Source organism: Brevibacillus parabrevis, from assembly GCF_003710905.1.
GTDB lineage: Bacteria > Bacillota > Bacilli > Brevibacillales > Brevibacillaceae > Brevibacillus > Brevibacillus parabrevis.
The window spans coordinates 230,687-320,942 of record NZ_RHHV01000014.1; the positions used below are offsets into that span (position 1 = coordinate 230,687).

The following is a 90,256-nucleotide window of genomic DNA, read 5'->3' on the forward strand; positions in this document are numbered from 1 at the left end:
CGTAGAACTGGTTGAAGTCGGCATCAACAGCGATGGCGTAACCGACACACAAGCTCTGGAAGCGCTGATTGACGAAAACACAGCGGCTGTGATCGTGCAATATCCTAACTTCTTCGGAAACGTGGAAGACTTGGCAGCAGTTGAGCCGATTGCTCATGGCAAAGGCGCTCTGTTCATCGTTTCTTCCAACCCGCTTGCACTGGGCGTATTGGAAGCGCCAGGCAAACTGGGCGCTGACATCGTAGTAGGCGACATGCAACCGTTCGGTATCCCGGCATCGTTTGGCGGACCGCACTGCGGATATTTTGCGACGACGAGCAAGCTGATGCGCAAAATGCCAGGACGCATCGTCGGGCAAACGAAAGACGAGAACGGCAAGCGCGGTTTCGTACTGACGCTGCAAGCTCGTGAACAGCATATCCGTCGTGAAAAAGCGACTTCGAACATTTGCTCCAACCAGGCGCTGTTGGCACTGGCGGCTGCGATCACCCTGACTGGACTCGGAAAACAAGGCGTACAGGAAATGGCGATGATGAACCTGCAAAAGGCGCATTACGCGAAGCAAGCCCTGCAAGCCAAAGGGCTGGAAGTCGTCTTTACTTCCCCGTTCTTCAACGAGTTCGTGGTCAAGCTGTCCAAGCCAGTAGCAGAAGCCAACAAGCAACTGCTCCAGGCGGGAATCATCGGCGGCTACGATCTGGGGCTGGATTACCCAGAATTTGCAGGCCACACCTTGCTCGCAGTAACCGAGCTTCGGACCAAGGAAGAAATCGACACATTGGCGGCTGAATTGGAGGCGATCACACGTGCGTAACGACCAGGAGAAAGCACTGATTTTTGAAATGAGCAAACCGGGCCGTGTGGGCTACAATCTGCCGGCATTGGATGTACCGGAAGTAGAGGTCGCAAGCCTTTTGCCAAAGCACCTCATTCGTGAAACCCCTGCTGAATTGCCAGAGGTATCCGAGCTGCAACTCGTTCGCCACTACACCGAGTTGTCCCGTCGCAACCACGGGGTAGACAACGGCTTCTACCCGCTCGGTTCTTGCACGATGAAATACAATCCGAAAATCAACGAAGACGTGGCTCGCTATGCCGGCTTCGCGCAAACTCACCCGTACCAGCCGGAAGAAACTGTACAAGGAGCACTGGAGCTTTTGTACAACCTGCAAGAAGAACTGGCTGAAATCACCGGAATGGACGCCGTTACCCTGCAACCGGCTGCCGGAGCGGCAGGCGAGTGGACGGGTCTGATGATGATCCGCGCTTACCATGAAAGCCGTGGAGAAGCTCACCGTACAAAAGTAATCGTGCCGAACTCCGCGCACGGTACAAACCCGGCGTCTGCGGCTGTAGCAGGTCTGGATACCGTTACGATTGCTTCTGACGAGCGCGGTCTGGTAGACATTCAAGCTCTGCGCGATGCGGTTGGCTCTGACACGGCAGCGCTCATGCTGACCAACCCGAACACACTCGGTCTGTTCGAGGAAGACATCGTCGAGATGGCGAAAATCGTCCACGAAGCAGGCGGCTTGCTGTACTACGATGGAGCCAATGCGAATGCGATCCTCGGCATTGCCCGTCCAGGCGACATGGGCTTTGACGTCGTGCATCTCAACTTGCACAAAACATTTACCGGACCACACGGCGGCGGCGGCCCAGGTGCTGGACCAGTCGGCGTGAAAAAGGTTCTCGAACCATTTTTGCCAACGCCAATCGTGGCGAAAAAAGAAGACGGCAGCTTCTACTGGGACAGCAACCGTCCGGAATCGATCGGCCGCGTAAAAGGCTACAACGGAAACTTCGGCATTCTCGTTCGCGCTTACAGCTACATCCGCACGATGGGTCCGGAAGGTTTGCTGCAAGTTTCGCAAAATGCGGTGCTCAGCGCCAACTACATGATGCGTCGTCTCGCTACGGCGTACAACCTGCCGTTTGACCGCGTCTGCAAGCACGAATTTGTCTTGTCTGGCGTGAACCAAAAGAAACTCGGCGTGCGCACGCTGGATATCGCAAAACGTTTGCTCGACTTCGGCTACCATCCGCCAACGATCTACTTCCCGCTGATTGTCGATGAGTGCCTGATGATCGAGCCGACTGAAACCGAGACAAAAGAAACGCTCGACGAGTTCATCGACGTCATGCTGCAAATTGCCCGCGAGTGTGAAGAAACACCTGAGCTTGTACAGGAAGCTCCGCACACGACCGTGGTAAAACGTCTGGATGAAGCGACTGCGGCACGCAAGCCGATCCTGCGCTATCAGCCACAAGCTTAATAACTCTCTTTGGGAAAAGCCGCCTTTTTACAGGGCGGTTTTTCTTTCCGAATGATGCTATCATGAACAGATGGGGTTGATCCGACTTTCGGGGAGAGAAGACAAACATGAGCAAACGGATAGTATTTACAGGCGGCGGGTCTGCCGGGCACGTCACGCTCAACCTCGCCCTCATCCCGCATTTTTTGCAGCGGGGCTGGGAGGTGGCCTACATCGGCTCGACAGAGGGGATTGAGCGGGAGCTGGTCGAGAAGCTGGACGGCGTGCGCTACATCGGGATTGCTACAGGCAAGCTGCGCCGATATTTTGCGTGGAAAAACTTCACTGACCCGCTGCGTGTGAGCAAAGGGGCTTGGCAGGCGTACCGCTTCCTCGCTGACTGGAAGCCGAACGTAATCTTTTCCAAGGGCGGCTTCGTCTCCGTCCCGGTTGTGTTCGGCGCCTGGCTGAATCGGCTGCCTGTCGTCCTGCACGAGTCTGATTTGACGCCAGGACTGGCCAATCGCCTGTCGCTGCCTTTTGCCGACAAAGTATGCGTGACTTTTCCTGATACATTGAAGCATCTGCCAGCAGGCAAGGGAACGCACGTGGGAGCCATCGTGCGCGAGGAACTGAAAAAAGGCCGAAAAGAGCAAGGGCTGGCCCTGTGTGATTTTTCTCCGGGGAAGCCTGTGCTGCTCGTCATGGGCGGGAGTCTCGGGGCAAAACGTTTGAACGAAGTGATCAGGGGAACGCTCGATGAGCTGCTCAAACAGTATTCCATCGTACATATTTGCGGCAAAAACCAACGGGACGAAAGCTTGCAAAGGAAAGGCTACAAGCAGTTCGAGTACGTCCAGGAGGAGCTTCCCGACCTTTTGGCGATCACGGATTTGGTCGTCTCGCGCGCGGGCTCCAATGCGATTTACGAGTTTCTCGAACTGCAAAAGCCGATGCTGCTTGTGCCGTTGTCTCTTGCAGCCAGCAGGGGAGATCAGTTGTTGAACGCACGCTCATTTGAGCAGCAAGGCTTTTGTGCCGTCTTGCAGGAAGAGGCGCTGAACGAGGCGAGCTTTTTGCAAGCGTTGAAAAGCCTTGCCGACAAGCGAAGCGCCATCGCGGAAAAGCAGCGCGCCGCGATCGGAAAACCAAAAGACGCCTTGGCGCAAGTCGTCGCGATCATCGAGGAAGCGGCTCATTGAAACAGCGCATCCAAGTCTTGCCGCCCTTTTGGGAGAAGCGTACAATGAAATCGTTGTGAGAAGGAGGTACATACATATGGAACAGTGGCGCTATGTCGTAACGGAGCCGATGTCTCCGGCGATGAATATGGCTGTAGACGAAGCGATTTTGCAACTGCACAGCGAAGGCAAGGTACCGCCGACCGTTCGTTTTTATACGTGGGACCCGGCTACTTTGTCGATTGGATATTTTCAAAAGGCGATCAAGGAAATCAACCTGGAGGAAGTACAGCGGCGCGGACTTGGCTTTGTGCGCCGGGCAACAGGCGGACGCGCCGTTCTCCACGATCAGGAGCTGACGTACAGTGTGATCGTGTCCGAAGATCATCCGCGGATGCCGTCTGGCGTGACAGAGGCTTACAAAATCATCAGCCTCGGATTGCTGCACGGCTTCCAGAACCTGGGGCTTGCCGCAGAGATGGTGTCGCTTGCCAGCGAGGAGGAAAAAGAAAAGTACAACTCGCCAGGCTCGTCTGCTTGCTTTGACTCGCCATCGTGGTATGAGCTGGTCGTCGAAGGCAAAAAGGTAGCGGGCAGTGCGCAAACGCGTCAAAAGGGAGTCATCCTCCAGCACGGTTCGATCTTGCTCGATATGGACGTCGATTTGCTGTTCTCGTTGCTGCATTTCCCGTCGGATCGCGTCAAACAGCGGATGATGGACAGCTTCCGCCAAAAAGCGGTGACGATTAACGAAGTAAGCCCGCGTCCTGTCAGCTTGCAGGAAGCGATCGAGGCATTTTCCAAAGGCTTTGCCTCCGGTCTCGACGTCGAACTGGTGCCGTCCGCACTGACAGACGAAGAGCGGGCGCTGGCAGAGGAACTCGCCGCCACCCGTTATGCGACAGACGAATGGAACTTGCGCCGATAGACGATAGCCGACAGGTGACAAACGTACAGAAAAAAGCTCGCCAGTGTGAACAATCGCTGGTGAGCTTTTTCGTTTTTCATCCGTTCCGTACGGTTAGACGAGTACGCTGTCGTGAATGTGCTGTTCAAACAAAGCTTGCAGCCTGGACGTAACCGAACCTGGCTGACCGTTGCCTACCGCTTCGCCATCGACGGAGATCAGCGGCATGATCTCTGCGGTCGTGCTGGTGAGGAACAACTCATCCGCTTGTTTGAGGAAGGCGATGTCAAACGGCTTTTCGTGAACAGCGATGCCGTTTGCCTGGGCCAGATCGATGACGACCTGACGGGTGATGCCGTGCAGGATCAGGTGATCAGCCGGATGCGTGTACAGCGCGCCGTCTTTTACCGCGAAAAGATTGGACGAACTGCATTCGGTAATGATCCCGTCGCGGTGCAAAATCGAGTCCTGTGCGCCTTTGTCCTTGGCGTACTGTTTGACGAGGACGGCTCCCAATAGATTGAGAGTCTTGATATCACAGCGCAGCCAGCGAATGTCTTCTACTAGGGAAGCGGTCCAACCCTTTTTCAAATCGTCGACTGGCCGAGCCTTGGGGCGCACGAAAGCCATGATGACCGGAGTGATGGCACTTGGGATGTCGTGGACGCGAGGAGCGGCGCCGCGAGAGATTTGCAAGTACAAGGTGGCATCGTCCTGGTCGGTAATGTTGTTTTTCGCCATCAGCTCTTGAGCCAAATCGGTCAGTGATTCCAGGCTCCACGGCAGCTCCAGCTTGATTTCCCGCGCGCTGCGGAACAGGCGGGTCAAGTGGGCGTCCCATTGATACATGCGCCCTTTATAGATTCGTACGACTTCATAGATGCCGTCCCCGAAGTTGTATCCGCGATCTTCCGGATGAACCGCTGCTTGCCCCTCTTCCACCCATTTGCCATCTACATAAAGCATGGTGAGTCCTCCTCTACTGATTCCAGCCGCTTTTTTCCAACGGTTTTTTATTTGATTCAACATTAGCAAATCGTACCTCTCAGGGTCAATTTGAAAAGCGGATTTCCGCTATCAATAATTTAGCAAGGAGAAGCGTTCATCTATTAACTTTTTAAATGGGCGTCTCCTTTCCGACAAATCGACGAGTTCCTCGTGTCGCTGTGCATGTCCAGGCAGATTTGGGCAGAAGGAGAACGAAAGCTGTCCGCCGCTGACGGCGCGTGCTGGTATTTGACTAACTATTCTGACTAGACGCTTATGGAGCAGTCTGTCCATAATAAAAGCAAAGAGCGCCAGGGAGAGGGGAGAACGTCATGCGATCCGTTGGTTATTGCGCACTAGGAGCACTGCTTGTTTGCGGGAGTTTGCTGTCCTTGCCCTTCTCTTCGCAACAGGCATATGCGAATCAGGTTCAGACAGATGCAGAGCTGTTGTACAGCCATGTAGAGCGCTTGGCGAAAGCAGCGAGACCGCCTGCGACCGAGTCGGAGTTCGCAGCAGGGGTATACGTGGAGAATCTGTGGCGCGCCTATGGCTATGAGACAGAACTCCAGCCTTTTTATTACCATACATACAAACGCCCAACGGTCTTGTCGCTTGCGATCGACGACTGGAAGCGCAGCTGGGCGATCAAAGGATTGACTTTTGCCCAGAACGGGACGGCAACAGCGGACATAGTCGATGTCGGCTACGGACGCGCCAATGATTTTGCCAATGGAGCGGCGAGAGGGAAAATCGCGCTGATCAAGCGGGGAGAAATTCCGTTTGGCGAAAAGGTCAGACAGGCAGCGGCAGCAGGAGTGGTAGCGGCGATCATCTGGAACGATCGCGAGGGGGAGTGGAAGGCGACACTGGGCGAGCCGCTGGACATGTCCGTTCCGGTCATCGGCTTGTCACAGGCGGACGGCAGCCTGCTGCAAGAGCGTTTGCGGAATCAGCAGCCGCTGCGCGCAACCGTGAAGGTAGACGGAAGCCAGACGAGCAGACATACGTCCTATAATTTCATCGCGACGAACAAAACGACAGCTGCAAACACGGAGCGGCAGGTACTCCTTCTGGCGAATCATGACTCGACCGCATCGTCCGCAGGAGCCAATGACAACGCATCCGGCGTAGCCGTCTTGCTTGAAGTGGCGCGTCAACTGGCCGAGAGCCGCTTGGATGCGCAGATAAAGCTGGTCAGTTTGGGAGCGGAGACAGCCGGGGAACGGGGCGGGCAGGCATTTTTTGATTCACTTGCGGCAAAAGACAAGGCGAAGATCGTGGCTGCCATATATGTGGATGCAGTGGGCAGGGACGGTCAACTGACCGCAGTGCCTGCACAATCGACCTCCACACAGACAGGCAGCGTGTTCACGCAAGCCGGAGTGCAAGCAAGCGCATTGGAGCAAGTGGGCGCGAGTCAGCGAAAACAGCTGCAATTGCTTGCCGGGACAGGGATTCCGGCGGTCTTGCTTACACGTCTGCCAGCGCAGGAGGAAGCGAAGGACGGGCTTGTCCAGATTCAAAAAGAGCAGCTTGCGCAAGCGGCGAAAGTCATTTCATCTGTGGTCGGCAGCCTGACCGACTCTACTGCTCCTGCCGAACCGCGTCAGTCCGTGCAAACGGGCAGACAGCAGGAAGCGGGAGAAGATCTTCAATAGGCTTGGTTGAGGCTTGGTTGCGAGCGCATCGTAAAAACGAAGGCAAACGCAGGGCGTCCAGGAAAAGACACGGGGCGCCTTTTGTGTGCAGACGATTCTCGCCATCGCCCTCGCAAAAACTCCCGGCAAACTTTTTTCGATCAGCGGGGGATTTTGCGAATTTGTCGAAAAATGTGGAATAACAAGTCATAGCCACCCATTGGAAAAAAGTTTATAATTTTTAAGAATCCTAAAAAATTTCGTCCATTGTATATTGTTGCAGTTACATATTTCTGAAAATTATATTCAATCCAATCCATGCTAGTTACGATGATCCATCCTACACAGCAAATATTCAGCAAAGAACAGCGGAGGTTGTGATGATACCAATAGGCTCAAGTCATTTCGCCCTTTCCTTAACTCTCATCATCGGTTGGATTCCACTCAGTGTCTTTTTGCTCTACCTGTACCCCAATAAAATCAATGTGTGGTCGTTCTGCTTGTTGAACCTGCTGTATGCGCTTATGCTTGTACTCCAGTTCTATCGCATGTACAGCCAGATGAGGGAAAAGGATAGCCGGAAGCAGGAAGAAATCACGCGAATGAGAATCGAGCTGGATGAGACGAAGGAGCTGCTTGATGCCTTGCTGCAACAAACTCCAGACGCTGTTTCGATCGTGGGTCGGGACGGGAAATTCATTCATGTGAACAAGGCGTCAGTCGAACAATTCGGCTACAGCGCGTCTGATTTGCTGGGCAATGCCATTCCTTGCGTGCCGCAGGAGCATATCGCAGAAATGGAGCGGTGCCACAGCGAAGTGCTGAACGGGAAGTCCATCGTCGGCTACGAGACGGTTCGCGTCCATCAAAGCGGCTCGCTGATGCACGTATCGCTGTCATACGGCCCTGTTTTGGACAAAGCAGGGAAGGTCAAAGGGATCATTTGTTGCTCCCGTGACATAACAGAGCGAAAGCGGATGGAGCAGGCTCTGCAAGACAGCCAGGCTCATTTCCGTCTGATCACCGAAAACATGACCGAAATGATATACCTCGTAAAGCGGGATGGGACGGTTGCGTATGTCTCTCATGCGCACACGACATTTTTGGGGTACTCCAGCGAGGACATGATCGGGATGGGGCCAGCCGTCATCGACAAGATCATTCATCCGGAAGACCAAAAAAAGGTCAGCGATTTGTTCCGGCTGAGCTGGCGAAAGGAAGAAGAGGCGAGCGGGATTTATCGGCTGCGGCATAGCCAGGGGCACTGGGTCAACGTCGAGTCGCGCTTCAAGCCGATCAGCAACAGCGATGGAGTGGTGGACAGCATGTTGATCGTTTCGCGTGATGTGTCCGAGATTACGAAAACGAAAGAGCTGTTGCGCCAATCGGACAAGCTGTCTGCGATCGGCCAGCTGGCGGCGGGAATCGCGCATGAAATTCGCAATCCGCTGACATCGCTGCGCGGGTTCATCCAGCTGTTGAATGCTTCCATAACAGGCGTGCAACGCAACTACTGCCAAATCATGCTGTCCGAGCTGGACCGGATCAATCTGATTGTCAGCGAGCTGCTGGTGTTGGCGAAGCCGCAAGCGGTGAGCTTTCAGCAAAAAGACTTGTCGGTGATGATCCACAACGTCCTGTCCCTTTTGGAAAGCCAGGCGAACTTAAAAAATATCCAGATGTACGCTTCGACTGAAAAAGCGATGCCGCCAATCGCTTGCGAAGAAAACCAGATCAAGCAAGTGCTGCTCAACATTTGCAAAAATGCGATGGAAGCGCTCCCCGATGGCGGCGAGATCTACGTTCAGAGTCGGCGGATCAGTGAGGAGCACATTCAGGTCAGCATCCAGAACAACGGCTGCGGGATTGATCCGGAGCGAATCCCGCGCCTGGGAGAGCCTTTTTATACGACGAAAGAAAACGGAACGGGCCTCGGCCTGATGGTCAGCCAGCGCATTTTGGAGGATCACGGCGGAAGCCTGCAGATCGAAAGCGAAAAGGGCAAGGGAACGACGGTGAACATTTTGCTTCCCGTATGTGTGCCAAGCGTCCATCAGGTCTGACGTTTCCAAATAAACCAGACAATCAAAAACAAGCCGCAGTAAGTAGCTCCGCTTGCCACGACAGAGACGCTCCAGGGCAAAAAAAGCGGCAGCAGGGCGAACACCCCGACCAAAAGCAGCATCACGAACAGAAGCGGTGGCATTTGCAGCTGATGGCGCAGGGTCACAGGCAAGGCGAGCGAGTGCAGGAACAAGGCGGAAAGCACGCCACCCTCAATCAGGGCCAAAATCGCGAAAAGCCAGTTGCCAGCGGGCAGCAATCGGGACGATATCAATTGCACAGGCGAGAGTGAAGTATGAATATCATGCCAGTGAGACAGGAAAATCGCTTGACCGAGCAGCAAAAATAACAAGGTGATCCCCGTTCCCATGCCGACGCCCAGACGAACGGCATTCGGCTGATCGGTTCGTCCCGCTACGGGCAGCAAGACGACAAGCGCAAGCAAGAGATGCAGCGCGAGGAAAAAAACGGCGTGAATCACCCAGCTTCCGTTCATTTGGTAGCCGAGGCCAGGGATAGGGACATGGGGTTGGCGGAGGAAAAGCAGGGCGAAAAACAGCAGACCTGCGCCTAAACAAATGCCTGACCCCGTTACAATCCATTGCCAGCGCTTGAAGAGGAAGCTGATCGTCACGATGAGAGACAATAAGACGAACCAGACAGACGACAGCCCTGGGATGAGCTGGGCCGACTGCTGACCGAGCATGACACCCACGTATGCCAGCAAAAAGAGATGGGTAATCATCGACAGGCTGGAAGCAAAAGCTTCTCCGAATAAGAACAGGTACAGCTCATAGAGCGAACCGACTTGATGGCGATGGCAATAATTCAGCAGCTGGAGGCAGATCCACCCGATTCCAATGCCTGCGAGGGCGATGCCGACCGTGCCCCAGGAGCCAAAATAGGTAAAGAAACGGAGCCACTCATAACCGCCCAGATAGTGTCCTCCCAGCGCGGACCCTGCAAACAGAATGGCGATTTGCCAAGCGACTTTGTCCATAGGCATCATCCTTATTCCCAACTTGCTACATGTGTATGTCCAAGCGAGGCTTGTTCAGAACCGGGAATATTAAACAGACTTATTCATTTACAAAGTATGACGATGTGGATTATAATGAAAAATAAACCAGTTAAGCAGATTGCATGAGGTGACTCCAAGATGAAAATTGTAGGAATAGCGGGAAGCATGAATAGCAACAACTCGACAACGAAGCAAGCGGTAGCGATTGTTCTCGATGCAGCGAAGGCTGCAGGTGCTGATATTGAAATGATTCATCTGGCAGACTGGAGCTTGCCGATTTACGACGACCGGGAAGACGCGACGACTTATCCGGAAATCGTCCATCGTTTCGTACAAAAAATTTCCGAGGCGGATGGACTTGTGATCGGTTCGCCTGAATACCACGGCACGATTACCGGAGCATTGAAAAATGCGATCGACTTTTTGGAAGGGCGCCATCTGCGCGATAAGCAAGTGGCTCTCATCGGTGTTGCCGGGGGCAGCATGGGAGCGACGAACACGGTCAATACGCTCCAGTTGATCATGCGCAATTTGCATGCGTGGCCGTTGCCAGCAAGTCCGAGCATTCCGAGCGCTTACAATGCGTTTACGCCAGAGGGCAAACTGAAAGATGAACGGTTGCAAGCCCGGATGGAAGCGCTCGGACAGCAACTGGTGCAATTTGTCCAAATGATGAACCGCGAAACAGAAAAACAGCCACAATAGACAGGTTTCTCTTGCTAATCGTTCTCATTTAAAGGTATTATATTTCTACGTGCCTTTTTTGGCCGGAAGAAATATGGTTTGAAATGAGGGGTTCACATGCCGACGCCGAGTATGGAAGACTATTTGGAACGTATTTACAGCTTAATTGAAGAAAAGGGCTATGCTCGTGTCTCCGATATTGCTGAAGCGTTGGAAGTACATCCCTCTTCGGTCACGAAAATGGTTCAGAAGCTGGACAAAGACAAATATCTCGTTTATGAAAAATACCGTGGCCTTGTGTTGACGCCAAAAGGGAAAAAGATCGGGAAGCGTTTGGTGGATCGCCACAGCCTGCTGGAAGAGTTCATGCGGGTCATCGGCGTTGACGAAGAACATATTTATCAAGATGTCGAGGGAATCGAACATCATTTGAGCTGGGAATCGATTACATGTTTGGAATATCTTGTTCAATATTTTCAACAAGAACCGAGCCGGATGGAGGATCTCCGTCGCATCCGGTTGGAAGATGAGCAAAAAGAAGAATAGGTATCCAAAGAGCGCAGGCTGACATGGCTTGCGCTTTTCTTTTTTGGTGAAAATGACGTTTTTTAATCGTATGGGAAAAGCTGTCGCCTTATATTTTAGTGAAGGGGGGCGACAGGGTGAAAGCGGACGCGGTTTTTGAAGGCGGTGGTGTGAAGGGAATCGCTTTTATCGGAGCCTTGCGGGTCATGGAGGAAAACGGCTATACGTGGGAAAAGCTGGCGGGCACTTCGGCAGGCTCGATCGTAGCCGCTCTGCTCAGCGCAGGGTATACGAGCCATGAGCTGAAGCCGATTTTTGACGAGCTGGACTATCTGCACTTTTTGCATCGGGCGGGGATTGGCAGACTGCCGCTCATCGGGTCGATCCACGAACTGATCGTGCGGGAAGGCGTCTATCGCGCAGACAGAATGGAGCTGTTCATTGAAGACTTGCTAAGGCGCAAAAATGTGCGTACATTTGGCGATTTGGCTCCGGGCAGGCTGAAAATCGTCGCTTCTGACGTGACCTCGGGGAAAATGACGGTGCTGCCTGACGACCTTACTCGCTACGGGATTGACCCGGACAGCTTTTCTGTGGCAAGAGCAGTCCGCATGTCTTCGTCGATTCCTTTTTTCTTTCAGCCTGCCCAACTGAAAAGCGGCAACGACACCCACTATATTGTCGACGGAGCTTTGCTGAGCAATTATCCGATCTGGCTGTTTGACGTCCCCGGGATACCGCAATGGCCGACCATCGGCTTTCGGCTTTCCGACGATCAGAGCAAGCGGGAGACGAAAAAAATTACCGGGCTGTTTTCGTTTTCGCGCGGCTTGCTTGCCACGATGCTCGACGCCCATGACAGGCTTTACGTCGAAAAAGCACAGGCGGTACGGACCGTTTTCATTCATACGCTCGGCGTTCGGACGACACAGTTTCAGCTTTCCAAGGAAATGCGGGAGAAGCTGTACGCGTCCGGGGAAGCCGCAGCCCAACAGTTTTTGCAGCGCTGGGACTTCGAAGAATATGTCAAAGTATTCCGCATTTCCTCTCCCAAGCATCTGGTGTAGCGAAGAGGAGCAAAACGAAAAAACAGGTTGCCAGCAGCGGCGACCTGTTTTTCTTTTAATGGGACATATTGTTTGGAGAGTTCTCGTTCTGCTTTTCTTTTGTTTTGCCTTTGTTGCCATCGATCACGCGGAACGGGTGATCTTTTCTGGAGGCCGTCGGTTGCTTTTTGTGCGCTTGTCGCATCACCGGAGGTTTTGGTTTCACCTTTTGTTGCTTTGGCTTGCCAGGTCCAGGACTTTTCGAAAAAAAGGAGCCCGTGCGCAAATAGTTGCGCACGATCAAAAACAGCGCCGCAGACAATCCCAAGATGATCAGCGTATTGATCGGATCACTGATGAGCGTCAATAAAAATCCGTAAATGGCGAGCAGCACAATAATCAAAATCACGGGTGGTATGCGACGTAACATAGGCCTCACCTCAATGGGAATAAGAATGCCTCACGTTATCCGGTCGTAGCCATTTTCCCTTGAACATGCTGAAGGTCCAGCTCCCGCATCTTCTGGAAAGAAGCGATGGCTACTTCGACCTGGCTGTCATCCGGTTCACGCGTTGTGATTTTTTGCAGCCAGAGACCTGGATAGCCAAGGTAGCGTAACACAGGAGTATCACGGAGCTTGTTTGTCCATTGCAAGACTTCATAGGAGACCCCGATGACCAGCGGCAACAGGACGATCCGCTGCACAACACGCTCGGTCAAGGAGTCGTAGCTGAACAGGGAGTAGATCACAACGCCGACAAACACGGTGAAAATGAGAAAACTGCTACCGCAACGATAATGCAAGGTGGAAAATTTTTGCACATTGGCTACTGTTAATTCTACCCCTGCTTCGAAGGCGTTAATCACTTTATGCTCCGCTCCGTGATATTGAAAGAGCCTTTTGATCAGGGGAGCCTTCGCGATGGCTGTGATGTAGCCGAGCAGCAAAATGATTTTGAAGCCGCCTTCCGCCAAAGTTTGGGGCACCCCATCCGGCACCCATTTTCCCAGGAGAAAATCGGCGAGAAATACGGGAACGAGGGTAAACACAAATTTACCGAACAAGAAAGAGAGTACACCGACCAGGGCGACCCCCAGAATCATCGTCAGCTTGGAAGGACCTTCACTGACTTCTTCGCCGGATTCCATGTTGAACCGCTCCGAGGCGAAGTTCAGATGTTTGGCCCCGTTGGCGCTGGCTTCGATCAGGCCGACCAGCCCGCGAATGAACGGAATTTTTTTCAGTGGGGTAATCCATTTATATTCCGTACGCGGTGCTTCAAAATACTCAATTTCATGATTTTTTTTGCGAACAGCTGTTACAGTCATCGATTTGCCGCCGAACATAACACCTTCGATGACGGCCTGACCGCCGTAGCTGGGTACGTTTTGTTGAGCCACACTATCACCTTCCTTACCCTCCATTTTAACGGAAAGCGAGCCTTGAAGCTACAAGGAGTTCATGCTGTGCCAAGAAATGTAAACAGTTAGTGAAAAACATGGGAACAGCACATACTATCTGTGAGGTGATAGGTATGGTAGCAGGCAAAGCCACGCGAAGAAACAAAGAGCTGTTGGGCAAGCCGAGAGAGCGGGGAACGGCGGAGCGAAAGGCGGCTTCCGTCAGCAAAATCGTCGAGCTTGCTTTTTGGGGCACGATTTTGTGGGGGGTGATCCGCATGCTCGCCCACTTTTTGAATTTGACTCCGTACGGACTGGGTGCTTTTGCCCGGCCTTTGCTCAGCGGATACGAGGAGAATAGCCTGATGGGCAACTCCTTGGGAGCGATTGTACTGTTCGTGGAGACGATCCTGGCAAGCTTTTTGTTCTCCCTCTTGTTCGGCCAGATGCGGGCATGGTGGATCGGCCTGCTCTACGGTGCGATTTTGCTTGCGATTGCAGGATTCTTCTTTCGCATCGGGAATTGGGAAGTAGGCACGCTCAGTACAGAAGGAGCCTGGTACTTGTCCTATGGATTGTTCATTGGCATGACGCTTGTCCTGGAACAATCCGACGAAGAGCAGTGGGGCGGCAAAGACAAAGAGCGATAGGGGACCGGGTTGTCCCCTCTGCATCTGCCGTTTGCAAGATTCGAAATGTTGGCCGATTTTTGTCGCCTACTGTTGTACAAGGAGAGGCTTGTGGTAAAATGTTTCATTAGTAAAAAAACTTTTTGCGAAAACAGACGGGGAGGGAAGACAATGGCTTCCGTTTTGCTTTTGAATGGCCCCAATCTCAACTTGCTGGGAACGAGGGAGCCTGACGTATACGGAAGGGAAACGCTGGAAGATCTCGTCGCGAAGCTGACTTCTGTCATGGATGAGCTTGGGGGCAAGCTTGAACATTTCCAGTCCAATCACGAGGGCGCTCTGATCGACGCGATTCATCAGGCGAGAGGCGTGCACGACGGCATTTTGATCAATCCCGGCGCTTTCACGCACTACAGCTATGCGATCCGCGATGCTCTGGCAGGCGTGGCAATCCCGACCATTGAAATACATATTTCCAACATTCATACGCGCGAGGAATTTCGTCACCATTCCGTGATTGCACCCGTTACGATAGGGCAAGTAGTCGGTCTGGGCATGGACGGATACGAATGGGCGCTGCGGGCGCTCGTCCGCAAAATCGAGAACAAATAACGGTTTGGCAAAGCGAAAGGGGAACTGGTTGTCATGAAACAACGTTTGGACAAATTGCGTGAAGCGCTCTCCCAAGTAGGGGCGAATGCTTTCATCACGGAAAAATCGGAAAATCGCTTTTATCTGAGCGGTTTCACTGGCTCCACCGGCTGGGTGATCGTCACGGAAACCGAAGCCTTTTTGGTTACGGATTTCCGCTATGTCGAACAGGCAGAGGAGCAGGCACCTGATTTCACTGTCGTCAACAACGAGCGAAAAGCGGTCGAAGCGATTGGCAAGCTGCTACAGGAAAAAGGCATCAAGCGTCTCGCTTTTGAAAGCAGCGTTTCCTTTGGTACATATCAGGAGTGGAGCAAAGGCTTTGCCGGGGTAGAGCTGGTTCCAACGAGCGGACTGCTGGAAAAAATTCGCATGTTCAAAGAAGAGTCGGAAATGGTCATCATCCGTGAAGCAGTGGGAATTGCGGAGGCGGCTTTTGCGCATATTCAAGGATATATCCGTCCTGGCGTACGCGAAGTAGACGTTGCTTTGGAATTGGAATATTTCATGCGCAAACAAGGGGCGACAGGGTCTGCGTTCGACATGATCGTTGCATCCGGCGTGCGCGGAGCATTGCCGCATGGACGAGCTTCGGAAAAAGTGATCGAGGCCGGAGAAATGGTTACGCTCGACTTCGGCGCAGCGTACAAAGGCTACAACTCCGACATTACCCGCACGCTTGCTGTCGGCGAACCTAGCGCCAAAATGAAAGAGATTTACGATATCGTCTTGCGCGCACAACTGGCCGGACTGGAAGCCCTGAAACCGGGAGTGACAGCAAAGGCGGCAGACGCCGCTACGCGTGACCTGATTGCAGCGGCTGGCTATGGCGATGCCTACGGACACAGCGCGGGTCACGGTCTGGGCATCGAGGTGCACGAACTGCCGGGCTTGTCTACCGTGAGCACCTTCGTTCTGGAGCCAGGCATGCTTGTCACGATGGAACCGGGTATTTATGTGACTGGACTCGGCGGAGTGCGAATCGAGGACGACGTTCTGATCACGGCGGATGGGCATGAGAACCTCAACAAGTCTACGAAAGAGTTGCTCATTTTGCCCGTGTAATTTATACTAATCTACGTTATTGATTGATTTGGGAGGACAACGATGATCTCTGTAAACGACTTTCGGACCGGTTTGACGATCGAAGTGGACGGCAACATTTACACCGTGCTTGAGTTCCAACACGTAAAACCAGGAAAAGGTGCGGCTTTCGTACGCTCCAAACTGCGCAACCTGCGCAATGGCAACACGACAGAAATGACTTTCCGCGGCGGCGAAAAAGTAAACCCTGCCCGCATCGAATCCAGCACCATGCAGTATCTGTATGCGAGCGGTGACGATTACACTTTCATGAACACCGAAACGTATGAGCAATTGACGTTCACTCGCAAACAAATCGAGCGCGAGCTGCGTTTCTTGAAGGAAAACATGAACGTGCAAATCATGCAGTACAACGGTGAAACAATCGGAATCCAACTGCCAAACACAGTTGAGCTGGTTGTTACTGAATGTGAGCCAGGCGTTAAAGGCGATACCGCTTCCAACGTTACGAAAAAAGCAACGCTGGAAACTGGCTTCGTGGTAAACGTTCCTCTCTTCGTAGAAGAAGGCGAGCGTTTGATCATCGATACGCGTTCGGAAGCTTACGTTTCCCGCGCGTAACTTGCAAGATCGTCATGGAAAAAGCTGTGCCCTCCCGGGTGCAGCTTTTTTTAGTTGCGCATGAGTCTCGGCGTTGCCACAAAAAAAATCCCGCTTTTCCGAAAGCGAAAAGGGGATTTCAGCGATCTGCTGTTTTTTGGCCTTGCTGCTCAGTGGGGCCAGCGCCCTCCGAACCACTCCCACAGCTTTAACACAAAGGCAGTAATCCCGGCAGCCATCAGCGGGCCGACGGGGATGCCGCGGAAAAACACAATACCAATGATCGACCCGATCACCAGTCCGACGATCATATGCGGCTCAGCCCGGAGCAAATCCAGTCCCTTGCCGTTCATCCACGTCGCAATCGCGCCGCCAGCCAGCGCTGTAAGGCCCACGACCGTAGTGAACAGCGGCGTGACGTCTTTCCACGATATTTTCTCACTGGCAAACGGCACCAGTACGGATATCGTCAAAAAAAGCAGGCCAAGCTCCAGACCTCGGCGTTCGACCGTGGGGAAAAAGCGTTCCAAGGCCGTCAGCTTCAGCACCAAAAGAATGCTGGCCGCCGTCGCGATTATCGGTGAACGGCCAATCAGTCCTATGACGATCAGGATGACGAGCATCACTTCTCCAGACATCATCATTGGCATCAAAACCCCTGTCCCTGTTCTCCTTTCACTCTATGAGACAAGGTGTGGGAGTATGCGTTTGTCCTTGACGTAGGGCACGAGCGTGTAGCGGTCAACCTGTGCGCAAAAACGCAAGTCGTCGGCAAAATGGTGCGAAACGAGGCGCTTGCCCGTGGTAGTTTGCAGCATTTGTTCGCCAAGCTTATCTGCATAGTATAAATAGCTTGCTTTCAACGCTTCGCCGAGATCGCAAATCTGCAGGTGGGCCAAAGCTTTTTGCGCCTGGACGATCATCAGCCCTGCCGCGAGTCCATCTTCCAGAGCAAATTCGGAACGCGTCCCTGCGCAGTAAAGTGTCACGTCGAGATGATACGTGAGCGCGTGGCGAATGCAGGCCGTCGCGTTCAAAAAGCAGCCGACGAGCAGCGCGGAGGCTCGCTCCGCCTTCTGAATGGCGCGAGTGCCGTTCGTCGTCGTGAGGATCAGTCGTTTGCCCGGATTTTTGGCCGCGGAGATTTCCGTCGGGGAGTTGTTGCAATCAAAGTCGGGTATTTTGCGGCAATGTCGCTCGCCAGCCAGGATGCAGTCAGCGGCTCTGAGCGAGTTCGCTTGCCCGATCGTTTCAACGGGAACGACGCAGACAAAGCCGTTGCCCAGCGCGGTGACAATCGTACTGGATGCGCGCAAAACATCGATCACAATCACAACATGATTGCTGATTTGGTCAAAGCGAATTTCCTCGACCGTGGGCACGACCTCTATTCGCACGGGGCAGACCTCCCTTCCGCAAGCATCAGGGCGGTGTCTCCGCGAAGTCCGCGGCGGAGTGTCTCGACCGACAAGACGTCCGTGCAGGCGATGTTGCCGAGATTGACATCGACACCGAGAGACTGAATCAGGCACACTTGCTGGTCTTTTTGCGGCGCTTCCCAAACGAGCCGCTCCGCGTTTGCTTTGGCGGCACGGACGACATCCAGAATGAATGACTGTTCGATCTTGCCGTTTCCGTCAAAGACGCCGACCGTTCCGCTTTCGCGTGCTTCGACGATGACGTGGCTGGCGCCTGCCTGCAAGTCAAAGGCGAGTGTCTCCAAAAGCTCATTGCGCTCGGCGCGATAGCCTGCCGACTTTTTTCCTACCTCCGTATACACGACAAGCCCTGCGTCCACGGCCCGTTCAATCGCTTCTCTGCGCTGCTCAAACGATAGCGGGAACGTCCCGTCTGAAATCTCAACCGCTGAAAATCCGAGCGAACGGATTTGTTGCATGTACGCCTTGATCGTGCTCTGCTGAATGGCAATCTCAAAAAAAGTTCCGCCTGGCATGATGTGCAAGCCCAAGGCGGTTGCCCTGGAAAGCTTTTGCTGCAACACGTTCGGCGGATACAAGGCCGTTGTGCCAAAGCCGAGTTTGTATATATCGATATAAGGAGAAGCCAGTTCCAGCAGATCGCAGTAAGCGGTCAGCCCCAGCCCTTTGTCAATTACCATGGTCAACCCCTTTTGGCGGGGCTTCGCTCGCTTGTGCCCGAACGGATTCGCCCAGCTCGCGGGCATAAACGGATGCTCACAGTCTACCATGCAAGTTCCTCATTTCTTCTAGGCGTATGGTTCAGTGTATGCCCACCGTGGAGGAGGAGTGAAGAAGAAAGGCAGTAGGCGATTGCCCACACGAGTGCTGAAATGAACGGGTACAGGCATAGAGTGAACGGAGGGGAGGACGAGACGGTATGTGGGAAAAAGCGATTATGGGGATGGCTGCGCTGCGGATCTTGTCAGGCAGCATCGAGATTGTGGCTGCCTTGCTCATTTTGAAGGTCAATCAGGTGGAAAAGGCACTGCTCATAAATTCGGGCTTGGCAATCGTAGGGCCTGTGATTTTGATTACCACGACGACGATCGGCCTGCTCGGCATGTCTGATCGGGTCAGCTTTGCAAAAATCGCCTGGATTTTGCTCGGCATCTCCTGCATTTTGATCGGAGTGCGCAAGTGATGTCCAATTCCTTCCATTGGTAATGAGCGCCTCATCTGGGAATGCTAGTGCAAGAGACGAATGGGAGGGATTGGCATGCTTGAAACGATGGCGAACCGAATCGCCTATTTGCGCGGGCTGGCAGATGGCCTGGATGTGGGCGAAAAGAGTGCAGAAGGCAAAATTATGACTGAAATGATCGAGATCATGGACGAGGTGTACGCCCAGTTTCGCGAGCTGCACGCCCGCGTGGAAGAGGCGGAGGATTATGTAGAAGCGCTGGACGAAGACCTCGAAGACGTGGAACTCTATCTTTTCGAGGATGACGAGGCGTTGTACGAAACGATAGAGGATGACGACGATGTCGACTACGCCACCTACTATGATCTCGACGATGATGAAGATGCTGCGTTGTACGAGTCGGATGACGATACGCACTTGGCGACGGGCTACGATTTTTCCTGCCCGCACTGCCAGAAAGAGATTCACTTGCGAGAAGGTACCGATGACGACGGCTACAGTCATTACGTCATCGAGTCGGCTTCGGCCCAGCGTGACTATCAGCCGGTCAATCCGACGTAATAGAGCAGGCTCACAGCTTGTCCCAGCGCGCCACGAAAGCGCAGGGGCAAGCTTTTTCTATCTCCGGCTACTTTTTAGCATAAACCTCGTCCAGCCGCGCATAGGATGGAGGTAAGTCAATGTGGACAAACGAGAGTCAGCCACAAAAAGGAGGGTACCAGATGTGAGAGAGATCATGGCGATTTTGCCAGAAGCCATTCGCGCGATTTTGACTGCTCTTCCCTCCGCGGTCAAAGAGCATCTGGAAGAGATACGGCTTCGGCAAAATCAGCCGCTGGAAGTACGATTCGGTCAGCAATCCAGCTACGTGACGCAAGCAGGTCAGCTTACCTCCACTGCGAGTAAAGGCTGGATTTTTTCCGCAGATCAGGCAGTCAAGCTGCTGAGTCAGGTAAGCCAGCATTCTTTGTACGCGCTGGAGGAGGAGCTGAAGCGAGGCTACATTACGGTGATGGGCGGTCATCGCATCGGCATCGCGGGCAAAGTGGTGCTGGAAAAAGGCGATGTCAAAGGCATCCGGGACATTACCAGCTTCAACATCCGGATCGCCCGGGAGAAAAAAGGGGCGGCGCAAAAAGTGATGCCCTACTTGTTTGAAGGCGGCAACGTACTGAGCACACTGGTGATTTCTCCGCCGCAATGCGGGAAAACGACTCTTTTGCGCGACATGGCCCGCTCCCTCAGCTACGGCAGCGAGTGGTCTTCCAGTCGCAAAGTCGGGATCGTGGACGAGCGTTCCGAGCTGGCAGGCTGCCTGGAGGGCGTGCCGCAAAGAGACGTCGGCCCGCGCACAGATGTACTGGATGCATGCCCGAAAGCAGCAGGAATGATGATGCTGATCCGCTCCATGTCTCCTGATGTGCTGATTGTGGACGAGGTGGGGCGTGCGGAGGACGGGGATGCCGTATGGGAAGCGATTCACGCAGGAGTCGCAGTCATCTGCTCGGCTCATGGCGCTGATCTCAATGAAGTCGCTCGTCGCCCGATGCTCGGCAACCTCGTCCGGCACGGCGTGTTTTCCCGCTATATCGTCCTCAGCCGAACGAAAGGCGTAGGCACGATCCAGGCGATCTACGACCGAAGCATGAAGCCGCTGGAAAAGGAGAAGGTTGCATGGTCAAGCTGATTGGCGCGGTGCTCATCCTGTTCTCGGCCTCCATGGTCGGCTGGCAGATCGGCAGGTATTACGCCTATCGTCCCGTGCAGCTTCGCGCGCTTTTGGTCGCCCTGCAAATGCTGGAGACCGAGATCGTATACGGCATGACGCCGCTGCATCGCGCTTTTGTCAAAGTCGGTCGCCGGGTTTCCGAGGAAGTGGGCAGGCTGTTTCTTTACGCAGCAGAGCTTCTGGTCAGCGAAAAGGCGCCATCGGCAGAAGATTCCTTGCAGCAGGCAATGGGGAAGTACTGGGCACAAACCGCATTGCGCAGACAAGAGCGAGAAGTGCTGGCGAGTCTGGGGCAGGTTCTCGGATCATCCGACCGGGAAGACCAGCAGAAGCATTTGCGCCTAGCAGTTACCCATCTTAGGGGGCTTGAGGAAGAAGCGCGCGCCGAGCAGGCAAAATACGAGCGCATGTACAAAAGTCTCGGTTTTCTGGGGGGTCTTCTGGTCGTCATCCTGATGTTCTAAAGGCGAGGTGTTCACAGTGGATTTTGATTTGACACCTGTTTTCCAGATCGGAGCGGTAGGGTTCATCACAGCGATCTTGCACACGGTCCTCAAACAGGCGGGAAAGGAAGATATTGCGCACTGGGCGACACTGGTCGGATTCATCATCGTCCTGTACATGGTGTCCCACTACCTCGGCGACCTGTTCTCTGAGGTGAAACGCGTCTTCCTGTTCAACTGAGGAGGGGCTTTTCGATGGAAATCGTACAAATCGTTGGACTCGGACTGGTCGCTACCATTCTTGCCTTGGTGATCAAAGAGCAAAAGCCGATGTTCGCTTTCTTGTTGGCGATTGCGAGCGGTGTCATCATCTTTTACTTTCTCGTAGGCAAAATTGCCGAAGTCATTCGCATTCTGGAAAAGCTGGCCGTTCAGGCAGATCTGAACCTGGTGTTTCTGGAAACGATATTAAAAATCATCGGAATTGCCTACATTGCCGAATTTGGGGCGCAAATGACCCGTGACGCTGGACAAGGGGCGATTGCCTCCAAGATCGAGCTGGCGGGAAAAGTGCTGATTCTGGTCATGGCGGTACCGATTATCCAAATCATTATCGAAACAGTGATCGACTTGCTGCCGGCGTGAGAGAGGAGGGGTGTCTGTGGCGCAAACTGGCAAACTGATCCTGTTGTGGCTCATCCTTTTCATCTATCTGTCGCCTGGCCCTGGCACGGTCCATGCCGCCGGAGCAACCACAGCCAACCCGATCAACCAGATTGTCGAGGAGCAAGTGGATCACTTGCAGCTGGAGCGTGTCGAGCAATATTGGCAACAGCTTCAGCGCGAGTATAAAGGCTATTTGCCCGATTTGAAATCGCAAGGCTTCATCCAGATTTTGATGCAGCAAGAGGAACTGACGCTGTCGAGTGTGTTAAAAGGGATGGGCAAATTCGTCTTTCACGAAATTTTGATGAACGGCAAGCTGCTCAGCTCGATCATTATCATCACGGTTTTTGCCATGATTTTGGAGACGATGCAAAACGCCTTCGAGCGCAACGCCGTATCCACCGTCGCCTATTCGATTGCTTACCTCGTCCTGATGGTGCTCGCGATCAACAGCTTTCACGTCGCGATCACATATGCCAAAGACGCGATCAACAGCATGTCTGATTTCATGCTCGCGATGATTCCGCTCGTGATTGCCTTGCTGGCTTCGGTCGGGAACCTGGCGACGGCCACCATGTTTCATCCGCTGATCATTTTCATGATCAACATCAGCGGCATGATGATCACGTACGTCGTCTTTCCGCTCCTGTTTCTGTCCGCGATGCTCTCGATCGTCAGCCTGTTTTCCGAACGGTACAAGGTCACCCAGCTTGCCACCTTGCTGCGAAACATCGCCATGGGGGTGCTCGGCTCCTTCCTGACGATTTTTCTGGCGGTCATCTCCATTCAGGGGGCGACCTCGGCTGTGGCTGACGGCGTCACGCTGCGGACGGCGAAGTACATTACAGGCAACTTCATCCCGATCGTCGGCCGAATGTTTTCCGATGCGGCCGATACGGTTCTGAACGCTTCGCTTCTGGTCAAAAACGCAGTCGGCTTGGCTGGAGTCGTCATCCTCATCATCTTGTGCGCTTTCCCGGCTCTCAAGATACTGGTTTTGGCCCTGATCTACAATTTGTCATCGGCTGTGCTGCAACCGCTGGGGAACAGTCCGATCATCAGTGCGCTCGGCACGATTGGCAAAAGCCTCCTGTTCGTCTTCGCCGCACTTGCGACAGTGGGATTGATGTTCTTTCTGGCGATTACCATCATTATTGCGGCAGGCAACATCTCCATGATGGTCCGGTAGGTGATGACATGACATGGTTAACACTCTGGCTCAAAAAAATCATCCTGCTCGTTCTTTTGGCCGCTTTTCTCGATCTGATCCTGCCCAATACGACCTTGCAGCGCTACGTCAAAATGGTGATGGGTCTGATCTTGCTTTTGACGATCATCTCCCCGGTGTTCAGCCTGTTCAGTCTGTCGCAGGACGATCTCGCCCTCAGACTTGATCGCTACCAGCAAAATTTGAACAAGCCAGCCGCTGTCGAATGGAAGAAAATGACTGACAAGCTGCTTGGTCAACAAAACGAACAGATGACAGCTTATGTGCAAGCACAGGTGGCATCTGCTGTAAAGGCGAGAATCAAAGCCGATTACGGCGTGGAAGTTGTCGATGTCGAGGTTGTGATCGACCAGAAGAAGCAAGGCGAGCCGACCTTGTCCCGGATGGAGTTGGTGATTGGCGAAGCTGACAGCGGCAAAAACAGCAACGACCCGCAGCAAGTCCAGCCGATCAAGCCGATTACACCGATTGCTCCGGTACAAGTCACAGTCGGGGAGCCGCCACAAGAACAGCAAGAAGTGGCTGTTTCAGCCCCGGAAGCGAACCCGCTGGCGAGCAAAATGGCCAGCGACCTCGCAGAACAGTGGGGGCTATCCAAAGAACAGGTGATCATCAAGGACGAGACCCGGGAAAACGAAAAGCAGTAATCACGCTGTCGACACAAGCGAGGTGAGCAACATGCTGGAAAAGCTGAAAAAATTGTGGGAAGGAAACGGCAGCAACAAAAAGCTCAAGCCATTGCACTATTTTATCGTCGTACTTGGAATCGGGATTGCTGTCATGATCTTGACAGATTTTCTGAAAGTCGAAAAAGATCAGCCTCTCGGGTTCTCGATCAACCCTGGCGAGACGTCGCCGCAGCCAACAGGCGACGGAACAGCTCCGGCGCTGGGCGGTTCACCCGCACCGGACATTATCGCCGAATATGAAAACATCTACGAAACCCAGCTTCGGGAAATCCTCGCGAATGTAGTCGGCGTGGGAGAGGTCGAAGTCATGGTCAATCTGGAATCGACGCCAGAGATTGTCGTGGAAAAAAACACCAATGTCCGCTCTTCCGTGAACCAGGAGATGGACAAGGAAAAGGCAACCCGGAATCAGAGTGACCAATCGCGCGATGCACAGGTCGTGATCGTCCAAGGCGGCAAGCAAGACCAGCCCGTCGTCGTCAAGACGTTGAAGCCTCGCGTCCGGGGAGTGCTCGTAGTGGCCAAAGGGGCCGACAACATCCAGGTGAAAGCATGGATCACCGAAGCTGTCCAAAAAGTTTTGGATGTTCCCGCTTACAAAATATCCATTTTGCCCAAAAAAGGGTAGGAGGTAATGACAAATGATTCTGCGCAAGCAAACAGTGTGGTTGTTGACAATGCTGGCTGTCATGGTTGTACTCTCCGGGTACTACCTGGTGAAGGGGCCGCAGGAACAGGTTCCGACCTCCGGACAAGAGCAGGCCGTCCAGAAGCAGGAGCAAATCTCCGGCGTGGAAGTAGAAACCAAGCAAGTCGAGCAAGCTCCTGGCGCTGCCGCCGTTGACGCTAAAAACGGCAAGCAGGAAACAACGACTGCTCCGGCCACTCCGACCGCACAAACACCGGCGCCTGAAGAAGCGAAGCAAACTTCCGGCAATGCCGTGCTCCCCGTAGCGGATACAGCAAGCGAAGTGTTCCAGGGCTTCAAGCTGAACCGGGAAGCGCAAACCGCGCAGCAAAAAGACGAGCAGCTGGCGATCATGAACAATTCCGAAGCAACGCCCCAGGCGGTAGCCGAAGCGAAAGCCAAGTACGATGAGCTGTCCACGCTGGAGACGGCCACGATGAACGTCGAAGAGATGCTCAAAGCGAGCGGCTACAAGGACGCGGTCGTCCTCGTCCAGAACGACAAAGCGACTGTCATCGTGCAAAAAGACAAACTGAGCGCAAACGAAGTGGTGGAAATCATTGCGCAAGTCAAGCAGCAATTGAATCTCCCGGCAACGAACATCCAGGTCCAGTTCCAGACGTCCTGAATGGCGAAGGCAAGCTGACCTTCGCGTTATAACGGGTGCCGTAAGTGGGCATGATGGTAAGGATTTTCTCGCTTCTTCTTGGCAGGAAGCGGGGAAATCCTTTCTTGACGTGATATGGGCAACAGGCTACCATGGATTTATGGTTTGCCAAAAAGGATACATATGGGACTCCCCGATCCTCTATTGAAACAAACGAAGGAGTGCTTTTTCGTCATGAAAATTCATGAAATCCGAGAAATTATTAAGCTGATTGATCAATCTTCCATTAATGAATTTAAGCTGGAGACAGAAGGGGCAAAAGTGACCCTGCGAAAATCCAGTGGTACAGAGACAGTAGTAGTGACTCAGCCTGTCGTACAAGCCCAGGTAGCGGCTCCTGCTGCGCCAGTGCAAGCGGCAGCCCCAGCAGCTGTACAAGCAGCTCCTGTTGCCGTGGAAGCGCCTAAGGCAGCTGCAAGCGCTCCGGCTCTTGACGATGCGAACCTGCACAAGATCGTTTCCCCGATGGTTGGAACGTTCTACAGCGCTCCGGAACCAGGCAAGCCTCCTTACGTCCAAGCGGGCGACAAAGTGAATGCGAGCAAAGTGGTCTGCATCGTGGAAGCGATGAAGCTGTTCAACGAAATCGAAGCAGAAGTAAGCGGCGAGATCGTCAAAGTGCTGGTGGAAGACGGCCAGCTCGTTGAGTACGGTCAAGCGCTGTTTTTGGTGAAGCCAGAATAAGGTGGGGGAGAGCGAAATGTTTCAAAAAGTATTGATTGCCAATCGCGGGGAGATTGCTGTACGGATCATCCGGGCATGCCGCGAGCTGGGCATTCGTACGGTCGCTGTCTACTCCGAAGCGGATCGTGAAGCGCTTCATGTGAAAATGGCCGACGAAGCTTACTGTATTGGTCCAAAAGCATCCAAGGAAAGCTACCTGAACATAGCAAACATCATGAGTGTCGCGACCAAGGTAGGGGCAGACGCCATCCATCCAGGCTATGGATTTTTGGCTGAGAACGCCGACTTTGCGGAGATTTGCACGGCATGCAACATCACGTTTATCGGTCCGGATCCGGAAGCCATCGTAAAAATGGGGGACAAGTCCACCGCAAAAGATACGATGAAAGCAGCTGGAGTACCGACTGTTCCGGGAACAGAAGGGCTGATCGAAGATGTGGAAAGCGCCGTCGTGACAGCGAATGAGATCGGCTATCCGGTAATGGTCAAGGCTACTGCGGGCGGCGGCGGACGCGGCATGCGCGTGGCAGTCGACGACGAAGATTTGGAAAAGGCGATCCGTCAGGCGCAAAACGAAGCGAAAACCGCTTTCGGCAACCCGGGCGTCTACCTGGAAAAATTCGTGGAAGGCCCGCGTCACGTGGAAATCCAGATCATGGCCGACAAGCATGGCAACGCGGTTTATTTGGGCGAGCGCGACTGCTCCATCCAACGCCGCCACCAAAAGCTGATCGAGGAAGCTCCATCGCCTGCCTTGAGCGAGGAAACACGCAAGCAAATGGGCGAGGCAGCCGTTGCTGCTGCCAAGGCGGTAGCTTACCACGGAGCGGGTACAGTCGAGTTTTTGCTGGACAAGCACGGACAATTTTACTTCATGGAAATGAACACGCGGATTCAGGTAGAGCATCCGGTGACCGAGCTGGTTACTGGCTATGATCTGATCAAGGAACAGCTGACGGTCGCAGCCGGTCAACCGCTGTCTTTCAGCCAGGAAGACATCAAGCTTGACGGCTGGGCGATCGAATGCCGGATCAACGCAGAGAACCCGGCGAAAAACTTCATGCCGTCACCTGGACGCATCACCGAGTACTTGCCACCAGGCGGCTTCGGTGTGCGTGTGGACAGTGCTGCGTACGCAGGCTATTCCATCCCGCCGTACTACGATTCCATGATCGCCAAGCTGATCGTTTGGGGCAAGGATCGCAACGAGGCAATCGAACGCATGAAGCGTGCGCTCGGCGAATTTGTCATCGATGGCATCACCACGACGATCCCGTTCCATCAAAAAGTGCTGGAGCATGAAGTGTTCGTAAGCGGTCATTTTGACACCAAGTTCCTGGAAACCTACGAATTGAACCTGGACGAAGAATAAACAGGGCTGATTTGTAAAAAAACGGTGCGCTTGGTATAATGAATTACAAATCTAAAGGGAGGTGCGAAGCATGGAAGAGTTTACTCCGGATTTAGATAGAACAGAGCTTGGTAAAGTCCAGATCGCTCCCGAGGTACTGGAAGTGATCGCCGGCATGGCTGCGTCCGAGGTTGAAGGCGTAGCGCAAATGAGCGGCGGTTTCGTAGGGGAGATTGCTGAAAGATTGGGCCGTAAAAATATAGCTCGCGGCGTTCGTGTGGAGGTTGGCTCCCGCGAAGCGGCAGTGGATGTTTCCATCATTGTCAAATACGGACACCGCATTCCAGACGTCGCTCGTAATATTCAAGATAGTGTGCGCAATGGAATCGAAGGAATGACCGGACTTTCTGTTGTGGAAGTAAACGTACATATCGTCGATGTAGAGCTGAAAGCCGAAGAAAAAGCACCGGCGGCGCCTGTAGTCGAAGATTACCAGCGTGTGCGCTAAGCAGCACCGGATGGATGCCCCCTTTTCACAGGGGGCATTTTCCTCATTCCAATCAGTTGTTTCGCCAAGCCTTGGCTCATGGCGAAGCGTTAGCCTTTGATTGAGCCATGTTTGTCTCCTTTCAAACATGGCGTAAAGGAGAGATGCATGTGAACTTGTTTGACCGCTTTATTTTGACGATTTACAGCTTTGCGCTGATCGTTTTGTCCTGCATCGCGATTGCGGCCACCAGCGGACTGGTCTCATCTGCTTATTTTGAGCCTTATGTGGATCAAATGCTTGAGGGTACGAACATTACGTATCTCATCGTCGCGATTATTTTCCTCATTGTGAGCCTTCGCTTCTTTTTCAGCTCGTTTCGTTCCAACAAGCCAAAAGTGGATCGCGGCATTCGCCAGCGCAGTGATTTGGGCGAAGTCAACATTACGATTCAGACGATCCAAACGATTGCGGAGCGCGCTGCCCGACGTGTAAAAGGCGTGCGCGACATGAAGACGACAGTCAAAGCGCTGGAAAGCGGGAACATCATTACCCTGCGTGTTTCTGTGGATGGCGAGACACCTTTGCCGGAGTTGACGCAAAAGCTGCAAGCGGATGTGAAAGAGCAGGTCGAAGGAATTGCTGGTGTCGTGATTTCCGAAGTAGCGGTTGTGGTGACGGAAGTGGCTCAGCAAGAAAACTACGCGGCTCGCAAGCGGGTAGAATAGAAGGTGAAGTCCATGAAATGGGAGTTAATGTGGGAACACAAGGGGAAGCTAATGGGGATTTCTGCCGGACTTTTTTTCGGCATCATCTACCTTCTCGTCGGATTTTGGGATACACTGGTCTTTGTTGTGTTTGTCGGAACCGGCTATTACATCGGTCGCAAGCTTGACCATAAGGAAGACTTGCGCGAAATACTGGATCGGATTCTGCCTGGCAAGTTTCGGTAACAAGAACGAGGGGAAAACTCCCCTGCTGACTTTAATTAGTAGGTGAATGGTATGAAGCGAAGAACAGCACGAGAAAAAGCAGTCCAATGCTTGTTTCAGATCGATATGGCCGAGGTGCCTGTAAAAGAAGCAATCGATCTGGTCATGGAAGAATCCGAGGAAAACGCGCAGTATTTGCGCTACTTGCTCGATGGAGTTTTGACCAACATGGCGGACATCGATGCAGAAATCAAAAAGTATTTGCGCGGCTGGCAGCTGGAGCGTATTGCCAACGTTGACCGCGCCATTTTGCGCCTTGCTTTTTATGAGATCATGTTTGAAGCGGATACGCCTGACAAGGTAGTCATGAACGAAGCGATCGAAATCGCGAAGCTGTTCAGTGACGATGCCTCCTATCGCTATATCAACGGTGTACTGGCGAGCTTCTTGCAATCCCGTGAAACGCAAAAAGCATAACAGGCAGGAGATACAAGCATGAGTAAGGTAATGTTGGGCATTGATACGAGCAATTACCGGACATCGCTGTGCTTGGCTCAGGAAGACGGCCGAATTGTTGCAGAAGCAAAACGCCTCCTCAAAGTGAAGGAAGGCAAACGCGGGCTGCAACAATCCGAAGCCGTCTTTCAGCATGTGATGAACTTGCCGGAATTAAGCGAGCAAATGAAGTGGAACGAGTATGAAATCGAAGCGATTTGCGTTAGTGAAAAGCCGCGGCCCGTCGATCAGTCGTACATGCCTGTGTTCAAGGTGGGAGAGGGCTTGGCCAAATCGCTGTCCACCTACTTGCGTGTTCCGCTGCATCTGACCACCCACCAGGAGGGGCATATCGCAGCGGGCGAGTACACAGCCGAGGAGCGGCCAGGACAAGATCGCTTTTTGGCTGTCCATCTGTCAGGGGGAACGAGTGAGTTGCTGTTGTGCGAGCGTCACAGTGCCGGATATGCGATTGAAAAAATCGGCGGCACGATTGACCTGCACGCAGGGCAGTTGGTCGATCGGATCGGAGTGGCGCTCGGGATGGCATTTCCGGCCGGGCCGTACTTGGAGCAGTTGGCAAAAGAATCGACAGGGGAATTTCGTATCTCCTCGGCCGTGGACGGTTTGACCTTCAGCTTTTCCGGGCCGGAAGCATCCTTGCTGCGCGCCATTGAGCGCGGCGAGACGAGCCATGCGGATATTGCGCGGGCAACCGAGCAGTGTATCGCCAACGCGCTGGAAAAAACATTGCGGCACGCTGTTGAGCTGGGGCATCCAAGGGACATACTGATTGTGGGCGGGGTAGCTGCCAATCAGTACATGCGCGAGCGCCTGATCAAGCGTCTGCAGCATCCGGCGGTAAAAGCCAAGCTGTATTTTTGCGACCCTGTTTACTCCGGCGATAACGCCTACGGAGTGGCAATGCTTGGGTGGATGAAGCAAAAGACGAACATTAAATAATGATAAACTTTTTATGATTCGGCTTTACAGTTGCAAACGAAATCGGTACACTAATGGTATCGACGTTTAAGAAGGAGGCTTTTTCTCCATGACTGCAACCATTCTCCAAGGAAAAGAAGTAGCAAAAAGCATTCGCGAAGAACTCGCGGTTGAAGTGGCGGAACTGAAAAAACAAGGACTTGTCCCTGGACTGACTGTTGTGCTTGTGGGTGATGATCCCGCATCGCATTCGTATGTACGCGGAAAATCGAAAGGCTGCGAGGAAGTCGGCATCCGTTCCGAGCTGATTCTCAAGGAAGCTTCGACAACAGAAGAAGAGCTGCTGGGCATTATTCGGGATTTGAACGAAAATCCGAACGTTCATGGGATTTTGGTTCAACTTCCTCTGCCAGCCCATATTTCGGAGAAAGCGGTCATCGCTGCGATTCATCCCGAAAAAGATGTCGACGGTTTCCATCCGATCAACGTGGGCAACATGGTGCTCGGCAACGAAACATTGCTGCCTTGCACTCCGCATGGCGTCATCGAGCTGATCAAGCGGACAGGCACGGAGATTTCCGGCAAGCACGCCGTCGTCATCGGCCGAAGCAACATCGTCGGCAAGCCGGTATCGCTTTTGCTGCAACAGGAAAACGCAACTGTGACCATGTGCCATTCCCGCACGCAAAACCTGGAAGAGTTCACGACGAAAGCGGACATCCTCGTGGTAGCGACAGGCCGGGCGCATATGATCGGAAAAGAGCATGTAAAGCCGGGCGCAGTTGTCATCGACGTAGGGGTAAACCGGATCGACTCCGGGAAGCTCGTCGGGGACGTCAAATTTGACGAAGTGCAAGAGATCGCAAGCTTTTTGACTCCGGTACCTGGCGGTGTTGGCCCAATGACCATCACCATGCTGTTGAAAAACACGGTTGTGGCAGCGAGAAAGCAAGCGCAACTTTAGAGGAACGACTGAGGGAATGGATAGGGCCTGCGCTTTATCCATTTCTTTTTGCATGCGTATACGAAAAGTCAATCAGACCAGGGCTTGAACAGAGGAGGGGCACATGGCTGCATCAAACATTTTGTCTGTCAGTGATCTGAACCGCTACATCAAGCTCGTCCTGGAAAAAGAGACGAACTTGCAAGACGTCTGGGTGAGGGGAGAAATCTCCAACTTCACGCATCACGCAAGCGGGCACATGTACTTTACCTTGAAGGACAACACATCGCGGATCAAGGTCGTGATGTTTGCCAGCTATAACCGCTTCTTGCGCTTTTTGCCCAAGGATGGAACGAAGGCGATCGTGCGCGGCTCCATCTCCGCTTTTGAGCGGGACGGAGCGTATCAGCTCTATGCAAAAGAAATGCAGCCGGACGGTCTTGGCTCCTTGTATCTCGCTTTTGAGCAGTTGAAAGAAAAGCTGACCAAAGAAGGCTTGTTTGCTGCTGAGCGCAAGCGGACACTGCCGCGCTTTCCGAAAAGGGTCGGGGTCGTGACATCCCCGACAGGAGCGGCGATTCGCGATATTTGCACCACCATCCGCAGACGGTATCCGCAGGCGGAGATTGTCCTGTCGCCTGCCGTCGTGCAAGGGAAAGATGCCCCGGCATCGATCGTTTCGGCGATTCGGATTATCAATCAGCACCCTGACATCGACGTCTTGATCGTCGGCAGAGGTGGAGGCTCGATTGAAGAATTGTGGGCTTTCAACGATGAAAACGTGGCGCGGGCGATCGCCGGGTCGCCGATTCCGGTCATTTCCGCAGTCGGACATGAGACGGATGTGACGATCGCGGATTTCGTGGCAGACGTGCGGGCGGCGACGCCAACCGCAGCGGCAGAGCTTGCTGTCCCGCATTATTTGGAGTGGGTGGAGCGCGTTCGCCAGCTTGAAATCCGGATGCACAGGGCGGTGCGCAATCAGCTCGCAGAAGAGCGTACGCGGCTGGATCGGTTGAGCGGTTCGTACGCGATGCGGCAGCCGCAGCGCAGGCTGGAGGAAGCGGCAGAGCGGCTCGATCGGACGTATATGCGAATGCGCCAGGCGATGAAGCATTTGATGGAAAGAAGGCGGGAGCGCTACACGCGGCTTTCCGAACAGATCAAAAAATATCGGCTGTCGGATCAGGTCGGGGAGAGAAGGAAAGCGGTTGCGTCGATTCGCGCGCGTCTGGATGAAAAAATGCTGGCGCGGCTGAACCAGAACCGGATGGCTTTTGCTTCAAGGGTAGCCACTCTGGAGGCGCTCAGTCCGCTGGCGGTTATGAAGCGCGGCTTTTCGCTGGTGTACACGAATGATCAGCTGGTGAAGTCCGTGGAACAATTTGCCCCTGGCGATCAGATCGTGGTACGATTAAGTGATGGCAGTGCTACGGCACGGGTGGAACAGTTGAATCGGGAGGAGAAGCGCAATGGCTCGCAAGAAAACGGACCAAGAGACTGACATGCAGTTCGAAGAAGCGATGAAGCGGCTGGAAGAAGTCGTCGGGAAGCTGGAAGAAGGAGACATCCCGCTGGAGGAAGCAATTACGCTGTATCAGGAGGGCGTCACTCTCTCGCGTATTTGCGGACAGAAGCTCGATGCGATTGAAGCCAAAATCATTCAGCTGGTAGAAGAAGACGGCCAACTGAAGCAGAAGGCTTTTCGTGTGGAAGGGGAATAACGACATCGTGGATACATTCCAATCGTATTTGGCGGAAAAAACAGCCTACATTGAACAACATCTCACGCCTGCCCTGGAGCAGGAAGGCGTCCCGACCCATTTGTACGAATCCATGAAGTATTCACTCATGGCAGGCGGCAAAAGGCTTCGTCCGATGCTCGTTCTCGCTGTGCTGGAAGCGCTGGACAAACCGATGGAGCGCGGCGTTCCTTTTGCCGTTGCCCTGGAGATGATTCATACATACTCGCTGATCCACGATGATCTGCCAGCGATGGACGACGATGACCTGCGCCGTGGAAAGCCGACCAACCACAAAGTGTACGGAGAGGCGACCGCGATTTTGGCGGGCGATGCCCTCTTGACGCGCGCCTTTTCTCACGTAGCGGAAGCCTACCAGGAGCGGACAGATGTGACATCTGCGACGATTGTCAAACTGATTGCCGAGCTGGGCAAGCGCGCAGGCGCGACAGGCATGGTGGGCGGACAGATGGCCGACATCGAAGGAGAGAGCAAGCAGCTCGATCTGGAGCAGTTGGAGTTCATCCATCGCCACAAGACAGGTGATCTGCTTGTGGCAGCGCTCAGGGGCGGAGGCTACTTGGCGGAAGCGAGCGAAGCGCAGATGGATGCTTTGACCCGCTACGGCGTCTGCATCGGACTGGCTTTTCAAATTCAGGACGACATCCTCAACGTGGAAGGGGACGCGGCAAAGCTGGGAAAAGCGGTTGGCAGCGACGCGGACCGGAACAAATCGACCTATCCTTCGCTGTTGGGACTTGCTGAGTCCAAAGAAAGGCTGTCTGCTTTGATCGCGGAGGCAAAAGCGGCTCTCGCCATTGCAGGCATCGAGCATTCCGCATTGAGCCCTTTGGCAGATTACGTTCAAAACCGCAACAAGTAAATGAAATGATAGGCAAAAAAGCTGGCATCCACGTGGGGTGCCAGCTTTTTTCTATGATAAGCGTCTCGCCTTTTTTCATGAAATTGGCTGTGAGCGTTTGCGGTAAATAAAGCGGCCATGACCGTTCTGTTTTCTTGCGATTACAATTGCTTGTCGTCTATACCGTTCAACCACGTCTCGATTTCACCGATGACCGACTGAATGCAACCGTCTTCAAACGGCGAGTACAGCTTCGCAACCTTCACCAGTTCCGTGAACGATTTGCTGCCGCCCTCTTTGCACAGTGTCAAGTAATCGGACCAAGCTTGTTCCGGGTTTTCCTGTGCCCGTTTCCAGAACTGGAAGGCACAAATTTGCGCCAATGTGTAATCGATGTAGTAGAACGGATCGCGGAAAATGTGTCCTTGCTGTTGCCAGAAGCCGCCTTCCTCCAAAAACTCGTTCTCGTCGTAATTGCGGTACGGCAAGTATTTGCGCTCGATTTCGCGCCAGGTGCGTTTGCGCTCGGCTGGAGTCATCTCCGGCTTTTCGTAGACGGCATGCTGGTATTCGTCGACCGCGACGCCATACGGAATGAACAGCAGCGAGCCGCTCAAATGCGAGAACTTGTACTTGGCGGTATCGTCCTCGAAGAACAGCTCCATCCAAGGCCAGGTCAAAAACTCCATGCTCATCGAATGAATTTCGCACGCTTCATACGTCGGGAAGTGGTACTCCGGTACTTCGTAACCGCGGCTGACGTACACCTGGAAGGCGTGGCCCGCTTCGTGGGTCAGCACGTCGATATCGCCGGAGGTGCCATTGAAATTGGCGAATATGTACGGCAGCTTGTACTTGCTCATGTAGGTGCAATATCCGCCTGTCGCTTTGCCTTTTTTGCTGAGCAAGTCCAGACATTCATTTTCCAGCATGAAGTTGTAGAAAGCATCCGTTTCTGGAGACAGCTGTTCGTACATCTTTTTCCCGTTTTCCACGATCCAGTCCGGGGAGCCTTTTGGCGTCGGATTGCCCGTAGCGAAGTCGAAGGCCAGATCGTAATACTTCATAACATCGACGCCAATCCGTTCGCGTTGACGTTCGACCAGCCGAGCGGCTACTGGCACGATTTGTTCCTCCACTTGACGGCGGAAGTTGGCCACCATTTCGGCGTTGTAGTCCGTCCGGTTCAAGCGTGCATAGGCCAGTTCCACGAAGGTGGTGAAACCGAGCTTTTTGGCGATCCGGTCGCGAACTTTTACCAGATTGTCGTAGATGCGGTCCAGTTCTTCGGTATGCTTGCTCAGAAACTCGTACTTCGCTTCGTTTGCTTTCTTGCGCATGTTTCTGTCCGTGGACGTCTGGAACGGAAGCAGCTGCGGAAGCGTGCGCTCTTCGCCTTCAAACATGATTTTCGCCGAGGCGATCAGGGCAACGTACTGGCTCGCCAGACGGTTCTCTTCCTGCAAATCGGCAACAACTTCAGGAGAGAAGGTGCGCAGAGTTGTCTCGGCAATGCGGAAAAGCTGGGCGCCCCATTTTTGTTCCAGCTCGGAGCGGAAAGCGGACTGGGTGATGGCGGCGTAGTAACGTGAAATGATCCCTTGATACACAGGGCCTGCTTCATCCCAATAGTCTTGCTCTTCTTTGTAAAAAGGGTCCTCCGTATTGATCGTATGGCGAATTTGCGCCACTTCTCGCGCAGATTCCACCTCTTGCCGCAGCTCGTTCAACTGTCCCATTACCTTGTCTTGCTCTTCAAAGCTGGCCGCTTGTTGAAACGCTTCCAACAGTCTGGAAAATCGTTCTTCGACATTTGCCATGTCGACGCGTGTGTACGGTATTTGCGAGAACTTCACGGGAGTCCACCTCGATTTCTTGAATTTGAATGATCCATTTTATTTTACCAGAATGTAGCAGGAAATTGCGTGCAAGATTGCGCTTGCTGATCAAAAGTGGTGTTTTTATGAAGAAACCGTTATAATGAATCAAGTTGAATTTCAGCGGAGTTTAGGCTTCGGGCAACACCGAAGAAGCCTAGTTTTCCATGGGGTGGATTGAAATGCAGCATGCACAATCGCCGGAGAACGAACAGTGGAAAGTGAGGAATACCAATGCTGCTTACTACCATAAATGATCCTCAAGACCTGAAAAAGTGCACTTCGCAGCAGTTACATACGCTGGCATCCGAAATCAGGCAATTTCTCGTCGAGACGCTCTCCCAGACAGGCGGCCATCTTGCGCCCAACCTCGGAGTAGTGGAGCTGACGCTTGCTTTGCACTACGTGTTCAACAGTCCCAAGGACAAGCTGATTTGGGATGTCGGGCATCAGGCATACGTACATAAAATGTTGACTGGCCGCCGGGAGATGTTTCCGACTTTGCGCCAGTACAAAGGGCTGTGCGGCTTCCCGAAAATGATCGAAAGCCCGCATGACGTCTGGGAAACCGGACACAGCAGCACCTCCTTGTCGGCAGCGATGGGGATGGCAACGGCCCGCGATTTGAAAAAAGAAAAAAACCATGTCGTGGCGGTTATCGGCGATGGCGCGCTGACGGGTGGAATGGCGCTGGAAGCGTTGAACCATATCGGTCACGAACGCAAAAATGTCATCGTCGTGCTGAACGACAACGAAATGTCGATTGCTCCGAACGTAGGCGCCCTGCACAACTACCTGGGCAAAATTCGCTCCACGGAAAACTACCAGTGGGCGAAGGACGAGGTTGAAGGGCTGTTGAAGTCCATTCCGGCTGTCGGCGGCAAACTGGCATCGATTGCCGAGCGCTTCAAAGACAGCATGAAGTATTTGCTCGTGTCCGGCGTTCTATTCGAGGAGCTTGGCTTCACGTACATCGGGCCGATCGACGGTCACAACATGGATCTTTTGGTCGATACGCTGAAAACGGCGAAGCAAACCAAAGGGCCGGTACTGATCCACGCGATCACGAAAAAAGGCAAAGGCTACGCGCCAGCCGAAGCGGATTCCGTGAAGTGGCACGGCATCGGCACGTACAAGATCGAGTCTGGAGACACGCCAAAATCCGCTCCGACGTACACCTCGGTGTTTGCCGATACGATGATCGAGCTTGCTGCCGAGTACAAGTCGCTGGTGGCGGTGACTCCTGCCATGCCAGCAGGCTCCGGCCTGATTCCGTTCGGACAAAAATACCCGGATCGCCTGTTTGACGTAGGGATCGCGGAGCAGCATGCTTGTACCTTTGCGGCTGGCCTTGCGACACAAGGCTTGAAGCCAGTGCTTGCGATCTACTCGACCTTTTTGCAAAGAGCGTACGACCAACTGATTCACGACGTTGCCCGGCAAAAGCTGAACGTGGTGTTTGCCGTCGACCGCGCAGGACTCGTTGGTGCAGACGGGGAGACGCATCAAGGGATGTACGACATTGCCTTCATGCGCATCATTCCGAACATGGTCATCATGGCACCAAAAGACGAAAACGAGCTGCGCCACATGATGAAAACAGCGATGGAGTACGACGGGCCGATTTCGTACCGTTATCCGCGTCTGCCGGCTCGCGGCGTGACGCTCGATAAAGAGTTGCAAGCTTTGCCGATCGGGAAGGCAGAAATCGTCCGCGAAGGGAAAAAGGTAGCGATTTTGTCCTTTGGCCATGTATTTGAGATCGCGGAGCAGGCGGTCAACCAGCTGAATGCGGAAGGAATCAGACCGATGCTGGTAAACGCCCGCTTTTGCAAGCCGCTGGATGAGGAGTTGCTGTTCAGGCTGGCGAAGGAAGGCTACGACATCGTGACTGTGGAGGAAGGCTCGGAGATGGGCGGATTCGGCAGCGCGGTTATCGAATGTTACAACCGGGCGGGCTACTATGGCATGAATGTGCAGATCGTAGCTGTCCCTGATTATTTTGTAGAACACGGCAGTGTAAAAGAACAGCGTCAAGAGGTTGGGCTGACAGCGGAGAACATCGCTTCCCGTGTACGCGCCTTGATGCCGATATCGAAGGGTGTACTGGAAGCATGAGCGTGAGAAAAGAACGAATCGACGTTTTGCTCGTCGAACGGGGTCATTACGAGACTCGGGAAAAAGCAAAAGCAGCCGTGATGGCGGGACTGGTTCAAGTGGCCGGGGAGCGATGTGACAAGCCCGGCACGAAATTCACCGAGGATGTCGCCATCACGGTCAAAGGCGAGGTTCATCCGTACGTCAGTCGCGGCGGACTGAAGCTGGAGAAGGCATTAAAAGTATTTGGCATCGACATGACGGACAAAGTCATGATGGACATCGGCGCTTCCACAGGCGGGTTTACGGACTGTGCCTTGCAAAATGGCGCACGCCTCGTCTATGCAATCGATGTCGGCTACGGACAGCTCGCCTGGACGTTGCGCCAGGATGAGCGGGTTGTCGTCATGGAGCGGACCAATTTCCGCCATATGGACCCGGACGCTTTCGAACAGGAACGTCCGGATGCCGCTTCGATTGACGTGTCGTTTATTTCGCTCCGGCTGATTTTGCCTGTCTTGTACCGTTTTTTGAAGCAGGATGGCGATGTCGTCGCGCTGGTCAAGCCGCAGTTTGAAGCGGGCAAGGACAAGGTCGGGAAAAACGGCATCGTCCGCGAACCGCAAGTGCATGAAGCGGTGCTGACAGACATCGGCCAGTTCGCCAGCGGCCTCGGATTTGCGCTGAAAGGGCTGGACTTTTCTCCGATCACAGGGGGAGAGGGCAATATTGAATTTGTTATGCATGTGACCAAAAGCGCTGGCGGCATGAACGCCGAAGAATGGCTGAAGCTCGTCAGCGATGTGGTCGCGCAGGCTCATGCCAAATTAAAATAGGGACAAAAAACAAAAGCCTCGGGAGTTTTGTTGCAAACGAGGCTTTTTATTTATGCATGAAAAGTTGTATACTTGTATAAGGATTTCCAACCAACCAGTTTGGGGTGGACCATGTGAAGAAGATAGGAATTATTGCAAACAAAGGAAAGCCCGAGGCCAGAATTGTGGCGCGGGAGCTTGTCTACCTCCTGGAGGTCAGGGGAGCGAATGTATTGCTGGACGAGACGATTGCATCTGATTTAGGGCGCGCGGAATTGGGCGCTGCGATCGATGACATCGGTAATCAAGCCGACCTGGTCTGTGTGCTTGGCGGTGACGGGACCTTGCTCGGCATCGCACGCAAGCTCGCCGGGAGATCGATCCCCATTTTCGGGATCAATCTCGGTACATTGGGCTTTTTGTCAGAAGCAGAGCCGGAGCACTTGCCGCTTGCCGTCGACAATTTGCTTTCAGGCAAGTACGACATTGAGGAACGGGCCATGCTGGAAGCAGCTCTCGTCCGCAAAGGCAGCACGCTTGGGACATACACAGCGATGAATGATATCGGGATCGCCAAAGGGTCTTTTTGCCGCATCATTCAATGTGCTGTTTACTTGGATGACGAATATGTCGCGACTTTCAGCGGCGATGGTGTCATCGTGTCGACTCCGACAGGGTCGACAGCGTATTCCTTGTCGGCTGGCGGGCCAATCGTCGCTCCAAATGTGGATATGCTATTATTGACTCCGGTAGCGCCGCATTCGCTGACAGCGCGGCCAATGGTGCTGTCTGGCAACCAGACGATTCGCGTGGAAGTCGACGCCATCCATCAGGAGATGGGGCTGTCGATTGACGGACAGTTCGGCTATCGGCTGGAGGGCGGCGATCATATTTACATTAAAAAGTCTCCGTACGTCACACCGCTGATCAAGTGGAAAAAGGGCGGCTTTTTTGAAGCAATACGCACGAAACTACAAGGTGAATGGGAGTAATCCATATGAACAAGGGGCAACGACATATCCGTATTCGGGATATCATCAGTAACCAAGAGGTAGAAACTCAAGACGAACTGGTGGAGCGTCTGCGCGCTGCTGGATTCAACGTCACGCAGGCGACCGTATCCCGAGACATCAAGGAATTGCATCTGGTGAAGGTGCCACTCCCTGATGGGCGATATAAATATTCCATGCCTGCTGAACAAAAGTTTAACCCGATGCAAAAGCTCAAACGGATGATGGTCGACTCTTTCGTCAGTATTGACCAGGCAGACCATTTTATCGTGCTGAAAACCCTTTCCGGTCATGCAAATGCGGTAGCCGAGCTGATCGACAACCTGCCGTGGGACGAGATCATGGGAACGATCAGTGGAGACAATACCATTTTGATCATTTGCCGTTCCAAGGAAAATACAGCGGAAGTCACAAAGCGTTTCATGGAAATGCTGTAGAAGGTGGTCGCAACAGATGCTAGTGGAACTCTCTATCCGAAATTTTGCCATCATTAAATCGGTTACGGTCTCGTTTCAACGCGGGTTGAACATCCTGACAGGGGAAACCGGCGCCGGAAAATCGATCATCATCGATGCGCTCGGACTGCTGCTCGGTGGCCGTGCGTCCGCAGATTTTGTGCGCTACGGCGAGCTGCGCGCAGAGGTGGAAGGGCTGTTTGAACTGCCTGCGGGCCATCCTGCGCTTGCGGTGTGCGCCAGCGTAGGTGTGCAAGTGGAGCAAGACGGCATGCTCGTCGTCCGCCGGGACATTTCCAACCAGGGAAAAAGCATTATTCGTCTGAACGGCCAACTGGTGACGCTTGCCATGCTGCGCGAGCTTGGACCTTGGCTGGTCACGGTTCACGGCCAGCACGACACGCACATGCTGATGCAGGCGGACAAGCATATCAACTGGCTGGATGCGTACGGCGAAGTTGCTTTGGGAGCGGCGAAGCAGGAATACGGCAAACTGTACTCCTCCTACCGGAAAACGCGACAGGATCTCGAACGGATGGCCCGCAACGAACGCGAGTTGGTACAGCGCATAGACCTTTTGCAATACCAGCTTGACGAAATCGAAAGCGCTTCGCTTACTCCGGGTGAGGACGAGAAGCTGCTGCAGCAGCGCAAAAAGTGGATGAACATTGAGAAGGTTTACGCGACGGTCCAGGACGCCTACCGCTCGCTGCACGGCGATCAGAAGGGCATGGATTGGCTCGGTCACGCCATGGGAGAGCTGGAGCGCGGCGTGATCTACGAGGAGCAGCTTGCGCCGATTTTGGAGACGGTGCAGTCTGCGTATTACCAGATTGAGGACGTGGTGCACAAGCTGCGCCAGCTTTCGTACCATCTGGACTTTGAACCGGAGCAGCTGGCAGAGGTGGAGCGCAGGCTCGACCAGATTCAGTCCTTGAAGCGCAAGTACGGAAAAAGCGTGGATGACATTTTGGAGTATGCAGCGACCATCTCCGACGAGCTGGACGAAATGCATCACTACGAGGATCGGTTGCAACAGGTGGAAAAACGGTTGCAGGAGCTGGCGGCTGATTTGGCTGTCGAGGCGCTGGAGCTGTCCGTCATTCGTCAGGAATGCGCCGCGAAGCTCGCGCAGGAAATCGAGCAGCAGCTGAAAGAGCTGCATATGGAACGGGCGCGTTTTGCCATCGACGTCAGACAAACCCCTGATGAAGAAGGCGTTGAAATCGAAGGCATCAAGCGGCTCGTGGATGCGAATGGCATGGACCAGATCGAGTTTTTGATTTCGCCAAACCCGGGGGAACCGCTGCGGCCGTTAGCGAAAATCGCTTCTGGCGGGGAGCTGTCCCGCGTCATGCTGGCGATCAAGACGATCCTGGCTGGAACCGATCAGGTCGAGACGCTGATTTTTGACGAGGTAGACACGGGAGTCAGCGGCAGAGCGGCCCAGGCGATTGCGGAAAAGCTCGCCCGCGTCGCGCAAAAACGGCAAGTGCTGTGCATTACGCATTTGCCGCAAGTAGCTTCCATGGCGGATGCCCATTTTCTGATCAAAAAGGAAATGAGCGAAAACGAGACGAAAACGATCGTGACGAAGCTGTCGGAAGAAGAGACCGTGACAGAGCTTGCCCGCATGCTGAGCGGGGCAGAAGTAACGGCAAAAACAGAAGAGCACGCGCGGGAAATGATTTTGCTCGGGCGGGAAAGAAAGGCTGTCACCTAAGCTTTGGTTGGCAGTCTTTTTTATGGGCAAAAAGATTGCAGTTGGCTAACAAACATGAGTCAATTTCCTGACATAATCCGCTTGGCTGGGGGCAACATTAAAGGTACACAAGGTGGAGGTGTCTCTTTGTAGGTGTAGGTAGGGAACGGTAGGAGTGATTGCTGGTGATCCGACAAAACAAAAGAAAATGGATGGGAAGTCTCCTTCTCCTCATCACGGCGCTTGTCGTGAGTTCCACCCCGTTTCGCGATCTGTCCTCCTTTCCCCGCGAATTGCGCTTGATGGAAGGGTCTCTGGAAGAACTCAAGGTCTCCGTGCCGGTGATGGGCACGCTAATCAACAGCAATCCCGACATTTTGCACGTCAACGGGACGGAAGCGCGCGAAGTATCCGTTGATCTGAGCCAGCCTATGTCCGTAGAGCCGCGCAGAGCTGGGGAAGCACAATTGCAAGTAAAATGGCGAAACATTCCGCTGACAGCTGTCAAAGTAAATGTGCTGCCGGATTTGCGTCTGTACCCTGGTGGACAGTCGATCGGGGTCAAGCTGCAAACGGCGGGGGTGTTGGTTGTCGGTCATCATCTCGTGGACAATGGCAAAAGCAAGTCTTCCCCTGGCGAGCAGGCAGGTATTCACGTCGGCGACATGATTGTCAAAATGAATGATCTGTACATCAATGACATGAATGAAGTCAAAAAGCTGATCAACGAAGCCGGAAAAAAGAATAGCACGGTACAGCTTTTGGTCGTGCGCGGAAAAGAAAAGCTGAATCTGACGCTCCAACCGGCAAAAGACCAAAAAGACGGGGAGTACCGGATGGGACTGTACATTCGCGATTCGGCTGCCGGAGTAGGCACCCTGACCTTCTACGATCCCAACTCCAAAGCGTACGGAGCACTGGGGCACGTCATTTCCGACGTCGATACAGGCCAGGCTATCGTAGTCGGGGATGGGCAAATCGTGCAGGCAAGCGTGACGTCCATCGAAAAAGGGCAGAGCGGCAATCCCGGAGAGAAATTCGCCCGCTTTTACAACGAAAGCGAAGTGCTGGGGAACATCACCAAAAATACACCGTTTGGCATTTTCGGCAAAATGAAGGACGAACCGAAGCGCAGCTATTACCGCGAGCCGCTCCCGGTAGCGCTTGCCGAGCAAGTCGTGGAAGGCCCGGCGAAAATCCTCACCGTCGTCGAAGGGCAGAAGGTGGAGGAGTTCGATATCGAGATCGCCAACGTCATCAAGCAGCATTTTCCGGCGACAAAAGGCATGATCATCAAGGTAACGGACAAACGCCTGCTGGAAAAAACGGGTGGCATTGTCCAGGGGATGAGCGGCAGCCCGATCATTCAAAATGGAAAAATCGTCGGAGCGGTCACGCACGTCTTCGTCAACGACCCGACATCCGGCTACGGCTGCTACATTGAGTGGATGCTGCAGGACGCAGGCGTGCAGGTGCGCAATGCGCCGCAATCGAACGCCAAAACCGGGCAGGCTGCCTGAGAATACGAAGAGACGAGCCGTCACGCCAATCAAGCGAGGCGGCTAATTTCATGCTGTCAAGTCTCTCTGCTCGACATGTATAACCTTCCACTGGAACAAAGCCAGCTTGCATGGTAAAGTCGTGGAGGCTCTTGACGAATGAAGGAAAAAGGAAGGTATTCTTTGTCGAAATATCAGTAAAATCATTCAATCTTTCGTCATAGGCAGGAATGAATATGCCTTTGTCGAATTATTTTTCTCAGAGAAAAAGATGGTATGGACTTATCGTTTGTAGAAATGAAAACCTCTAGAACGCCACCTTCTTTCCAAAAGACCGTCCATTGTTAGGAGGAACGACCTTGAGCAAGATTGAAGTGTTGTTGGCAGATGATAACCGAGAATTTGTAAGCCTGTTAGAAGAGTATATCAGCAGCCAGTATGACATGAACGTCATTGGCGTCGCGTACAACGGCAATGAAGTTGTGCGTTTGCTGCAGGAGCGAGTACCGGATGTACTGATTTTGGACATTATCATGCCCCACTTGGATGGCCTCGCCGTCCTGGAGCAAATCCAAGCTATGCGGTTAAGCCCGCAGCCCAAAATTATTATGCTGACAGCATTCGGACAGGAAGAGATTACGAAAAAAGCGGTTGAACTGGGAGCTGCCTACTACATCCTCAAGCCGTTTGACATGGAGGTTCTTGCGCAGCGCATTCGCCAGATCATCACAACGAAGCCAGCCTCCTCCTTCGTCACATCGGTGAAGCCACAGTCCACCCTGCAAGTGCGGGGCCGCAACCTGGACGCCAGCATTACGAGCATCATCCACGAAATCGGAGTGCCCGCACACATCAAAGGTTATTTGTATTTGCGCGAAGCGATCACGATGGTGTACAACGATGTCGAGCTGCTCGGTTCGATCACAAAAGTCCTGTACCCGGACATCGCCAAAAAATTCAACACAACGGCAAGCCGCGTAGAACGCGCCATCCGCCACGCAATCGAAGTCGCCTGGTCCCGCGGGAATCTTGACTCTATTTCCAGCCTGTTTGGATACACGATTTCGAACACGAAGGCGAAGCCGACCAACAGCGAGTTTATTGCGATGGTCGCGGATAAGTTAAGGATTGAGGCGAAGATTAGTTAGGGATAGAAATATCGCGGGTTTGAGTCACATGGAGTATTATCCCACCTTCTCGATTAGGTAGGTGTAATCAACGAATTTTTCAGATGTAGTCCATCGGCTCATTTGAACGAAATGTAAAATACAAAAAGGACACTAGCACATACCAGCTAGTGTCTTTTTGTATGGATTGGACGAAAATATATTTGGCCATTTTGTAATTCTTCAACAAGTCGAAGGTTGTGGAAATCTTTGGTATGATGAGAAGGGGGAGTTAATTCAAAGAGTTCTCAGATTATTTAACTTGCCTGACTCACTCAATACTTGCGCAAGCAAAAAGCAAGATAAAACGATGACTTGATTCAATTTGAAAATGAGGAGCCCAGCAAATGGAGCGCAAATTACTAGGTCAAGTAGGAGTAGACTCAGGTCAATTGGTTATTATCGATCCGCGTTACATTGAGAGTGAATGGAAAAGAACAGGGTCAATTCTTGGTGTTGATTATTGGGGCCAGGCACAAGAAAAAATTTATAGACTGTTAAAAGACGATGGAATTGAGTCAGAAAAGCTTGGTGGAAAATATCGGGTAATGACAGAAGAGGCTGAAACCCTTATTAAAAAAATCGAGTTTTTAGCAAAAGACATGAAACAGTTGAATAAGAATATTGACGGTTGGGGAAAGCGAATTGTCAAAGTGGAAATAGAGTTAGTGGATGATGAGTATCTTCAAAAAATAAATGAGCATTTCGGAATCAAATAAAAACAAATTTTCAATAGAAAAGGAAGAGAGTATCTATGTATGTCAATTCTGTAGAAGAGGCCATTTTCAAAGTGAAAACGGTAGGGGAATGCAAGATAAACGATAAGTTTTTACTCCCATCCGTGATTGATCAACTGAACCGACTAGGTATTAAGCATGATATCCAGCATACTTCTTTAGATTGGACAATTAAGGGCAAATGAAAAACATAAATAAGCCACAAAGCGAGGTGCCAAATGGAAAACCCAAAAGAACAGTGCCCAAAATGCGGGTGCAGTGAGATCGGAAAAGGGAAACCGTCCGGGGATGCGAGAATATTCCCCGTAGACAAGTTTTTTGTTCTCGGTTCTCTCATCACTTATCACATATGTACGGGCTGCGGCTATGTCATTGAAAGTTACGTTGAAAATCCGGCTAAATTTAAAAAGTAAAATGGTTCATGAAAAAATAAACGCCAAGCTGGCCGCACCAGAACTCGGCGTTTTTGTTCTTTTCAAAAAACAATTACAGCACCATGGATAATCCTGTAAAATATATACTAGAAATCAAACAAACCATCCCCAAAAACGTATCCCCAAAAAGGAGCAAACATGGCAACCTACTTCCCTACCATCGTCCTGCTGCTCGGTGTGATCGTCACGATCTTTACCGTGAAATTTCCCGCCTATCGCCAATTGACCCTGATCAGCGGAGGAGCATTGTCCTGCGTCGTTGTGATGATCAAGCCCGATTTTTGGCCGCTGGGCCTTGGACTGCTCATCGTCACCTACCTTGTGGAAGGTTGGAAGCTCTACCGGAACAGGAACAAAGGAAAATAATCCGCCGCGAACTGCCGCAGTCGCTTGAACGACACGAAGAAGTATGTACAATAGAAAACATACAACCCACTAAAAGCGAGGAAGGTGTTGCAACATGCGCAATTTAGATGAAATTCTCGCATTTAACCGTGATTTTGTAGCGAATCGTGAGTATGAAAAATACCAGACAACCAAGTTTCCCGACAAACGCTTGGTAGTTCTCTCCTGCATGGACACGCGTCTGGAGGAGTTGCTGCCGAAGGCCATGAACATGCGCAACGGCGACATCAAGCACGTAAAGAGCGCGGGGGCGATCGTATCGCATCCGTTTGGAAGTATTATGCGCAGTATTCTTGTGGCGATTTATGAACTGAATGCCGAGGAAGTGATCGTCGTCGGCCATTACGACTGTGGGATGAGCGCCATCGACAGCAAGCGCACCATGGCGAAGATGCTGGAAAAAGGCGTTTCTGAGCAGACTTTCTCTACGCTGCAACACGCAGGAATCAATCTGCACAAATGGCTCCACGGGTTCGACCGGGTGGAGGACAGCGTGAGAAACAGCGTGGAGACGATTAAAAAGCATCCGCTGCTGCCAGCCAATGTCGATGTCCACGGATTGCTGATCGATCCGGCGACAGGCCGCCTGGATGTTGTGGTGAATGGCTACGAGCGAACGGAAGCTAGTGAATGATCCCAAGCTTGTCACGGTCTCACGGCGGACCTTTTTACAACGATCGATGAAGTGGCTGGGTGGCTTGATTGGAGTCGGTCTGGCTGCTGGTACATACGGATATGCATGGGAGCGAACCTGGCTGCAAATCGAGCGGATGACACTCCGACTGCCCAGACTGCCAGACGCCTTTAGCGGCTGCAAGCTGATCCAGTTCAGCGACGCGCATCTGGGACACTATTTCAAGCCGGAGCAACTGCAAGGCATTGTCGACCTGATCATGCGCGAGCAGCCGGATATCATTTGCTTTACGGGCGATATTGTCGATGAAGAGACGCGCCCCTTTTTTGCCGCTATCCCCATCCTGGCGCAGCTTCAGGCGCCGATGGGGAAGTTTGCGGTATTGGGCAACCACGATTACCGGGCGGGTCAGCAGCACGGGATTCGCCAAGGGTGGATATCTGCCGGGTTTGCAGTGTTGGACAACCGCAATGTGGCTATTCGCCAAAAGGCAGACACCTTGTACATAGCGGGAATAGACGATGCTCTAAATGGCGTGCCGGATTTGCCGAAAGCGCTGATCGGGATTCCCGAGGGAAGCAGCGTAATTTTGCTCGCCCATGAGCCGGATGTAGCGGACGAAGCCGCGTTGTATCCGATTGATTTGCAATTGTCTGGACATAGCCACGGCGGGCAGGTGCGACTGCCTTTTGTCGGGCATGTCTTGACGCCCAAGCTTGCGAACAAATACGTCAACGGCTTGTATCTCGCGGGCGAAAGCGAAATGCAAGTCTATGTGAACAGAGGGCTGGGCACGACGATTTTGCCTGTCCGGTTTTTGTGCAGGCCCGAGCTGACCGTGTTGACTTTGCATCAATAAGCATCTTTGATCCATTGGACGAATTGCTGAAAAGCGTCGTCCTCTTTTTTTTGATGCAAATAGGCGATGAGCGTCGGGCGCTGCAAAGTTCCTTCTGCTATATCGTGGGCGACCAGTCTGCCTTCCTCTACCTCGCGCAAAATGGTTCGCTTCGGCAGCATCGTGATTCCGAGCTGGCGTTCGACCATTTTTTTGACGGCGCTGAAGCTGTCCAGCTCCATGATGACGTTTGGAAAAATGCTGTTGCGCGCCAGAAAATGGTCGATGCGCTGGCGATAGGGGGCGGTATGGTTGCCGAACAAAATCATCTCCTGCGACCCCCAGCCGGAAAAGCCGGGAAAATGATTGGCCCAAGGATGCTCGGGCGACATGACGAGCAAAATCCGGTCGCTGGGCAAAAACTCCTGGTGGATGTGCGGGTGATACATTTCGCTGCCGAGAAAGGCGATATCGGCTGTTCCGGTCAAGAGGGCGCTGAGTGATTCTTCGTACAGCGTAGAGCGCACGTAACAGGTGAAACCGGGATTGGCCTGGCGGTATTCGCCGATCAGGCGGGGAAGCTCGTAGGCGACAAATGCTTTTCCGGCGACGATCGTCATCGACTGGGCTTGCTCCTTTTGTTCGATGAAAGAACGCATCTGCTCGACGATCGAGGCGGCAACAGGCAGCAATCTGCGGCCTTCTCCGGTCAGACTTACGCCAGAGGCGGTTCGCACAAACAGCGGACTGCCGATTTGCCGTTCCAACTGCTTGAGCCGATGGGTCAAAGTAGATTGGGCCAGAAACAGCGCCTGTGCAGCCCGATTGATGGACCCGTGGTGGGCGATGGTCAAAAACACTTCCAAACTTTCTTTGTCCACGAATGCCCCTCCTATCTAAAAACTCGATAACTGGTTATCAGTATTCTATAACAAAACCGCCAACGATTGGAATAGAATACAAGCAGGAGGTGGAACGATGGATAGAAGCGATGAAGTAAAACACGCGGTACAAGAGCAATTCGGCAAAAATGCGCAGCAGTATGTAGAAAGCAAGACACACGCCCAAGGGGATGACTTGCAACTTTTGGTGCAATGGCTCACTCCGCAGACAAGCTGGAAGGTACTCGACATCGCCACAGGTGGCGGACATGTCGCCCGGACGCTTGCGCCGCACGTTGCGCAAGTAGTGGCAACGGATCTGACGCGCCCTATGCTTGCAGCGGCGGCACAAGCCAACCAGGCGGAAAAAAACATTTTGTACGTCCAGGCTGACGCGGAGTCGCTGCCGTTTCTGAACGAGTCGTTCGATCTGGTCACTTGCCGGATCGCGGCTCACCATTTCCCCGACCCGAACGCTTTTGTCCGGGAAGTCAGTCGCGTGCTGCGACCGGGCGGCTGGTTCCTTTTTATCGACAACGTTTCCCCGGAAGCAAACGAGCTGGCAAGCTTCGTGAACCTTGTCGAGCAAACACGCGATCCGAGCCACGTTCGCTGCCTTTCTGTCACGGAGTGGAGAGAGCTGCACAGCGCGCATGATTTTGTTGAGTGCAAGCAACGGCTACGCAAAAAGCCATTTGCCTTTTTGCCGTGGGTGCAAAGAACGTCCGAGTCGCCCGAGCAAGAAAAAGCCGTGGAGCAGATGCTGCTTGCTGCCCCGAAAGACATCCAAGCTTATGTAGGATTGCAGATCGAGCAAGGAAGAGTCATGACCTACCAGATTGACGAATGGATGGTCATGTGCCAAAAACAGGGAGGAACATAATATGACACAAACATTTGAATGGGTAGGATTGGATCACATTCAGCTCGCAGCGCCACCGGGAGCCGAGGAGGAGGCGCGGCGCTTTTTCACCGGATTGCTCGGGATGCCGGAAGTGCCCAAGCCGGAAAAGCTTCGGGCGCGGGGAGGAGCCTGGTTTCGCTGTGGAGCGCAGTTGATTCACCTCGGGATTGAACAAGGTTTTATTCCCGCGAAAAAGGCGCATCCTGCCTTTGTTGTGCAAAATATTGAAGCGCTGATCGCCCACTTGGAAAAAGCAGGCGTCCCGCTCCGGCTCGACGACGAGATTCCTGGACTGATCCGCTTTTTCACCGAAGATCCATTCGGCAACCGATTGGAGTTCATGGAGGCGAAGTAGCATGAAAATGGATTTCCACGCGAGAGAAAACAAAGAAAGCTATACAGGCAGAGCGGCAGACGACACATGGGCGAGCACGATGCTCTCCATCGTCGACCCTTTGCAAAAACGGGTGGTCGATCTTGGCTGCGGTGGCGGCATTTACAGCAAGGCATGGGCAAAGCTGGGGGCAGGCAGCGTCACAGGAGTCGACTTTTCGCAGGTCATGCTGGAAGCGGCGCAAAAAGAGTGCGCAGACGAACCGGGCATCTCGTTTGTCCATGGTGACGCCCTGCACACAGGACTGCCGGAGCGAAGCGCGGATATTGTTTTTGCCAGAGCGCTCATCCACCATCTTGACGATCTGAACGGATTTTTCGCCGAGGTGAAGCGCATCCTCGCACCTGACGGAATCTGCCTGATCCAAGATCGGACGCTGGAAGACTGTGCTGTTCCGGCTTCGCCTGAGCACTTGCGCGGCTATTTTTTCGAGCAATTCCCGCGCCTGCTGGAAGTGGAGGCACAACGGCGACCAAAAGAACAGCAAGTAAGGCAAGCCATGCAGCAGGCAGGGCTGGAGCAAATCCAGATGCGTTCGCTGTGGGAGGTCAGGCGTGTGTATGACGACATCGCTGTTTTGCAGGCCGATTTGCGCTCGCGCAAAGGCCGTTCCTTGCTGCATGAATTGACAGACGGCGAGCTGGAGCAACTGATTTCCGCTATTTCCGCGAAAATGGCAGGACAACAACCGATTTATGAACAAGACCGCTGGAGCATCTGGATAGGCAAAAACATTTGTGGCACAATAAAATAAAGGAATTGTGAATTTGTTTGTCACAAATTTGGATATGCTTGTCTCTTAATAGGCAAGGAGATATAATAATATTGCCATTGTATTATCGGTTAGCGTCATCATGGTGAAGGAGTTGTCGTACATGAAGATTGTGTTGTTTGATTTCCTGATGTTCGTCTTCACGTTCTTTATTGCTTGGGGCTGTCTTAACTCGATCAAGGCGAAGAACAAATTCGCGATCGGATTTGGCGTGGTTTCGCTGGTAGTATTCCTGTTTGCTGACGGCTTGATTATTTACTACATAACCAAGGGAGCCTAGTCGACCAGGCCAGCGTTTCCGCCAGAAGAGAGGTTGTGCGATACATGCACAACCTCTTTTTTGCATGCTCCGAGGAAATTTTTAGCATACTAATGGCTGGAGGTGGAAAAGATGGGCAAGCGAAAAAGCCGCGGTTTTCTTACCTATACGGGAGTGATTGCTGCGGATCGAAAAACGAAGCAGCTTTGCAAACGGCTCCACCCCCACCAGATCGCTGTCATCGATCATCCGGATGTGGATGAAATGGCGGCGCGATCGCTATTGGAAGCGGGAACGCGGGTGATTGTCAATCTTGCCCCTTTTATGACCGGGCAGTATCCAGCCGAAGGAGCGCGATTGTTGCTTGGCGCGGGCGTGGCTTTGTTTGAGGCAGAGTCCGATTCAGCCCAGCCGATCCCGACAGCCTGGGAAGCGTGGGACGGCCAGGATGCCGCGATCCGCGATGGCCGGCTGGAATTGCGGCGAGAAGCGCAATGGGAAATGGCGCTGCCGCTTCGCGAAGTAAGAATGGACGTCGTGGTCAGCAAATGGGCCGAGGCGCAAAGCAGACTGGACGACACCCTTTCTTTATTTATAGATAACACGCTGCTTTACGCGCAAAAAGAAAAAGACTTGTTTCTGAAGCCGCTGCACGCCACGCCGCTGAAAACGCCATTGGAAAAAAAGCATGTCGTGGTCGTTGTGCGCGGCAAGCACTACAGGGAAGACTTGCAGACGCTCTCGTCGTACATCCGCGAATACGATCCGGTTTTGATCGGAGTCGACGGTGGCGCGGACGCGCTGTTGCAATCGGGGTACAAGCCCGACCTGATCGTAGGCGATATGGACAGCATCTCTGATAAAGCTTTGCAATGCGGTGCAGAAATCGTTGTGCATGCCTATGTGGACGGCACTGCGCCGGGGAAAGCGCGAGTCGAGCGGCTGGGGATGGCTCACCACGTGCTACCTGCTCCGGGGACAAGCGAAGATGTCGCCATGCTTTTGGCCTACGAAAATCAGGCCGAGCTGATTGTGACGATCGGGGCGCATACGAACATGATTGATTTTCTGGAAAAGGGACGCAAAGGGATGGCGAGCACGCTTTTGGTGCGGACGAAAATCGGACCGAGGCTGATCGACGCCAAAGGGGTCAGTCAGCTGTACCAGCCTTCCGGGTCGTGGAAGCTGTGGGGCTGGTGTCTCGCTGCGATGCTTTTGCCCGTTACGGCAGCCTTGATGGTCAATCCGATTGCCCGCCACGCTGCCCAAATGCTCTGGACGCAATGGCGGACATGGGCTTTCTAAGGAGGCGCTATGATTTCTTTCCGGCATCACCTGATTACACTGGCTGCTGTATTCATCGCTCTCGGAGTCGGTATCCTGCTGGGCGGAACAGCGGGACATCCCTGGTTTTCCCAGGGCGCTCAGGAAATTTTGCTGAAAATGGAGGCGAAGTACGACCGGGCACTCAAAAGCAACCAGGACTTGAAACAGCAAATCAATCGGCTGCTTCAGGAAGTCGAGCAACGCAACGAGGAAGCCGTCCACATGATGGCGATGCGCTACGGCAATGAATTGGGAGGAAAAAAGGTATACGTCTGGCAGGAGGGCGACAAGGAAGCCCGGCCTATTACCCGCTTGATGCGCGCCATGGGGGTTGAGGTTGTTCCTTACGAGCAGGGCAAGTCGTGGGAAGACGGTTTGTTGCTCGTCGTTGCCAAGCAGCCGCCGCCATGGCTGCAACAGGGGGCGACAGCAGGGAAATGGCTGCTGGTCGAGCAAGTGCCGGACTCGGTCGGCAAGCAGTGGGCCTTGCTGGAAAAAATGCAGCAGCGACTGACGGAAATGAGGGTAGCGCGTGAAAAAAGTTAGCGTCATCATTCCGGCCTATAACGAAGCAGAGGAGATTGGCGTTACGCTGCGGGCGATTCGCGAACGCTTCTTTTGCGATGAGCTGATCGTCGTGGACGACGGCAGCGAGGATGAGACAGCGACCTTGGCCAAAAAATGGGCAGATACGGTGATATCCCACCCGTACAACCTGGGCAAAGGGGCGGCTGTCCAACTGGGCTGGCAGCACGCGCGTGGCGATGTGATCATGCTTTTGGATGGAGACTTGCGGGAAAGTGCTGCCGAGGCTGAGCATTTGCTCCCTCCGCTTTTGGCTGACGCCTGCGACATGACCGTGGCGATTTTGCCGCCGCCCAAGCAAAAGGCCGGGATGGGCCTGGCAAAAGGGCTCGCTCATCAAGGGATCAAATGGCTGACCGGCTTTGAAGCGCGAGCGCCCTTGTCCGGGCAAAGAGCCATGCGCCGCGACTTGCTGGCCCATCTCGGCAAAGTCGACAAAGGCTTTGGCATCGAGGTCGGGCTTACAGTCGATGCGTTGCGCGCAGGATACCGCATTCACGAAGTGCCCGTCTTGTTTCAGCATCGGGAAACAGGCAACGACTGGCAAGGCTACGCTCATCGCGGCAAAGAATTTGTGGCAATCGGCAGGACGTTGTGCCGAAAGTGGTGGGAGGGAAAAGCTTGGAGATGAAGGTCGTCCTCGGGCTTGCGCTCGCTCTAGGCTTGCCGCTCGCCTGGCATCGCCCGTTGCTCGCGTTTTTTTCGCGGTTTCTGTTGAACCAGGGCATGACTCGATTCAATTACGCCGGAGAACAAGTGCTTACGGCGGGAGGATTGATGCTCGTAGCAAGCATGCTGCTGACAACAGTCGTCCAGCTTGGTTTTATGAGGTGGCGAGGCGCTTTCAGCCCTGTGCTGCTGCACGGCGTTCTTCTTGCTTGCGGAATGGCGGCAATGGCTTGCTGGGGCTGGATCGACGACCGCTCCAACGATGGCACGACAAAAGGCTTTCGCGGTCATTTTCGCGTCTTGTGGCAAGAAAGGCGAGTGACCAGCGGCATGTGGAAGCTGATCGGCGGAGGGCTTACCGCAGTGGCTGTCTCACTCTTCCTCACCAGCGACATTTTCGCCTGGCTGGTCGCCTGCGGCTTGCTGGCGATTTCTCCGAACATCCTCAACTTGTTTGACCTAAGACCGGGGCGGGCGATCAAAGTGTATTGGCTGCTCGTCTGCATGGCGATCGCTGTCGGGGTGCTTGCGGCGACGTCAGAGGAGGCGTTGTTTGTCTGGCTGTTCCTGCTGCCACTTCTCGTAGCCAGCGTCCTGTTGTTTCCGCACGACGCAGGAGGCAGGATGATGCTCGGGGATACCGGGGCAAATGCGCTTGGATTTTCCATCGGCTATTTGTATGTGACGACCGTACCGCTTTTGTGGCAAGTGACATTTCTCGCCGGGTTCGTGACGTTGCAGGTTGCGGCGGAGTTTGTGTCCTTTTCGCGGGTCATTGAACGACAGGCGTGGTTGCGCAGGCTGGATGAGTGGGGGAGATGAGCGGGGCATTAAAAAAACAGGCAGATCATTACCTGCCTGTTCTACTCGTCGTCTTCTGGCTCGCGAATCATAAAGCGGGGCTGAACCCGATTTTTTTTTCGTTCATGGTGTAAAATGAAGCCCGCAATAAACAAAATAGGGATGACCAGAGCAAGCACGCCGAGGATCAGTTGACCCCACATGAAACCCACATCGGGTGCCGTGGAATAAAAGAAAGCATCACGGATCAGCTTGATTCCGTACATGGCAATCGCAGCCGGAATGACCATGATTAAAAGGGCAATGACTTTCTGTACGATCACTGGTGGTTCACACCTTTCTCTCTCATTTCTTCATCATAGCGAATGCCTGGTTGCTTGTCCACAAGTCCGTGTGTGCACACGAGCGAGCGCACGTTAGGGAGAAGAGCCTGTCCATCAACGGTTTGTTGCAGTACAATGGTAACGAGTAAGATGAAAAGTGAGGGGTCTAGCGCATGCACAAGCTGCTTATAGTAGGTGCTGGACGAGGCGGAACGGCTCTGTTGCGGATGCTGAACCAGATGGACAGGCTGAAAATTGTAGCCGTAGTGGATCATCGGCCTGACGCTCCCGGAATTGCCCTGGCGAAATCGTTTGGAATCAAGGTCGATACGGATTATCGGCCTTATTTGGACGACGAGCTGGACGTCATTTTGGAAGCGACGGGCGACTTGAACGAATACGAGCACCTCAGGCAGCTAAAGCAGGACAAGACGGTGCTCATCCCAGGGACCTTTACGAGAATTGTCATGCGGCTCATTCGCGAGCGTGACAAGCTGATTGCCGTCATGATGCAAAACCAGCGGGAGCGGGAAACGATGCTCGACTCCACGCACGATGCGATTATCGGGGTCAATCGGCAAGGCATTATCACGTTGTTCAACAAAGCGGCAGAACGCTTGATGGACATTGAAGCAAGCGAAGTGCTGGATACAAAAGTATCCGAGCGTATACCCAACACCAGACTACATATTGTATTAGAGACGGGCTGTCCTGAACTGAATCAGGAGCAGATTTTGCCCAATCAGACGAGAATCATTACGAACCGCGTTCCCGTGCGAAACGACAAGGGAGAAGTAGTGGGAGCCGTAGCGATTTTCCGCGACATTACCGAGGTCATGGCGCTGGCGGAGGAAGTGACCGATCTGAAAGAATTGCAAAGCATGCTGCAAGCGATTATTCAGTCTTCCGACGAAGCGATTTCTGTCGTGGATCAAAACGGCATCGGTCTGTTAATCAACCCGGCCTACACGAGACTGACCGGGCTTTCGCCGGACGATATTATCGGCAAGCCGGCTACAGTCGATATCTCCGAAGGCGACAGCATGCACATGCAAGTGTTGAAGACGAAGCGGCCTGTCAGGGGCGTGCCGATGAAGCTCGGCCCCAAGCGCAAGGACGTCGTGGTGAACGTCGCTCCGGTCGTGGTTGATGGCGAGTTGAAAGGCAGCGTCGGGGTCATTCACGACGTATCCGAGTTCAAGCGGCTGACCGAGGAGCTGGAAAAAGCGAGACGGATCATCCGAACGCTGGAGGCGAAATACAGCTTCGCAGATATTATCGGCTACAGCGAACAGATGAAAAGCGCCATCGAGCAAGCAAAAAAGGCGGCGTTGACGCCAGCCACCGTGCTGCTGCGTGGCGAATCCGGCACGGGTAAGGAACTGTTTGCCCACGCGATCCACAACGCGAGCGAGCGCAAGTACAACCAGTTTATCCGCGTCAACTGCGCAGCGATCTCCGAAAGCTTGCTGGAGAGCGAGCTGTTCGGCTACGAGGAAGGGGCTTTCACGGGTGCGAGGCGCGGCGGCAAGCGCGGATTGTTCGAGGAAGCAAGCGGAGGCACGATATTTTTAGACGAAATCGGTGAGCTGTCCATGGGGATGCAGGTCATGCTTTTGCGCGTCCTGCAAGAGCGCGAAGTCGTCCGGGTCGGCGGTACGAAACCGATCAACATCGATGTCCGGGTGATCGCAGCCACGCATGTGAATCTCGAAGCGGCGATAGGAGCCGGGAAATTTCGGGAAGACTTGTACTATCGCCTGCATGTGGTGCCCATCCACATTCCTCCGCTCAGACAGCGCCTGGAAGACATCAAGCCGATTGCGATGTACTTGCTGCGCAAGGCGAATCTGGAATACGGCCGCAATGTCGAGGAGCTGCACGAAGAAACGTTGCAAATGCTGTTGTCCTATCATTGGCCGGGCAATGTGCGGGAGCTGGAGAACGTTTTGGGCAGGGCGATGATACATATGCGCATCAATGAGCGCACCATTTTGCCTGAGCATTTGCCCCCGCTGGAGCGGAAAATAAGCCATGCCCGCCAGGAAGCAGAAGTGACGGCAAGCTCCACAGGGAAAACATTGAAGCAAGCGATGGAGGAAGCAGAACGTCAGCATATCATCCGGGAGCTGGCTGCGGCCAAAGGGAACCGGACCGTGGCGGCGAAGCGGTTGGGAATTGCCATTCGCAGTTTGTATTACAAGATGGAAAAATTGGGAATCATGGATGAGCAGGAAGAAAGAAATTAAGTGTGCAATTTTTTGCATGCAAATTCCTGCGCGACCATGCAAAAACATGCACACTTGACGGATGGAGATTTCATCCACGTCCCTAATAATAAAGCGCTTTCAAAACGCAGAGGGTGTTGGCATGACTTTTGCATAAACTGCTTGACGGGAAATTCTCCACACGGAGCCCACTGTTAACCCAGAAGAATGAGACTAGGGAGGTTTCTTCATTGAACATCTTTGACTACATGCAAAAGTACGACTACGAGCAACTGGTATTTTGCCAAGACGAAAATTCCGGTTTGAAAGCAATCATTTGCATTCATGATACGACACTCGGACCAGCATTGGGCGGCACGCGCATGTGGCCGTACAAAACCGAAGAAGAAGCGATCATCGACGTACTGCGTCTCGGTCGCGGCATGACTTACAAAAATGCTGCTGCTGGCCTCAATATCGGCGGCGGTAAAGCCGTGATCATCGGAGATCCGCGCCAGCATAAAAGTGAAGAGCTGTTCCGCGCATTCGGCCGCTACATCCAAGGTCTGAATGGCCGTTACATCACAGCAGAAGACGTAGGTACGACTGTTGCTGACATGGACATGATCCACCTGGAAACAGACTACGTAACAGGCGTTTCTCCTGCATTCGGCTCCAGCGGCAACCCGTCTCCGGTAACAGCTTACGGGGTATATCGCGGTATGAAGGCATCTGCGAAGCTCGCTTTCGGATCTGATTCCTTGTCCGGCCGTGTCGTTGCTGTACAAGGTGTAGGAAACGTGGCATACAACCTGTGCCGCCACCTGCATGAGGAAGGCGCACACCTGATCGTAACCGACATCAATGAAGAAAACGTAAACCGCGCTGTCAACGATTTCGGAGCAAAAGCAGTTGGCGTCAACGACATCTTTGGCGTAGAGTGCGACATCTTCTCTCCTTGCGCGCTTGGTGCGATCATCAACGACGACACCATTCCGCTGTTGAAAGCAAAAGTAATTGCCGGTGCGGCGAACAACCAGCTGAAAGAAGAGCGTCACGGCGATCAAATCCACGAAATGGGTCTGATCTATGCGCCAGACTATGTGATCAACGCAGGCGGCGTTATCAACGTGGCTGACGAACTGCAAGGCTACAACCGCGAGCGCGCCCTGAAAAAAGTAGAAACCATCTACGACACGATCTTGAAAGTGTACGAAATTGCTGAGCGCGACGGCATGCCATCCTACAAGGCGGCTGACCGCATGGCAGAAGAGCGCATTGCCAGCGTGGGCAAATCCCGCAACACTTTCCTGCAAAACGGAAAAACGGTTTACCACCGCTAATCGTTCTTAAATGAAACCATTCCCCTGCTCCCGCTCTTTCTTTTTCTCGATGAATGGGCGGTCAGGGGGTACATATCCTCTGTTCTTAGAATATTCTCATTCTCATAAAAACGTAGGCAAACGCCACAAAAGAGCAGCAACCAGCTTTTTCGACTGTCTTCGCCAATGCGTGAAGGCGCTTCTATGAAAGGAGAGCTCAAGCATGTCACAAGAATTTGATCTGGTCGTTCTCGGTGGAGGAACCGGCGGCTATGTAGCAGCGATCCGTGCGTCCCAGTTGGGAATGAAAGTCGCGATTGTGGAAAAAGAAAAGCTGGGTGGAACGTGCCTGCATCGCGGCTGCATTCCGTCCAAAGCGCTTTTGCGCAGCGCAGAAGTATTTTCGACCTTGAAGGAAGCGGACAAATACGGTGTATCGGCAGGCGCGGTTGGCTATGATTTCAGCAAAATCCAGGAGCGCAAGCAAGGCATTATCGACCAACTTCATAAAGGGATTCAATACTTGATGAAAAAAGGCAGCATCACGATTTTCGAAGGCTTCGGCCGCGTGATGGGGCCATCCATCTTTTCGCCGCAAGCAGGTGCTGTCCGCATTGAAAAAGAAAACGGCGATCAGGAAATGATCGTGCCGCGCTTTTTGCTGCTCGCGACGGGTTCCCGCCCGCGTACGCTTCCTGGGCTGGTCATTGACGGCTCTTATGTAGTGACGAGCGACGAGGCACTCCAGTGGGAACAGCTGCCGAAGTCGGTCGTGATCGTCGGAGGCGGCGTGATCGGAATCGAGTGGGCGTCCATGCTGAACGACTTTGGCGTCGATGTGACGATTGTCGAGTACGCAGATCGCATTTTGCCATTCGAAGACGAAGAAGTGAGCAAGGAACTGGCTCGCTTGCTGAAAAAACGCAAAGTCAACATCGTCACAGGGGCGAAGGTGCTTCCCGAGACGCTGGAAAAAGGCGAGGGCAAAGTCAGCATTTCGGCTGAGACGAAAAACGGCGTCGACCGTTTTGAAGCAGAAAAAGTTCTCGTCTCGGTAGGCCGCCAAGCCAATGTAGAAAACATCGGCCTCGAAGCGACCGAGATCAAGATCGAGCGTGGAGTCGTCGTGGTCAACGAACATTTCCAGACGGCAGAATCGCATATATATGCCATTGGCGATGTGATTGGCGGCTTGCAGCTGGCTCACGTTGCTTCGCACGAAGGAATTTTGGCTGTCGAGCACATGGCTGGGCTGAATCCGCATCCGCTCGATTACACGAAGGTTCCCAAATGCACGTACAGCCGTCCGGAAGTGGCGAATGTCGGCTTGACGGAAAAAGAGGCGCGCGAGCAAGGCTTTGAAGTAAAGGTAGGCAAATTCAGCTTCAAGCCATTGGGCAAGGCACTGATCCATGGCGAGAATGACGGCTTTGTGAAGTTGGTCGTTGATGCCAAAACGAATGATTTGCTAGGGGTTCACATGATCGGTACGCACGTGACCGACATGATCTCCGAGGCGGGCTTGGCCCGGGTACTGGATGCGACGCCATGGGAGATTGGACAGACCATCCATCCGCATCCATCTCTCTCAGAGGCGATTATGGAAGCGGCATTGGCCGTCGATGGAAAAGCGATTCACAATTAGCAAGGAGGGTATCCACAATGACAACCAAACGGCATGAACAAGTTGGTTTGACAGATGCGCAAGTTCTGGACATGTACTATTACATGCTGCTCGCGCGAAAAATTGACGAACGCCAGTGGCTGTTGAATCGGGCGGGCAAAGTGCCATTCGTCATTTCCTGCCAGGGTCAGGAGGCAGCACAGGTAGGAGCAGCTTTCGCTCTGGAGACGGACAAAGACTTCTTGTGCCCGTACTATCGCGATCTCGGCCTGGTGCTGGTATTTGGTCAGACTGCCCGTGATTGCATGCTCTCCGCTTTTGCCAAAGCAGAAGATCCGAACAGTGGCGGCCGCCAAATGCCTGGTCACTTCGGCGGTAAAAAATACAACATCCTGACAGGTTCCAGCCCGGTTACGACCCAAGTGCCGCATGCGGTGGGCATGGCCTTGGCAGGCAAAATGCAAAACAAAGATTTTGTCGTGTACACCTCTTTCGGGGAAGGCTCCAGCAACCAGGGGGATTTCCACGAGGGTGCCAACTTTGCGGGCGTGCACAAGCTCCCGGTCATCTTTTTCTGTGAAAACAACAAGTACGCTATCTCTGTTCCATTGAAGAAGCAACTGGCTTGCGAAAGCGTGGCGGACCGCGCTCTTGGCTACGGCTTCCCGGGTGTCAGCGTAGACGGCAACGATCCGATTGAAGTGTATCGCGTCATGAAGGAAGCTGTTGATCGCGCTCGTCGCGGTGAAGGAGCAACCTTGATCGAAGCGGTCATGTACCGTCTGGTTCCCCATTCGAGTGACGACGACGACCGCGTCTATCGCACGCGTGAAGAAGTCGAAGAAGCGAAGAAAAAAGATCCGTTGATCGTTTTCGCGGCTTACTTGAGAGAAATCGGCTTGCTCGATGAAAATACAGAAGCGGATATGCTGGCTCGTGTGCAGCTGGAAGTGGACGAAGCGACCGAGTATGCGGAAAACGCACCATATCCGACACCTGAATCGACATTGACTCACGTATACGGGAACTAAGGGGGGATCTTTCATGGCAGTCATTTCGTTTATTGATGCGATTACGATGGCGATGCGGGAAGAAATGCGTCGCGATCCCAATGTGTTTATTCTTGGAGAAGACGTAGGGGTACGCGGTGGCGTATTCCGTGCGACCAATGGATTGATTGATGAATTTGGCGAGGAGCGCGTGATTGATACTCCGCTGGCTGAATCGGCGATTGTCGGGGTAGGGATCGGGGCGGCTGCTTACGGCATGCGGCCGATTGCGGAAATCCAGTTTGCCGACTTCATCATGCCAGCCGTCAACCAGATTGTCAGCGAAGCGGCGAAGATGCGCTACCGTTCCAACAACGACTGGAATTGCCCGCTCACGATCCGGGCTCCATTCGGCGGCGGCGTGCACGGCGCTCTCTATCACTCGCAGTCGGTGGAAGCGATGTTTACGAATATCCCTGGGCTGAAAGTGGTGGCTCCGTCCACCCCTTACGATGCAAAAGGCTTGCTCAAAGCGGCGATCCGCGACGAGGACCCGGTTCTCTTTTTCGAGCACAAGCGTTGCTATCGCCTGATCAAAGGCGAAGTGCCTGAGCACGACTATGTCCTGCCGATCGGAAAAGCGGACGTCAAGCGTGAAGGTACGGACATTACGGTTATTTCTTACGGGCTCGCCCTGCACTTCTGCCTGCAAGCAGCCGAGAAGCTCGCACAGGAAGGTATCAGCGCGCATGTTCTCGACTTGCGCACCTTGTACCCATTGGATAAGGAAGCGATTGCAGAAGCTGCCTCCAAGACCGGAAAAGTGCTGATCGTGCACGAAGACAACAAAGAGGGCGGAGTCGGCGGAGAGGTGGCGGCGATCGTTGCCGAGCATTGCCTGTTCGATCTCGATGCTCCAATCAAACGTCTGTGCGGACCGGATGTACCTGCAATGCCGTACAGTCCTCCGATGGAGAAATTTTTCATGCTGAATCCGGATAAAGTGTTGGAAGCAATGCGCGAGTTGGCCAACTTTTAAAGGCGAGGAGGACCACAGGTCATGGCAACGAAAGTACTTATGCCCCAACTGGGTGAGAGTGTAACCGAGGGGACTATCAGCAAATGGCTGGTCAATGTTGGCGATACCGTCAAAAAATACGATTCATTGGCTGAAGTGACGACGGACAAAGTGAATGCGGAAGTTCCTTCTACCGTATCCGGTCGGGTAACGGAGATCGTGGTTGCGGAAGGAGAAACTGTAGCAGTCGGAACGTTGATTCTATATATCGAAGAAAGTGGCGGAGGATCGGCGGAGCAAGCGAGTCCGGCAGCTGAGGCGGCTGCCCCAGCTACACCAGCCGTGGCAGCCAGCCAACCGAGCGCAGCGCCTGCGGTGGCAGCGATCTCGGTGCCATCTGCTTCTGCCGCTGCTCCACAGGCAGCTGGAAACGAAGGGCCTAAGCAACGTTATTCTCCTGCTGTGATGAGGCTTTCCCAGCAGCATGGCATTGATTTGTCTCGCGTCGCAGGTACGGGTGCGGGAGGGCGCATTACGCGCAAGGACGTGCAAGCAATTATTGATGCAGGTGGTCAAAAACCTGCTGAACCAGTAGTGGAAGCTGTTGCCCAAGCGCCAGTGGCGGCAACGCCTGCGCCTGCTGCGACAACCCCTGCACCACAAGCGACCGCTGCTCCAGCTGCGACACCAGCAGCTTCAATCGACATCCCGGTTGCCAGCGGCGATCAAGTCGTTCCGGTGACGCCTATCCGCCGCACGATCGCCAGCCGCATGGTGCAGAGCAAGCACGAAGCTCCGCATGCCTGGACGATGATCGAGGTGGACGTAACCAATCTGGTCAACTTCCGCAACCAGGCCAAATCCGAGTTCGCCAAAAAGGAAGGGCTCAATCTGACTTTCTTGCCGTTCTTTATCAAGGCGGTCGTGGAAGCGCTGAAAGAATTTCCGATGATCAATTCCACCTGGGCGAATGACAAGATCATCGTGAAAAAAGACATCAACATCTCGATCGCCGTTGCGACAGAAGATGCCCTGTATGTGCCTGTCATCAAGGATGCCGATCAAAAATCGATCCTCGGCATCGCCAAGTCGGTGGACGATCTGGCTGCGCGCACGCGTGCTGGCAAGCTGACGATGGACGACATGACTGGCGGTACGTTTACCGTGAACAATACCGGATCTTTCGGCTCTGTTCTGTCCCAGCCGATCATCAATGCACCGCAGGCAGCGATTCTCAGCGTGGAATCCATCGTAAAACGCCCGGTTGTCATCAATGACATGATCGCGGTACGTTCGATGGTAAACTTGTGCATGTCTTTGGATCACCGCGTGCTCGACGGGCTCATTTGCGGACGTTTCCTGCAAAGCGTGAAGCAAAAGCTGGAGAGCATCGGACCGGATACCAAGCTGTACTGATTTTGCCGAAGTACGGGTTATGCCCTGCAACCAGGTCGAAGCAGACCTGGTTTTTTGCTTGATAAAAATTTTTGAGCAATTTCTTTGTTGGCTGTAACTTTTTCGCGGGCGACATCGTCTTAGCAATAGTAGCCAAGGAGTCTCGAATCTTCCATAGAAGAGATTCCCTCCAGATATCATTTATGGTAGACTGGTAGCGACCTGCTAGAGAGTAATTTCCAGATTATAGGTAAATGTGGGAGGAAAAACATGGAGAAAAGTAAAAAAGCACTACCATTAGTGCTGGCATCAGCGCTGGCCGCTACACCTTTTGTTGCTGTACCGCAAGAGGCGCATGCCGTAAGCAAGGTGTCTGTCACGGCAAAAGATGACGGGGTAGATGAAGATAGCAAGTACACGATTAAATTTACGATGAAGGACGACCTGGAAAAAGGCGACTCCATCACAATCGAATTTGACTCTGATTTCAAAATCAGCAAAAACATCGATGAAAGTGATATCGATGCCGATTTCGATATAAAAACGGTAAAAGTCAGCAGCAATGAAATCAAGATCACTGTAAACGAGAGCGTTGACGCAGGAAAAATTACCATCGACATCACTTCGGGCATCACCAATCCGAAGAGCAAAGGCACGTACGATGTCACCGTAGGTACAAGCAATGACGACGATGAAGATACGGGCGAGATCGAGATCAAAAAGAGCGGCAGTTCCAGCTCCAGCAGCGGTTCCAGCAACGACTATGCAGTGTCGCTCGGTTCCAAGGGAGCTGGCGACGAAACCAGCATCAAGCTGGGAAAAATCTCGCTCAAAGGCAGCGACGAGCTGGAATCGAACGAATACATCACTGTAGTTTTCCCGGACAAAAACATGCTGCCGTCCAGCATTGATTCGAGCGATGTCAAAGTCAACGGAACGACTGCCAAGTCTGTCAGCGTGAGTAAAGGCGAAGTGGAAATTAAAGTTCCAAGCTCCGTTGACGGAGATGACTACATGACCATCGAGTTCAGCAAATCGGCTGGTATTGAAAATCCGAGCAGTGCTGACAAATATACATTCAAAGTGAAGTACGACGGAGTTACATACGAGTCCGAAAAATTCGAGATCACCAAATCCGGTTCCAGCACCAGCACGGCTACCAGTGCTTTCTCCGTCAATTTGTCTGATCCAGCAGCTGGCGCGCGCACCAGCTACACTTTTGATGCGGACTTCGGCAACAAACAGCTCCGAGCGGACGAAGACCTCATTTTGGAATTTCCTTCTTCCGACATGGTGCCAGGCATCTTGAGCGCATCCGAATTTACGTTGAACGGAAAAACAGCGAAGCGTGTAAGCGCTGCGGGCAACAAAGTATACGTAACAGCTCCTTCCAACTTCTCTTCGACCAGCGAAGTGAAAGTCGTTGTTGCTGTGGGAGCATGGATCACCAATCCGAAATCGGCGGGTAGCTACACGCTCAAAGCAACGGTTGCAGGCCGCACTTTGGAATCCAAATCGTTTTCTGTTAGCGGATCTTCGGTAAATCCAACGCCAAATCCGACTCCAACGCCGACTCCAGTGCCGAACACCACAGTGAACAACAGCACTGCGACGATCGGTCTGACTTCCACAGCGGTTGGAAAAGCGACAGGCGTCAATGTGGCAATCAAAACATTGGGTGTAGGGCTTGTGAAGCAACGCGATTTCGTTGAGCTTGTATTCCCGGCAGGTTACAAAGTTCCGGCTTACATCGCTCCGGCGAACGTGTCTGTGAACGGCGTGGCAGCCAACTATGTTGCTGTGCGCGGCCAAAACGTGCTGATTTACCCATCCCAGGACATCCCTGCTGCCACTGCGGCGAACATCAGCATCAATGCAGCGGCGAATATCGTAAATCCAGCGGTGAAAAGCACTTACAGCATCAGCGTGTTTACCTCTGAAGAAAAAGGTCTGCTGTTTGCACGGGCGGTAGGTGTAGGTATGCCTGCTCCAGCTCAACCTGCTCAGCCAGCACAACCTTCTGTAGCTGTGCCTGCAAATGCGGCTCTGTTCAAAGTAGGTACTGCGAACTTCACCGTAAACGGAAAAGCGTATCCGCTGCAAGTAGCGCCTACGATTGTGAATGGCAACACGACAATGGTGCCTGCGCAATTTTTCAAAGAAGCGCTGTCCTTGACTACACAATGGAACAACAAAGACGTCGCGGTAATCAGCGGCACAAAAGTGTTGAAGTTTACTGTTGGCTCCAATAAAGCGAAGCTGGGCGCTCAAGAAATTACGCTCCCTGCGCCAGTTGTTTTGAACAATGGCATGCCGATGGTTCCAATCCGTACGGTAACCGATAACCTCGGTTATAAAGTAGGCTGGGATGCGAAAACATCCAGCGTGTTTGTCTACAAATAATAAACAGGCAACAAAACGAGAAACCCCCTGCACAGCTTGACAAAGGCTGCAGCAGGGGGTTTTTGCTTGCAAGACAGTTGAGTCTCGCCGCTTACAGATAGTAAAAGAACGTTGGGATGATCAGGGAGAGAATCAACAACCCGATGAGGATTTTTGCGAACAGGGATTGAAATTTCATAACAGAAAAAACCTCCTTTCAGATCGGAAAATGCCCAAATAAAAGGAAAAGATCAGGTAATTTCGACCCTGGCTATGCTAGAATAAAAAAAGTACGATCGAATGACCTCAACAGGATTGTACCGAAATGTCGCTTTCGAGACAACCATTTGAAAAAAGGATGATGGCTGTGAGCACCCCAAACAAAATTGCCCATATCGGGATCGCGGTAAAGAGTCTGGAGAAGACGCTTCCTTTTTACACGGAGCAGCTGGGCTTGCGATTGGTAGGATCAGAAGTGGTAGAAAGCGAGCAGGTCAAGGTAGCGTTTCTGGCAATCGGAGAAAGCCGAATTGAGCTTTTGGAGCCGCTTGGCGAAGACAGCCCGATTGCCAAGTTCATCGAGAAGCGGGGAGAAGGAATCCACCACATCGCACTGGATGTAGACGACGTCACAACCCGTTTGCAGCAGTTGAAGGAACAGGGAGTGCCGCTCATTCACGAGACACCCAAAGCAGGTGCGCATGACGCCCTGATCGGGTTTTTGCATCCAAAAGCGGCTGGCGGAGTGCTATACGAGCTGTGCCAATACCCGAAAAACGAAAATTCGCATGTGGACGAGCAATGAGTGAAAAAGAATCACGAGTGATTTCGTAGTAGAAAAAAATTTTTTGCGGTATACTGGAACTTGTGAATATGTACCAAAATCGGGCAAGTAATCGGGAGGTAACGAGTGTGAGTGTGATCAACGAAGAGCGTTTGCTAAACGAGTTTCTGGAGCTTGTGCAAATTGACAGCGAAACGAAAAACGAAGCAGCCGTAAACAAAGTGCTGAAAGAAAAGCTGATCGAGATGGGCTTTACCGTCCAAGAAGACGATGCGGCAGCGAAAACAGGACACGGCGCCAACAACCTGATTGCTACCTTGGAAGGCACAGGAAACGGCCCGGTTATTTTGTTCAGCAGCCATATGGACACGGTAGTGCCAGGAAACGGGATCAAACCGCAAATCCGCGATGGCTATGTATACTCCGATGGCACGACCATTCTGGGAGCGGACGACAAAGCCGGCATTGCTGCGATTTTTGAAGGCATTCGCACGCTGAAGGAACAAAACCTGCCGCATCCAACGATCCAGGTTGTTCTGACAGTCGGGGAAGAATCCGGCCTGGTAGGTTCCCGCGCTTTGGATTCCAGCCTGCTGAAAGCGGAGATGGGCTTCATTCTCGACTCCGAAGGTCCGGTTGGCAAAATCACCGTTGCAGGTGCTGGGCAGTACAGAATCATCACCAAAATCCACGGCAAGGCGGCTCACGCTGGCGTGAATCCAGAGGATGGAATCAGTGCGATTACTGTTGCCAGCAAGGCGATTTCCCGCATGCCTCTGGGGCGCATCGATGCGGACACGACTGCGAACATCGGTCGTTTTGAAGGTGGCCGGGCGTACAACATCGTTACGGACTATGTGGAAATCTGGTCGGAAGCGCGCAGCCTGGTCATGGACAAGCTGGAAGCGCAAGTGAAGAAAATGACGACGGCATTCGAGGAAGCGGCTGCCGAGATGGGCGCTACGTGCGAGAACGAAGTCATTTTCATGTACCATGGCTACAAATTCGATGAATCTACCCCAGTTGTGAACAAAGCGATTGGAGCGGTGAAGCGTATTGACCGCAATCCGGAGCTGGTTGCAAGTGGCGGAGGCAGCGACGGCAACGTATTCAACGGATACAACATTCCGAGCGTGAACTTTGCGATCGGTTATGAAGAAATCCATACGAAAAGCGAGCGCATGCCAATCTCCGAGCTGAACAAAGCGGCAGAACTGGTGCTGGCGATCATCGCAGAAGTACAAGAGTAAACGACAGGTGGCGGAATCCTTCAGAGGGTTCCGCTTTTTTGCTTCTTTTCGGGTTGGATGATTGGGACAATCGTGGTCTGTCATACACTGTAGGAAGGAGCGGACGAGGGGGAAGAGCATGCTGCATTTGGCAACGGGTACGGTCATTCGCGTGTTGGAGCGGCAAACAGGCATGCAAGTGCTGGAGGTAAAGCTGAGCAGGCAAGAAGCGGGAAGCCTGCAAACGCAAAAGGCGATTTCTTTTGCCCGGGAGGAATACTCCCCAGGAGACAATCTTTTGCTCAACACGACAGCGCTTCAGCTGCAGTTGGGGACAGGCGGATTTCATCTGGTCGTGGGCAAAAGCGCCGGGGAAGTCGATTGTGATGTGGCTCCGAGCGAATGGGGGCATATTATGAAAATGCGTTATTCCCCGTGGCAATTGGCAGTGGATGCCGTGGAAGAACAGGCAAGCCCTTTTCATGAGCTGTTTTTGCAGGCAGACTTGACGCTGGAAGGTACGCCTGTGTTGATCGGAGAGCTGCACAGCTTGTTGCCGCCAGCTGTTCTTGCCTTAAAAGAGAAGCATCCGCAGTTGCGGATCGTCTATGTGATGCCTGACGCTGCTTCGCTGCCGATTGCTTTCAGCCAGCACGTCCGGCAGTTGTCGCGAGCAGGCCATTTGACAGCGACAGTCACGACTGGACACGCTTGGGGAGGAAATCGCGAGGCGGTGACGATTCACAGCGGTTTGCTGGCCGCACGCCATGTGGAAAAGGTGGATGTCATCCTGTGCATGCTTGGACCTGGCGTCGCAGGTACGGGTACGGCGTACGGATTTTCCGGCGTTCAACTGGCGGAAGTCATTCACGCCGTGTCGGCTCTTGGCGGGACCCCTTTTTTTATCCCGCGCATCAGCTTTGCTGACCAGCGCAGCAGGCATTACGGAATCAGCCATCATACGACTGCAATTTTGGGGCGGTTTGCCCTGGCGCCGACAATCGTGACGTTGCCTGTTCTCGGAGACGAGCGCGATTGTCTCATCGAGCAGCAGGCGCAGGCGATTGCCAACAGTTCCGCGAAACACGTTCTGGTCAGAGGCAAGGCTCCTGCAAGCGAGCGTTTGAAGGCGTTGGAGCAAAGGCACGGCTTGTCCTTTTCTACGATGGGCAGAAGCTGGGAAGTGGACTGCGTGCCGTTTCAAACCGCTGTTTTGGCGGCAGATATGGTGGGAAAAAGCATGCAAAGCGGCAAGCTCGCTGCTAACGGCGAGCCGCGTTTGCCCGTTTCGTCAGGTACTCTTGAAGCGTTAGGTCTTTACTTGACCAGGAACGAAGAGCAGCCTTGATTTCCCAAGCTTTCCCGACCATTCGCAATTGCTTTTCGCTGACATAGGTTTTCATCCACAATCTCCTCCGATACAATAGGGTGGACAAGCTTCATGCTCCCAACTTATGGAGAGACAAGTGGATTTAGAACGCCAAGCTGAAAAAAGGATGATGAATGTGAGCAAGCAAGATCATTTGTACGAAAAAACGATTGCCAGCCAATCGATTTACGAAGGGCGAATCATTAAACTGAAAGTGGATGACGTGCTTTTGCCTAACGGAAATACGGCGAAGCGCGAGATTGTCAATCATCCGGGGGCTGTTGCGGTTCTCGCCTTGACGGACGATAACAAGCTCGTAGCTGTACGCCAATTCCGCAAGCCGCTGGAGCAAACGATCGTGGAAATCCCGGCGGGTAAGCTGGAAGCGGGCGAGGAGCCGTTGACTTGCGCCATGCGCGAACTGGAAGAAGAGACAGGCTATGTGGCGAGCCATTACGAGCCGCTCAGTGCTTTTTACACGTCCCCGGGATTTGCCGATGAGCTTTTGCATGTGTTTGTCGCTACAGGGCTGACAAAGGGCGAGAGCAAGCCGGACGAGGACGAATTTGTGGACACCCTCGAATTGACGCTGGAGGAGGCTCGCGAATTGCATAAAAACGGGGAGATTCGCGATGCCAAAACGGTCGTAGCCTTGTTTGCCTGGGAGAACAAATTGCTGAGAGAGCAGTTGAAGGGCTGATGCACAACTACTTTTGCGACATGCACATCCATATTGGCGGCACGTGGACGGGCAAGCCGGTGAAAATAACGGCTTCACGGCAGATGACGCTGACCAAAATATTGGAGGAAGCTTCGGAAAAAAAGGGCATGGACGTCATCGGGATCATTGATTCGCACTCGCCCGAGGTGCAGGACGAGCTGCTGTCCCTTCTGGAAGCAGGTGTAGCGGCGGAGCACGAGCACGGAGGGATTTTGTACAAGGGAACGATGCTCATCTTGGGCTGCGAACTGGAAATCAAGGAGCCGGGCCGGGGAGAAGCGCATTTTCTTGTCTACTTGCCGACGCTTTGCGCCATGCAGGAATGGACACGCTGGCTCTCGCAGCGCTGCAAAAATGTCCAGTTAAGCTCGCAGCGTGTGTCGGCGCGTTTGCGCGAGCTTCAGGAATGGGTGGAGCACCTTGGCGGCCTGTTGATTCCTGCCCACATTTTTACGCCGCACAAGGGGCTGTACGGCAGTTGTACCGATCATTTGGCTGACGTACTGGACCCAACCTTGGTACATGCTGTGGAGCTTGGGCTGAGTGCCAATACGGACATGGCGGATCGGTTGTCTGAGTTGCACACCAAAACGTTTCTCACCAATTCGGATGCGCATTCGCTCGGGAAAATTGGCAGGGAGTATCAGAGCATCCGCATGGCTGAGCGTTCTTTTGCCGAATGGGAAAAGGCGATTCGCCGCCAGGACGGCAGAGCTGTTGCGGTCAACTACGGTTTGCATCCGCAACTGGGCAAATATCATCAGACGGCTTGCCAAGGCTGCCAGTCGCTCCTGTCGGCCGATGCTGCGGGGAGATGCCCGGAGTGCGGTCACAAGCGGATTGTGCGGGGTGTGGCAGCCCGCATTGATGAGTTGGCCGATCGAGAGGCGGGAGCGCACCCTGCGTTTCGTCCTCCTTATATCGAGCAGTTTCCGCTGGAGTTTATCCCCGGAATCGGGCCGAAACTGCTTGAGAAGCTGTACCAAGCCTTCGGGACGCAAATGAATGTGGTGCATAGAGCCACGGAGGACGAGTTGGCAAAGGTCGTCGGAGAAAAAATCGCCAAGCTCATTGTCGCGGGCAGGGACGGATCATTGAACGTGCAAAAAGGCGGTGCGGGAACTTACGGAAAGGTGATTTTGTCATAGCGGTCATAGTCGCCACCCCCGGCGCATAAGCTGTACAGTAATCAGCGAAGCGGGAGGGGACGAACCGTGCGTTCACGAGTCGGACAAACTATCCAATCCTATATGAGAGAACATCAGTCGCTCTATTGGTTTACGATCGTCCTGTTTACCATGGGGATCATCTTCGGTGCTGTGCTCGTCAACTCGCTGCCGCTCTCGCAAAAGCAGGAGTTGTACGGATTTCTCCAATATTTTTTTAACAGCCTGAGCACAAGCGGCATCCCGGAAACGAGCGCCCATTTTCAGCAGTCGTTCGGGCATTATTCGAAGACAGTTGCGATCATGTGGGTATTGGGCTTGTCCATCATCGGCCTGCCAATGATTTTGTTGATGCTGTTTCTCAAAGGAGTCGTCATCGGATTTACTGTCGGCTTTTTGGTCAGCCAGTTGCAGTGGAAAGGAGTAACGTTCGCCATGCTGGGCGTTCTCCCGCAAAACTTGCTCGTCGTCCCGGCCTTGTTCATTGTAGGCGTAAGCGGAATTTCTTTTTCCATGCGGCTGATTCAAACCCGGTTGTTAAGCAAGCGAGACGGGATCATGCCACATTTTATGGGCTACACCGTCCTTGTCATATCGATGCTCGGCGTGCTGACGCTGGCTGCTTTGTTCGAGACTTTTGTTTCACCGAGGCTGATGCAGCTCGTAATTAATTAAGAATTATTATCAGGTAATAACTTATGCATTTGACTTATTCGACGCCCCTCTACTATAATAGGAACAGGTTTCATGCGAGCGGGGAGGGGCATTAATGTTGGAAGAAAAATTAGAGAAGATCAAGCAACAGTTGCATTCACAGAACTACAAGCTGACACCACAGCGTGAAGCCACTGTTCGCGTCTTGCTGGAAAACGAAGAAGATCACTTGAGCGCGGAAGATGTTTATTTGCTGGTGAAGGATAAAGCTCCGGAAATCGGGCTTGCTACTGTATACAGGACACTTGAGCTTTTGAGCGACTTGAAAATCCTTCATAAAATGAACTTTGGCGATGGGGTAGCGAGATACGACTTGCGCGATGACAACGCAGCTTACCACCACCATCACCTGATCTGCCTCAATTGCGGAACCGTGGACGAAATTTTTGAAGACTTGCTTGTCAGTGCAGAAGAAAAGGTCAAGAATGTTTATAACTTTGCTATTACCGACCACCGACTTACCTTTTACGGCGTTTGCAGCCGCTGCATCGATAAAGTGAACGTAGAGGACTTCAAATAAGCCAACTTCTCTGGGAACGGAGAAGTTTTTTCTTTTTCCGGGAGAGCTTTTGTAATGGCCTGCGTTTTCCTGTGGCATCCTAAAACAGTACATGGAGACAGGAGGCGAGATGGCTTTTGATTATTGGTGTGCCAAAAGAAATCAAAAACAATGAAAATCGCGTCGGACTGACGCCTGCTGGTGCAAGTTCCTACAAGCAAGCGGGACATCGCGTGCTGGTGGAGACGCAAGCAGGTGTCGGTTCCGGCTTTACCGATGAAGACTACGCAGCAGCCGGGGCCGAAATTCAGCCGTCTGCTGAGGAAGTATGGAAAAAGGCGGACATGATTTGCAAGGTGAAAGAGCCGTTGCCAGACGAGTACGCTTATTTTCGGGAAAATCAAATCTTGTTTACGTATCTGCACCTTGCCCCTGAACGGGAATTGACCGAACAGCTGCGGGCGAAAAAGGTGGTGGCGGTTGCGTACGAGACGATTCAAACCGACAGCGGTGCCCTGCCTTTGCTCATGCCGATGAGCGAAGTGGCGGGGAGAATGTCTGTGCAGATCGGAGCGCAGTTTCTGGAGAAGCCGCACGGTGGCAAAGGCGTTCTTCTGGGAGGAGTGCCTGGCGTACTGCCCGGCCATGTCGTCATCGTCGGCGGTGGCATCGTCGGAACGAATGCGGCGCGGATGGCAATCGGGCTGGGAGCGAACGTTACGCTGCTCGATATTAATGCGAATCGGCTGCGCGAGCTGGATGAGATGTTTGGCGGCAGACTGCATACGCTGATGTCCAACTCGTACAATATTGCCGAAGCGGTAAGGCGCGCAGACTTGCTGATCGGCGCGGTACTCATTCCCGGCGCCCGCGCTCCGCGGCTGGTCACAGAGGAAATGGTCAAGTCCATGACGCCTGGCTCTGTCATTGTCGATGTGGCGATTGACCAGGGAGGCTCCATCGAGACGGTAGACCGGATTTCTACGCACAGTGATCCTACGTATGTCAGACACGGCGTTGTCCACTACTCGGTCGCGAATATGCCGGGAGCTGTGCCGCGCACCTCGACGATTGCGCTGTCCAACGTCACGCTGCCGTACGGGCTGTTGCTGGCAAACAAAGGGTACCGGGCGGCGATTGCCCAACACCGTGCTTTGGCGAGAGGCGTCAACGTGCTGAACGGCCATATCGTTTACGAAGCCGTTGCCCGTTCCTTGTCCTTGCCGTACACCCCTCTGGATGATGTGTTGCAGGACTTGCCGCTGTAGGGCAGAATGGGCGAGGTGGCAGATGCATACATATGGAGAGAGCAGGGAGGTGGACAAAATGGGGGTCCCGTATCGCCGGATTATGGAGGCGCTTCGCTTTTTGCTGTTATTCGTGACATGCTCATTGCTCTCGTACGGTATCGTCACCTTGTTGGCGGATAAACTTTTGCCCGCTGATCCTTATCATGAGCCGCACGGCAATGCCGTCAAGGTCGTAAAAATCATCAACTCCCCACAGACACAAGATTGGGACGGTTATCTCGCCCGTTTGCAGCTGTTTTATTTGACGGGAGAGTAATTGCACATTTTTTTGTGTACGGGCAGCAGGAGATTTTTACTTGGTGTGGAAAGCAATACTGGATACTTATCACCTTGAAGGGGACAGCTTCATGGACAGTCTGATTGATCAATTTATCCACTTCCTTTCTGTGGAAAAAGGGTTAGCGCGCAATACCCTGGAATCGTATCAGCGCGATATGGTGGCCTACACCTCGTATCTGAACGAGCAGGGCGTAACCCGTATCGAGGAATCGGCGCGGACACATATCATTGGCTATTTGCTCGTCTTGCGGGAAAAAGGACGGGCAACGGCAACGCTGTCGCGCAACATGGCATCGATCCGTGCTTTTTACCAGTTTCTCGTTCGGGACAAACTCATTGACAAAGACCCTTCGATCCATCTGGAGACGCCCAAAATCGAGAAGCGCTTGCCAAAAGTGCTCTCGGTTGACGAAGTGGAGCGCCTTTTGGACAGTCCTCCTGTCAATCATCCTGCCGGACTGCGGGATAAAGCCATGCTTGAGCTGTTGTATGCGACAGGCATTCGCGTTTCCGAGCTGGTCAATCTGGATAAAGCGGACGTCAATCTGGACATGGGCTTTGTCAAATGTATGGGAAAAGGGTCCAAGGAACGGATTATTCCGCTTGGCTCTGTTGCGATTCAAATGGTCCGCCACTACTTGCAGGCCGGACGTCCCAAATTGGTGAAGGGAAGCGGCGACTCCGCGCTGTTCCTCAATCATTTGGGCAAACAGATCACACGCCAAGGATTTTGGAAAATCATCAAGCGCTATGCCTTGAAAGCCAACATCCGGGCAGAGATTACGCCACATACATTGCGCCATTCCTTTGCGACGCACCTGCTGGAAAACGGAGCAGACCTGCGTTCGGTGCAGGAGATGCTCGGGCACGCGGATATTTCCACGACGCAAATATACACGCATGTGACCCGAACGAGAATCAAGGACATTTATGCCAAAACGCATCCAAGAGCGTAAGGCGGATGCGGCAAACAGATGACTCCGCCCGAGTCTGAGGCGGAGCAAACTTATCTCCATCAGGTCAGACGTCTGACGACCTGTTTTGGAACACTATTCCTTTTTTGAACTGGAGGCGTTAACATTGCGGTATTCTCGCGTATTTTTAATCGTTATGGATAGCGTAGGGATTGGCGAACAGCCGGATGCTCCGAAATTCCGGGACGAGGGAGCGCATACGCTTGGTCACATTGCGGAGCGCGTCGCCGGCTTTTCCTTGCCGAACCTGCAAAAGCTCGGTCTCGGCAACATTGCGCCGCTAAAAGGAGTGCCTGCGGCAGAAGCTCCTGCGGCTCACTACGGAAAAATGCAGGAAATCTCCATGGGAAAAGATACGACGACAGGCCATTGGGAGATCATGGGCCTGCATGTGTCTACGCCGTTCAATACGTACCCGGACGGTTTTCCCGCTGAACTGATCACAGAATTTGAGCAGCGCATCGGACGCAAAGTGCTGGGCAACAAAGTAGCTTCCGGCACAGATATTCTCGACGAACTTGGCGAAGAGCACATGAAGACAGGTGCTGTCATTGTGTACACTTCCGCTGATAGCGTTTTCCAGGTGGCGGCTCATGAAGAAGTTGTGCCATTGGACGAGCTGTACCGCATTTGCCAAATTGCGCGTGAGCTGACTTTGCGCGATGAATTTGCCGTTACCCGCGTGATTGCCAGACCGTTTGTCGGCGAGCCGGGCAACTTCGCGCGTACCTCCAACCGTCACGACTATTCCGTAAAACCATTCGAAGCGACTGTCATGAACCGTTTGCAGGATGCCGGGCTGACTTCGATTGCGATTGGAAAAATCAGCGACATTTACGCCGAGGAAGGAATCACCCAATCGATCCGCACCAAAGACAACATGGACGGCGTCGACCAATTGCTCGGTACGATGAAGCAGTCTTTTACAGGTCTGTCCTTTGTGAATCTCGTGGACTTTGACGCGAAGTTCGGTCATCGCCGTGATCCGGAAGGGTACGGTCAGGCGTTGATGGAGTTCGATGCGCGCATCCCGGAGATTTTGGCTGCGATGCAAGAAAACGATTTGCTCGTCATTACGGCAGACCACGGCAACGATCCGGTGCACCACGGAACCGACCATACGCGCGAATACGTTCCGCTGATCGTCTATCACAAAGGAATTGCGAACGGCGAGAACCTCGGCATTCGCGAAACATTCGCTGACCTGGGCGCGACGATTGCAGACAATTTTGGCGTAGCTGCTCCGGCAATCGGAAAAAGCTTCCTGAATCGTGTATAAAGGTTAAGTAATTATAAACATTTATATAGAAGAAACAAAATAAAGAGGAGTGTTCAAACATGGCAAACTTGCATGAAGCAGTAGCGTTTATCGAACCAAAACTTTCGGAAAAACCGACAATCGGTCTCGTACTGGGATCGGGTCTTGGCGTTTTGGCGGACGAAATCGAAAATCCGGTCGTCATTCCTTACCATGAAATTCCTGGCTTCACTGTTTCCACTGTAGTGGGACACAAAGGACAGCTCGTGATCGGGAAGCTGCAAGGCAAGCAAGTCGTAGCGATGCAAGGACGTTTTCACTTCTATGAAGGCCACGGACTGGACGCAGTTGTGTTCCCGATCCGCGTGATGAAGCTTCTCGGCGTGGAAACGATTATCGTAACCAACGCAGCGGGCGGCATTAACGAAGGCTACGATCCAGGCGATCTGATGCTGATTTCTGACCACCTCAACATGACTTTCCGCAACCCGTTGATCGGGCCAAACGACGACGAGCTGGGCGCGCGTTTCCCGGACATGTCCGAAGCGTACTCCAAAGAACTGCGCCAATTGGCTCGCCAAGTTGCGTCCGAACAAGGCATCAACCTGCGCGAAGGCGTATACGTAGGTCTGCTTGGTCCTAGCTACGAAACTCCGGCAGAGATCCGCATGCTGCGTCAATTGGGCGGGGATGCCGTGGGCATGTCCACCGTTCCAGAGGTGATTGTGGCGCGTCATATGAAAGTAAACGTGCTGGGCATTTCTTGCATCAGCAACATGGCAGCGGGCATTCTCGAACAGCCGCTTTCCCACGATGAAGTAATGGAGACAACCGAAAAGGTTAAAGCGCAGTTCCTGGCGCTGGTCAACGGGATTGTAGCGAAGCTGTAAGACACAGAAACGGAGGGACCACCTATGCGCATGGTCGATATCATCATCAAAAAGCGGGATGGCGGCGAGCTGACGACTGAGGAAATTCAGTTTCTCGTGGACGGATATACAGACGGAAGCATCCCTGACTATCAGATGTCCGCATGGGCAATGGCTGTATTGCTCAAGGGCATGACTGCGCGCGAGACAGGCGACTTGACACTTGCCATGGCGGGATCGGGCGAACAGCTCGACCTGTCCTCGCTTTCAGGAATCAAGGTAGACAAGCACAGCACAGGCGGAGTAGGCGACAAGACCACACTTGTCGTCGCGCCTCTGGTGGCGGCAGCAGGGATTCCTGTGGCCAAAATGTCCGGACGCGGCTTGGGCTATTCAGGCGGAACGATCGACAAGCTGGAGTCCTTCAGCGGCTTTCAGGTAGAGCGCACGCGCGAGCAGTTTTTGCAGCAGGTGCGCGATATTGGCGTGTCCGTCATCGGGCAGTCCGGCAACCTGACTCCGGCAGACAAAAAGCTGTACGCCTTGCGCGATGTGACGGGCACAGTAGACACCGTTCCCCTGATCGCCAGCTCCATCATGTCCAAAAAGATCGCAGCGGGTGCTGATGCGATCCTGCTCGACGTGAAGGTAGGCAAGGGAGCCTTCATGAAAAACCTGGAGGAAGCCGAGACATTGGCGAAAGCGATGGTAGCGATCGGCACCCAGGTAGGACGCAAAACAGTGGCGGTCATCAGCGACATGAACCAGCCGCTGGGCTTTGCCGTGGGGAATGCGCTGGAAGTGAAGGAAGCAGTAGAAACATTGGCTGGCAGAGGTCCAAAAGACTTGACTGAACTGGTGCTTTCGATCGGCTCCCGCATGCTCCTATTGGGCGGACTCGTTGCAACCGTCGAAGAAGGACGTGCGAAGCTTGAGGACTTGATGGCGACTGGCAAGGCTGTCGACAAGCTGGCTGAAATGGTGGAAGCGCAAGGCGGCGACAAGCAGGACGTGTATGACCTGTCCCGTTTGCCGCAAGCGAAGATCATCCATGAGGTTGTCGCGTCCGAGGACGGCTATGTCGAGGCGATTGACGCCGAAGCGGTAGGCCATGCCTCTGTCGTGCTTGGCGCAGGCCGTTTGACCAAGGAAATGCCGATTGATCTGGCAGTGGGCTTCGTCCTGCACAAAAAGCGCGGGGATCAGGTGCGTGCCGGAGAGGTTCTTGTTACCGTTCATGCAAATGACGAGAAACTTTTGCAAAGCGCCCTGGAAGAATTGGGCAATGCCTTCGCGATTTCGACAAAAATCCCGCCTGAGCAGCCGCTGATTTATAAAATCATCGAAGCGTAAAGCAAGCGGATGTTTGAAAGATCAACAAAGAAAGGAGTGTGCCTCAAGCGGGGTACGCACTCCTTTCTTGCTTAAAAATACAGTTTTTCGAGAAAATATAGTTGATTAAATTGTCATTTTCCTTTTCAATATGTAAGAGGAAGTGCTTGTTTGATAATATAAAAAATTTTTTACTGTTCGGCTTCACTTTATAATGTTTTATAATTCTACTTGTCAAATTTCGTTGACACCGCTATCATTTCAGATTACTTTTAATGTAACAGACAAATTATTAAAGTTTTTTTCGAATTTCGTAAAAATAGGATGGAGGTTCCCGGAAAAACGTATTTATGAAAAAGCTGGACCATGTTGACAAGCAGATTCTGCAAATCCTCCAGGAAGACGGACGAATCCCGTATACAGAAATCGCGCATCAACTTGGCGTGAGCGAGGGAACCATTCGATCGCGCATTACCCGTCTGTTACAAGATGGAGTCTTTCAATTCGTTATTCACCCCGACCCGGCGAAGCTTGGCTTGAAAGTACAAGCGATCATCGGGTTAACCACAAAGCTAGGTTTACAGAAAAGTGTGGCAGAAGAATTGAGCAAATTCTCTGCCGTCCGGTTTGTGGGTGCCTTTAGCGGTAAGCACGACTTGATCATCCAAGCGTGTTTCCATAGCAATGACGAGCTGATCACTTTCGTTAACGAACGACTCTCTCAAATTGAAGGAATTGCCGCTGCCGATGTTTCACTGGAGCTGAAGCAGTACAAAGATTCTTTCTCTTTCGTTCCGGATGACGAAGTGACCCTGCAATGAAAGGGGTTGATGCCTTCTAGCCGAAGTCAGGAAGCTTCGGAACATGTTCGTTTTTTTCGTCCTTTATTTTCTGAAAAAAGACAAAAAAGAAAACGTACGGGGGGTTATTGCGTTGAAAAAGAATGTGTTTGCACTTGTAAGCTCGATTGCGGTATTGGGTACGGCATTGGCAGGTTGCGGTGGCGGCCAACAGGCTTCGACTCCAGCTCAACCAGCGAACAATACGACTACCCAGCAGCCTGCGGCAACACCAGAGGCAGAGAAAAAACCACAAGTTCTGAAATTGAACCTGCACTCTGAGCCACCTACGGCTGACCCTGGTCTCTCCGAGGACACAACTTCCGCAGCAATTATCCGCGCTACCTTTGACGGTCTCACCCGCATCGGTCAAGACGGAAAGCCGCAAATGGCTGCTGCTGAAAAAGTGGAAGTTTCCGAGGACATGCTGACTTACAAGTTTACCATTCGCGATGCAAAATGGAGCAATGGAGAGCCTGTAACAGCGAGAGACTTCGAATACGCCTGGAAGCGGGCGCTGGATCCGGCAACCGGAGCCAACTACGCATATCAGCTCTACTATGTAAAGAACGGTGAAAAAGCGAACAAAAAAGAAGCAAAGCTTGACGATGTTGGTGTGAAGGCACTGGATGACAAGACGCTGGAAGTAAAACTTGAAAATCCAACTCCATTCTTCCTGGAGCTGACTGCATTCCCAACCTACTTCCCGGTTAACGAAAAAGTGATTTCTGCCAATGCGAAGTGGGCTGGCGAAGCGAAAACACATGTGGGCAACGGCCCGTTCAAAATGGAATCCTGGGAGCACAAGAGCAAGCTGGTGCTCGTGAAAAACGACAACTATTGGGACAAGGATACCGTAAAGCTTGATCGCATCGAGTTCTCCATGGTAGAAGACGAGAACACAGAATTGTCCATGTTCGAAAACGGCGAGTTGGATTGGGCTGGTGCACCGATGAGTGCGCTGCCGACAGACGCGATTCCGGCCTTGAAAGAGCAGGGTAAAATCACTACCCAGCCAATCGCGGGCACGTACTGGTACAAATTCAACGTAGAAAAGCCTCCGTTCGATAATGTGAAGATTCGGAAAGCATTCGCTTACGCGGTTAATCGCCAAGCCCTGATTGACAATATTCTGCAAACGGGACAAATCCCGGCTACAGGCGCAGTACCGCCATCCATGGTTCTCAATCCGAATGGCTACTTCAAGGACAACGATCTGGAGACAGCGAAAAAGCTCTTGGAAGAGGGCCTGAAAGAAAAAGGTCTGACCAAGCTGCCGCCGATCACCCTGTCGTACAACACCTCTGAAGGCCACAAGAAGATTGCCGAAGCGATCCAAGACCAATGGAAGAAAAACCTTGGCGTGGACGTGAAGCTGGAGAACAAAGAGTGGAAAGTATACTTGGAAGACATGCATGCGGGTAACTTCCAAGTGGGCCGCATGGGCTGGCTGGGTGACTTCAACGACCCAATCAACTTCCTGGAGCTGTACAAGGACAAAATGGGTGGAAACAACGATACTCGTTGGGAAAATCCGAAGTTCAAGGAACTCCTGAACCAATCCGCTCTGGAGGCTGATCCGGAGAAGCGTAAGAAAATTCTCGCAGATGCTGAGCAAATCCTGATGGATGAAATGCCAATCATGCCAATTTACTTCTATACCAACTCTTGGGTGGCAAAAGAAAACGTCAAAGGCATCGTCATTGGCGGTCTGGGTGACGTTGACTGGAAATGGGCGACTGTAGAGTAACCTAACTGAAGGATCGGGTATTGCGGCAGAGGGTATATGGAAACCCATATACCTTCTGCTATGCAGTCCCTTCCCATAAATACCAGCTGGCAAAAAAGTCAGCGAAGAAAAAATAGAGAGAGAAGCTTCAACGCAAGAGATCATTTGGGTTATTTACACAGCCGATTTTTGCACTGTGTCGGTAACGTCCGCAGTGTAAAGATGGGACGTGAAAGCATTCAAAATCTGTCAAGGGGGTAAGTTAGTTGATCCGTTATCTTGGTAAGCGCATCATCTTCATGCTCATCTCGCTCTTCCTGATTGTAACGGCCACCTTCTTCATTATGAAAGCGGTACCGGGTGGACCATTTACATCAGAGAAAAACGTTCCGGATGAGATCAAAGCAGCTCTTGAGGCTAAATACAAACTCAATTTGCCAATGCATGAGCAATATCTCGAATATTTGAAGGGTGTCGTTACTTGGGATCTTGGCCCATCGTTCACAGAAAAATCTTCTACTGTAAACGAAATGATCAATCGTGGTTTCCCTGTATCTGCTCACTTGGGCGCACAAGCACTGCTTCTTGCAATCTTCGGGGGTATCATCCTTGGGGTAATTGCCGCACTGAAGCATAACAAGTGGCAAGACTACTCCGCCATGGTGATAGCGGTTTTGGGGCTATCCGTTCCAGGATTCATCTTGGCATCATTTTATCAGTATTTCTTCGCGATTCAATGGGGCCTTCTGCCTATCGCAAAATGGGAAGGTTTCGAGTACACGATTTTGCCATCTCTCGCACTCGCCGCGTCGCCAATGGCCTTTATCGCCCGCTTGACGCGTTCCAATATGATTGAAGTTCTTGGACAAGACTACATCAAAACGGCAAAAGCGAAAGGTCTTCACACTTTCACTATCACAGTGAAGCACGCTATTCGTAACGCCTTGCTGCCTGTTATTACTTACCTCGGTCCACTGATTGCCAACATCTTGACTGGTGCATTCGTTATCGAGCGTATCTTTGGTGTTCCTGGTCTGGGTCGTGAGTTCGTACTGTCTATCACTAACCGTGACTACACGGTTATCATGGGGACAACGGTCTTCTACTCCATCATCCTCGTTGTGATGATTCTGATCGTAGACATGGCGTATACCTTGGTAGACCCACGAATTAAACTGGCAGACGCAGGAAAGGAGTAATGTGAACATGCAGCAATTGACTAAAGAGCATTTTCAACCGGTTTCAGTCGATCTTCGTCAAGCTGAAGCGATCAAGCGTCCTAGCCTTTCTTTCTGGGCGGATGTATGGCGTCGCTTGAAAATGAATAAAGTTGCTATGGCTTCCCTGATTTTTATCGTTGCACTGATGGTATGTGCAATCGTCATCCCGATGGTGTCTTCCAATGACTATTTCACTACAGACCTGGCGGGCAAAAACAAAAAGCCGTCTGCTGAACACTGGTTTGGTACCGATGACCTCGGTCGCGACATGTTTGTCCGTATCTGGTATGGTGCTCGTATTTCCTTGGAGGTTGGTCTTGCTGCTGCCTTCATCGACTTGATCATTGGTGTAATCTGGGGCGGTATCGCTGGTTTCTACGGCGGAAAAGTAGATGAATTGATGATGCGTTTCGCTGATATTTTGTTCGCTATTCCTTACTTGCTCGTTGTTATTTTGCTGATGGTCGTCTTATCCCCGGGGGTCGGAACGATTATTATCGCCTTGACGATAACGGGGTGGATTGGGATGGCCCGGATTGTGCGCGGGCAGATTTTGCAGCTCAAATCACAGGAGTTCGTCCTGGCAGCTCGCTCCCTTGGTGCTGACAGCGGTCGCCTGATCTTCAAACACTTGATTCCAAACGCTTTGGGTCCAATCATCGTTACACTGAGCTTGACTGTACCTTCTGCGATTTTCGCAGAGTCCTTCCTGTCCTTTATCGGTCTGGGGGTAGCGGCGCCGGTTGCGTCGTGGGGAACCATGTCCTCTGAAGGCTTGCCTGCCATGAAGTATTATCCGTGGCGTCTGATGTTCCCGGCCATTTTCATCTCCGTGACCATCTTGGCATTCAACTTGTTTGGTGACGGTCTGCGCGATGCAGTAGACCCACGCCTGCGTAAATAGGAGGGATCATCGTTATGGAACGCATTCTCGAAGTAAAAGACCTGCATGTTTCCTTCCATACGTATGCAGGTGAAGTGAAAGCAGTACGAGGCGTTAATTTTCACGTAAATCGCGGGGAAGCAGTAGCGATTGTAGGGGAGTCCGGTTGCGGTAAATCCGTAACCGCTCAAACCCTCATGAAGCTGATCCCGATGCCGCCAGGCGATATTAAAAAAGGCGAAATCCTCTTCAATGGAGAGAATATCGTCAAAAAGTCCAATAAAGAAATGGAATCCATCCGCGGGAAAGATATCGGGATGATCTTCCAAGACCCGATGACATCGTTGAACCCAACGATGACCATCGGGAACCAAATCACAGAAGGTTTGATCAAGCACCAAAACATGAGCCGCGCAGCTGCTCGTGATCGTGCGATTGAACTGTTGACCATGGTTGGCATTCCGCAACCGGAAAAACGTGTGGAGCAATATCCACACGAGTTTTCCGGCGGTATGCGCCAACGGGCGATGATCGCTATTTCCCTCGCCTGTTCGCCCAAGCTGTTGATAGCAGATGAGCCGACAACAGCTTTGGATGTAACTATTCAGGCTCAGATTTTGGATTTGATGAAAGATCTCCAAAAGAAAACGGGTACCTCCATTATCCTCATTACACATGACTTGGGTGTCGTTGCCGAGATGTGTGACCGCGTTATCGTTATGTATGCGGGGAAAGTGATTGAAACCGGAACGGTAGATGACATTTTCTACAATCCGCAACACCCGTATACAAAAGGTCTGCTGCGCTCTGTACCGCGCCTGGACTTGAACCGCGACGAGCCGCTGACGCCGATTTTCGGAACTCCACCGGATCTTCTGCGTCCGCCAGTGGGCTGTGGTTTTACCGCTCGCTGCGAATCGGCTATGCGTGTTTGCCAGGAGATCGATCCTGAGTTGAACGAAATCAGCACGACCCAACGAGCAGCTTGCTGGTTGCAGCATCCGCTCGCTCAGAACCACGCAGGATCGTAGGAGGAGGGTAAACAGTGGATAACCGCGATACACTCATTGAAGTACGCAACTTGAAAAAGTTCTTTTCCATTGGAGATAATACTCTGAAAGCTGTGAATGATATCTCGTTTGAAATTAAACGGGGAGAAACTCTCGGCGTTGTAGGAGAATCAGGCTGTGGGAAGTCCACCGCGGGTCGTACGATTTTGCGTCTATATGACGCGACTGGCGGGGACGTCCTCTTTGAAGGCAAAAGCATCATGAATTTGAATCATCAGGAAATGAAGGCGATGCGCCGAAACATGCAAATGATTTTCCAAGACCCGTACGCTTCCTTGAACCCGCGTATGACGGTTGGAGACATCATCGGCGAAGCGCTGGACATTCACAATCTGGCATCCGGGCAAAAGCGCAAAGAGCGCATCCAAGAGCTGCTCTCTTTGGTTAGCTTGAACCCTGAGCATATGAACCGTTTTCCACATGAATTTTCCGGTGGTCAGCGTCAGCGGATCGGGATTGCCCGTGCGCTGGCGGTAGAACCGAAATTCATCGTTTGTGACGAGCCGATTTCCGCGCTGGACGTATCCGTTCAGGCGCAGGTTGTCAACTTGCTTGAGCAGCTTCAGGAAAAAATGGGCCTGACATACATGTTCATCGCCCATGACCTGTCGATGGTAAAATACATTTCGGACCGTGTAGCCGTTATGTACCTGGGTAAAATGGTTGAATTGGCTGAAAGTGATGCTTTGTATGAAAAGCCGCTTCATCCGTATACGCAAGCTCTGCTGTCTGCAATTCCGATTCCAGACCCAGAGATCGAGCGCAACCGTGAGCGCATCGTCCTGCAAGGCGACGTGCCAAGCCCAATGAACCCGCCAAGCGGTTGCCATTTCCGCACGCGTTGCCCGAAAGCAATGCCGGAATGCGCTGCTTCTGTGCCAGTATGGAAGGAAGTCGAGCCAGGACACTTCGCTGCTTGTCATTTGTACAACTAGTCCTTTCATGAAGAAAGCGAGCTCTCGGTTGAGTCTGACCGGGACTCGCTTCCCTTTCATAAATGGAGGTTTTACCACTTGGAAAACGGGGTATAAGTACCCTTGATAGCTTTCTCAGGGGTATTTTTTTTCAACACCATTACTGGTAAAATGTAGGGTATGAAAAGGGGGCAGCATCATGAGCCGATTTTTGTCGCCGAAATGGAAAAAGAAAGGGGCTGGATTCTCGCTTTCAGGTAAAGTAAACATCAAGAGCCTGCTCGCAACGGAAAAACTGCGCGGCTCCCTGGCAACAAAGATGATAGTCTTTGGCCTGATTCTTGTACTTATCATTATTGGTTCTTTGCAATACATAGCGCTTTCTTTCTCCAAATCAACTTTGTTCTCCATTACATCCAAGCAAGCAAAAATGTTGGCAGAGCAGCACGCAGCCAGCATGGAAGACTGGATACAGACGATCGTCAAAACGAGCGAATCGACAGCATCCAAGCGCGTGATGATGACAGAGCTGGAGCCGCTGATCATGGAGCAGTTCACGCTCATGCGTCAATCCCATAAGGAAATCTCCAAAATTTACTTAGTAGACAGCAATACCGGGAAATCGCTCTACTCGTTGACCGGGAAAAACGAAATCGACTTCAAGCAAAAGCAGTATTTCCAAAGGGTCATGAGTACCGGGAAAACGGTCATTTCTGACGAGGAAATCGCTGAAGGCATTAATAAAAGTTTTCTTTATATTGCGACACCTGTAGGAGAGAAAAACAGCGACAAGAGCCGCTTGTTTATTGTCGGATTCACGATCGATCAAATGATCCAGAAAATCCCTGAAATCTCCTTCATGCAAAATGGCTACGCTTTTGTTGTTCGCCAGGATGGTCTGGTTGTGGCGCACCAAAACCCGCAAAACAACAACAAGCTTGTTTTGGCGGGACAAGCAGACTACGCAGAAATGCTCGAACTGATGAAGCACGATACAAGCAACAGCTTGTTGTATTCCGATCACGGCAAAGGCTCCTTTGCAGCTTTTGCACCGATTCAACTGTTGAAGTGGAATATCGTCCTGTCGACAGGCAGCGATGAAGTATACGGGGAAGTAAACGGAATGTGGCTGTACTTTGTCCTGTTCAGCCTGCCGATTATCGGCTTGTCTGTATGGGCAATCTGGTGGTTCGCCAAGCGGATTCGCCTCTCGCTGTTTGCGATTGCAAGAGACATGGATCGCATCGGCTCCGGTCACTTCGATGTTCATGTCAAAGTAAACGGCAATGACGAGCTGGCGATGGTCGGCCGCAAAATGAATGAGATGGCTGCCGAGTTGCGCAAGCTGATTGCGCTTGTACAAGGACAAGCAACCCAGTTGAACGTGGCGACTGACGAACTGACGCAGTTTGCCCAGGACAACAAAGGGGCAATCAGCGTCATTACGGATAACATCTCGACGATCGCGCAGCGCGTGTCCACTCAAACCAACGAAGTGCAGGCGACGGCAACGACCGTCTCCGAGATTTCGCAAGGGGTTGAGCAGGTAGCGATTGCAGCGGAGTCGACGTCTATTGCGACGACACGGACGTTTGAGCGTGCCCAGGGCGGTATGCAGCTGGTGGAAAACGTAATCGATACCGTTCGCAAGGCGACAGACGAGGTAGAGCGTACCGCTACGCAGATGCACAGTTTGCGCGAGCGTGCGCGCGAGATTACCAGCATTGTCGAAATGATTACGAGTATCGCATCGCAGACCAATTTGCTGGCGTTGAACGCGGCGATTGAAGCTGCACGCGCTGGCGATGCCGGACGCGGCTTCTCTGTCGTAGCGAGCGAAGTGCGCAAGCTGGCCGAGGAGAGCAGTTCTTTCTCCGAGCGGATTGCGGCGATTGCCCATTCGATTAACGACGAAGCGATGGACATGAGCAAGCACATGGACGAAATCGTCACCATGGTCGGCGGCGGACTGAAGTCTGTCGAGTCTGTGGGTACGACCTTCCAAAACATCGTAGCCGAGATTCAATCGGCTGCCGAGCAGAGCGAATCGATGACGGCGACATCTGAGGAAATGGCTGCGGGCAATCAGGTGGTCACCAACTCGATGCAACGTCTGGCAAGCATGTCGGATGAGATCAGCGATTCGATCTCAGGCGTCGTCGAGACGGTCGATGAGCAGCTCAATTCGATTGCACGCATCAATGAAAATGTGGAACAACTGAAAAAGATGGCAGACGACTTGACCGAGAACGTCAGCCGGTTTGTGATCTAAAACGAAACCCTTCTGCGAAATGTGGAAGGGTTTTTTCTTGTGAATATTTTCCTTCCCCCTGGGTGAGAATAAAACCATGAATGGAGGGAAGAGACTGCTATGAAACGGATAGGATACTTGGCTTCTTGCTTCATCATGCTTGTAACCATCTTTTCTCCGATGGGTGCTTTGGCAAAAGAAAAAGCGGCTCCGCAACAAGGGGAGATGAATTTTGCCCCGCATGCCTCGTCTGCCATTATGATCGAAGCAGATACAGGAACGGTTTTGTACGAAAAAAATGCGAATGAAAAAATGCCACCCGCCAGCATCACCAAGGTGATGACGATGCTCTTGATTATGGAGGCGGTGGAGCGGGGAGAGCTTAAATTTACAGATAAGGTCAGGGCCAGCGAACGGGCGGCTTCGATGGGGGGATCGCAAATCTTTTTGCAACCGGGCGAAGAAATGACCGTGGAAGACATGATCAAAGGAATTGCGATCGCTTCCGGAAACGACGCCTCGGTAGCGATGGCTGAGCATCTTGGCGGCACGGAAGAGGGCTTTGTGAACCGCATGAACGAGCGGGCCAAACAACTAGGGATGAAAAACACGCACTTTGTCAACTCCAACGGCTTGCCTGCGGAAAATCACTACTCTTCTGCGGCCGATATCGCGATCATGTCGCGCGAGCTTTTGAAGCACGATGGGATCACGAAGTTTACAGGCACGTACCAGGATTACTTGCGCAAGGATTCGGCAAGTCCTTTCTGGCTGGTCAATACGAATCGGCTTGTCCGCTTTTACGAAGGCGTAGACGGCCTGAAAACAGGCTATACAGGCGAAGCCAAGTATTGTTTGACCGCGACGGCCAAGCGCAACGACATGCGGATCATTGCCGTCGTCATGGGCGAGCCGGATGTCAAAACGCGCAACAACGAAGTTTCGACCATGTTCAATTACGCTTTCACCCATTTTCAGGTGATGCCGATGTACAAAAAAGGCCAGGCGGTTCAATCGCTCACGGTGGACAAAGGGCAAGTGCCACAGATTAATGTGGTCACGCCGCACGCTGTCAGTTTGCTGATGAAAAAAGGAGAATCAGCGGACACGTACACGAAAGAAATCGTCATGAATCCTGCTGTCAACGCTCCGGTTTCCAAAGACCAGGTCGTCGGCCACATTTTTATTCGTACAAAAGACGGCCGCGAAGTGAACAGGATTGATCTGATGCCTGAGCAACAAGTGAATAAGGCAAACATGTGGGAGATTCTCAAGCGGACAACCAAGAGTGTTTTGATCAGCTACTGACACACGACAACAAAGCGCGAAAAGAATCGAGTTGCCTCGAATGCGATGGCGCGGCTGCTCGATTTTTTTGTTCTTTTGTCGCCTGGCAGGAATTGGTTTGTCCGAAGCAGAAAGAGAGGTTTATTCAAGGGAGAAGGAGTGAGTCAGCCATGAGTTTGCGGATTGCGATGGAGACCCGGCAAGACGTGCTGGTGATCCGCCTGCAAGGAGAGCTGGACCATCATACAGCGGAAGAGCTGCGGAGCAAAGTGGATGAACTTTTGCGCACCCCCAACATTCGTCATATCGTGCTGAGCCTGGCTGATTTGGCCTTTATGGACAGCTCCGGTATCGGCGTGATTTTGGGACGCTACAAGCAAATATCTGCCCGTTCGGGTGAAATGTACGTGTGCTCAATCAACCCGACCATTTACCGGATCTTTGAAATGTCTGGCCTGTTCAAGGTAATCAAGTTCCGCGAAAATGAAGCAGATGCACTGCTTGTTCTGGGGGTGGCGTAAGTGAAGGTACAGCGCAATTTTATGTCCGTATCATTTGCTGCAATGAGCCAAAACGAGGCGTTCGCACGAATTGCTGTCGCCTCCTTTATCTCGCAGCTCGATATCACGATGGATGAGCTGGAGGAAATCAAGACAGTCGTATCGGAAGCCGTCACCAATGCGATCATTCACGGCTATGACGAAAATCCGGAAGGGGTCGTACATATTACTGTGCGGATCGAAGAGGGAGCCATTGATCTGGTCGTGGAAGACAACGGAAAAGGAATTGAGGATGTGGAGCAGGCGATGCAGCCGTTGTATACGACCAAGCCTGAGCTGGAACGTTCGGGTATGGGCTTTACCATTATGGAGAATTTCATGGATTCTTTGGAAGTCGCGACGGCTGTTGGTAAAGGGACAACCGTTCGTTTGACCAAACGCCTGTCGTTTGCCAAAGCCTTGCAAAATTAGGGGTAGTGCCAATGGGTGCCGATATCAAAAATGCGAGTCAACCATTTCTGACCAATGACCAAGTGAAAGAGCTAATCGCCAAAAGCCAGGCTGGAGATACCGATGCGCGTGAGCTTCTTGTGAACAGCAATATCCGGCTGGTCTGGTCCGTCGTCCAGCGTTTTATCAACCGTGGATACGAAGCGGATGATTTGTTTCAAATTGGGTGTATTGGCCTCTTGAAAGCCGTAGATAAATTTGACCTATCCTATGACGTGCGCTTTTCGACGTATGCGGTGCCGATGATTATTGGAGAGATTCAACGGTTCTTGCGTGATGACGGGACAGTCAAGGTAAGTCGATCGCTCAAAGAGACCGCGAACAAGGTACGACGAACAAAGGATGAGCTGTACAAGCAATTTGGCCGTGCACCCACGATCGCGGAGGTAGCCGAAGCCGTGGGGATCACACCGGAGGAAGTCGTGTTTGCCCAGGAAGCGAATCGGGCGCCTTCCTCGATTCATGAGACGGTTTTTGAGAATGACGGAGATCCGATTACACTGATCGACCAGATCGCCGATGAGGGCGTAAACAAGTGGTTTGAAAAAATTGCGCTCAAAGACGCGATCAGTCGGTTGAGCGAGCGTGAGCAGCTCATTGTGTACTTGCGCTACTACAAGGATCAGACCCAATCCGAAGTCGCAGAGCGGCTCGGAATCTCGCAAGTCCAGGTTTCGCGTCTGGAAAAGCGCATTTTGCAAACGATCAAGGATCAGATTGAACACTGATAGCATGAATGAATGTACGTGCGAAAACACTCAAGCCAACGCGCCTGGGTGTTTTTTCATGTATTCATGCGGGCAGTGCGGTGCTTTGCTCTTTCAGCGCTACCTTTTCGGGTATGCGTTTTGGCTGCGGGTACATACTACCGGATAAATGAGTAGCTCGTAGCAGGGAGGAGATTTCATGAAAGACGCGCTGTTTCTTCGTCTGAGAAAGCGGTTGGCCGTCAAGCCGGAAGCGATGATTGCCTTGGGCGATATTTGCCAGCTTTTTTGGGACGGGGAACGCGAGGAAGCGTTGAAGCGAATGCCGATTTATCAAGTAAAGCCGACAGACGGAAATTTGATCGTCATCGATATTATGCAAGTGATCCAGCGTGTTCGTTCCGTCTACCCGGAGGTGGAGCTGGAGATTCAAGGTTCGCCGCAAATTATCGTGGAAGTGTTGAATCCGCGCAAAAAAGCAAATCCCGTCCTGGTCGCTGGGACTGACCCCCGTCCG

The 90,256-nt window shown here is 52.7% G+C and carries 95 protein-coding genes and 1 pseudogene (1 of these 96 only partly in view); 85 read left to right on the forward strand and 11 right to left on the reverse strand.

Translation table 11 applies throughout. The annotated features are described in order from the left end of the window. The 4 genes from gcvPA to EDM60_RS21635 all read left to right on the forward strand — a co-directional run. Positions 1-814 carry the 3' portion of an aminomethyl-transferring glycine dehydrogenase subunit GcvPA gene (gene gcvPA / locus EDM60_RS21620; RefSeq protein ID WP_122965812.1) on the forward strand. Its footprint begins 539 nt before the window's first position, so only the last 814 of its 1,353 coding nucleotides appear in the window; the start codon falls outside the window, past its left edge; the stop codon is at positions 812-814. After that, on the forward strand, positions 807-2,276 hold the full coding sequence (gene gcvPB, locus EDM60_RS21625; protein ID WP_122965813.1) for an aminomethyl-transferring glycine dehydrogenase subunit GcvPB: 1,470 nt from the start codon (positions 807-809) through the stop codon (positions 2,274-2,276). The genes gcvPA and gcvPB overlap by 8 nt, the downstream gene beginning before the upstream one ends. Before the next feature lie 107 nt (positions 2,277-2,383). Then, a complete protein-coding gene (locus tag EDM60_RS21630; RefSeq protein WP_122965814.1) occupies positions 2,384-3,457 on the forward strand; it encodes an undecaprenyldiphospho-muramoylpentapeptide beta-N-acetylglucosaminyltransferase in 1,074 nt (357 codons plus the stop codon). Positions 3,458-3,533: 76 nt separating this feature from the next. Beyond that, positions 3,534-4,364 (forward strand): lipoate--protein ligase family protein, encoded by an 831-nt coding sequence (locus EDM60_RS21635; protein ID WP_063226803.1) that lies wholly within the window; start codon positions 3,534-3,536, stop codon positions 4,362-4,364. Positions 4,365-4,457: 93 nt separating this feature from the next. On the opposite strand, the gene dat is transcribed toward EDM60_RS21635, so the two are convergent. Beyond that, entirely contained in the window at positions 4,458-5,309 is an 852-nt protein-coding gene (gene dat / locus EDM60_RS21640; RefSeq protein ID WP_122965815.1) for a D-amino-acid transaminase, read from the reverse strand. Positions 5,310-5,662: 353 nt separating this feature from the next. On the opposite strand from dat, the gene EDM60_RS21645 reads away from it, so the two are divergent. After that, positions 5,663-6,991 carry a M28 family peptidase gene (locus EDM60_RS21645; protein ID WP_122965816.1) on the forward strand — a complete coding sequence of 443 codons (1,329 nt, stop codon included), beginning with the start codon at positions 5,663-5,665 and terminating at the stop codon, positions 6,989-6,991. A 359-nt stretch (positions 6,992-7,350) separates the two neighbouring features. Then, complete coding sequence (locus tag EDM60_RS21650) at positions 7,351-9,033, forward strand: PAS domain-containing sensor histidine kinase (RefSeq protein ID WP_122965817.1); 1,683 nt, start codon at positions 7,351-7,353, stop codon at positions 9,031-9,033. On the opposite strand, the gene EDM60_RS21655 is transcribed toward EDM60_RS21650, so the two are convergent. Continuing rightward, positions 9,024-10,034, reverse strand: coding sequence for a hypothetical protein (locus EDM60_RS21655; RefSeq protein WP_122965818.1), 1,011 nt, complete (start codon positions 10,032-10,034; stop codon positions 9,024-9,026). The genes EDM60_RS21650 and EDM60_RS21655 overlap by 10 nt on opposite strands. A 159-nt stretch (positions 10,035-10,193) precedes the next feature. On the opposite strand from EDM60_RS21655, the gene EDM60_RS21660 reads away from it, so the two are divergent. From EDM60_RS21660 to EDM60_RS21670, 3 genes are all read left to right on the forward strand, one after another. After that, a complete protein-coding gene (locus tag EDM60_RS21660; protein ID WP_122965819.1) occupies positions 10,194-10,760 on the forward strand; it encodes an NADPH-dependent FMN reductase in 567 nt (188 codons plus the stop codon). Between the two features lie 96 nt (positions 10,761-10,856). After that, positions 10,857-11,285, forward strand: a complete 429-nt coding sequence (gene mntR, locus EDM60_RS21665; protein WP_063226809.1) for a transcriptional regulator MntR — start codon at positions 10,857-10,859, stop codon at positions 11,283-11,285. A 116-nt stretch (positions 11,286-11,401) separates the two neighbouring features. After that, a complete protein-coding gene (locus tag EDM60_RS21670) occupies positions 11,402-12,331 on the forward strand; it encodes a patatin-like phospholipase family protein (protein ID WP_122965820.1) in 930 nt (309 codons plus the stop codon). Positions 12,332-12,386: 55 nt separating this feature from the next. Here EDM60_RS21670 and EDM60_RS21675 read toward each other — a convergent pair whose 3' ends face one another. Both EDM60_RS21675 and EDM60_RS21680 read right to left on the reverse strand, forming a co-directional pair. Then, positions 12,387-12,740 carry a hypothetical protein gene (locus EDM60_RS21675; protein WP_122965821.1) on the reverse strand — a complete coding sequence of 118 codons (354 nt, stop codon included), beginning with the start codon at positions 12,738-12,740 and terminating at the stop codon, positions 12,387-12,389. Positions 12,741-12,775: 35 nt separating this feature from the next. Further along, positions 12,776-13,711, reverse strand: coding sequence for a DUF1385 domain-containing protein (locus EDM60_RS21680; RefSeq protein WP_167470360.1), 936 nt, complete (start codon positions 13,709-13,711; stop codon positions 12,776-12,778). Positions 13,712-13,845: 134 nt separating this feature from the next. Between EDM60_RS21680 and EDM60_RS21685 the strand changes: the two genes are divergently transcribed. The 4 genes from EDM60_RS21685 (at position 13,846) to efp (ending at position 16,656) form a co-directional block, all read left to right on the forward strand. Then, positions 13,846-14,361, forward strand: a complete 516-nt coding sequence (locus EDM60_RS21685) for a YqhR family membrane protein (protein ID WP_122965823.1) — start codon at positions 13,846-13,848, stop codon at positions 14,359-14,361. 150 nt (positions 14,362-14,511) lie between these two features. Beyond that, positions 14,512-14,952: a type II 3-dehydroquinate dehydratase gene (gene aroQ, locus EDM60_RS21690; protein WP_122965824.1), complete on the forward strand. Its 441-nt coding sequence runs from the start codon at positions 14,512-14,514 to the stop codon at positions 14,950-14,952. Positions 14,953-14,985: 33 nt separating this feature from the next. Beyond that, positions 14,986-16,056 carry a M24 family metallopeptidase gene (locus tag EDM60_RS21695; protein WP_122965825.1) on the forward strand — a complete coding sequence of 357 codons (1,071 nt, stop codon included), beginning with the start codon at positions 14,986-14,988 and terminating at the stop codon, positions 16,054-16,056. A gap of 42 nt (positions 16,057-16,098) precedes the next feature. Then, positions 16,099-16,656 carry an elongation factor P gene (efp, locus tag EDM60_RS21700; protein ID WP_122965826.1) on the forward strand — a complete coding sequence of 186 codons (558 nt, stop codon included), beginning with the start codon at positions 16,099-16,101 and terminating at the stop codon, positions 16,654-16,656. 149 nt (positions 16,657-16,805) lie between these two features. Here the strand turns inward: efp and EDM60_RS21705 are convergent, their stop codons facing one another. From EDM60_RS21705 to comA, 3 genes are read right to left on the reverse strand one after another with little or no spacing between them, the layout of a single operon-like run. Beyond that, positions 16,806-17,276 carry a DUF441 domain-containing protein gene (locus EDM60_RS21705; protein ID WP_063227107.1) on the reverse strand — a complete coding sequence of 157 codons (471 nt, stop codon included), beginning with the start codon at positions 17,274-17,276 and terminating at the stop codon, positions 16,806-16,808. A gap of 39 nt (positions 17,277-17,315) precedes the next feature. Continuing rightward, a complete protein-coding gene (locus EDM60_RS21710; protein WP_122965827.1) occupies positions 17,316-18,032 on the reverse strand; it encodes a 2-phosphosulfolactate phosphatase in 717 nt (238 codons plus the stop codon). Beyond that, on the reverse strand, positions 18,023-18,844 hold the full coding sequence (gene comA, locus EDM60_RS21715) for a phosphosulfolactate synthase (RefSeq protein WP_122965828.1): 822 nt from the start codon (positions 18,842-18,844) through the stop codon (positions 18,023-18,025). Before comA ends, EDM60_RS21710 begins: the two co-directional genes overlap by 10 nt. Before the next feature lie 149 nt (positions 18,845-18,993). On the opposite strand from comA, the gene EDM60_RS21720 reads away from it, so the two are divergent. From EDM60_RS21720 to EDM60_RS21820, 21 genes are all read left to right on the forward strand, one after another. Then, entirely contained in the window at positions 18,994-19,257 is a 264-nt protein-coding gene (locus tag EDM60_RS21720; RefSeq protein ID WP_122965829.1) for a YqhV family protein, read from the forward strand. A gap of 75 nt (positions 19,258-19,332) precedes the next feature. Next, the gene (locus EDM60_RS21725; RefSeq protein WP_122965830.1) at positions 19,333-19,818 is read left to right on the forward strand and encodes a CD1247 N-terminal domain-containing protein; all 486 of its coding nucleotides are present in this window, start codon (positions 19,333-19,335) and stop codon (positions 19,816-19,818) included. 163 nt (positions 19,819-19,981) lie between these two features. Further along, positions 19,982-20,944 carry a stage III sporulation protein AA gene (gene spoIIIAA / locus EDM60_RS21730; protein ID WP_122965831.1) on the forward strand — a complete coding sequence of 321 codons (963 nt, stop codon included), beginning with the start codon at positions 19,982-19,984 and terminating at the stop codon, positions 20,942-20,944. Then, entirely contained in the window at positions 20,932-21,450 is a 519-nt protein-coding gene (spoIIIAB, locus tag EDM60_RS21735) for a stage III sporulation protein SpoIIIAB (protein ID WP_122965832.1), read from the forward strand. Before spoIIIAA ends, spoIIIAB begins: the two co-directional genes overlap by 13 nt. Positions 21,451-21,466: 16 nt before the next feature. After that, positions 21,467-21,670: a stage III sporulation protein AC gene (gene spoIIIAC, locus EDM60_RS21740; protein ID WP_005827263.1), complete on the forward strand. Its 204-nt coding sequence runs from the start codon at positions 21,467-21,469 to the stop codon at positions 21,668-21,670. 14 nt (positions 21,671-21,684) lie between these two features. Then, a complete protein-coding gene (gene spoIIIAD, locus EDM60_RS21745) occupies positions 21,685-22,074 on the forward strand; it encodes a stage III sporulation protein AD (RefSeq protein ID WP_063226823.1) in 390 nt (129 codons plus the stop codon). A gap of 16 nt (positions 22,075-22,090) precedes the next feature. Continuing rightward, positions 22,091-23,284, forward strand: coding sequence for a stage III sporulation protein AE (spoIIIAE, locus tag EDM60_RS21750; protein ID WP_122965833.1), 1,194 nt, complete (start codon positions 22,091-22,093; stop codon positions 23,282-23,284). Between the two features lie 8 nt (positions 23,285-23,292). Further along, positions 23,293-23,970, forward strand: a complete 678-nt coding sequence (spoIIIAF, locus tag EDM60_RS21755) for a stage III sporulation protein AF (RefSeq protein ID WP_122965834.1) — start codon at positions 23,293-23,295, stop codon at positions 23,968-23,970. Positions 23,971-24,001: 31 nt separating this feature from the next. Next, a complete protein-coding gene (spoIIIAG, locus tag EDM60_RS21760; protein WP_122965835.1) occupies positions 24,002-24,640 on the forward strand; it encodes a stage III sporulation protein AG in 639 nt (212 codons plus the stop codon). Between the two features lie 13 nt (positions 24,641-24,653). Beyond that, positions 24,654-25,328, forward strand: a complete 675-nt coding sequence (locus tag EDM60_RS21765) for a SpoIIIAH-like family protein (RefSeq protein ID WP_122965836.1) — start codon at positions 24,654-24,656, stop codon at positions 25,326-25,328. 213 nt (positions 25,329-25,541) lie between these two features. Next, positions 25,542-26,051 (forward strand): acetyl-CoA carboxylase biotin carboxyl carrier protein, encoded by a 510-nt coding sequence (accB, locus tag EDM60_RS21770; protein WP_122965837.1) that lies wholly within the window; start codon positions 25,542-25,544, stop codon positions 26,049-26,051. A 16-nt stretch (positions 26,052-26,067) separates the two neighbouring features. Next, positions 26,068-27,423, forward strand: a complete 1,356-nt coding sequence (accC, locus tag EDM60_RS21775; protein ID WP_122965838.1) for an acetyl-CoA carboxylase biotin carboxylase subunit — start codon at positions 26,068-26,070, stop codon at positions 27,421-27,423. A 70-nt stretch (positions 27,424-27,493) separates the two neighbouring features. Then, positions 27,494-27,910 (forward strand): Asp23/Gls24 family envelope stress response protein, encoded by a 417-nt coding sequence (locus EDM60_RS21780; RefSeq protein WP_122965839.1) that lies wholly within the window; start codon positions 27,494-27,496, stop codon positions 27,908-27,910. A 143-nt stretch (positions 27,911-28,053) separates the two neighbouring features. Further along, positions 28,054-28,617, forward strand: coding sequence for an alkaline shock response membrane anchor protein AmaP (gene amaP, locus EDM60_RS21785; RefSeq protein ID WP_173595766.1), 564 nt, complete (start codon positions 28,054-28,056; stop codon positions 28,615-28,617). A gap of 12 nt (positions 28,618-28,629) precedes the next feature. Then, complete coding sequence (locus tag EDM60_RS21790) at positions 28,630-28,842, forward strand: DUF2273 domain-containing protein (protein ID WP_122965841.1); 213 nt, start codon at positions 28,630-28,632, stop codon at positions 28,840-28,842. A 51-nt stretch (positions 28,843-28,893) separates the two neighbouring features. Continuing rightward, entirely contained in the window at positions 28,894-29,298 is a 405-nt protein-coding gene (gene nusB / locus EDM60_RS21795; RefSeq protein ID WP_122965842.1) for a transcription antitermination factor NusB, read from the forward strand. 18 nt (positions 29,299-29,316) lie between these two features. Continuing rightward, the gene (locus EDM60_RS21800) at positions 29,317-30,279 is read left to right on the forward strand and encodes a tRNA (adenosine(37)-N6)-threonylcarbamoyltransferase complex transferase subunit TsaD (protein ID WP_122965843.1); all 963 of its coding nucleotides are present in this window, start codon (positions 29,317-29,319) and stop codon (positions 30,277-30,279) included. 88 nt (positions 30,280-30,367) lie between these two features. Then, complete coding sequence (gene folD / locus EDM60_RS21805) at positions 30,368-31,222, forward strand: bifunctional methylenetetrahydrofolate dehydrogenase/methenyltetrahydrofolate cyclohydrolase FolD (protein ID WP_122965844.1); 855 nt, start codon at positions 30,368-30,370, stop codon at positions 31,220-31,222. Between the two features lie 103 nt (positions 31,223-31,325). Next, positions 31,326-32,705, forward strand: coding sequence for an exodeoxyribonuclease VII large subunit (xseA, locus tag EDM60_RS21810; protein WP_122965845.1), 1,380 nt, complete (start codon positions 31,326-31,328; stop codon positions 32,703-32,705). Next, positions 32,674-32,925: an exodeoxyribonuclease VII small subunit gene (xseB, locus tag EDM60_RS21815; RefSeq protein ID WP_005827293.1), complete on the forward strand. Its 252-nt coding sequence runs from the start codon at positions 32,674-32,676 to the stop codon at positions 32,923-32,925. Before xseA ends, xseB begins: the two co-directional genes overlap by 32 nt. 7 nt (positions 32,926-32,932) lie before the next feature. Next, a complete protein-coding gene (locus EDM60_RS21820; protein WP_122965846.1) occupies positions 32,933-33,826 on the forward strand; it encodes a polyprenyl synthetase family protein in 894 nt (297 codons plus the stop codon). Between the two features lie 140 nt (positions 33,827-33,966). Here the strand turns inward: EDM60_RS21820 and EDM60_RS21825 are convergent, their stop codons facing one another. Further along, a complete protein-coding gene (locus EDM60_RS21825) occupies positions 33,967-35,661 on the reverse strand; it encodes a M3 family oligoendopeptidase (RefSeq protein ID WP_122965847.1) in 1,695 nt (564 codons plus the stop codon). Positions 35,662-35,916: 255 nt separating this feature from the next. On the opposite strand from EDM60_RS21825, the gene dxs reads away from it, so the two are divergent. The 11 genes from dxs (at position 35,917) to EDM60_RS21885 (ending at position 47,495) form a co-directional block, all read left to right on the forward strand. After that, positions 35,917-37,800, forward strand: a complete 1,884-nt coding sequence (gene dxs, locus EDM60_RS21830) for a 1-deoxy-D-xylulose-5-phosphate synthase (protein WP_122965848.1) — start codon at positions 35,917-35,919, stop codon at positions 37,798-37,800. Next, positions 37,797-38,615, forward strand: a complete 819-nt coding sequence (locus tag EDM60_RS21835) for a TlyA family rRNA (cytidine-2'-O)-methyltransferase (protein WP_122965849.1) — start codon at positions 37,797-37,799, stop codon at positions 38,613-38,615. The genes dxs and EDM60_RS21835 overlap by 4 nt, the downstream gene beginning before the upstream one ends. A gap of 113 nt (positions 38,616-38,728) precedes the next feature. Further along, positions 38,729-39,586, forward strand: a complete 858-nt coding sequence (locus tag EDM60_RS21840; RefSeq protein ID WP_122965850.1) for an NAD(+)/NADH kinase — start codon at positions 38,729-38,731, stop codon at positions 39,584-39,586. Between the two features lie 5 nt (positions 39,587-39,591). Next, positions 39,592-40,041 carry a transcriptional regulator AhrC/ArgR gene (ahrC, locus tag EDM60_RS21845; protein WP_122965851.1) on the forward strand — a complete coding sequence of 150 codons (450 nt, stop codon included), beginning with the start codon at positions 39,592-39,594 and terminating at the stop codon, positions 40,039-40,041. A gap of 16 nt (positions 40,042-40,057) precedes the next feature. Further along, positions 40,058-41,782, forward strand: a complete 1,725-nt coding sequence (gene recN / locus EDM60_RS21850; protein ID WP_122965852.1) for a DNA repair protein RecN — start codon at positions 40,058-40,060, stop codon at positions 41,780-41,782. A gap of 164 nt (positions 41,783-41,946) precedes the next feature. Then, positions 41,947-43,281, forward strand: a complete 1,335-nt coding sequence (spoIVB, locus tag EDM60_RS21855; protein ID WP_063226844.1) for a SpoIVB peptidase — start codon at positions 41,947-41,949, stop codon at positions 43,279-43,281. A gap of 338 nt (positions 43,282-43,619) precedes the next feature. Beyond that, the gene (gene spo0A, locus EDM60_RS21860; protein WP_005827306.1) at positions 43,620-44,408 is read left to right on the forward strand and encodes a sporulation transcription factor Spo0A; all 789 of its coding nucleotides are present in this window, start codon (positions 43,620-43,622) and stop codon (positions 44,406-44,408) included. Between the two features lie 365 nt (positions 44,409-44,773). Then, complete coding sequence (locus tag EDM60_RS21865; RefSeq protein WP_122965853.1) at positions 44,774-45,145, forward strand: hypothetical protein; 372 nt, start codon at positions 44,774-44,776, stop codon at positions 45,143-45,145. Between the two features lie 590 nt (positions 45,146-45,735). Further along, positions 45,736-45,963, forward strand: a complete 228-nt coding sequence (locus EDM60_RS21875) for a hypothetical protein (protein WP_122965855.1) — start codon at positions 45,736-45,738, stop codon at positions 45,961-45,963. Between the two features lie 94 nt (positions 45,964-46,057). Further along, positions 46,058-46,636 carry a beta-class carbonic anhydrase gene (locus tag EDM60_RS21880; protein WP_122965856.1) on the forward strand — a complete coding sequence of 193 codons (579 nt, stop codon included), beginning with the start codon at positions 46,058-46,060 and terminating at the stop codon, positions 46,634-46,636. After that, positions 46,605-47,495 (forward strand): metallophosphoesterase, encoded by an 891-nt coding sequence (locus tag EDM60_RS21885; protein WP_122965857.1) that lies wholly within the window; start codon positions 46,605-46,607, stop codon positions 47,493-47,495. The genes EDM60_RS21880 and EDM60_RS21885 overlap by 32 nt, the downstream gene beginning before the upstream one ends. Here EDM60_RS21885 and EDM60_RS21890 read toward each other — a convergent pair. Then, a complete protein-coding gene (locus tag EDM60_RS21890) occupies positions 47,489-48,355 on the reverse strand; it encodes a LysR family transcriptional regulator (RefSeq protein ID WP_122965858.1) in 867 nt (288 codons plus the stop codon). The genes EDM60_RS21885 and EDM60_RS21890 overlap by 7 nt on opposite strands. Positions 48,356-48,452: 97 nt before the next feature. Between EDM60_RS21890 and EDM60_RS21895 the strand changes: the two genes are divergently transcribed. From EDM60_RS21895 to EDM60_RS21930, 8 genes are all read left to right on the forward strand, one after another. Continuing rightward, entirely contained in the window at positions 48,453-49,238 is a 786-nt protein-coding gene (locus EDM60_RS21895) for a class I SAM-dependent methyltransferase (RefSeq protein WP_122965859.1), read from the forward strand. A gap of 1 nt (position 49,239) precedes the next feature. Further along, on the forward strand, positions 49,240-49,614 hold the full coding sequence (locus EDM60_RS21900) for a VOC family protein (protein ID WP_122965860.1): 375 nt from the start codon (positions 49,240-49,242) through the stop codon (positions 49,612-49,614). Position 49,615: 1 nt separating this feature from the next. Then, complete coding sequence (locus tag EDM60_RS21905) at positions 49,616-50,407, forward strand: class I SAM-dependent methyltransferase (protein WP_122965861.1); 792 nt, start codon at positions 49,616-49,618, stop codon at positions 50,405-50,407. Positions 50,408-50,528: 121 nt separating this feature from the next. Continuing rightward, a complete protein-coding gene (locus tag EDM60_RS21910; RefSeq protein ID WP_122965862.1) occupies positions 50,529-50,705 on the forward strand; it encodes a DUF2759 family protein in 177 nt (58 codons plus the stop codon). A 111-nt stretch (positions 50,706-50,816) separates the two neighbouring features. Next, positions 50,817-51,989, forward strand: coding sequence for a putative cytokinetic ring protein SteA (steA, locus tag EDM60_RS21915; RefSeq protein WP_122965863.1), 1,173 nt, complete (start codon positions 50,817-50,819; stop codon positions 51,987-51,989). 9 nt (positions 51,990-51,998) lie between these two features. Next, positions 51,999-52,556: a copper transporter gene (locus EDM60_RS21920; protein ID WP_122965864.1), complete on the forward strand. Its 558-nt coding sequence runs from the start codon at positions 51,999-52,001 to the stop codon at positions 52,554-52,556. Continuing rightward, positions 52,543-53,226: a glycosyltransferase family 2 protein gene (locus tag EDM60_RS21925; protein WP_122965865.1), complete on the forward strand. Its 684-nt coding sequence runs from the start codon at positions 52,543-52,545 to the stop codon at positions 53,224-53,226. The genes EDM60_RS21920 and EDM60_RS21925 overlap by 14 nt, the downstream gene beginning before the upstream one ends. Then, on the forward strand, positions 53,223-54,086 hold the full coding sequence (locus tag EDM60_RS21930; RefSeq protein ID WP_122965896.1) for a UbiA prenyltransferase family protein: 864 nt from the start codon (positions 53,223-53,225) through the stop codon (positions 54,084-54,086). Before EDM60_RS21925 ends, EDM60_RS21930 begins: the two co-directional genes overlap by 4 nt. Positions 54,087-54,127: 41 nt before the next feature. On the opposite strand, the gene EDM60_RS21935 is transcribed toward EDM60_RS21930, so the two are convergent. Then, positions 54,128-54,388, reverse strand: a complete 261-nt coding sequence (locus EDM60_RS21935; protein WP_063226857.1) for a DUF2627 domain-containing protein — start codon at positions 54,386-54,388, stop codon at positions 54,128-54,130. A gap of 173 nt (positions 54,389-54,561) precedes the next feature. On the opposite strand from EDM60_RS21935, the gene EDM60_RS21940 reads away from it, so the two are divergent. From EDM60_RS21940 to EDM60_RS21985, 10 genes are all read left to right on the forward strand, one after another. Then, positions 54,562-56,637, forward strand: coding sequence for a sigma 54-interacting transcriptional regulator (locus EDM60_RS21940; protein WP_122965866.1), 2,076 nt, complete (start codon positions 54,562-54,564; stop codon positions 56,635-56,637). A gap of 209 nt (positions 56,638-56,846) precedes the next feature. Continuing rightward, positions 56,847-57,938, forward strand: coding sequence for a Glu/Leu/Phe/Val dehydrogenase dimerization domain-containing protein (locus EDM60_RS21945; protein ID WP_063226859.1), 1,092 nt, complete (start codon positions 56,847-56,849; stop codon positions 57,936-57,938). A 202-nt stretch (positions 57,939-58,140) separates the two neighbouring features. Continuing rightward, positions 58,141-59,562, forward strand: a complete 1,422-nt coding sequence (gene lpdA / locus EDM60_RS21950) for a dihydrolipoyl dehydrogenase (protein WP_122965867.1) — start codon at positions 58,141-58,143, stop codon at positions 59,560-59,562. 17 nt (positions 59,563-59,579) lie between these two features. After that, on the forward strand, positions 59,580-60,572 hold the full coding sequence (locus EDM60_RS21955) for a thiamine pyrophosphate-dependent dehydrogenase E1 component subunit alpha (RefSeq protein ID WP_063226861.1): 993 nt from the start codon (positions 59,580-59,582) through the stop codon (positions 60,570-60,572). Between the two features lie 13 nt (positions 60,573-60,585). Beyond that, positions 60,586-61,569: an alpha-ketoacid dehydrogenase subunit beta gene (locus EDM60_RS21960; RefSeq protein WP_063226862.1), complete on the forward strand. Its 984-nt coding sequence runs from the start codon at positions 60,586-60,588 to the stop codon at positions 61,567-61,569. 21 nt (positions 61,570-61,590) lie between these two features. Continuing rightward, positions 61,591-62,964, forward strand: coding sequence for a dihydrolipoamide acetyltransferase family protein (locus EDM60_RS21965; protein ID WP_122965868.1), 1,374 nt, complete (start codon positions 61,591-61,593; stop codon positions 62,962-62,964). Between the two features lie 249 nt (positions 62,965-63,213). Continuing rightward, entirely contained in the window at positions 63,214-65,346 is a 2,133-nt protein-coding gene (locus tag EDM60_RS21970; protein WP_122965869.1) for a copper amine oxidase N-terminal domain-containing protein, read from the forward strand. 346 nt (positions 65,347-65,692) lie between these two features. Then, positions 65,693-66,130, forward strand: a complete 438-nt coding sequence (gene mce / locus EDM60_RS21975) for a methylmalonyl-CoA epimerase (RefSeq protein WP_122965897.1) — start codon at positions 65,693-65,695, stop codon at positions 66,128-66,130. Positions 66,131-66,237: 107 nt separating this feature from the next. Next, the gene (locus EDM60_RS21980; RefSeq protein ID WP_122965870.1) at positions 66,238-67,359 is read left to right on the forward strand and encodes a M20/M25/M40 family metallo-hydrolase; all 1,122 of its coding nucleotides are present in this window, start codon (positions 66,238-66,240) and stop codon (positions 67,357-67,359) included. 118 nt (positions 67,360-67,477) lie between these two features. Then, positions 67,478-68,686, forward strand: coding sequence for a DUF3866 family protein (locus tag EDM60_RS21985; RefSeq protein WP_122965871.1), 1,209 nt, complete (start codon positions 67,478-67,480; stop codon positions 68,684-68,686). A gap of 7 nt (positions 68,687-68,693) precedes the next feature. Here EDM60_RS21985 and EDM60_RS29620 read toward each other — a convergent pair. Beyond that, positions 68,694-68,741: pseudogene (locus tag EDM60_RS29620) on the reverse strand (hypothetical protein); the annotation flags it as partial. Positions 68,742-68,843: 102 nt separating this feature from the next. Here EDM60_RS29620 and EDM60_RS21995 point away from each other — a divergent pair. The 22 genes from EDM60_RS21995 to EDM60_RS22100 all read left to right on the forward strand — a co-directional run. Next, positions 68,844-69,407, forward strand: coding sequence for an NUDIX domain-containing protein (locus tag EDM60_RS21995; RefSeq protein ID WP_122965898.1), 564 nt, complete (start codon positions 68,844-68,846; stop codon positions 69,405-69,407). Continuing rightward, a complete protein-coding gene (locus EDM60_RS22000) occupies positions 69,407-70,576 on the forward strand; it encodes an endonuclease Q family protein (RefSeq protein WP_122965873.1) in 1,170 nt (389 codons plus the stop codon). Before EDM60_RS21995 ends, EDM60_RS22000 begins: the two co-directional genes overlap by 1 nt. Positions 70,577-70,642: 66 nt before the next feature. Then, positions 70,643-71,269, forward strand: coding sequence for a stage II sporulation protein M (spoIIM, locus tag EDM60_RS22005; RefSeq protein ID WP_122965874.1), 627 nt, complete (start codon positions 70,643-70,645; stop codon positions 71,267-71,269). A gap of 94 nt (positions 71,270-71,363) precedes the next feature. Continuing rightward, positions 71,364-71,828 (forward strand): ferric iron uptake transcriptional regulator, encoded by a 465-nt coding sequence (gene fur, locus EDM60_RS22010; RefSeq protein ID WP_063226868.1) that lies wholly within the window; start codon positions 71,364-71,366, stop codon positions 71,826-71,828. 116 nt (positions 71,829-71,944) lie between these two features. Then, positions 71,945-73,075, forward strand: a complete 1,131-nt coding sequence (ald, locus tag EDM60_RS22015; RefSeq protein WP_122965875.1) for an alanine dehydrogenase — start codon at positions 71,945-71,947, stop codon at positions 73,073-73,075. 58 nt (positions 73,076-73,133) lie between these two features. Next, a complete protein-coding gene (locus EDM60_RS22020) occupies positions 73,134-73,373 on the forward strand; it encodes a YqzK family protein (RefSeq protein ID WP_122965876.1) in 240 nt (79 codons plus the stop codon). Between the two features lie 91 nt (positions 73,374-73,464). Then, a complete protein-coding gene (gene xerD, locus EDM60_RS22025) occupies positions 73,465-74,352 on the forward strand; it encodes a site-specific tyrosine recombinase XerD (protein WP_122965899.1) in 888 nt (295 codons plus the stop codon). A 124-nt stretch (positions 74,353-74,476) separates the two neighbouring features. Next, a complete protein-coding gene (gene deoB, locus EDM60_RS22030) occupies positions 74,477-75,649 on the forward strand; it encodes a phosphopentomutase (RefSeq protein ID WP_122965877.1) in 1,173 nt (390 codons plus the stop codon). Positions 75,650-75,708: 59 nt separating this feature from the next. Further along, positions 75,709-76,518 (forward strand): purine-nucleoside phosphorylase, encoded by an 810-nt coding sequence (locus EDM60_RS22035; RefSeq protein ID WP_122965878.1) that lies wholly within the window; start codon positions 75,709-75,711, stop codon positions 76,516-76,518. A 24-nt stretch (positions 76,519-76,542) separates the two neighbouring features. Next, on the forward strand, positions 76,543-77,850 hold the full coding sequence (locus EDM60_RS22040; RefSeq protein WP_122965879.1) for a pyrimidine-nucleoside phosphorylase: 1,308 nt from the start codon (positions 76,543-76,545) through the stop codon (positions 77,848-77,850). Positions 77,851-78,179: 329 nt separating this feature from the next. Next, positions 78,180-78,650, forward strand: coding sequence for an Lrp/AsnC family transcriptional regulator (locus tag EDM60_RS22045; protein WP_063226874.1), 471 nt, complete (start codon positions 78,180-78,182; stop codon positions 78,648-78,650). 112 nt (positions 78,651-78,762) lie between these two features. Continuing rightward, positions 78,763-80,418, forward strand: coding sequence for a peptide ABC transporter substrate-binding protein (locus EDM60_RS22050; RefSeq protein ID WP_122965900.1), 1,656 nt, complete (start codon positions 78,763-78,765; stop codon positions 80,416-80,418). A 245-nt stretch (positions 80,419-80,663) separates the two neighbouring features. Then, positions 80,664-81,596 carry an ABC transporter permease gene (locus EDM60_RS22055; RefSeq protein WP_063226875.1) on the forward strand — a complete coding sequence of 311 codons (933 nt, stop codon included), beginning with the start codon at positions 80,664-80,666 and terminating at the stop codon, positions 81,594-81,596. Between the two features lie 7 nt (positions 81,597-81,603). Further along, positions 81,604-82,521: an ABC transporter permease gene (locus EDM60_RS22060; protein WP_122965880.1), complete on the forward strand. Its 918-nt coding sequence runs from the start codon at positions 81,604-81,606 to the stop codon at positions 82,519-82,521. Positions 82,522-82,535: 14 nt separating this feature from the next. Then, positions 82,536-83,531 (forward strand): ABC transporter ATP-binding protein, encoded by a 996-nt coding sequence (locus EDM60_RS22065; protein WP_063226877.1) that lies wholly within the window; start codon positions 82,536-82,538, stop codon positions 83,529-83,531. A 14-nt stretch (positions 83,532-83,545) separates the two neighbouring features. After that, complete coding sequence (locus EDM60_RS22070; RefSeq protein WP_122965881.1) at positions 83,546-84,505, forward strand: ABC transporter ATP-binding protein; 960 nt, start codon at positions 83,546-83,548, stop codon at positions 84,503-84,505. Between the two features lie 178 nt (positions 84,506-84,683). Beyond that, positions 84,684-86,756: a methyl-accepting chemotaxis protein gene (locus EDM60_RS22075; protein WP_122965882.1), complete on the forward strand. Its 2,073-nt coding sequence runs from the start codon at positions 84,684-84,686 to the stop codon at positions 86,754-86,756. A gap of 99 nt (positions 86,757-86,855) precedes the next feature. Next, entirely contained in the window at positions 86,856-88,043 is a 1,188-nt protein-coding gene (locus tag EDM60_RS22080; protein WP_122965883.1) for a D-alanyl-D-alanine carboxypeptidase family protein, read from the forward strand. A gap of 149 nt (positions 88,044-88,192) precedes the next feature. Beyond that, positions 88,193-88,543 carry an anti-sigma F factor antagonist gene (gene spoIIAA / locus EDM60_RS22085; protein WP_063226881.1) on the forward strand — a complete coding sequence of 117 codons (351 nt, stop codon included), beginning with the start codon at positions 88,193-88,195 and terminating at the stop codon, positions 88,541-88,543. A gap of 21 nt (positions 88,544-88,564) precedes the next feature. Then, positions 88,565-88,993: an anti-sigma F factor gene (gene spoIIAB / locus EDM60_RS22090; protein WP_173598839.1), complete on the forward strand. Its 429-nt coding sequence runs from the start codon at positions 88,565-88,567 to the stop codon at positions 88,991-88,993. Between the two features lie 11 nt (positions 88,994-89,004). Beyond that, entirely contained in the window at positions 89,005-89,760 is a 756-nt protein-coding gene (gene sigF, locus EDM60_RS22095) for an RNA polymerase sporulation sigma factor SigF (protein WP_063226883.1), read from the forward strand. Between the two features lie 178 nt (positions 89,761-89,938). Next, positions 89,939-90,256: stage V sporulation protein AA (locus EDM60_RS22100; protein ID WP_208715235.1), on the forward strand; the 318-nt coding region annotated here is incomplete at its 3' end.

Bases quoted from the DNA above. Each gene is read 5' to 3' on its own strand.
- EDM60_RS21630 (WP_122965814.1), top strand. From the start codon at position 2,384: ATGAGCAAACGGATAGTATTTACAGGCGGCGGGTCTGCCGGGCACGTC.
- EDM60_RS21635 (WP_063226803.1), top strand. From the start codon at position 3,534: ATGGAACAGTGGCGCTATGTCGTAACGGAGCCGATGTCTCCGGCGATG.
- dat (WP_122965815.1), bottom strand. From the start codon at position 5,309: ATGCTTTATGTAGATGGCAAATGGGTGGAAGAGGGGCAAGCAGCGGTT.
- EDM60_RS21645 (WP_122965816.1), top strand. From the start codon at position 5,663: ATGCGATCCGTTGGTTATTGCGCACTAGGAGCACTGCTTGTTTGCGGG.
- EDM60_RS21650 (WP_122965817.1), top strand. From the start codon at position 7,351: ATGATACCAATAGGCTCAAGTCATTTCGCCCTTTCCTTAACTCTCATC.
- EDM60_RS21655 (WP_122965818.1), bottom strand. From the start codon at position 10,034: ATGGACAAAGTCGCTTGGCAAATCGCCATTCTGTTTGCAGGGTCCGCG.
- EDM60_RS21660 (WP_122965819.1), top strand. From the start codon at position 10,194: ATGAAAATTGTAGGAATAGCGGGAAGCATGAATAGCAACAACTCGACA.
- mntR (WP_063226809.1), top strand. From the start codon at position 10,857: ATGCCGACGCCGAGTATGGAAGACTATTTGGAACGTATTTACAGCTTA.
- EDM60_RS21675 (WP_122965821.1), bottom strand. From the start codon at position 12,740: ATGTTACGTCGCATACCACCCGTGATTTTGATTATTGTGCTGCTCGCC.
- EDM60_RS21685 (WP_122965823.1), top strand. From the start codon at position 13,846: ATGGTAGCAGGCAAAGCCACGCGAAGAAACAAAGAGCTGTTGGGCAAG.
- aroQ (WP_122965824.1), top strand. From the start codon at position 14,512: ATGGCTTCCGTTTTGCTTTTGAATGGCCCCAATCTCAACTTGCTGGGA.
- EDM60_RS21695 (WP_122965825.1), top strand. From the start codon at position 14,986: ATGAAACAACGTTTGGACAAATTGCGTGAAGCGCTCTCCCAAGTAGGG.
- efp (WP_122965826.1), top strand. From the start codon at position 16,099: ATGATCTCTGTAAACGACTTTCGGACCGGTTTGACGATCGAAGTGGAC.
- EDM60_RS21705 (WP_063227107.1), bottom strand. From the start codon at position 17,276: ATGATGTCTGGAGAAGTGATGCTCGTCATCCTGATCGTCATAGGACTG.
- comA (WP_122965828.1), bottom strand. From the start codon at position 18,844: ATGGTAGACTGTGAGCATCCGTTTATGCCCGCGAGCTGGGCGAATCCG.
- EDM60_RS21720 (WP_122965829.1), top strand. From the start codon at position 18,994: ATGTGGGAAAAAGCGATTATGGGGATGGCTGCGCTGCGGATCTTGTCA.
- EDM60_RS21725 (WP_122965830.1), top strand. From the start codon at position 19,333: ATGCTTGAAACGATGGCGAACCGAATCGCCTATTTGCGCGGGCTGGCA.
- spoIIIAB (WP_122965832.1), top strand. From the start codon at position 20,932: ATGGTCAAGCTGATTGGCGCGGTGCTCATCCTGTTCTCGGCCTCCATG.
- spoIIIAD (WP_063226823.1), top strand. From the start codon at position 21,685: ATGGAAATCGTACAAATCGTTGGACTCGGACTGGTCGCTACCATTCTT.
- spoIIIAF (WP_122965834.1), top strand. From the start codon at position 23,293: ATGACATGGTTAACACTCTGGCTCAAAAAAATCATCCTGCTCGTTCTT.
- spoIIIAG (WP_122965835.1), top strand. From the start codon at position 24,002: ATGCTGGAAAAGCTGAAAAAATTGTGGGAAGGAAACGGCAGCAACAAA.
- EDM60_RS21765 (WP_122965836.1), top strand. From the start codon at position 24,654: ATGATTCTGCGCAAGCAAACAGTGTGGTTGTTGACAATGCTGGCTGTC.
- accB (WP_122965837.1), top strand. From the start codon at position 25,542: ATGAAAATTCATGAAATCCGAGAAATTATTAAGCTGATTGATCAATCT.
- accC (WP_122965838.1), top strand. From the start codon at position 26,068: ATGTTTCAAAAAGTATTGATTGCCAATCGCGGGGAGATTGCTGTACGG.
- EDM60_RS21780 (WP_122965839.1), top strand. From the start codon at position 27,494: ATGGAAGAGTTTACTCCGGATTTAGATAGAACAGAGCTTGGTAAAGTC.
- amaP (WP_173595766.1), top strand. From the start codon at position 28,054: ATGCATGTGAACTTGTTTGACCGCTTTATTTTGACGATTTACAGCTTT.
- EDM60_RS21790 (WP_122965841.1), top strand. From the start codon at position 28,630: ATGAAATGGGAGTTAATGTGGGAACACAAGGGGAAGCTAATGGGGATT.
- nusB (WP_122965842.1), top strand. From the start codon at position 28,894: ATGAAGCGAAGAACAGCACGAGAAAAAGCAGTCCAATGCTTGTTTCAG.
- EDM60_RS21800 (WP_122965843.1), top strand. From the start codon at position 29,317: ATGAGTAAGGTAATGTTGGGCATTGATACGAGCAATTACCGGACATCG.
- folD (WP_122965844.1), top strand. From the start codon at position 30,368: ATGACTGCAACCATTCTCCAAGGAAAAGAAGTAGCAAAAAGCATTCGC.
- xseA (WP_122965845.1), top strand. From the start codon at position 31,326: ATGGCTGCATCAAACATTTTGTCTGTCAGTGATCTGAACCGCTACATC.
- xseB (WP_005827293.1), top strand. From the start codon at position 32,674: ATGGCTCGCAAGAAAACGGACCAAGAGACTGACATGCAGTTCGAAGAA.
- dxs (WP_122965848.1), top strand. From the start codon at position 35,917: ATGCTGCTTACTACCATAAATGATCCTCAAGACCTGAAAAAGTGCACT.
- EDM60_RS21835 (WP_122965849.1), top strand. From the start codon at position 37,797: ATGAGCGTGAGAAAAGAACGAATCGACGTTTTGCTCGTCGAACGGGGT.
- ahrC (WP_122965851.1), top strand. From the start codon at position 39,592: ATGAACAAGGGGCAACGACATATCCGTATTCGGGATATCATCAGTAAC.
- recN (WP_122965852.1), top strand. From the start codon at position 40,058: ATGCTAGTGGAACTCTCTATCCGAAATTTTGCCATCATTAAATCGGTT.
- EDM60_RS21865 (WP_122965853.1), top strand. From the start codon at position 44,774: ATGGAGCGCAAATTACTAGGTCAAGTAGGAGTAGACTCAGGTCAATTG.
- EDM60_RS21875 (WP_122965855.1), top strand. From the start codon at position 45,736: ATGGCAACCTACTTCCCTACCATCGTCCTGCTGCTCGGTGTGATCGTC.
- EDM60_RS21880 (WP_122965856.1), top strand. From the start codon at position 46,058: ATGCGCAATTTAGATGAAATTCTCGCATTTAACCGTGATTTTGTAGCG.
- EDM60_RS21885 (WP_122965857.1), top strand. From the start codon at position 46,605: ATGGCTACGAGCGAACGGAAGCTAGTGAATGATCCCAAGCTTGTCACG.
- EDM60_RS21895 (WP_122965859.1), top strand. From the start codon at position 48,453: ATGGATAGAAGCGATGAAGTAAAACACGCGGTACAAGAGCAATTCGGC.
- EDM60_RS21900 (WP_122965860.1), top strand. From the start codon at position 49,240: ATGACACAAACATTTGAATGGGTAGGATTGGATCACATTCAGCTCGCA.
- EDM60_RS21905 (WP_122965861.1), top strand. From the start codon at position 49,616: ATGAAAATGGATTTCCACGCGAGAGAAAACAAAGAAAGCTATACAGGC.
- EDM60_RS21910 (WP_122965862.1), top strand. From the start codon at position 50,529: ATGAAGATTGTGTTGTTTGATTTCCTGATGTTCGTCTTCACGTTCTTT.
- steA (WP_122965863.1), top strand. From the start codon at position 50,817: ATGGGCAAGCGAAAAAGCCGCGGTTTTCTTACCTATACGGGAGTGATT.
- EDM60_RS21920 (WP_122965864.1), top strand. From the start codon at position 51,999: ATGATTTCTTTCCGGCATCACCTGATTACACTGGCTGCTGTATTCATC.
- EDM60_RS21930 (WP_122965896.1), top strand. From the start codon at position 53,223: ATGAAGGTCGTCCTCGGGCTTGCGCTCGCTCTAGGCTTGCCGCTCGCC.
- EDM60_RS21940 (WP_122965866.1), top strand. From the start codon at position 54,562: ATGCACAAGCTGCTTATAGTAGGTGCTGGACGAGGCGGAACGGCTCTG.
- lpdA (WP_122965867.1), top strand. From the start codon at position 58,141: ATGTCACAAGAATTTGATCTGGTCGTTCTCGGTGGAGGAACCGGCGGC.
- EDM60_RS21955 (WP_063226861.1), top strand. From the start codon at position 59,580: ATGACAACCAAACGGCATGAACAAGTTGGTTTGACAGATGCGCAAGTT.
- EDM60_RS21960 (WP_063226862.1), top strand. From the start codon at position 60,586: ATGGCAGTCATTTCGTTTATTGATGCGATTACGATGGCGATGCGGGAA.
- EDM60_RS21965 (WP_122965868.1), top strand. From the start codon at position 61,591: ATGGCAACGAAAGTACTTATGCCCCAACTGGGTGAGAGTGTAACCGAG.
- EDM60_RS21970 (WP_122965869.1), top strand. From the start codon at position 63,214: ATGGAGAAAAGTAAAAAAGCACTACCATTAGTGCTGGCATCAGCGCTG.
- EDM60_RS21985 (WP_122965871.1), top strand. From the start codon at position 67,478: ATGCTGCATTTGGCAACGGGTACGGTCATTCGCGTGTTGGAGCGGCAA.
- EDM60_RS22000 (WP_122965873.1), top strand. From the start codon at position 69,407: ATGCACAACTACTTTTGCGACATGCACATCCATATTGGCGGCACGTGG.
- fur (WP_063226868.1), top strand. From the start codon at position 71,364: ATGTTGGAAGAAAAATTAGAGAAGATCAAGCAACAGTTGCATTCACAG.
- EDM60_RS22020 (WP_122965876.1), top strand. From the start codon at position 73,134: ATGGGGGTCCCGTATCGCCGGATTATGGAGGCGCTTCGCTTTTTGCTG.
- xerD (WP_122965899.1), top strand. From the start codon at position 73,465: ATGGACAGTCTGATTGATCAATTTATCCACTTCCTTTCTGTGGAAAAA.
- EDM60_RS22035 (WP_122965878.1), top strand. From the start codon at position 75,709: ATGGCAAACTTGCATGAAGCAGTAGCGTTTATCGAACCAAAACTTTCG.
- EDM60_RS22040 (WP_122965879.1), top strand. From the start codon at position 76,543: ATGCGCATGGTCGATATCATCATCAAAAAGCGGGATGGCGGCGAGCTG.
- EDM60_RS22045 (WP_063226874.1), top strand. From the start codon at position 78,180: ATGAAAAAGCTGGACCATGTTGACAAGCAGATTCTGCAAATCCTCCAG.
- EDM60_RS22060 (WP_122965880.1), top strand. From the start codon at position 81,604: ATGCAGCAATTGACTAAAGAGCATTTTCAACCGGTTTCAGTCGATCTT.
- EDM60_RS22065 (WP_063226877.1), top strand. From the start codon at position 82,536: ATGGAACGCATTCTCGAAGTAAAAGACCTGCATGTTTCCTTCCATACG.
- EDM60_RS22075 (WP_122965882.1), top strand. From the start codon at position 84,684: ATGAGCCGATTTTTGTCGCCGAAATGGAAAAAGAAAGGGGCTGGATTC.
- EDM60_RS22080 (WP_122965883.1), top strand. From the start codon at position 86,856: ATGAAACGGATAGGATACTTGGCTTCTTGCTTCATCATGCTTGTAACC.
- spoIIAA (WP_063226881.1), top strand. From the start codon at position 88,193: ATGAGTTTGCGGATTGCGATGGAGACCCGGCAAGACGTGCTGGTGATC.
- spoIIAB (WP_173598839.1), top strand. From the start codon at position 88,565: ATGTCCGTATCATTTGCTGCAATGAGCCAAAACGAGGCGTTCGCACGA.
- sigF (WP_063226883.1), top strand. From the start codon at position 89,005: ATGGGTGCCGATATCAAAAATGCGAGTCAACCATTTCTGACCAATGAC.